Source organism: Serratia sp. A07 (assembly GCF_058725505.1).
In genome coordinates this window covers 219691-334796 of the sequence record NZ_JBZXDO010000002.1, presented here as the reverse complement: position 1 = coordinate 334796, position 115106 = coordinate 219691, and the positions used below count along the sequence as shown (strand labels likewise).

107 protein-coding genes and 1 pseudogene (2 of these 108 only partly in view) are annotated in these 115106 nt (G+C 58.1%); 48 read left to right on the top strand and 60 right to left on the bottom strand.

Annotated elements, in window-relative coordinates; all coding sequences use genetic code 11:
• The 10 genes from glf to galU all read right to left on the bottom strand — a co-directional run.
• On the bottom strand, positions 1-180 hold the 5' end (the start) of the coding sequence (gene glf / locus AC4PR2_RS03555; protein WP_492174896.1) for a UDP-galactopyranose mutase. It extends 969 nt beyond the left edge of the window; 180 of the gene's 1149 nt are visible here — the first part of the coding sequence; its start codon is at positions 178-180; its stop codon lies beyond the left edge, outside the window.
• Between the two features lie 51 nt (positions 181-231).
• Complete coding sequence (locus tag AC4PR2_RS03550) at positions 232-1371, bottom strand: glycosyltransferase family protein (RefSeq protein ID WP_197801866.1); 1140 nt, start codon at positions 1369-1371, stop codon at positions 232-234.
• Positions 1372-1394: 23 nt separating this feature from the next.
• Positions 1395-2483 carry a glycosyltransferase gene (locus AC4PR2_RS03545; RefSeq protein WP_197801868.1) on the bottom strand — a complete coding sequence of 363 codons (1089 nt, stop codon included), beginning with the start codon at positions 2481-2483 and terminating at the stop codon, positions 1395-1397.
• A gap of 195 nt (positions 2484-2678) precedes the next feature.
• The gene (locus AC4PR2_RS03540; RefSeq protein WP_197801870.1) at positions 2679-3428 is read right to left on the bottom strand and encodes a DUF4422 domain-containing protein; all 750 of its coding nucleotides are present in this window, start codon (positions 3426-3428) and stop codon (positions 2679-2681) included.
• Between the two features lie 18 nt (positions 3429-3446).
• Complete coding sequence (locus AC4PR2_RS03535) at positions 3447-4454, bottom strand: glycosyltransferase (protein ID WP_197801874.1); 1008 nt, start codon at positions 4452-4454, stop codon at positions 3447-3449.
• Between the two features lie 25 nt (positions 4455-4479).
• On the bottom strand, positions 4480-5718 hold the full coding sequence (locus AC4PR2_RS03530) for an EpsG family protein (RefSeq protein WP_197801876.1): 1239 nt from the start codon (positions 5716-5718) through the stop codon (positions 4480-4482).
• Positions 5719-5758: 40 nt separating this feature from the next.
• Positions 5759-7921: a polysaccharide biosynthesis tyrosine autokinase gene (locus AC4PR2_RS03525; RefSeq protein WP_197801878.1), complete on the bottom strand. Its 2163-nt coding sequence runs from the start codon at positions 7919-7921 to the stop codon at positions 5759-5761.
• A gap of 252 nt (positions 7922-8173) precedes the next feature.
• Positions 8174-9310 (bottom strand): polysaccharide export protein, encoded by a 1137-nt coding sequence (locus tag AC4PR2_RS03520; protein WP_060442779.1) that lies wholly within the window; start codon positions 9308-9310, stop codon positions 8174-8176.
• A gap of 264 nt (positions 9311-9574) precedes the next feature.
• Entirely contained in the window at positions 9575-10468 is an 894-nt protein-coding gene (locus AC4PR2_RS03515) for a sugar phosphate nucleotidyltransferase (RefSeq protein WP_197801880.1), read from the bottom strand.
• A 42-nt stretch (positions 10469-10510) separates the two neighbouring features.
• A complete protein-coding gene (galU, locus tag AC4PR2_RS03510; protein WP_197801882.1) occupies positions 10511-11410 on the bottom strand; it encodes a UTP--glucose-1-phosphate uridylyltransferase GalU in 900 nt (299 codons plus the stop codon).
• 631 nt (positions 11411-12041) lie between these two features.
• Here galU and AC4PR2_RS03505 point away from each other — a divergent pair.
• Entirely contained in the window at positions 12042-13625 is a 1584-nt protein-coding gene (locus AC4PR2_RS03505) for a TerC family protein (RefSeq protein WP_197801884.1), read from the top strand.
• Positions 13626-13656: 31 nt separating this feature from the next.
• Here AC4PR2_RS03505 and dcuC read toward each other — a convergent pair whose 3' ends face one another.
• From dcuC to udk, 4 genes are all read right to left on the bottom strand, one after another.
• Complete coding sequence (dcuC, locus tag AC4PR2_RS03500) at positions 13657-15009, bottom strand: anaerobic C4-dicarboxylate transporter DcuC (protein WP_060421426.1); 1353 nt, start codon at positions 15007-15009, stop codon at positions 13657-13659.
• 175 nt (positions 15010-15184) lie between these two features.
• The gene (gene asmA / locus AC4PR2_RS03495) at positions 15185-17017 is read right to left on the bottom strand and encodes an outer membrane assembly protein AsmA (protein WP_337046445.1); all 1833 of its coding nucleotides are present in this window, start codon (positions 17015-17017) and stop codon (positions 15185-15187) included.
• 44 nt (positions 17018-17061) lie between these two features.
• Positions 17062-17643 carry a dCTP deaminase gene (gene dcd / locus AC4PR2_RS03490; RefSeq protein ID WP_019454407.1) on the bottom strand — a complete coding sequence of 194 codons (582 nt, stop codon included), beginning with the start codon at positions 17641-17643 and terminating at the stop codon, positions 17062-17064.
• 125 nt (positions 17644-17768) lie between these two features.
• Positions 17769-18410 (bottom strand): uridine kinase, encoded by a 642-nt coding sequence (udk, locus tag AC4PR2_RS03485; protein ID WP_004938922.1) that lies wholly within the window; start codon positions 18408-18410, stop codon positions 17769-17771.
• Positions 18411-18714: 304 nt separating this feature from the next.
• On the opposite strand from udk, the gene AC4PR2_RS03480 reads away from it, so the two are divergent.
• Positions 18715-19371 (top strand): phosphatase PAP2 family protein, encoded by a 657-nt coding sequence (locus tag AC4PR2_RS03480; RefSeq protein ID WP_197801890.1) that lies wholly within the window; start codon positions 18715-18717, stop codon positions 19369-19371.
• A gap of 44 nt (positions 19372-19415) precedes the next feature.
• Here the strand turns inward: AC4PR2_RS03480 and apbC are convergent, their stop codons facing one another.
• Complete coding sequence (gene apbC / locus AC4PR2_RS03475) at positions 19416-20528, bottom strand: iron-sulfur cluster carrier protein ApbC (protein WP_038880999.1); 1113 nt, start codon at positions 20526-20528, stop codon at positions 19416-19418.
• Between the two features lie 159 nt (positions 20529-20687).
• Here apbC and metG point away from each other — a divergent pair, with 159 nt between their 5' ends.
• From metG to sanA, 8 genes are all read left to right on the top strand, one after another.
• Positions 20688-22715 carry a methionine--tRNA ligase gene (gene metG, locus AC4PR2_RS03470; protein WP_033637732.1) on the top strand — a complete coding sequence of 676 codons (2028 nt, stop codon included), beginning with the start codon at positions 20688-20690 and terminating at the stop codon, positions 22713-22715.
• A gap of 221 nt (positions 22716-22936) precedes the next feature.
• Positions 22937-24004 (top strand): sugar ABC transporter substrate-binding protein, encoded by a 1068-nt coding sequence (locus AC4PR2_RS03465; RefSeq protein ID WP_087762204.1) that lies wholly within the window; start codon positions 22937-22939, stop codon positions 24002-24004.
• Between the two features lie 131 nt (positions 24005-24135).
• Entirely contained in the window at positions 24136-25347 is a 1212-nt protein-coding gene (locus AC4PR2_RS03460) for an MFS transporter (protein ID WP_187322169.1), read from the top strand.
• Between the two features lie 138 nt (positions 25348-25485).
• Positions 25486-25893, top strand: a complete 408-nt coding sequence (locus AC4PR2_RS03455; RefSeq protein WP_038880991.1) for a CidA/LrgA family protein — start codon at positions 25486-25488, stop codon at positions 25891-25893.
• Complete coding sequence (locus AC4PR2_RS03450) at positions 25890-26585, top strand: CidB/LrgB family autolysis modulator (RefSeq protein WP_019454415.1); 696 nt, start codon at positions 25890-25892, stop codon at positions 26583-26585. Before AC4PR2_RS03455 ends, AC4PR2_RS03450 begins: the two co-directional genes overlap by 4 nt.
• A 137-nt stretch (positions 26586-26722) precedes the next feature.
• Complete coding sequence (cdd, locus tag AC4PR2_RS03445) at positions 26723-27607, top strand: cytidine deaminase (protein ID WP_060421403.1); 885 nt, start codon at positions 26723-26725, stop codon at positions 27605-27607.
• A gap of 221 nt (positions 27608-27828) precedes the next feature.
• Positions 27829-29526 carry an NAD-dependent malic enzyme gene (locus AC4PR2_RS03440; protein WP_492174895.1) on the top strand — a complete coding sequence of 566 codons (1698 nt, stop codon included), beginning with the start codon at positions 27829-27831 and terminating at the stop codon, positions 29524-29526.
• 169 nt (positions 29527-29695) lie between these two features.
• A complete protein-coding gene (gene sanA, locus AC4PR2_RS03435) occupies positions 29696-30439 on the top strand; it encodes an outer membrane permeability protein SanA (protein ID WP_004938948.1) in 744 nt (247 codons plus the stop codon).
• Between the two features lie 64 nt (positions 30440-30503).
• On the opposite strand, the gene mglC is transcribed toward sanA, so the two are convergent.
• The 7 genes from mglC to AC4PR2_RS03400 form a co-directional block, all read right to left on the bottom strand.
• The gene (mglC, locus tag AC4PR2_RS03430; protein WP_004938953.1) at positions 30504-31514 is read right to left on the bottom strand and encodes a galactose/methyl galactoside ABC transporter permease MglC; all 1011 of its coding nucleotides are present in this window, start codon (positions 31512-31514) and stop codon (positions 30504-30506) included.
• An 11-nt stretch (positions 31515-31525) separates the two neighbouring features.
• Positions 31526-33034: a galactose/methyl galactoside ABC transporter ATP-binding protein MglA gene (gene mglA / locus AC4PR2_RS03425; protein WP_033637724.1), complete on the bottom strand. Its 1509-nt coding sequence runs from the start codon at positions 33032-33034 to the stop codon at positions 31526-31528.
• A gap of 99 nt (positions 33035-33133) precedes the next feature.
• Positions 33134-34126 (bottom strand): galactose/glucose ABC transporter substrate-binding protein MglB, encoded by a 993-nt coding sequence (gene mglB, locus AC4PR2_RS03420; RefSeq protein WP_060440366.1) that lies wholly within the window; start codon positions 34124-34126, stop codon positions 33134-33136.
• Between the two features lie 264 nt (positions 34127-34390).
• Positions 34391-35428 carry an HTH-type transcriptional regulator GalS gene (galS, locus tag AC4PR2_RS03415; RefSeq protein WP_102984995.1) on the bottom strand — a complete coding sequence of 346 codons (1038 nt, stop codon included), beginning with the start codon at positions 35426-35428 and terminating at the stop codon, positions 34391-34393.
• Positions 35429-35554: 126 nt separating this feature from the next.
• A complete protein-coding gene (gene yeiB, locus AC4PR2_RS03410; protein ID WP_147839539.1) occupies positions 35555-36727 on the bottom strand; it encodes a DUF418 domain-containing protein YeiB in 1173 nt (390 codons plus the stop codon).
• Between the two features lie 79 nt (positions 36728-36806).
• Positions 36807-37472 (bottom strand): GTP cyclohydrolase I FolE, encoded by a 666-nt coding sequence (gene folE / locus AC4PR2_RS03405; protein WP_004938969.1) that lies wholly within the window; start codon positions 37470-37472, stop codon positions 36807-36809.
• A gap of 244 nt (positions 37473-37716) precedes the next feature.
• Complete coding sequence (locus AC4PR2_RS03400; RefSeq protein ID WP_060421392.1) at positions 37717-38874, bottom strand: YbfB/YjiJ family MFS transporter; 1158 nt, start codon at positions 38872-38874, stop codon at positions 37717-37719.
• A gap of 105 nt (positions 38875-38979) precedes the next feature.
• On the opposite strand from AC4PR2_RS03400, the gene ptrR reads away from it, so the two are divergent.
• Genes ptrR through fghA form a run of 3 tightly spaced genes read left to right on the top strand, consistent with a single transcriptional unit; the run spans position 38980 to position 41912 of the window.
• Complete coding sequence (gene ptrR, locus AC4PR2_RS03395; protein ID WP_033654969.1) at positions 38980-39900, top strand: putrescine utilization regulator PtrR; 921 nt, start codon at positions 38980-38982, stop codon at positions 39898-39900.
• 30 nt (positions 39901-39930) lie between these two features.
• Positions 39931-41055 (top strand): S-(hydroxymethyl)glutathione dehydrogenase/class III alcohol dehydrogenase, encoded by a 1125-nt coding sequence (locus tag AC4PR2_RS03390; RefSeq protein ID WP_038880962.1) that lies wholly within the window; start codon positions 39931-39933, stop codon positions 41053-41055.
• Positions 41056-41069: 14 nt separating this feature from the next.
• Positions 41070-41912 carry an S-formylglutathione hydrolase gene (gene fghA / locus AC4PR2_RS03385; RefSeq protein WP_015377214.1) on the top strand — a complete coding sequence of 281 codons (843 nt, stop codon included), beginning with the start codon at positions 41070-41072 and terminating at the stop codon, positions 41910-41912.
• A gap of 36 nt (positions 41913-41948) precedes the next feature.
• Here fghA and AC4PR2_RS03380 read toward each other — a convergent pair whose 3' ends face one another.
• From AC4PR2_RS03380 to AC4PR2_RS03350, 7 genes are all read right to left on the bottom strand, one after another.
• Positions 41949-42065 carry a CcdB family protein gene (locus AC4PR2_RS03380; protein WP_204275811.1) on the bottom strand — a complete coding sequence of 39 codons (117 nt, stop codon included), beginning with the start codon at positions 42063-42065 and terminating at the stop codon, positions 41949-41951.
• 85 nt (positions 42066-42150) lie between these two features.
• Entirely contained in the window at positions 42151-43059 is a 909-nt protein-coding gene (gene gsiD / locus AC4PR2_RS03375; protein ID WP_172448764.1) for a glutathione ABC transporter permease GsiD, read from the bottom strand.
• 9 nt (positions 43060-43068) lie between these two features.
• The gene (gene gsiC / locus AC4PR2_RS03370; RefSeq protein ID WP_038880960.1) at positions 43069-43989 is read right to left on the bottom strand and encodes a glutathione ABC transporter permease GsiC; all 921 of its coding nucleotides are present in this window, start codon (positions 43987-43989) and stop codon (positions 43069-43071) included.
• Positions 43990-44040: 51 nt separating this feature from the next.
• Positions 44041-45576 carry a glutathione ABC transporter substrate-binding protein GsiB gene (gene gsiB, locus AC4PR2_RS03365; RefSeq protein ID WP_060436885.1) on the bottom strand — a complete coding sequence of 512 codons (1536 nt, stop codon included), beginning with the start codon at positions 45574-45576 and terminating at the stop codon, positions 44041-44043.
• Between the two features lie 23 nt (positions 45577-45599).
• A complete protein-coding gene (locus AC4PR2_RS03360) occupies positions 45600-47477 on the bottom strand; it encodes a dipeptide ABC transporter ATP-binding protein (protein WP_087762200.1) in 1878 nt (625 codons plus the stop codon).
• A 19-nt stretch (positions 47478-47496) separates the two neighbouring features.
• Entirely contained in the window at positions 47497-48453 is a 957-nt protein-coding gene (locus AC4PR2_RS03355) for an isoaspartyl peptidase/L-asparaginase family protein (protein WP_169318187.1), read from the bottom strand.
• Positions 48454-48811: 358 nt separating this feature from the next.
• Complete coding sequence (locus tag AC4PR2_RS03350; protein WP_197802084.1) at positions 48812-49348, bottom strand: DUF924 family protein; 537 nt, start codon at positions 49346-49348, stop codon at positions 48812-48814.
• A 157-nt stretch (positions 49349-49505) separates the two neighbouring features.
• Between AC4PR2_RS03350 and moeA the strand changes: the two genes are divergently transcribed.
• Together moeA and moeB are read left to right on the top strand one after the other, a co-directional pair.
• A complete protein-coding gene (moeA, locus tag AC4PR2_RS03345) occupies positions 49506-50744 on the top strand; it encodes a molybdopterin molybdotransferase MoeA (protein ID WP_337046441.1) in 1239 nt (412 codons plus the stop codon).
• A 2-nt stretch (positions 50745-50746) separates the two neighbouring features.
• Positions 50747-51502, top strand: a complete 756-nt coding sequence (gene moeB / locus AC4PR2_RS03340) for a molybdopterin-synthase adenylyltransferase MoeB (protein ID WP_060421377.1) — start codon at positions 50747-50749, stop codon at positions 51500-51502.
• Between the two features lie 51 nt (positions 51503-51553).
• Here moeB and AC4PR2_RS03335 read toward each other — a convergent pair whose 3' ends face one another.
• On the bottom strand, positions 51554-53146 hold the full coding sequence (locus tag AC4PR2_RS03335; RefSeq protein ID WP_033637709.1) for an ABC-F family ATPase: 1593 nt from the start codon (positions 53144-53146) through the stop codon (positions 51554-51556).
• Between the two features lie 692 nt (positions 53147-53838).
• Here AC4PR2_RS03335 and AC4PR2_RS03330 point away from each other — a divergent pair.
• Complete coding sequence (locus tag AC4PR2_RS03330; protein ID WP_197801906.1) at positions 53839-55143, top strand: MFS transporter; 1305 nt, start codon at positions 53839-53841, stop codon at positions 55141-55143.
• A 17-nt stretch (positions 55144-55160) separates the two neighbouring features.
• On the opposite strand, the gene AC4PR2_RS03325 is transcribed toward AC4PR2_RS03330, so the two are convergent.
• Both AC4PR2_RS03325 and AC4PR2_RS03320 read right to left on the bottom strand, forming a co-directional pair.
• Positions 55161-55547 carry an alpha/beta hydrolase family protein gene (locus AC4PR2_RS03325; protein ID WP_492174894.1) on the bottom strand — a complete coding sequence of 129 codons (387 nt, stop codon included), beginning with the start codon at positions 55545-55547 and terminating at the stop codon, positions 55161-55163.
• A 57-nt stretch (positions 55548-55604) separates the two neighbouring features.
• Positions 55605-56072, bottom strand: a complete 468-nt coding sequence (locus AC4PR2_RS03320) for a hypothetical protein (protein ID WP_492174893.1) — start codon at positions 56070-56072, stop codon at positions 55605-55607.
• Positions 56073-56163: 91 nt separating this feature from the next.
• On the opposite strand from AC4PR2_RS03320, the gene AC4PR2_RS03315 reads away from it, so the two are divergent.
• From AC4PR2_RS03315 to AC4PR2_RS03300, 4 genes are all read left to right on the top strand, one after another.
• Complete coding sequence (locus tag AC4PR2_RS03315) at positions 56164-56595, top strand: hypothetical protein (RefSeq protein ID WP_033637706.1); 432 nt, start codon at positions 56164-56166, stop codon at positions 56593-56595.
• 241 nt (positions 56596-56836) lie between these two features.
• Complete coding sequence (gene cynS / locus AC4PR2_RS03310; protein ID WP_060421366.1) at positions 56837-57307, top strand: cyanase; 471 nt, start codon at positions 56837-56839, stop codon at positions 57305-57307.
• Positions 57308-57540: 233 nt separating this feature from the next.
• Positions 57541-57798, top strand: a complete 258-nt coding sequence (locus AC4PR2_RS03305; protein ID WP_070914000.1) for a YjhX family toxin — start codon at positions 57541-57543, stop codon at positions 57796-57798.
• A 62-nt stretch (positions 57799-57860) separates the two neighbouring features.
• A complete protein-coding gene (locus AC4PR2_RS03300) occupies positions 57861-58367 on the top strand; it encodes a GNAT family N-acetyltransferase (protein ID WP_070914001.1) in 507 nt (168 codons plus the stop codon).
• Between the two features lie 32 nt (positions 58368-58399).
• Here AC4PR2_RS03300 and AC4PR2_RS03295 read toward each other — a convergent pair whose 3' ends face one another.
• Both AC4PR2_RS03295 and AC4PR2_RS03290 read right to left on the bottom strand, forming a co-directional pair.
• On the bottom strand, positions 58400-58897 hold the full coding sequence (locus tag AC4PR2_RS03295) for a P-loop nucleotide/nucleoside kinase family protein (RefSeq protein ID WP_060421348.1): 498 nt from the start codon (positions 58895-58897) through the stop codon (positions 58400-58402).
• Positions 58898-59172: 275 nt separating this feature from the next.
• Positions 59173-59964, bottom strand: a complete 792-nt coding sequence (locus AC4PR2_RS03290; protein ID WP_492174892.1) for a LysR family transcriptional regulator — start codon at positions 59962-59964, stop codon at positions 59173-59175.
• Positions 59965-60096: 132 nt separating this feature from the next.
• On the opposite strand from AC4PR2_RS03290, the gene AC4PR2_RS03285 reads away from it, so the two are divergent.
• Complete coding sequence (locus tag AC4PR2_RS03285) at positions 60097-60828, top strand: isochorismatase family protein (protein ID WP_079656354.1); 732 nt, start codon at positions 60097-60099, stop codon at positions 60826-60828.
• Positions 60829-60862: 34 nt separating this feature from the next.
• Here the strand turns inward: AC4PR2_RS03285 and AC4PR2_RS03280 are convergent, their stop codons facing one another.
• Together AC4PR2_RS03280 and AC4PR2_RS03275 are read right to left on the bottom strand one after the other, a co-directional pair.
• A complete protein-coding gene (locus AC4PR2_RS03280) occupies positions 60863-61210 on the bottom strand; it encodes an antibiotic biosynthesis monooxygenase family protein (RefSeq protein ID WP_197652137.1) in 348 nt (115 codons plus the stop codon).
• Positions 61211-61222: 12 nt separating this feature from the next.
• The gene (locus AC4PR2_RS03275) at positions 61223-62242 is read right to left on the bottom strand and encodes a cytochrome P450 family protein (RefSeq protein WP_337046438.1); all 1020 of its coding nucleotides are present in this window, start codon (positions 62240-62242) and stop codon (positions 61223-61225) included.
• An 80-nt stretch (positions 62243-62322) separates the two neighbouring features.
• Between AC4PR2_RS03275 and AC4PR2_RS03270 the strand changes: the two genes are divergently transcribed.
• From AC4PR2_RS03270 to AC4PR2_RS03250, 5 genes are all read left to right on the top strand, one after another.
• On the top strand, positions 62323-63006 hold the full coding sequence (locus tag AC4PR2_RS03270; protein WP_197801910.1) for a metalloregulator ArsR/SmtB family transcription factor: 684 nt from the start codon (positions 62323-62325) through the stop codon (positions 63004-63006).
• A gap of 74 nt (positions 63007-63080) precedes the next feature.
• Entirely contained in the window at positions 63081-63788 is a 708-nt protein-coding gene (locus tag AC4PR2_RS03265) for a glutathione S-transferase N-terminal domain-containing protein (RefSeq protein WP_197801911.1), read from the top strand.
• A gap of 130 nt (positions 63789-63918) precedes the next feature.
• A complete protein-coding gene (gene phoA, locus AC4PR2_RS03260; protein WP_033646822.1) occupies positions 63919-65346 on the top strand; it encodes an alkaline phosphatase in 1428 nt (475 codons plus the stop codon).
• A 461-nt stretch (positions 65347-65807) separates the two neighbouring features.
• Complete coding sequence (gene mqo / locus AC4PR2_RS03255; RefSeq protein WP_492174891.1) at positions 65808-67388, top strand: malate dehydrogenase (quinone); 1581 nt, start codon at positions 65808-65810, stop codon at positions 67386-67388.
• 206 nt (positions 67389-67594) lie between these two features.
• Positions 67595-68053, top strand: a complete 459-nt coding sequence (locus tag AC4PR2_RS03250; RefSeq protein ID WP_019454454.1) for a helix-turn-helix domain-containing protein — start codon at positions 67595-67597, stop codon at positions 68051-68053.
• 74 nt (positions 68054-68127) lie between these two features.
• Here the strand turns inward: AC4PR2_RS03250 and AC4PR2_RS03245 are convergent, their stop codons facing one another.
• From AC4PR2_RS03245 to AC4PR2_RS03230, 4 genes are read right to left on the bottom strand one after another with little or no spacing between them, the layout of a single operon-like run.
• Complete coding sequence (locus AC4PR2_RS03245; protein ID WP_204275812.1) at positions 68128-69195, bottom strand: fimbrial protein; 1068 nt, start codon at positions 69193-69195, stop codon at positions 68128-68130.
• Between the two features lie 14 nt (positions 69196-69209).
• The gene (locus tag AC4PR2_RS03240; RefSeq protein WP_084826566.1) at positions 69210-71804 is read right to left on the bottom strand and encodes a fimbria/pilus outer membrane usher protein; all 2595 of its coding nucleotides are present in this window, start codon (positions 71802-71804) and stop codon (positions 69210-69212) included.
• A gap of 12 nt (positions 71805-71816) precedes the next feature.
• Positions 71817-72503, bottom strand: coding sequence for a fimbrial biogenesis chaperone (locus tag AC4PR2_RS03235; RefSeq protein WP_084826567.1), 687 nt, complete (start codon positions 72501-72503; stop codon positions 71817-71819).
• 48 nt (positions 72504-72551) lie between these two features.
• Positions 72552-73094: a fimbrial protein gene (locus AC4PR2_RS03230; protein WP_033647475.1), complete on the bottom strand. Its 543-nt coding sequence runs from the start codon at positions 73092-73094 to the stop codon at positions 72552-72554.
• Positions 73095-73608: 514 nt separating this feature from the next.
• On the opposite strand from AC4PR2_RS03230, the gene AC4PR2_RS03225 reads away from it, so the two are divergent.
• The 3 genes from AC4PR2_RS03225 to AC4PR2_RS03215 all read left to right on the top strand — a co-directional run bounded on the left by AC4PR2_RS03225 (position 73609) and on the right by AC4PR2_RS03215 (position 76748).
• On the top strand, positions 73609-74325 hold the full coding sequence (locus tag AC4PR2_RS03225; RefSeq protein ID WP_492174890.1) for an EAL domain-containing protein: 717 nt from the start codon (positions 73609-73611) through the stop codon (positions 74323-74325).
• A gap of 21 nt (positions 74326-74346) precedes the next feature.
• Positions 74347-74937: a LuxR family transcriptional regulator gene (locus tag AC4PR2_RS03220; protein WP_492174889.1), complete on the top strand. Its 591-nt coding sequence runs from the start codon at positions 74347-74349 to the stop codon at positions 74935-74937.
• Positions 74938-75122: 185 nt separating this feature from the next.
• The gene (locus tag AC4PR2_RS03215; RefSeq protein WP_492174888.1) at positions 75123-76748 is read left to right on the top strand and encodes an FMN-binding glutamate synthase family protein; all 1626 of its coding nucleotides are present in this window, start codon (positions 75123-75125) and stop codon (positions 76746-76748) included.
• 108 nt (positions 76749-76856) lie between these two features.
• Here AC4PR2_RS03215 and betA read toward each other — a convergent pair whose 3' ends face one another.
• From betA to betI, 3 genes are all read right to left on the bottom strand, one after another.
• Positions 76857-78524: a choline dehydrogenase gene (gene betA / locus AC4PR2_RS03210; RefSeq protein ID WP_060421324.1), complete on the bottom strand. Its 1668-nt coding sequence runs from the start codon at positions 78522-78524 to the stop codon at positions 76857-76859.
• A 224-nt stretch (positions 78525-78748) separates the two neighbouring features.
• Positions 78749-80221, bottom strand: coding sequence for a betaine-aldehyde dehydrogenase (gene betB / locus AC4PR2_RS03205; protein ID WP_033653381.1), 1473 nt, complete (start codon positions 80219-80221; stop codon positions 78749-78751).
• A 14-nt stretch (positions 80222-80235) separates the two neighbouring features.
• The gene (betI, locus tag AC4PR2_RS03200) at positions 80236-80838 is read right to left on the bottom strand and encodes a transcriptional regulator BetI (RefSeq protein ID WP_038880897.1); all 603 of its coding nucleotides are present in this window, start codon (positions 80836-80838) and stop codon (positions 80236-80238) included.
• A gap of 397 nt (positions 80839-81235) precedes the next feature.
• Here betI and AC4PR2_RS03195 point away from each other — a divergent pair, with 397 nt between their 5' ends.
• Positions 81236-83275 (top strand): choline transporter, encoded by a 2040-nt coding sequence (locus AC4PR2_RS03195; protein WP_492174887.1) that lies wholly within the window; start codon positions 81236-81238, stop codon positions 83273-83275.
• Between the two features lie 44 nt (positions 83276-83319).
• Here the strand turns inward: AC4PR2_RS03195 and AC4PR2_RS03190 are convergent, their stop codons facing one another.
• The 4 genes from AC4PR2_RS03190 to AC4PR2_RS03175 all read right to left on the bottom strand — a co-directional run bounded on the left by AC4PR2_RS03190 (position 83320) and on the right by AC4PR2_RS03175 (position 85589).
• Positions 83320-83790 carry a YkgB family protein gene (locus tag AC4PR2_RS03190; protein ID WP_033637683.1) on the bottom strand — a complete coding sequence of 157 codons (471 nt, stop codon included), beginning with the start codon at positions 83788-83790 and terminating at the stop codon, positions 83320-83322.
• 65 nt (positions 83791-83855) lie between these two features.
• The gene (locus tag AC4PR2_RS03185; RefSeq protein ID WP_159317819.1) at positions 83856-84131 is read right to left on the bottom strand and encodes a pentapeptide MXKDX repeat protein; all 276 of its coding nucleotides are present in this window, start codon (positions 84129-84131) and stop codon (positions 83856-83858) included.
• Positions 84132-84190: 59 nt separating this feature from the next.
• On the bottom strand, positions 84191-84967 hold the full coding sequence (locus AC4PR2_RS03180; RefSeq protein WP_060432139.1) for a molybdopterin-dependent oxidoreductase: 777 nt from the start codon (positions 84965-84967) through the stop codon (positions 84191-84193).
• Between the two features lie 10 nt (positions 84968-84977).
• A complete protein-coding gene (locus AC4PR2_RS03175; protein WP_197801919.1) occupies positions 84978-85589 on the bottom strand; it encodes a cytochrome b/b6 domain-containing protein in 612 nt (203 codons plus the stop codon).
• A 150-nt stretch (positions 85590-85739) separates the two neighbouring features.
• Between AC4PR2_RS03175 and AC4PR2_RS03170 the strand changes: the two genes are divergently transcribed.
• Together AC4PR2_RS03170 and AC4PR2_RS03165 are read left to right on the top strand one after the other, a co-directional pair.
• The gene (locus AC4PR2_RS03170) at positions 85740-86453 is read left to right on the top strand and encodes a winged helix-turn-helix domain-containing protein (protein WP_047728196.1); all 714 of its coding nucleotides are present in this window, start codon (positions 85740-85742) and stop codon (positions 86451-86453) included.
• Positions 86454-86456: 3 nt separating this feature from the next.
• Positions 86457-87923 carry a sensor histidine kinase gene (locus AC4PR2_RS03165; RefSeq protein WP_180548289.1) on the top strand — a complete coding sequence of 489 codons (1467 nt, stop codon included), beginning with the start codon at positions 86457-86459 and terminating at the stop codon, positions 87921-87923.
• Here the strand turns inward: AC4PR2_RS03165 and AC4PR2_RS03160 are convergent.
• From AC4PR2_RS03160 to AC4PR2_RS03120, 9 genes are all read right to left on the bottom strand, one after another.
• Complete coding sequence (locus AC4PR2_RS03160; protein ID WP_376788265.1) at positions 87920-88588, bottom strand: fimbrial biogenesis chaperone; 669 nt, start codon at positions 88586-88588, stop codon at positions 87920-87922. The genes AC4PR2_RS03165 and AC4PR2_RS03160 overlap by 4 nt on opposite strands.
• 9 nt (positions 88589-88597) lie before the next feature.
• Positions 88598-90232: a fimbrial adhesin EcpD gene (ecpD, locus tag AC4PR2_RS03155; protein ID WP_180548288.1), complete on the bottom strand. Its 1635-nt coding sequence runs from the start codon at positions 90230-90232 to the stop codon at positions 88598-88600.
• Positions 90222-92774, bottom strand: coding sequence for a CS1-pili formation C-terminal domain-containing protein (locus tag AC4PR2_RS03150; RefSeq protein ID WP_492174903.1), 2553 nt, complete (start codon positions 92772-92774; stop codon positions 90222-90224). The genes ecpD and AC4PR2_RS03150 overlap by 11 nt, the downstream gene beginning before the upstream one ends.
• 17 nt (positions 92775-92791) lie before the next feature.
• Positions 92792-93460: an EcpB family pilus assembly chaperone gene (locus tag AC4PR2_RS03145; RefSeq protein ID WP_038880871.1), complete on the bottom strand. Its 669-nt coding sequence runs from the start codon at positions 93458-93460 to the stop codon at positions 92792-92794.
• 77 nt (positions 93461-93537) lie between these two features.
• Positions 93538-94125: a common pilus major fimbrillin subunit EcpA gene (gene ecpA, locus AC4PR2_RS03140; RefSeq protein WP_004939148.1), complete on the bottom strand. Its 588-nt coding sequence runs from the start codon at positions 94123-94125 to the stop codon at positions 93538-93540.
• Positions 94126-94553: 428 nt separating this feature from the next.
• Positions 94554-95183, bottom strand: coding sequence for a helix-turn-helix transcriptional regulator (locus tag AC4PR2_RS03135; protein ID WP_492174886.1), 630 nt, complete (start codon positions 95181-95183; stop codon positions 94554-94556).
• Between the two features lie 165 nt (positions 95184-95348).
• Entirely contained in the window at positions 95349-96188 is an 840-nt protein-coding gene (locus tag AC4PR2_RS03130; RefSeq protein WP_197802085.1) for a winged helix-turn-helix domain-containing protein, read from the bottom strand.
• 528 nt (positions 96189-96716) lie between these two features.
• Entirely contained in the window at positions 96717-98138 is a 1422-nt protein-coding gene (locus AC4PR2_RS03125) for a heavy metal sensor histidine kinase (RefSeq protein WP_147839555.1), read from the bottom strand.
• A complete protein-coding gene (locus AC4PR2_RS03120) occupies positions 98135-98806 on the bottom strand; it encodes a heavy metal response regulator transcription factor (protein ID WP_033650568.1) in 672 nt (223 codons plus the stop codon). Before AC4PR2_RS03120 ends, AC4PR2_RS03125 begins: the two co-directional genes overlap by 4 nt.
• Before the next feature lie 140 nt (positions 98807-98946).
• Here AC4PR2_RS03120 and AC4PR2_RS03115 point away from each other — a divergent pair.
• From AC4PR2_RS03115 to AC4PR2_RS03100, 4 genes and pseudogenes are all read left to right on the top strand, one after another.
• A pseudogene (locus AC4PR2_RS03115) lies at positions 98947-99572 on the top strand (hypothetical protein).
• 12 nt (positions 99573-99584) lie between these two features.
• Entirely contained in the window at positions 99585-100190 is a 606-nt protein-coding gene (locus tag AC4PR2_RS03110) for a cytochrome b/b6 domain-containing protein (protein WP_084826574.1), read from the top strand.
• Positions 100183-100950 (top strand): molybdopterin-dependent oxidoreductase, encoded by a 768-nt coding sequence (locus AC4PR2_RS03105; RefSeq protein ID WP_004939173.1) that lies wholly within the window; start codon positions 100183-100185, stop codon positions 100948-100950. The genes AC4PR2_RS03110 and AC4PR2_RS03105 overlap by 8 nt, the downstream gene beginning before the upstream one ends.
• 122 nt (positions 100951-101072) lie before the next feature.
• Positions 101073-101648: a hypothetical protein gene (locus AC4PR2_RS03100; RefSeq protein ID WP_087762181.1), complete on the top strand. Its 576-nt coding sequence runs from the start codon at positions 101073-101075 to the stop codon at positions 101646-101648.
• A gap of 101 nt (positions 101649-101749) precedes the next feature.
• Here the strand turns inward: AC4PR2_RS03100 and ygbI are convergent, their stop codons facing one another.
• Positions 101750-102517, bottom strand: coding sequence for a DNA-binding transcriptional repressor YgbI (gene ygbI / locus AC4PR2_RS03095; protein WP_197801923.1), 768 nt, complete (start codon positions 102515-102517; stop codon positions 101750-101752).
• Positions 102518-102799: 282 nt separating this feature from the next.
• On the opposite strand from ygbI, the gene ltnD reads away from it, so the two are divergent.
• The 6 genes from ltnD to AC4PR2_RS03065 all read left to right on the top strand — a co-directional run bounded on the left by ltnD (position 102800) and on the right by AC4PR2_RS03065 (position 108452).
• Positions 102800-103714, top strand: coding sequence for an L-threonate dehydrogenase (gene ltnD, locus AC4PR2_RS03090; protein ID WP_492174885.1), 915 nt, complete (start codon positions 102800-102802; stop codon positions 103712-103714).
• A complete protein-coding gene (otnK, locus tag AC4PR2_RS03085) occupies positions 103714-104973 on the top strand; it encodes a 3-oxo-tetronate kinase (protein ID WP_492174884.1) in 1260 nt (419 codons plus the stop codon). Before ltnD ends, otnK begins: the two co-directional genes overlap by 1 nt.
• Complete coding sequence (gene otnC / locus AC4PR2_RS03080; protein ID WP_376788264.1) at positions 104970-105602, top strand: 3-oxo-tetronate 4-phosphate decarboxylase; 633 nt, start codon at positions 104970-104972, stop codon at positions 105600-105602. Before otnK ends, otnC begins: the two co-directional genes overlap by 4 nt.
• A 3-nt stretch (positions 105603-105605) precedes the next feature.
• A complete protein-coding gene (gene otnI, locus AC4PR2_RS03075; protein WP_492174883.1) occupies positions 105606-106382 on the top strand; it encodes a 2-oxo-tetronate isomerase in 777 nt (258 codons plus the stop codon).
• A gap of 105 nt (positions 106383-106487) precedes the next feature.
• Entirely contained in the window at positions 106488-107858 is a 1371-nt protein-coding gene (locus AC4PR2_RS03070; protein ID WP_337046432.1) for a GntP family transporter, read from the top strand.
• A 63-nt stretch (positions 107859-107921) separates the two neighbouring features.
• Entirely contained in the window at positions 107922-108452 is a 531-nt protein-coding gene (locus tag AC4PR2_RS03065) for a GNAT family N-acetyltransferase (protein WP_193158854.1), read from the top strand.
• 4 nt (positions 108453-108456) lie between these two features.
• On the opposite strand, the gene AC4PR2_RS03060 is transcribed toward AC4PR2_RS03065, so the two are convergent.
• The gene (locus AC4PR2_RS03060) at positions 108457-109329 is read right to left on the bottom strand and encodes a LysR family transcriptional regulator (protein ID WP_213873095.1); all 873 of its coding nucleotides are present in this window, start codon (positions 109327-109329) and stop codon (positions 108457-108459) included.
• 91 nt (positions 109330-109420) lie between these two features.
• Here AC4PR2_RS03060 and AC4PR2_RS03055 point away from each other — a divergent pair, with 91 nt between their 5' ends.
• A complete protein-coding gene (locus AC4PR2_RS03055) occupies positions 109421-110404 on the top strand; it encodes a nitrilase family protein (protein WP_047728214.1) in 984 nt (327 codons plus the stop codon).
• Positions 110405-110490: 86 nt separating this feature from the next.
• On the opposite strand, the gene ompX is transcribed toward AC4PR2_RS03055, so the two are convergent.
• Positions 110491-111009 (bottom strand): outer membrane protein OmpX, encoded by a 519-nt coding sequence (gene ompX / locus AC4PR2_RS03050; RefSeq protein WP_019454480.1) that lies wholly within the window; start codon positions 111007-111009, stop codon positions 110491-110493.
• 399 nt (positions 111010-111408) lie between these two features.
• Here ompX and rhtA point away from each other — a divergent pair, with 399 nt between their 5' ends.
• Both rhtA and nanQ read left to right on the top strand, forming a co-directional pair.
• A complete protein-coding gene (rhtA, locus tag AC4PR2_RS03045) occupies positions 111409-112296 on the top strand; it encodes a threonine/homoserine exporter RhtA (protein ID WP_038880488.1) in 888 nt (295 codons plus the stop codon).
• Positions 112297-112427: 131 nt separating this feature from the next.
• Positions 112428-112895, top strand: coding sequence for an N-acetylneuraminate anomerase (nanQ, locus tag AC4PR2_RS03040; RefSeq protein ID WP_047728217.1), 468 nt, complete (start codon positions 112428-112430; stop codon positions 112893-112895).
• Here nanQ and AC4PR2_RS03035 read toward each other — a convergent pair.
• On the bottom strand, positions 112877-113422 hold the full coding sequence (locus AC4PR2_RS03035; RefSeq protein WP_060440402.1) for an AAA family ATPase: 546 nt from the start codon (positions 113420-113422) through the stop codon (positions 112877-112879). The two genes, nanQ and AC4PR2_RS03035, sit on opposite strands and share 19 nt — an antisense overlap.
• Before the next feature lie 367 nt (positions 113423-113789).
• Between AC4PR2_RS03035 and dps the strand changes: the two genes are divergently transcribed.
• From dps to glnH, 3 genes are all read left to right on the top strand, one after another.
• A complete protein-coding gene (gene dps, locus AC4PR2_RS03030) occupies positions 113790-114293 on the top strand; it encodes a DNA starvation/stationary phase protection protein Dps (RefSeq protein ID WP_004939215.1) in 504 nt (167 codons plus the stop codon).
• Between the two features lie 140 nt (positions 114294-114433).
• Positions 114434-114700 carry a DksA/TraR family C4-type zinc finger protein gene (locus tag AC4PR2_RS03025; protein WP_038880495.1) on the top strand — a complete coding sequence of 89 codons (267 nt, stop codon included), beginning with the start codon at positions 114434-114436 and terminating at the stop codon, positions 114698-114700.
• A 338-nt stretch (positions 114701-115038) separates the two neighbouring features.
• Positions 115039-115106 carry the start of a glutamine ABC transporter substrate-binding protein GlnH gene (gene glnH / locus AC4PR2_RS03020; RefSeq protein WP_038880498.1) on the top strand. Its footprint extends 676 nt past the window's final position, so only the first 68 of its 744 coding nucleotides appear in the window; its start codon is at positions 115039-115041; its stop codon lies beyond the right edge, outside the window.

The window sequence follows — 115106 nt, the reverse complement described above, 5'->3', positions numbered from 1 at the left end:
ATGGGGGCCATAGGTGTGTACCATTACCTCTGTTTCAGCATCTCGATCGTCAAAACAGTTCCCCCCGATATGAGGGCGCTGATCTATAATAGTGACTCTTAATCCCTTCTCAGCCAATTGGCGCCCAATAACCACACCGGATAGGCCAGCACCAACAAGTAGCACATTTTTCACTGTCATAAATCACCTTCATTATAAATACAACGTATTGAAAAATAAAAACCTAATATGTTACGATAGCGCTGATATAACCTTTTCCATTTGTACTTCCCAGACTAGCTCATTCTCGACAAAACAACGCATTTCATTGGGGTCAAAATCCACTCGTTTATACCAATTTAATAATTCGCTGATATCGATAGCTGATTCATCCGGAGGAACCTGGTAAAAATAGTTGGTTCCTTCAAAGGCGTCATCTTTATGACTTTTAACAAACGGCAGGCCTCGCGCACAGTATTCTTTTGACTTCAAAGAGCAATTATATTCATTATTACTACGATGACGACCTAATGAGTCAACGGCGATGTTTGAGGATTCGAAAATTTTAGTTAATGCATCACCATGTTGTGGTCCATGAAAAATAACATACTTTCTTAAATTAAGTTTATCAACCAAAGCTTTGAGTTCTGATTCTGCCCCCCCGAAGTCGGAATTCCCAACAATATCAAAGTATACAGCCTTGCTATTGGAGCTATTTTTGTAATATTCCGCCAACCCTGTAATTATTCGATCATAACCATGCCAAAAGGCCAACTGTGCAACACCAATAAGTCTGATAGGCTCATCATTAACCGTCTTGGAAAAACAATTTTTGATCATCGGATTTTGAGAGATATCCACTGAATTGAAAATCCTCAAAGCCTTTACACCCCAGATTTCTTTAGTAAAAGCGCCCATATACACAATTAAATCAATGTTTTTTTTCGAAGTGGAGAATTGCCATCTAAATAAAAAGTTATACAATTTTTCTTTGAGGTTTTTTGATTCGTTAAGAAATGGGTACGTCGGCATTTCTAAGACAATTTTTTTAGCCTTTAGCTTTATTTTTTTTATGAAATTACTAAAACCAATACTTCTTATTGTAGGAAATGGCTGTCGAAGATATACCATATGGTAATCATCGTCACGCCCACTTAGATAGTGAATAACCTCGTTGTAAAAAAAAATATTCCTTCGCTTGCTCAACTTTTCCTCATGATACTCACCTGTGATTAGGTTGGTTTTCATCAGTCCATAACTAGTCATGGAGAAAATATCCACATCGTACCCTAAGTGAATAAATGCTTTGCATTGCGCAAAAATTTTTTTGTTTACACCATTGCTCTTGGCACTCGTGTCCAATAATGTTATGTATGCAATTTTCTTCATCATTAGCCTATACTAGATAACACTTCTTAATTGAACACCTTGAGCAAACGCTCTTCATATCTATCCTCATAGAAGAAATCGATGCTCTCCGCGATTATTTCCGGTGATGGATTTATATCGCCATCAACAACACGCTGCATAAGATTTGCCAAACTATCTACATCACCTACAGGGAACAGATAGCCGTTTCTTCCATCCACTATAAAATCTCTCGGGCCTGTTTTACAATCAGAGCTGATGCAGACAATGCCTCTAGACATCGCCTCACCAATTACTGTGGGCAATCCTTCGAAAGCAGATGCTAATAACAAGGCATTCGGATTACCAGCCAGTCTCCAAGGATCATTAACCCATCCACGTAACAGCTCTAATTTTTTATTAGCTGGGCTGTTCTTTATATACTTCTCGATTAGATCAGCATCTTCGCCATCACCAATAAATTTTACGCGAAAATCTCCATTTACTTTTCCCGCTGCATCGATTATATCTCTAATCCTCTTCTGACCATCAATTAGTAATCTGCCAATGAAGACAAAGGTTGTAATGTCATTTTTTCTTTTTATTATATCCATGCGAGAGAATGGATTCGGGAAATAAATAACCTTCTCAGGCTCAACGCAGGCTTTTATAAATTCATCATTTATCTCTTTACTTATTCCTAAACAGTAGTCGGCTTGTGTTGAATATTTTATATTCCCGAATCCTGATGCTATGGAGAAATGAGGCCAGGAAAGCAATTTATATTTAAGACCAAAGATATTACGAATCTTATTCGCATAGACAAGCTGACCAAATCCAGTGCAGACAACATAATTGGGTCTATATCGAATGAGAACCAAAAATACATACATGGCGTGAAGAATGAAGTCGAGGTGTTTTATTCCACTCCGAAAAGGGAAGCGAGAACCGTTTATATTATTAATCCATGATTCTTTCCCCGTATAGAAAAATTTTGTTTTCCCATTTATTAAATTACTCTGACCGCCACTGAGAGAAATAATACGTGTTGTGTATTTTTTATTTTTAGATAAAATCGTATTAGTTCGTTCAATGACCTTTTCCATTCCCCCCATACCTGAAACGAATGAAGTCAATATTAATATTTTCTTTTCCATTATCTTCGAGCCCCTTGACGCATCCATATGTCCCAACTCATCAAATTAGCATTTCTGGCTAGCACCAAAAACCTGTATATGCTTGGCTACCGATTTAATTGGAACAACGCAGTAAATACGTTCACTACTAAAAAAAGCAAACGACAATGTATACATTCTATTTCCTTGTCGGGAAATTCAATTTAACCACTCACATCATAGATATTGTCTCTTAATAAGCCCAAAGCCTTTTTTTAAGACGTTCTCACCTTCAATATTGGCAACGGCCATTTCTTTTACTTTTAATTTGTGAGCATTTGCTCTGATCCAAACATTAAAGAGCCTCTCTGACATGAAACCAAAAACACGTCTTTGGTAGGCATCATAAGTTTCGTACGGAATCTTATCTTTTAAGGAGAATAGAATCCCGAATAACCATTCGCAGTATTCATCGATAACCTCTTTCCTTGCAATGAACATATTGTAAAGGCTTATTTTTTTACTATTCATTACCGCATCAAAACTTTCAATATACGCAGGCTCATTATTTTCAATTTCAGCTCTTAATAGTTCAAAATCATTTTCCCCATGAGCTTTAATATAGTGATCCTTTATTTTAACAATGTAATAGTTTCTTGGCTTTGACACAATCAGATCGAATCCACTTAGTTCGGAGTCGATCTCTTCGCGGCTTAATATTCCGCGACCATTTATTTGAACAGAACAGCTCCCAGATGAAAAATATCTACGATAGTGGACCAAGCCAACAATATCTTCTCTCGCATTTTTCCATATCCAATAAAGGGCTGTAAGTTCGCAGAAATAGGGATTCAAAGAGCTGATGTTTTCACCGTTCGCATCCGTTAATATATCAGAATTTACATTTCCAGAACCAACTTTAATCGGCGTGTAAACATTGTCTGCCGGGAACTGATAATCCTTATGGGTGACTATATATATGACCATTTTACACCTTTTAAATTCTTAATCACTAAAACGAGAGTTGCGTTTAGCATCTATTCTATTAACTAGCTTACCGAGCCCCCATGACAATGGTATTGCTAACTTTTTTGCCTTTATAATAATAAAGATCAGTTTTTCTAAACGAGTAGCATAGCTGCGCAAGCCCTCAATCAAAGGAAGTTCATGATAGCTTTTCCACATCATTTTCCTTCCTTCAATAAATTTATCTCTATCTTTGATACGATACACGCTCATAAATGCAGAACGTGAAAGGTTGACAACAGCAGAATTATAATAAATTTCTGCTATATTGTTTTTTTTGCATTCAATCTTCAGATATTTTATTGTTTCAAACATTACCAGTTGCTTAAGTGCCGACTCTGACATCAAAGAATTTGGTCGTTTTCTATAGCCATAGAGCGAGTTCTCTATGTGATAAGGTTTTTGACACAGTGCATTCAGAATAGTTGTACTAACAATATCTTCATAGATCAGTCCAAGTGGATAAACAACGTTTTCATAGAGGTTTCTCTTCGCGGCTCTAGCCCAGGGGTAATTGGGCTTAGATGCTAGCTCTTGCTTAGACATTTCACTACATATGAATTTCAAATCATTTCTTAAAACGTTGCTTTCTTCTGTTGACTCTCCACGTAATACTTCGAAGTTATAGTATACTAAATCCGCATTATGCTCTTCGATAGCTTTATTCAAAAAACATAGTAAATTTGGCGATATGATATCATCTGCATCTATGAAAATAATGTATTCCCCAGAGGCCTTTTGCAAGCCAAAATTCCTAGTCTCTGACACACCACCATTCTTCTTCTCATAATAATGGAAGTTATTTACCTTCTCATTGATTATAAACGACTCTGCAATATCCCCGGTATTATCTGTCGAACCGTCATTAATGATAATGCATTCGAATGACACACAGCCCTGTTGTTTGACTATAGAGACAAGACAGTTTGATAAGTACTCAGAAACATTATATGCAGGTATAATTATGCTAAAAAGTATAGATCCCATGTATTATCCTAATATGTCAGCCAGTTTAAAATATGCCGATTTTATTTAGAATAGTTGGCAAATCATCACTAAGAATAGAGACAAGATCTCCATAGTAGAAAAACTGGTTACTAACGACATTGATGTATACATACATTAATAATAACAGTGCCACCAAAGAAAGATAAATCATGCATTTTAGCGTGTAATCTTTTATTCCGCCTACTAATAAAATGGCATAAGCAAATGCAAAGATCATTAAATTAAATGCATATCGTGTCGAAATCTCTTCGAACGACGTACATAGAAAAAATATCAATGTGCCATAAATAAAGAAGCCGCGTATATCTTCTAATGTTCTCTTTCTAGACTCGTCTAACTCTAGAAAATATTTTTGGAAAATATTCCCCCCCTCTATAATCATGATGAAGAAAACTATCGCTCCCAATTTTCGGCCAAAATCACTACCTTCAAACGTTGCATCATTATCATATACCGCCGCTTTTTCTGATAACAGACTCCCTGTTGGGAAAAAAGCCACCAATACTGAAAAAAAGTATTTCCCAACAATATAAGTGACCCCAAATGCAATGAGTGCTAGAGGTGTTGATATTTTGTGGAAGAAACGTCTTAAAAAGATATAAGGGGCATACATTATAAACGAGAAGTGGCTCAGTGCTGCCAAAATTATTAATGCCATACCGTTTCGTATAGTTTTACAAGAGAGCGCACAAATTAAAAAGGATAAGGCTAAAGACTGTCTAAGAATATTCCCGTACAACCCTTGGAAAGTATACTGACAACAGAACATAAACAAAATAATCGCGAAGCTGTTTCCGGTAATTCTATAGAGCCCCACAACAAGTAACGTAAAACTGACGAAATAAAAGAAGGCAAATGCCTCGTTGTTCACTCCGAATAAGTATGCGGAAATGTACATGAACAAATAAGAAATGAAATCCGAGTCCCTGAAACTGGCAACCCACTGAACAATATTTAGCCCATTACCTTCTAGCATAGATACACGGTAATTGACCTTGTCATTCATAATTGCATCAAGTGTCTTTGTGGATATAACAATGCAAGTTATCAATGTCATTGCAATAAAGAAAAAAAAGTATGCCAAATAGTCTTTTTCTCTTTCACTAGCAATGATATAAAAAGCCATTATCCCGCAAAAGCCAACCATAGTGAGGTAGGGGGCAACAAAGAAACTGCTCATAGCAACCAGCACCAATAAGCAAAGGACCATATTCCTTTTGTTCACCATTTCCGTTAACTCCATATTTTCACCTTTATTTTAAATGGCTCTTTTACTTCTTTACTTATCGGTATTTATATCCGTAATTGTAATATGAGCCTTCAGAATAGCTCTCTGTTGCTTTTTTAACATACCCATTCACAATTAACCCGCTGATACTAACTCCCGATTTTTCAAAACGAGATATTGACATTTCAACTTCTTTCACAGTATTTTTCGCGAATCCAACTACCAACATTGTCGTTCCAGCGTGCCGTCCAATAATAGAAGGATCGGTAACGGCCATAATAGGAGGTGTGTCAATAATAACAAAATCATACATATTGCTTAATGTTGAAACTAAAAACTCGAAGCGAGCAGTCATCAACAACTCGGAAGGATTTGGAGCTATCTTACCTCTAGGAATTATATCCAATCCTGTGCGCTCGTCATGCTGGATATATTTACTAACATCTACCTCAGATGACGTAAGGAAGGAGGATAATCCCAACTCGTTTTTCAAAGAAAATAGCTCATGAACATATCCCTTTCTCAAATCAGCATCAAGCAAAAGCACTCGTTTTCCAGACTTCGTGATTAAACTTGATAAATTGGCGCTAATAAATGTTTTACCACACCCTGGACTTACACCAGAGATCATTAGCACGTTATTATTAGACTCTATCATTGTAAAATGTAGTGAAGTGCGTAATCCACGAAGTGCTTCGATTGCTAAATCGCTAGGATCAAAGTCAGCCAGTATAGTGTGCTGGAGAAATTTTTTATTCTCGCCTTTTCTTTCTTTTTTTATGATTTCACCTTGTATCGAGGAAAATGGTATTGTAGCTAGTACGCTCACTCCCAATTGACCTAATTCTTCGATTTTTTCAACTCGTTTATAAAGGATTGTTTTCAACAATACCAATATAAACGCAAATATGAAACCAAGATAAATAGAGACAAAAATAATCACCTTGCTATTCAGACTTGCAACTCCATTCCTCAACTCTGCGTAGTCAACGATTCTTACATCACCGATAATACTCGCCTTAGTAACTCGTAACTCTTGTTCTTTTTGCAAAAGCAACACGTAGACAGCCTGCCCTACCAGAACGTCGCGACTCAGTCGAATTAGTTGCTGTTGGTTCTCTGGTAAGTTGGCAATACTGTAGTTAATTTTTGAACGCTCTTCTTCTATAGCTTTTTTCTTATCGAGAAGAGCTTTGTATGATGGATATTCCTTCGTGTAAGCTTGCGATACATCAACCTCTTGTATCGTAAGCGCATTTAGCTGAGTGTCTAACGCAACTCCTCGCTTTAATAATTGTTGGGCCTCTAAAGTCATATCAAGAGAGTTACTATTTCTTCTATGTTTATTTAGTGCATCCTCAGCAAGGACTAGATCATTTTTTTTAATAGGCAACTGCACAGACAAAAAATCAAGCCCTTTCTCAGCTTGCGCTGATTTATCCTTTATATTTTGATTAAGATAATTTTTCGCAATTTCATTCAGCGTTGATACTACTTTTTCAGGATCTGTTCCTTGATAGAACACTCTAAAAATACCACTATCCCGATCATTACTCACGAAACTGAGGTTAGCTATAACAGAGTTAATTGCTGTTATTTTAGATTTTTTTACTAACTCAAAAGTGTCTCCGACGGTAGAGTTTCCTTTATTTATTAAAACAGAAACACCACCTTCCAAAATAGGATTATTAAACTCTCCTGTTATGACATCACCCTGCTCAGTCATAATTTTATATTTTTTTTGAGAGATAACGTCTAATCGAAGAGTTTTATCCTGAAGGTTCTCCGGAACGTCCAAAACGTCTACAATAATATATTTCTTGTCCCCGGTAACTTTCGAGATCAGTGTGCCAATTACAGGTACAACCTTTTCTTTAGCATCAATATCAAGTTTTAGCGTCGATACAGCCTCACCAATGACACGTCGAGAAAATAGCAAAGCCATTTCAGCAGCATCCTTTACTTCCTGATCTTGCGCGAAAGCTTCAGAAACGTTCGATACTAAACTGTCAGCGGCGTTTTTTTCAACCTGTATTAACACATCCGCACGGTACAAGGGCGTTGCTAGCCATGTGTAACCAATACTCATACCCGCAAATAAGAATACCAGTCCGATAATAAACTTATGATGTTCAAGCAGCACACCAACTAAATGATGCAAATTGCTGTTAATTTGGCCACTATCGCACGGTTCAGTTACGTGTTTTTTTTCAGACATAGTGTTTCCGGTCATTGGCTTGGGTACTTCTAACATGTTAAGCGCGCTATGGTTTTAGAGTACTAAATATGACTCATCGCGGAGAGTGAATATCATGAATGGGTATAATTATTTTATCTTGACTTCATATGGCTAATTTTAGGATAGCTCAGTAATCAGATACTTTTGACCTATTAATGTACGTAGTGGCCATCTTTCTAATATGAAGATGGCCACCACTTACTTACACGCGAGAGACAGGACTCACATAAATTACGGCCAATTACGGATACGCAGTGAGCCTTCGGTCAGGTTGTTAAATCCAACAATAGTTGGTAACAGTTGGTTAATTACACGGTTCCAGCGAGCCAGAGGAGCCGTGGTTACATAAACAATATCGTAGGGTTGCAAATGGAACTCTGTTCCCATGACCATGGCTGTCGCATCCGATGCATTCAACTGATATATGCTTGCCAGTTTCTTGCCTTCCGTTCCGCGCAGAGGCCTGATAACAAATACACCTGTTGCATCGGATACAGCCTGGTCCATTCCTTCAGCGTTACCAAGTGCCTCCGTCAACGTCATTCCGCTGCGGTCCATTTTCAATGTGGTTTGCTTTTTCACTTCTCCCATAACGAAAACTTTTAAGTCATCGTTGCGTGGTACGTAGAGGATATCACCAGGATAAAGTAAACGGTTTTGCGTCAAATCACCACGCTGCATCAGTGCTTGCAAGGAAATGCGCTGTTCTTGCCCATTATGAGTCAACACTACATTGCGCCAATCAGCGTTCTCAGCTAAACCACCGGCGGCATTAATAGCATCCATAACTGTCAAAGGAACGTTCGTGATAGCCTGCTTTCCTGATGTTGCTACCTCACCTGTAACATAAACCTTTTGTGAACGGAAGGCGGCGATACTGACGTCCACTTGCGGGCTTTCGATATATTGCGCAAGCCTACCGGCAATATCATTGCGAACCTGACTCATGGTCCTACCGGCGACTTTTACCTTGCCAATGTAAGGATAGAAAATAGTACCGTCAGAATTGACCCAGTTCCCTGTATCGCTGGCGCTCCGATATTGGCCTGCCGGAGTGGTCAGTTCAGGATGATCCCACACGGTTACCATCAAGACATCACCAATACCGATACGGTATTCATAGTTCTGTAGTTCACGTTCTAAAGAGGAGTTGGGTTGTGCAACAACTGGCTTAGGTCGCATTTTCTCGACCAAGCTTGGTGTGAGCGGATAAACATTAACCAGTTTATCGATGTCAAAATCATTATCTTGTTGTTTGACGACCTCTTTGCCACTGGTTGAAAGATGAGAGCCCGGTACGATAGTACAGCCGCTAACCACACCGATAGATACCAAAAGTGGTATCAGTTTCCATTGTTTTTTTGCCATCGAGTTATCATCACTTTCAAAGTAAATATATCTGCAAGCTACGTTAGCTGGTCAACCTAGGCTACATCGTCGTATGTGCGTCATAAGCACTGTCATATCTCAGATATTTTGACGGAAAACCATGCTCGTATTGAGCCAGCGTTGAGAATCAGGGCCGTATGATTATGGAGTATTTCCAAAGCTGAGTCCAACGTAGTGAGGAACACTGAGCGTTCCCCTCCATATCAAAACGCAGAGTGTACAATGCGGTCAAATCGAGCGACATTACAACGACAGTTGCTTAGCCCAAGTCCTAAAGGCTTCCCCCTGACTTGGATGTCGCAAACCATAGGTCACAAAGGCACGAAGATAACCCATTTTCTCGCCGCAATTGAATGAATCTCCCACCAGCTCCATCGCTTCCACCGTGTTGTGTTGCAACAGCTCGGCAATTGCGTCAGTCAGCTGAATTCGGCCCCAGGCGCCAGGTTCGGTTCTTTCCAAAATGGGCCAAATTTCGGCAGAAAGGACATAGCGTCCGACAGCAGAATAATTGGAGTTTAACTGAAGTTCACGGCTAGGTTTCTCGACGATTGATGTCATTCTGGCGCTTTCGCCCGGATGCAAAGTATCCACCTCACACTCAACGACAGAATAGTCATAGAGAACATGTTCATCGGCCTTCTGAACCAGCACCTGGCTCGAACCATTCTGCTCAAAACGCGCAATCATATGCGCTAAATTATCTTTCTGGGGTGCAGCTTTGCCTTCGTCCAACAGAATGTCGGGCAATACAACCACAAAAGGCTCTTCACCAATCAATGGCCTAGCACACAACACCGCATGCCCTAACCCTTTAGGTTGCCCTTGACGAATGTGCATCAGGGTCACCCCTTTTGGGATGATGGATTTTACTTCATCCAGTAATTGGCGCTTTACACGCGCCTCCAACATAGCTTCCAGTTCAAACGACGTATCAAAGTGGTTTTCTATCGCATTTTTGGAGGAATGCGTAACCAAAATAATGTCTTTTATCCCAGCGGATACGCATTCATTAACGATATATTGAATCAGCGGCTTATCTACAATCGGCAACATCTCTTTGGGAATTGCCTTCGTCGCCGGCAGCATATGCATACCCAAACCGGCAACAGGAATGACAGCCTTTAACTTAGTCATGGTAATCCTCTTCAACATTGCGATTGCACAAGCTCACCGCAGTTATTTATCGTTCAACGCCTGCTTCAGCCATTGGGTAAATCCTGCGCCTTCTGTCTGATGGCGCAATCCATATTGGACGAATGCCTTCATATAGCCTAATTTGTCGCCGCAGTCATGCGACTTGCCGCTCATGTGGAACGCTTCAACGGTCTGTTGCTCCATCAGCATGGCGATGGCGTCCGTCAATTGAATTTCGTCACCGGCGCCCGGCGGCGTTTTTTCCAACAGCGCCCAGATATCGGCGGCCAGCACATAGCGACCGACCACGGCCAAGTTGGAAGGCGCTTCTTCGCGCGCGGGCTTTTCCACCACCGCCGTCATGGCGATGCTTTCGCCCGCCGCCAGCGACACGCCGCCACAGTCTACTACGCCATATTTCGACACGTCTTGCTCAGGGACAGGTTCCACCATGATTTGGCTATAGCCGGTTTCATCGAAGCGCTGCAGCATTTTAGCCAGGTTCTCTTTGCGTAGATCCGCAGTGGAGTCGTCTAACAAAACGTCCGGCAACAACACGACGAAAGGCGCGTCGCCAACCATCGGCTTGGCGCACAGCACGGCGTGCCCCAACCCCTTTGCCTGCCCCTGACGCACTTGCATAACGGTGACGTCCGGCGGACAAATCCCTTTGATCTCTTCCAGCAGCTGACGCTTGACGCGCGACTCCAGTACCGCCTCAAGTTCGAATGACGTGTCAAAGTGGTTCTCAATCGCATTCTTCGAGGAGTGTGTAACCAGTACGATATCCTTAATCCCGGCAGCTACGCATTCATTTACGATGTATTGAATTAAGGGTTTATCGACAACCGGCAACATTTCTTTAGGAATGGCTTTAGTTGCTGGCAACATCCGCGTCCCCAGTCCAGCAACCGGAATTACAGCCTTAAGTCTCTTTTGCATGTTTTTTATCCACAATCACATTATTCTGTAAAATACGCTTATCCATTGCCCGCTGCTTAGCGGCCAATAGCAGACACGCTACCGCCCTTGGCTTCCAGCTACCAATGCGCTGCTTGCAGTGGTTGAAAGAGAAAAAATCAATTAACACACTGATTTGTTTGTATTTTTTTACGCGCAATGGCTACCGGTGGCGTTTGGTTCGTCAAACTATGTAAAGAGGTATTTTTATAACCAAAAGCAGACGATTTAGGCCGTTTATATGGCTAAGATTCTTATACTATTAATCTTTGGACACAAGCCTTAGATACCCTAGTCGTCTCGTTTTCAGAATAAGACTACTAGGACCGTCCAATTCATAATATAAAAACTGACGAATCCAATCATAACATCATGATATTTAATAAAATACCGTGATCTGGTTGTTTTACAGACAAATGACTAGTACGCTATTTCTCCCAGCTCACTGCATAGCCATTTAATTTATTGATGCCCCCTATTTTTCCTTAGATCTTAACCCGATACTCACCTTCACTCACTATTACATCTTCGAATTAAAGTTGAATTTTGCCGCCTCAGCGCCCATCATTCCCGTGCGGCATAAGCCGTAGAACTTACAGGTGAAATTGGGCGTATGGAATGGATCGCTGATCCAACAATTTGGGCCGGCCTGGCCACATTGGTCGTGCTGGAAATCGTTCTGGGTATAGACAACCTTGTCTTCATCGCCATTCTGGCGGACAAACTACCAAAACAACAAAGAGATAAGGCTCGAGTCGTCGGCCTGCTGCTGGCGTTGGTGATGCGTCTGGCGCTGCTCGCCTCCATCTCGTGGCTGGCGACGCTGACCAAACCGATGTTCATCGTTGCGGAGCACCCCTTCAGCGGCCGCGATCTGATCATGCTGGTCGGCGGGGTATTCCTGCTGTTCAAGGCCACCATGGAGCTGAACGAGCGGCTGGAAGGCAAGGATGAAGAGCAGCACGGCACACGCAAAGGCGCGCGTTTCTGGCCGGTAGTGGCGCAGATCGTGGTGCTGGATGCCGTTTTCTCGCTCGACTCGGTGATCACCGCAGTCGGCATGGTCGACCACCTGGCGGTGATGATGATCGCGGTGTGTATCGCCATCGGCCTGATGCTGCTGGCCAGCAAGCCGCTGACGCGCTTCGTCAACGCTCACCCGACTATCGTTATCCTGTGCCTGAGCTTCCTGCTGATGATCGGCTTCAGCCTGGTGGCGGAAGGCTTCGGCTACCACATTCCGAAAGGTTACCTCTACGCGGCGATCGGCTTCTCGGTGATGATCGAAGCATTGAACCAACTGGCACAGTTCAACCGCCGGCGCTTCCTGTCGAAGGTGCGGCCACTGCGCGAGCGCACCGCCGAGGCGGTACTGCGCATGCTGAGTGGTAAACACGAAGAAGCGGAGGTCGACAGCCACTCCGCCAACCTGCTGGCGGACAGCGACAGCGAAAACGGCGAGATCTTCAATCAACAAGAGCGGCGCATGATCGAACGCGTGCTGGGCATGGCGCAGCGCACGGTCAGCAGCATCATGACTTCGCGTCACGACGTCGAATACCTCGAGCTGAACGATCCGCAGGAAAAACTGACGCAATTGCTGGAGCGTAATCAGCACACGCGCATCGTGGTGGTGGAAAGCAGCGCCAGCGACGAACCGCTGGGCGTTATCCATACTATCGACGTCCTCAAACAGCAGTTGGCGCAGGCACCGTTGGATCTGCGCGCGCTGATACGCCAACCGCTGATCTTCCCGGAACAGCTCACGCTGTTAAGCGCCCTGGAACAGTTCCGCCAGGCGCAGACGCACTTTGCCTTTGTGGTCGACGAGTTCGGTTCCGTCGAAGGTATCGTCACCCTGACGGACGTGATGGAAACCATCGCCGGCAATCTGCCGGAGTCCGGCGAAGAGGTGGACGCACGCCATGACATTCAGCAAAACGAAGACGGCAGCTGGATTGCCAACGGCTATATGCCGCTGGAAGATCTGGTGCTGTACCTGCCGATGCCGCTGGAAGAAAAACGCGAATACCACACGCTGGCGGGGCTGCTGATGGAACACAGCCAGCGTGTGCCGCAAGAGGGCGAGCAAATCAAGATCGGTGACTATCTGTTCGAACCGCTGGAGGTTAACAGCCACCGCATTCTGAAAGTGAAGATCACCCCGCCTCCCCCACCGGAGGACTACGAGGTTTAGCATTGAGGCCGGGCATCGCCCGGCCTTTCTTTTACTGGGGAACCAGCAGCTCGGTCGCCACGATCACCACCACCAACCCGACAATTACCGGCACCGAAGTGCGTTTCACCACCTCGAACGGCGAGATTTTCGCCATGCCGGAAACCGCCACCACCACGCCGGAGACCGGCGACAGCGTGCGGCCGAGGTTAGACGCCTGCAGCATCGGGATCACCAGATAGGCCGGATTCACGCCCATCTGCGCCGCCAGTTTCGGGATCAGTTCGACGAACGCATAGAACGGCGCATTGCCGGAACCGGTGGTCATGGCCGCCAGCATGGTGATCACCACCAGCACCAACATCATGATCAAACCGCCGGTGCCGAACGACTGCGCCAGCCCGATCAAGCCGCTGATAAAGCCGACGGTGCTCAGCCCCTGCGCGAACACACCCGCGGCCACCAGCAGCATCACCACGCTGGCGAAAGCGTCCGCCATGCCGCGATAGGCCACTTCCAGGCCGCTGAACACCTGTTTGGCGCTGAAGCTGCGCACAAACTCGATCACCGCCGCCAACAGTATGCACCCGACCAGTACAGTAATGATGTGCAGCTCCGGCCCCCATTTTCCGTCGAAAATAAGCACGCCGAGGATCGGCGTAAACGGCAAAATCGCATAGAACCCCGGCGCGTGGGTGTTGATTTCGCTGACATCCATGATGTGATGCTGTTCATTGTTCTTTTTGTCGAGATAGCGCTGCCAGAAAAAGTGCGCCACGGCCATGCAGACGATGGCGGCAATCGAGATCGGCAGCGTGGTTTTGAACGCGAAGTCCACCAGCGGCATCTCCGCCGCCTTGGCCGCCAGCACCACGTCGCCAGAGGTCGGCGCCAGGATAATCGCCGCCGGCGAAGCGCAAATGGCCGCCGCCGCCCCGCGGCTGATGCCAACGTTCACCATCAACGGGAACAGCGTCGCCATCAGCAATACGCCGAGGCCAGTGGCGGAAGAGACCGCCAATGACATCAGGCAAGCGACAAAATAGGCCGCCACCATCAGCAGATAAGGCGAGTTGATCATCTGCAACGGGCGCGAGGCCAGCTTGACGACCACGTCGTTGGCGCCGATATGCGTCATGTAAGCGGCGAAACCACACAGCATCATGATCATCATGCCCAGATCGCCGCCGCGGCTCATCAGCAAGATCTTGACGTATTCGATAATATCGGTCGCGCGCCAGCCGGTAGACGCGGCGCCGGACGGCAACAGCGTTTTCCCCATTAGGGCGCTGATACCGAGCAGCAGTAACCCGCCCACCATCAAGACGCCGGTGGCGGAATACCCCTTGATGATGTAACGGCCCACGCCCGCCGCCACTACGGCGCCAATAAGAAGCTCTATCATGTTTCCTCAACTCGTCATGTTTTCGCGCTCAGGCGCATAGTCATAGCAGAACAGTCCCTTACTCTGCACAAACTGCGCGCGAGTCTTCATGACCTTCATCAAGGTAACGGAGAGAAATTATCGCGGGAAACATCGAGATTGACGCGGGCCACAATGCGACCCGCGTCAGAGGAGATTACAGCTTGTCGAGCAGCTTCTTCAGATCCTGGCCTTCGCGCGAATCCTTGTTCTTTTCAGCCCATTTGTTCAACGCATCCTTGGCCCGATCCTGCAGCGTTTTGCGCAGCACTTGATCGACCTGCAGTTGATAATTCAGCTGTTGCCAAGGCCCATAGACCCGCAGCGGGATCGGCGTTTTTTGCAGTTGCTCAATCAGCTCGCCGCGCCCTTGCCAACCGCCGGTGACGCGCACGTTGAGCGCCATGTCGCACTGTTTGCCCGGCATATCGATGCTGCCGGCGCCGGTCAGCGCCAGCAAAGGCGAATCCGCCGTCAGGCCGCTGAGTTCGACCGTGCCCTGATTCAGACTGGCCTGCGCCGAGACGCTTTTGACCTCGGTATAGCGCTGATAGCTGTCTTGCCCACGTACGCTGTTATCATTACGCGCCACCGCCTGCTGAATCAGCTGCTGAATATTCAGACCGTGCAGCTGCGCATCCTGCATCGCCAGCTGCGCCGTACCGCGCCAGCGGCGCTCAAATGCCTGTGAAGAGAGGCGATCGCCGGTCAGATCCCCTTTCATGCTGAACTTGCCGGTGAGCATCTGCGGCATATCGAATGCCTTGAGCACCGTGCCGAGCTCAACCTGATTCAGCACCGGTTGCACGCTTATCACCGGTTTATTGCCGCGCGCGTCGAGCGTTCCCGGCAAGGAGAAATCTCCGCCGGCCAATTGCCCGGCAAGCTTGCGCAACGTCAGCAGGCCGCGTTGGTTGTCCGCCGTAACGGCCAACTGGGCAACGTTCATACCGCGATAGGTTACCTGTGCCGCCTGCAGGTTCAACTGTGCAGTGAAATCGCGCAGCGCCTCCAGGTTTTGCTGCCGATCGTCAACCTGGCTGGCGATCACCGGCGCGGAAGTCACGGCGGGCTGCTCGGCGGTCGTGGTGCTGGATTGCCAGCCGGAAAGCGCGTCGAGATCGAGGTTTGCCGAATTGAGGTTCACCACATAGCCGGGCACTGCCCCCAGCGTGGCGCTGATATCGCCGGTCAACTGACTGTTATTGGCGCTGACGTTCAGCTGGCTGACGGCAATCTGCGCCGGCGTCTGCTGATAGACCACCTGGGCATTACCCTCTCCCTGAATACCGCCGTTCAGAATATCCGCGCCCGCCAGTTGGTAATTGAACTGGGTCACTTTGGCGCCAATCTGGCGTGGGAACTGCTGCAGATCGACATCGGCCGCCATGCTGAAGGTCAGGTCACGCTGATCGCGGTTGACCCGGCTGGAAAGTTCCAGCTGCGCCTGGCGTTTCTCCGTTTGTTGCAGGGTGAGATTGATATCCCGGACATTGATTTGTTCGTTATCGGCACGCTGCCAAATCAGCAGGCTGTCCACCACCCGAAGGTTATCGATATCGAACTTCCAGGCCGCGTCTGCCGCGTCAGTACCGCTACCGGCGGGTGCGATCGGGGCGTCCACCTGCGAGTGCTCTTCGCTGTCGGGCGTGAGGCGGATAACCGCGTTTTTCAGCATCACCTGCTTCACAAACAGCTGATGCGACAGCAGCGGCAACAGTTTGACATCGAGGCGCATGTTTTCCGCACTCACCACCGGCGCTTTGGCACCCGGAGCGGTTAGCGTCATGCGGCCGGCCAAAATGCTCAGCTGCGGCCAGATGTGCCACCGCAGGTCGCCTTCGAGCGTCAGCTGGTAGCCGCTCTTCTGCTCGACTTTTTTGACCATGTAGCCGCGAAAATCATTCGGATTGACCAGCAGTACCAGCGCGGACATCCCCGCCACCACGACCACCAGTAAAATCGCCAATGTCGTCAGTAATCTTCTCATGCCACCCTCTTGTCAGCGCCACACCGACGGTGCATCCCGCGCCGTTAGTCCTTGTCGATTCGACTGGCTACTGCGCCCTGCTGATCGCGATATTTTGCGTCCTGGCGGCTGTTGTATGGCCGGGCCGCCGGGCCGGACAACGGCTCAAAGCTCAGGGCGCCAATCAGCATCCCCGGCCGCAGCGCCAGCGGCAGCTTGCCGGAGTTGTAGAACTCCAGCACGATGCGCCCATGCCAGCCCGGATCGATACGGTGCGCGGTCACGTGCACCATCAGCCCCAGGCGCGCCAAAGAAGAACGGCCGTCGAGCCAACCGACCAGATCGTCCGGCAGCGTCACGGATTCGAACGTCACCGCCAGGGCCAGCTCGCCGGGATGGAGGAAGAACGCCTCGCCTTCCGGCAGGACAATCTCGTCGCTCATCACGCGATCCAGCGCGGCGCTGACTTCATCTTTCGGCCCGCTAAGATCGATAAAAGGCGCGGTATGGCCACTGAACACGCGAAACTGATTGCCCAAACGGACATCTACTGTGGCCCCGTTGATGCGCTCGAGCGGCGGGCGCGGGGAAATCACCAGTTTCTCGCTATCCAGCCAGGCTTCTATATCGCGGTCGCACAGTCTCATGTCTTTCTTCTCCATCAAAACGCGTCACTAAACAAAAATTGCCACACAACGGGCGAAAGGTCTACGCCGGGGTGCAAATAGTTGGCCACCGGCCGGAAATGCACATTTCCGGCCATTAAGCGGCATTATTCAAAGAATTGGCTGATTTTGGCTTTCAGAATATCGATCGCGATGCGGTTCTTGCCGCCGCGCGGGACGATGATATCGGCGTATTGTTTGGAAGGTTCGATAAACTGCAGGAACATCGGGCGCACGGTCTTCTGGTATTGCGCCATCACCGAATCCATCGAGCGGCCGCGCTCGTTGACGTCGCGCTTCATGCGGCGCATCAGGCAGATATCCAGCGGCGTGTCGACGAAGATCGAGAAGTTCATCTCCTGGCGCAGGCGGATATCCGTCAGCAGCAAGATCCCTTCCAGAATAATCACTTTTTTAGGTTCGAGATGGACGGTTTCTTTCTTGCGCGTGTGTTCGGTGTAGCTGTACAGCGGCAGTTCGATCGCCTTGCCGGCCTTCAGCATCTGCAGATGCTGGAACAGCAGGTTGTGATCCATGGCGCTCGGGTGGTCATAGTTGGTTTTGACCCGTTCTTCCATGGTCAGGTGAGTCTGGTCTTTATAGTAACTGTCTTCTGGAATAACGCCGATGTGCTCATCGCCGACCTGCTCGCGGAGTTCGCGGTACAACGTGCTGGCAATAAGGCTTTTTCCGGAGGCAGATGCGCCAGCTATACCAATAATGACGCACTGATGCGGATTGTCAGTCATAAAATTAAAGACCTGATTTCGTAATGTGAAGGGGGGAACTAAAACGCGACAATTATAGGGAGTCGTCGGGGTTTGCGCCAGCCTTTAACAATGCCTAAACGCCATCTTTTCCCGTTCTTTTTTAGTCGATACCGAATATCAAACATCGTTTTTCAGAACTTTTACTCTACTTATTTTTTACCGCTCGGAGTACTATCCCGCGCTTCCTGCTTAGAAGATCGTTTATCTATAAGGTCTTGAAGGCAACCTTGAATACATCACCGCGTACATCACCGCGCATTGTTCTCATGAAGGTTTTTCCGTAATGGATTGGTATTCCCTGACCTTTTTCGGCGACAGCATGTTACTGCTGCCTTCCGGAATCATTGTTTTCGCTATCCTGATGTTTGTCTGTCGGGATTGGAAGCAGACGGCCCAATGGGCGCTGCTGTTCGGTGGCGTAGGCGCCATCGTGTGCGCCTCCAAACTGGCTTTTATGGGTTGGGGAATCGGCATTCGTGAACTGGATTTCACCGGTTTTAGCGGGCACTCTGCACTTTCCGCCAGTATTTGGCCAGTGATGATGTGGCTACTGACCGGTCGCTTCTCCACTGCCGTGCGCAAAACGGCCGTGCTGAGCGGTTATGGCCTGGCGTTGTTGATAGGCTACTCTCGCCTGGCCATCCACGTACACTCCGTTTCGGAAGTCATCAGCGGCCTCGCATTGGGGGGGGCCGCCAGCAGCGCATTTTTATGGCTGCAGCGCAATATTGCACCGCCAGCCCTGTCATACCGAAAAATCGCTGCCGCCCTACTGCTTCCTCTGTTGTTGATCAACAACGGCACGATAGCCCCGACCCAGGGACTGCTGGAGTTTATCGCCGTCAGCATCGCGCCGATAGATAAACCTTTCACTCGTGAAGATATGCACGCCAACGTACCCGTTGCTTATAACACCCTCAACTCACGCTCTGCCCAATAAAAAAATCCCGGGAGCCCGGGATTTTTCCATGTGCCTCTTGCCGGTTACAGCGCGCGGAAAGCAATCTCCGTCGGGATCGCCTCGCCCTGCCAATACATCTGCGCGGCCACGCGGCCGGCGAGCTGGCGATACATCTCGGCGAATTCGCTGTCCGGGCGGCTGATCACCGTCGGCGTACCGCGATCCAGGTCTTCGCGCAGCGAGATATGCAGCGGCATCTGCCCCAGCAGACGGCTGTGGTATTTCTGCACCAGCTTTTCAGCGCCGCCGGTGCCGAAGATCGGCTCATGGTGACCGCAGTTGCTGCAGATGTGCACGCTCATATTCTCCACGATGCCCAGCACCGGCACATGCACTTTCTCGAACATCACGATGCCCTTGGCGGCATCCAGCAAAGCGATATCCTGCGGGGTGGTAACCACCAGCGCGCCGGTCACCGGAATGTTCTGCGACAGCGTCAGCTGGATGTCGCCGGTGCCCGGCGGCATGTCCAGCACCAGGTAATCCAGATCCGGCCACAGCGTATCCTGCAGCAGCTGCATCAGCGCCTTGCTGGCCATCGGGCCGCGCCACACCATGGCGTTATCGTCGGTCACCAGGTAACCGATGGAGTTGGTCGCCAGGCCGTGCGCCACGATCGGCGCCATGTGCTGACCGTCCGGCGAGGTCGGCCGCTCATGTTCGGTACCCAGCATGTTGGGGATCGACGGGCCGTAAATGTCGGCGTCCAGAATACCGACCTTGGCCCCTTCGGCGGCCAGCGCCAGCGCCAGGTTGACGGCGGTGCTGGATTTCCCCACCCCGCCTTTGCCGGAGCTGACGGCGACGATGTTGCGCACGCCTTTGATCCCGGCCTGGCCGTTGGCGCGTTTCAGCGTCGTGATGTCGTGTTTCAGCTTCCAGTCGATAGCGGAAGCGCCGGTCACGCGCAACAGCTCGGGGCCGACGCTCGCCTGCAGCGCTTCAAAACCGCTCTGCCAGGCAAACGGCATCGTCAGTTCGATATGCAGTACATCGTCCAGCAACGCGCAGTGATGAATGGCCTTCAATGCGGTCAGGTTGTTTTTCAACGTCGGGTGTTCAAAGGCGGCCAGTACACCGGTCACCAGGGCGCGCAGAACTTCGGGGTTGGTCTGCTCAGGGGATTTTGCGTTCATCCCGGCTCCTTGATTTTGAATGAGTAGCTTCCGGCTAAGCATATCAGAACTGCGCTGCCGCTGGCGCATATAACCTGCAAGAAACCGCCCTAGCAGCGAAGGGCGCGATCGGTTAACATCGAAGGCCCTTTTATTCATTACAGAAAGCAAGTTCTCACTATGGCTCAAGTCGCGAAAAAATTATTGGTGACGTGCGCGCTACCGTACGCAAATGGTTCCATCCATCTCGGCCACATGCTCGAGCACATCCAGGCGGATATCTGGGTGCGTTACCAACGAATGCGCGGCCACGAAGTGCATTTCATCTGCGCGGACGACGCGCACGGCACGCCGATCATGCTGAAAGCGCAGCAACTGGGCGTGAAACCGGAAGAAATGATCGCGGAGATGAGCCAGGAGCACCAACAGGATTTCGCCGGCTTTGGCATCAGCTATGACAACTACCATTCGACCCATAGCGATGAAAACCGTGAGCTGTCCACCCTGATTTACAGCCGCCTGAAAGAAAACGGTTTTATCAAGAACCGCACCATTTCTCAGCTGTACGATCCGGAGAAAGGCATGTTCCTGCCGGACCGTTTCGTGAAGGGCACCTGCCCGAAATGCAAATCGCCGGATCAATACGGCGATAACTGCGAAGTGTGCGGCGCCACCTACAGCCCGACGGAACTGATCGATCCGAAGTCCGTGGTTTCCGGCGCGACGCCGGTGATGCGCGACTCCGAGCACTTCTTCTTCGACCTGCCGGCCTTCAGCGAAATGCTGCAGGCGTGGACGCGCTCCGGCGCGCTGCAAGAGCAAGTAGCGAACAAGATGCAGGAGTGGTTCGAATCCGGCCTGCAGCAGTGGGACATCTCCCGCGATGCGCCTTACTTCGGCTTCGAGATCCCGGATGCGCCGGGCAAATACTTCTACGTCTGGCTGGACGCGCCGATCGGCTACATGGGCTCCTTCAAGAACCTGTGCGACAAGCGCGGCGATCTGGACTTCGACGAGTTCTGGCGCAAAGACTCCACCACCGAGCTGTATCACTTTATCGGCAAGGACATCGTCTACTTCCACAGCCTGTTCTGGCCGGCGATGCTGGAAGGCAGCAACTTCCGCAAACCGACCAACCTGTTCGTGCACGGCTACGTGACGGTGAACGGCGCCAAAATGTCCAAGTCGCGCGGCACCTTCATCAAGGCCGGCACCTACCTGCAGCATCTGGACGCCGACTGCCTGCGCTATTATTACGCCGCCAAGCTCTCTTCACGCATTGATGATATCGATCTCAATCTGGAAGACTTCGTGCAGCGCGTAAACGCCGACATCGTCAACAAGGTGGTGAACCTGGCGTCACGTAACGCCGGCTTTATCAACAAACGCTTCGGCGGCAAGCTGGCCGACAGCCTGGCCGATCCGGCGCTGTACCAGACCTTCGTCGACGCGGCGCAGAGCATCGCCGAAGCTTACGCCGGCCGCGAGTTCAGCCGCGCGATCCGCGAAATCATGGCGCTGGCCGATCTGGCCAACCGCTACGTGGATGAGCAGGCACCTTGGGTGGTGGCGAAGGAAGAAGGCCGCGACGCCGATCTGCAGGCAATCTGCTCGATGGGCATCAACCTGTTCCGCGTGCTGATGACTTACCTGAAGCCGGTGCTGCCTTCGCTGACCGAACGCGCCGAAGCGTTCCTCAACGCCGAGCTGAGCTGGGACGCAATCCCGCAGCCGCTGCTGGGCCACCAGGTGAACGCATTCAAAGCGCTGTTCAACCGCATCGATCTGGACAAGGTCAGCGAAATGGTCAACGCCTCGAAAGAAGACATGGCCGCCGCCAAGCCGGTGACCGGTCCATTGGCCGATGATCCTATTCAGGAAACCATCACCTTCGACGACTTCGCCAAGGTGGACATGCGCATCGCCCTGATCAAAAGCGCCGACTTTGTCGAAGGCTCCGACAAACTGCTGAAGCTGCAGCTGGATCTGGGCGGCGAATCGCGCCAGATCTTCTCCGGCATTCGCTCCGCTTACCCGGATCCGAAAGCGCTGGAAGGCCGCCTGACCATCATGGTCGCCAACCTGGCGCCGCGCAAAATGCGCTTCGGCGTTTCGGAAGGCATGGTGATGGCGGCGGGCCCCGGCGGGAAAGAGATCTTCCTGCTGAGCCCGGACAGCGGCGCGCAGCCTGGCATGCAGGTCAAGTAACCGCGCCGGCGCGTTACATCAAGGGTCGAGCTTGCTCGGCCCTTTTTAATGCCTCAAACCCAACGTTATAAACAGTAAGAAAAAGTCATAACCGCTCTGATTCCCTCGCCCGCCGCATCTCGCTATGATGCTCCGCAACAACAAATAGACGTCCAGACAGAAAGACTGCTATAACAGACCTTCACCGGGACCGTTTACCCGCTTTTTTGGAGCCTATAATAATGAAAAATCTCAAGACTTCGCTGCTCGCCCTCAGCCTGCTGGCCGCCCTGCCGCTGCAGGCGGCGGAAAACGCCGCCGTGCCGGCCGCCATCGCTCAGCATCAGGGGCCGGTGCGCATCGCGGTGATCCGCAACCTCGGATCCGACGACAACACCACGCAATTTTTGGCGGGCACCATTCAGGAAGGACGCAAGCTGGGCTTCAAGGTGGACACCTTCCTCAGCAACGGCGACGACGCGCGTTTCCAGGACTTCGTCAACCAGGCTATCAGCCAGAAATATGACGGCATCATCCTCTCGCAGGGGCGAGCCCCCTATTCCACCGATCTGGTCAAACGCATCGCGGCGGCCGGCATCGCCGTCGCGGCTTTCGATACCGACGTCAGCGGCAGCGTTCCCGGCGTCACCGTCTCGCAGCAGGACGACGCTTCGCTGGCCAACGCCTCCTTCGGCCAGCTGGTGAAGGATTTCAACGGCCAGGCCAACATCATCAAACTCTGGGTGGCCGGCTTCCCACCGATGGAACGCCGCCAGGCCGCCTATCAGCAGCTGCTGAAACAGCATCCGGGCATTCATGAGCTGGAATCGATCGGTGCGGTCTCCTCCGACGTACAGGGCGATACCGCCAACAAGGTGGGCGCGGTGTTGGCGAAATACCCGAAAGGCAAGATCGACGCCATCTGGGGCACCTGGGATGCCTTTACCCAGGGCGCTTACAAGGCATTGAAAGAGAACGGCCGCACCGAGATCAAGCTGTACAGCATCGATATCTCCAACCAGGACTTGCAACTGATGCGCGAAGCCGGCAGCCCGTGGCAGGTCAGCGTGGCGGTGGATCCGAAACTTATCGGCGCAGTCAACCTGCGCCTGGTGGCCAACAAGATCGCCGGGGAAAGCACGCCGGACAGCTATCAGTTCAAAGCGACGGTCATTCCGCAAGCGCTGTTGCTGGCGCAGCCGGGGCCGGTCAACGTCGCCGGGCTGGCGAAGATCATCCCCGGCTGGGGCAGCAGCAGCGACTTCGTGCAGCCGTGGTTCGCCACGCTGCAGGCCGAACACGGTAAATAATGCTGTTTTTCACGAGGCTGCCGACGCAGCCTCTGTTTTTAAACTAATTTTCGGCTTTCCCCTTCCGTCCTCGCCAAAATACGCTATGTTATCTGCATTGCCCAATAACTGTATGCATACACAGGCTTCGAATGAAGGGATTCCCCTCGCTGATTAACATGCTGCTGGCCAGTTCGCTGGTGTTGACCATCGGCCGCGGCGTGACGCTGCCGTTCATTACCATCTATCTCACCGAGCATTTCCATCTGCTGCCGAAGAGCGTGGGCGTGATCCTGGGCGTCAGCCTGACCCTCGGCATCCTTGCCAGCCTGTACGGCGGCTATCTGGTGGACAAATTCAGCAAGAACCGCCTGATCCTGCTGTCGATTTTATTGTTTGCGCTGAGCTTCTTCGCCCTTCCCTGGATCCCGCGCCCCGGCGGCGTGATCGTGGTGCTGGCGATCCTGCATACCTGTTATTCGGTGCTGAGCATCACCATTAAGGCCTGCTTCGCCGACTGGCTGCCGGTCGAGCAGCGCATCAAGGCTTTTTCAATCAACTACACGCTGGTCAACGTCGGCTGGGCGATCGGTTCTGCGCTCGGCGTTCTGGTGGCCGGGCTTAGCCCGCTGCTGCCGTTTTACCTGTCGGGCGGGTTGGCGCTGGCGACGGTGGCGACGCTAAGCCTGCGCTTGCGCGGTCGGGAACAGCGCGCAACGCCGGCCGCCGCCCCCGCGGCGCTCCCCAACTTCCGCCAGACGGTGACTATCCTGCGCAGCGATCGGCGGCTGATCTACTTCACTCTCGGCAGTACCCTGGGTGCCGTCGTGTTCGGCCAGTTCACCGGCTATCTGTCGCAATACCTGATCACCGTCTCCAGCGCCGAGTTCGCCTACAAAATCATCGGGCTGGTGATGATCGTCAACGCCAGCATCGTCATCGCACTGCAATACCTGCTCAGCCGCGGCATGCGTCAGGAAAACATGCTGCGCTGGCTGGCGCTGGGCACGCTGTTTTTCATCGTCGGGCTGCTCGGTTTTATGGTGGCCGGCCAGGCGGTCTGGCTGTGGCTGGCGGCGATGGCGGTGTTTACCCTCGGCGAAATCATCGTTATCCCGGTGGAATACATGTTCATCGACTTTATCGCGCCGCCGCACCTGAAAGGCAGCTACTATGGGGTACAGAACCTCAGCGCGCTGGGCGGCGCCATCAACCCGGTGCTGTGCGGGGTGCTGCTCAGCTATGCTGCGCCGCCGTTGATGTTCGTGATGCTGATCGTCGCCGCGCTGCTCAGCCTGCTGTTTTTCTTCCTCGGCCACCGGCTGGCGGAACACGCGGCGACAACCGCCGAAGACACGCGCTGAGCCCGCGCGTAGCAGCCATTGCGGGCTGTCAACCCGCCGATCGGGCATGGCATCCATAACGAGAATTCATGGTGCGATCTGTGGCATGGCTCACAGTTTAATTGTATGATGAATGCATCAGTTAAACGGGAAAAGACAATGGCCAACGTGCTCACACTGTGCTGGAAATACCTGAGAGCCCTGCTCCTCATCTACCTTTGTCTGTTCGTCGGCAATGCGCTGGCGGCGCTGCTGCCGTTCGCCATTCCCGGCAGCATCCTCGGCATGCTGCTGCTGTTCGCCCTGCTCTCTACCCAGATCCTGCCGGCCAAATGGGTCAAACCCGGCTGCCATTTGCTGATCCGCTACATGGTGCTGCTGTTCGTGCCGATCGGCGTCGGGGTGATGAAATACTACGACCAGATCGTCGCGCATCTGGGCCCGCTGGTTATCTCTTGCCTCATCAGCACGCTGATGGTGCTGGTGGTGGTCGGCTATACCTCACACTATTTTCACCGCGAGCGCCGCATCGCCGGTAAGCCCGATGACACGGAGGGCAACCCATGATCCATGAAATCTGGTGGTCGCTGCCGCTGACGCTGGCGGTCTATTTCGCCGCGCGCTGGCTGGCGCGCAAGCTGAACATGCCGCTGCTCAACCCGCTGCTGGTTTCCATGGCGGTGATCATCCCGTTGCTGCTGCTCACCGGCATCCCCTATGAGCGCTACTTTCAGGGCAGCAAAATCCTCAACGATCTGCTGCAGCCGGCGGTCGTCGCGCTGGCCTTCCCGCTGTATGAACAGCTGCACCAGATCCGCGCGCGCTGGAAGTCGATTATCGCGGTGTGCTTCATCGGCAGCCTGACCGCCATGATCAGCGGTGGCGCCATCGCCCTGTGGCTGGGTGCCACGCCGGAAATCGCCGCCTCTATCCTGCCGAAATCGGTCACTACGCCGATCGCGATGGCCGTCGCGGACTCGCTCGGCGGCATTCCGGCGATCAGCGCGGTCTGCGTCATTTTCGTCGGTATCCTTGGCGCCGTGTTCGGCCATACGCTGTTCAACCTGTTGAAAATCACCACCCACTCGGCGCGCGGTCTGGCGATGGGTACCGCATCCCACGCGCTGGGCACCGCACGCTGCGCGGAGATGGACTACCAGGAAGGCGCTTTCGGCTCGCTGGCGCTGGTGATCTGCGGCATCATCACCTCCCTGCTGGCACCGTTCCTGTTCCCGGTGCTGCTGCACCTGTTCGGTTGAACAGGGTGAAACTTGCGATACATCTCGCATTTATGTATCTCATTGCATTAATTTCATCAATTAAGAGACATTAATCACACTTTAATGTCTCTGGCCTGCCTAGAATGTTATCCCGTTAACCTGTAGAGAGACTTTCTATGCATCCGCGTTTTCACACCGCGTTCAGCGCACTGCCTGCGACACTGCAATCCGCCCTACGGCCCTATCTGGACGCGCCTGACTTTCCGGCGATGTTCACGGCCGAGCAAGCGGCGGCGATCCGCACAGGCTGCGGGTTGGACGATGACGCGCTGGCATTCGCGCTGCTGCCGCTGGCGGCGGCCTGCTCGTTAACCCCGATATCGCACTTCCACGTCGGCGCCATCGCGCGCGGGCAAAGTGGCAACCTCTATTTCGGCGCCAATATGGAATTCAGCGGCGCACCGCTGCAGCAAACCGTGCATGCAGAACAATGTGCGGTTACCCATGCCTGGCTGCGCGGCGAGCCTGCGCTGGCCTCGGTCACCGTCAACTACACGCCGTGCGGCCACTGCCGTCAGTTTATGAATGAACTGAACAGCGGCGGCGAGCTGCAGATCCGTCTGCCGGGCCGCGCGCCGGCCACGCTGGCGGACTATCTGCCGGACGCCTTCGGCCCGAAAGATCTGGATATCGCTTCGCTGCTGATGGACAAGGTCGATCACGGCCATCGGTTGGCGCTGGACGATGCGCTGACGCAGGCGGCGCTGGCTGCGGCCAATCAGAGCCACGCACCGTACAGCAACGCCCACAGCGGCGTGGCGCTGGAAACGCAGGACGGTAACCTCTACGCCGGCCGCTATGCAGAAAACGCCGCCTTCAACCCGAGCCTGCCGCCGCTGCAGGCCGCGCTGATCCTGCTGAACCTCTCCGGCGGCGATTGCCTGAACATCCGCCGCGCCGTGCTGGTCGAACCGCAAGAGGCGATCCTCAGCCAGTGGGACGCCACCCGTGCCACGCTGGCGGCACTGGGCTGCCAAAACGTCAGCCGCGCCGCGTTCTAAGCGCACCACGGCGGAGCCATCCGGTTCCGCCGCTAACAGCCCCGCCCGCCAAATACAATGCCCCAACGCCGCCAGAGAGACTTTCTTTAGTTAAAAAATCATTTGATTGTCGATAATTACGCCAACCTGGTTCATCATCTGGCAACAAATGCTGTACATCTTCTCTTTATCTCTTAGGATCGTCGGCAATAAAGTTATCTGATACGTGAAGAGTAAAACTGATGGAACTAGAATACGAAAGCAAACGCCCGCTCTACATCCCTTACGCCGGCCCGATTCTGCTGGAATTTCCGCTGCTGAACAAAGGCAGCGCTTTCACCGAGGAAGAACGTAGCCACTTCAACCTGCACGGCCTGCTGCCGGAAGCGGTGGAAACCATCGAAGAACAGGTGGAACGCGCCTACCGTCAGTACCAGGATTTCAAGAACGACAACGACAAGCACATCTACCTGCGCAACATCCAGGACACCAACGAAACCCTGTTCTACCGCCTGCTGGACTCGCACCTGAGCGAGATGATGCCGATCATCTACACCCCGACCGTCGGCGAGGCCTGCGAACACTTCTCCGATATCTATCGCCGCGCGCGCGGGCTGTTCATCTCCTACCCGAACCGCGATCGCATCGATGACATGCTGCAAAACGCCACCAAGCAGAACGTCAAGGTGATCGTGGTCACCGACGGCGAGCGTATCCTCGGCCTGGGCGACCAGGGCATCGGCGGCATGGGCATCCCCATCGGCAAGCTGTCGCTGTACACCGCCTGCGGCGGCATCAGCCCGGCCTACACGCTGCCGGTGGTGCTGGACGTCGGCACCAACAACCCGCAGCGCCTCAACGAACCGCTGTACATGGGCTGGCGCCATCCGCGCATCTCCGGCGAGGAGTACCACGCCTTCGTCGAAGAGTTTATTCAGGCGGTCAAACGCCGCTGGCCGAACGTGCTGCTGCAGTTCGAAGACTTCGCGCAGAACAACGCCACCCCGCTGTTGAACCGCTATCGCGACGAGATCTGCTGCTTCAACGATGACATCCAGGGCACCGCCGCGGTCACCCTCGGCAGCCTGATCGCCGCCAGCCGCGCCGCCGGCAGCCAGCTGCGCGATCAGACTGTCACCTTCCTCGGCGCCGGTTCCGCCGGCTGCGGCATCGCCGAGCAAATCATCGCGCAGATGAAGTCCGAAGGCTTGAGCGAAGACGAAGCGCGCGCCCGCGTATTCATGGTCGACCGCTTCGGCCTGCTGACCGACAAACTGCCGAACCTGCTCGATTTCCAGAGCAAGCTGGTACAGAAGAGCGACAACCTGGCCGGTTGGGAAACCGCCAGCGACGCCATCTCGCTGCTGGACGTGGTGCGCAACGCCAAGCCGACCATTCTGATCGGGGTGTCCGGCCAGCCGGGGCTGTTTACCGAAGAGCTGATCCGCGAGATGCACAAGCACTGCGAACGCCCTATCGTGATGCCGCTGTCCAACCCGACCTCGCGCGTGGAAGCCCGTCCGGAAGACATCATCAACTGGACCGACGGCGCCGCCCTGGTGGCGACCGGCAGCCCGTTCGCGCCGGTGAACTATAAAGAGCAGCTGTACCCGATCGCCCAGTGCAACAACTCCTACATCTTCCCGGGGATTGGCCTCGGCGTGCTGGCCTCCGGCGCCACCCGCGTCACCGACGCCATGCTGATGGCCGCCAGCCGCGCGCTGGCGGACTGTTCGCCGCTGGCCACCGACGGCCACGGCGCACTGCTGCCGAATATCGACGATATTCAGGGCGTATCGAAGTGCATCGCCATGGAAGTGGGTAAAGCGGCGCAGCTGCAGGGCGTGGCGATCGTCACCTCCGAAGACGCGCTGTCGAAAGCCATCGAGCACAACTTCTGGCGGCCGCAGTACCGCAGCTACAAGCGCACCTCGTTCTAACTGGCGCGCTAAATTGACCCAGCCCGGCTCCGCCGGGCTTTTTTGTGCGGCAAAACCGCCGAAAAATGCGGCGACGCGCGTGCTTCAGGCGGTTCGCGTCTTGCGTCGATCGGTCAGGTAAAGTAGCCTTGATCCATCTTTTTCAGCCCGGCGCGCGTAAGGCAACAACATGTGGAAACGCCTGATCATCAGCCTGTTCATCATCATTGCGGTGTTGATGGGTTCGGCTATTGCGCTGGATCGCTGGATCAGCTGGAAAACCGCGCCTTACGTCTACGACGAACTGCAGGAATTGCCACACCGCCAGGTCGGCGTGGTGCTCGGCACCGCCAAGTATTACCGCACCGGGGTGATCAACCAGTACTACCGTTACCGCATTCAGGGGGCGATCAACGCCTATAACAGTGGCAAGGTGAAATACCTGCTGCTGAGCGGCGACAACGCCCAGCAAAGCTATAACGAGCCGATGACCATGCGTCGCGATCTGATCGCCGCCGGCGTGGCGCCGAGCGATATCGTGCTGGACTACGCCGGTTTCCGTACCCTGGACTCCATCGTGCGCACCCGCAAGGTGTTCGACACCAACGATTTCATCATCATCACCCAGCGTTTCCACTGCGAGCGCGCGCTGTTCATCGCCCTGCACATGGGCATTCAGGCGCAGTGCTACGCGGTGCCGTCGCCGAAAGACATGATGACGGTCCGCGCCCGCGAGATCTTCGCTCGCCTGGGCGCGCTGACCGATCTGTACATCCTCAAGCGCGAACCGCGCTTCCTTGGCCCGCTGATCCCGATCTCCGCCATGCACACCGTGCCGGAAGACGCCCAGGGCTATCCCGCAGTTTCACCGGAACAGTTGGTGGAGCTGGAGCACAAGCTGAAAGAAGAGAAGCAGAAAGCCAAACAGCCCTGACGCGGCAAACGCCCAAAACAAAGGCCGGCAATAGGCCGGCCTTGTTGTCTGTACTGCGGTAAACCTACTTCTTCTTGGCGTATTTCAACGAGTCCAGCGCCACGGCGAAGATGATGATACTGCCCTTGATAATGTACTGCCAGTACGGGTTGATGCCGATATAGGTCAGGCCGTAGTTAATGACGGTGAAGATGATCACCCCGGTCACCACGCCCCACACCGTACCCACCCCGCCGGCGAAGGAGACGCCCCCCACCACGCAGGCGGCGATGGCATCCAGCTCGTACATAAAGCCGAGGTTATTGGTGGCGCTGCCGATGCGCCCCGCTTCCAGCAGGCCACCGAAGGCGTAGAACACGCCAGACAACGCATAGATCATGATCAGGTTCAACGGCACATTGACCCCGGACACCTTGGCCGCTTCCGGGTTGCCGCCGATGGCGAAGATGTTCTTGCCGAAGCGGGTCTTGGTCCACAGGATCCAGACGAATATGATGGCGATCAGCGCATAGAAGGTAATGTACGACAGTTTAAAGTCACCGAAGCGCAAGAACCCCTGGGCAAAGGTGGAAAACTTCGGATCGAAGCCCGCGACCGGCGAAGCGCCGACCGAATCGTAATACAGCGAGTTGATGCCGTAGACGATGATCATGGTGCCCAGCGTAGTGATGAACGGCGTCACGTTGAGATAGGCGATAATCAGGCCGTTAACCAGGCCGATCACCGCGCCGACCGCACACACCAGCAGGATGACCAGGGGAATCGACCAGGTTTCCATGTGCGGGAACACCTTGTTGACGTTATCCATCGACTGCAGCAGCGTGGCCGCCACCACCGCCGCCAGCCCCACCTGTCGCCCGGCGGACAGGTCGGTGCCCTGGGTCACGATCAGCCCCGCCACGCCCAGCGCGATGATGATGCGCACCGAAGACTGCGTCAGGATGTTGCTCAGGTTCATCAGGCTGAGGAAAGTCGGATCCTGAATGATGATGATGGCCAACAGCACCAGCAACACCACGTAAATGCCGCCTTCCTTGAAATAGGTAAATAAGGTTTTTTTATTTAGCGCGTTCATAATTCCGATCCTTAAAGGTGCAGGGAGGCGAGACGTAAGATTTCATTTTGCGAGGTCTGTTTGGTGTTAACGATGCCCGCAACCTGACCATTGCTCATCACCAAAATACGGTCGGTGATCCCCAAAAGCTCCGGCATTTCGGACGAGACGATAATGATCCCCTTGCCCTTCTTCGCCAGTTCGGTCATCAGCTGATAAATCTCGAACTTGGCGCCCACGTCGATGCCGCGCGTCGGTTCATCCAGCATCAGGATCTCCGGCTGCGTCAGTAACCAACGGCCGATGATCACCTTCTGCTGATTGCCGCCGGACAGTGAGCCGATATGGGTGTGATGCCCCGGCGTTTTCACCCGCATGGCGTCGATCACCCACTGGGTGTCGCTCTTCATCCGCGCGTTATCCAGCAGGCCGAGCTTGTTTTTATAATTGCGGATATTGGAGATCAGCGAGTTGAAGCCCACGTCGAGGTAGGCATAAATCCCGGTGGAACGGCGTTCTTCGGTCACCAGCGCAAAACCGTGGTTGATGGCTTCGTTGGCGCTGTGGTTGTCGATCGCCTTGCCGTGCAGCTTGATGGTGCCCGCCACCTTTTCGCGAATGCCGAACAGCGTCTCGACGATATCGGTGCGCTTGGCGCCCACCAGCCCGGCGATGCCGAGGATCTCGCCTTGGTGCAGATCGAAGGACACATCGCGAATCGAGGGCTGGCGCAGCGACGTCAGGTTCTTCACCTCGAGGATCACCTCACCCGGCGTGTTCTGCCTGTCAGGGAAGCGCTGGCTGAGCGAACGGCCGACCATCATGGCGATGATCTTGTCCATATCCAGCCCTTCCAGCGGCTGGGTGGCGATCCACTGGCCGTCGCGCAACACCGTTATCTCGTCGCACAGCTGGAAGATCTCTTCCATCTTGTGCGAGATATAGACGATGCCGCAGCCGCGCTCTTTCAGCTTGCGGATGATGGTGAACAGGTGATTGACCTCTTTTTCCGTCAGCGAGGAGGTCGGTTCATCCATGATGACGATTTTGGCGTCGTAGGAGAACGCCTTGGCGATCTCGATCATCTGCATCTGCGACACCGACAGGTTGCCCACCTTTTCGCGCGGGTTGATGTCGATATCCAGCTCGTCGAAGATCGCCTGGGTGTCTTTGAGCATTTTTTCCTGATCGACGAACAGGCCTTTGGTCGGGTAGCGCCCCAGCCACATGTTGTCCATCACGGTGCGTTGCAGCACCAGGTTCAGCTCCTGGTGCACCATGGAAACGCCGTGCTCCAGCGCTTCCTTCGAACTCTTGAAATCGATTTCCCGGCCCTGAAACACAATGCTGCCGCTGTCTTTTTTGTAAATGCCGAACAGGCATTTCAGCAACGTCGATTTCCCCGCGCCGTTCTCCCCCATCAGGGCGTGAATCGAGTGCGGGCGGACGCGTAAATTGACATTGTCCAAGGCTTTGACGCCGGGAAATGACTTACAGATATCCGTCATTTCCAGCAGAAATTCGCGTGAGCTATCGGCCATAAATACACCTGGCTTAACGATCTTGCAGTCGTAAACATCCCCGCCGGCGGTATTCCTGGTGTTGGCGCCGCAGGCGGGGTCTTAGCGGGATCTCAATTCTTATTTAACAAACTGAGACAGGTTGTCTTTATCTACGCCGACGTAAGGAATACGCACGACTTTATTTTCGATTTTATATTGGGTGCCTTCGGTGGCCGGTTTGCCCGCCGCCAGGTTCTTCGCCAGCTCGAAGGTGGCTTTCGCCTGGTTGTCGGCGTCGTTCAGCACCGTGCCCGCCATCGCGCCGGATTTCACCAGCGCCAGCGCTTCAGGCAACGCATCGACGCCAAACACCGGGATACTGGTCTTGTTGTGCGCTTTCAGCGCTTCCACCGCGCCCATTGCCATGGCGTCGTTGTTGGCGATCACCACTTCGATCTTGTTGGCGTTCGGGCCGGAGAGCCAGGCGTCCATCTTGTCCTTCGCCTGCGCGGTATCCCACATCGCGGTATCCATCTGCAGCTGCTGGGTCTTGATGCCTTTTTCGTTCAGCGTTTTCACCACGTAGGTGGTGCGCGCTTCGGCATCCGGGTGGCCCGGTTCGCCCTTCAGCAGCACATACTGGATCTGGCCGTCTTTGTTCAGATCCCAGGCCGGGTTGGCTTTCCAGTGTTTGGCGATCAGCTCGCCCTGGATCACGCCGGATTCTTTGGAATCGGTGCCGACGTAATACGCCTTGTCGTAGCTGTCCAGCGCCTTGCGGGAAGGTTCTTTGTTGTAGAACACCACCGGGATATCGTTTGCGCGCGCCTTATCGATAACCACCGGTGCCGCGGCCGGGTCGACCAGGTTGATCGCCAGCGCTTTCACGCCCTTGGCCAGCAGCACGTCGATCTGATCGTTCTGCTTGGACTGGTCGTTCTGCGAGTCATTCATCAGCAGGGTGACGTCCGGTGAAGCCTTGGCGTCTTTCTCAATAGCCTTGCGCACCACCGACATGAAGTTGTCGTCGTACTTGTAAATCGTGACGCCAATACGGGTGTCAGCATGGGCTGCGGCGCCAAACATCATGGCTGCGGCCAGGGCGGCCAGGGTGAAAACCTTCTTATTCATTGTCAGTCTCCGGTTCTGTGTAGGGTATTACTCGTCTTTGAGCCAATGGTCACCGGCAGTGCGCACACCCCAGGCCAGGCGATTTCCACTCAACACCTGTCGTCCGTGGATCTTGTTATTTCCGAGAAATGCTGTGTCAGCGCGAGGTAAAGGTTGCAGCGGCAAGGGCCTTTGCGCCGGAAAACGCCTAGAGCATAGACGGCGCGATGTTAATATTCTGTGAATTTTCTCACAGATTGAAAACGGTTACACAAGATTAAATCGTCAGAGAGTGACCGTCGCCTCACTTTGCCAGGGGGCGACAGAATGGCGCCGCACCAGCGTCGGCATGAACAGATGAGCGGCCTGCGGCTCCGCCAGGCCTGCTGCGCCCTGCAACGCCAGCTCGGTCGCCAGCGTGGCCATCGAGACGATCGGATAGCGCACCGTGGTGAGCTTGGGGCTGGTGTAACGCGCGATGGGGATGTCGTCGAAGCCGATCAGCGAGAAATGCTGCGGCACTGTGATACCGTTTTCTTTCAGCACCGCCATGGCGCCGGCGGCCATGGCGTCGTTGTAGGCGAACACCGCGCTCAGCTGCAAGTTACGCCCCAGCAGTTCCACCATCGCCGCCTCGCCGCCCTGCAGATCCGGCGAACCGTAGGCGCGCCAGTTGTCGGGCGTGGCCAGCCCGGCGGCGGCCATCGCCTGCGCATAGCCCTGCTGGCGCAGCGGCCCGTCTTCGATCGGGTGATTGGAGCCCAGATAACCGATGCGCCGATGGCCCTGCGACAGCAAAAGACGCATCGCCATTTCCGCGCCGCAGACGTTATCCAGCCCGACACAGCGCGGCTCATAGCCGGGGATAATCCGGTTGATCAGCACCATGCCCGGCACCTGCTCCAGAAAGCCGATCAGCTCGGCGTCGCTCAGGGCTTTGGCATGGACAATCAGGGCATTACAGCGCTGGCGGATCAGCACTTCGATCGCGTGGCGCTCTTTGTCCGCCTGATGATAGCTGTTGCCGATCAGCAGGTATTTGTGGTGTTTCTGCGCCACCGTGTCTACCGCTTTCACCAGCGCGCCGAAGAACGGGTCGGAGACGTCCATCACCACCACGCCCAGGGTATCGCTGCTTTGGGTCGCCAGCGCCTGCGCGTTGGCGTTGGGGCGATAGCCCAGCTCCGTCACCGCCTGCAGCACCTGCTCGCGCGTCTCCTTGCTGGTCAGCGCGCTGTGGTTCAGCACGCGGGAGACGGTCGCCACGGAGACCCCGGCGCGTTTCGCCACGTCGCGAATGGTGATCGGATGAACTGGAGGCATGCGGGATCCTGAAATCGGGGTAGTGGCCGGTGGCGCTATCCTACCCCGATTGGCCCGCTGCTCGCGTGAATTACGTCACAGGAAAGAAAACGTTTACATACATTTTTTTAACCTGCCGGCTGGCGCTCACTTCTGCGTTTTGGGTTCCGCTGCGCCGGCGGCCAGCTGCGTCAGCTTGCGCCACAGCCATTCCATCGGCCCCTGAGCGAAGTAACGCAGCCACAGTGCGGAAAACGCCAGGTTGGCCAGCCAGACCAGCGGCACGAACGCCAACAGCTGCAGCCGGTCGAACTGCGCATAGAGACCGAAGCGATAAAACAGCGTGGTGCAGATCAGCGTTTGCAGCAGGTAGTTGCTCAGCGCCATGCGCCCCACCAGACTCAGCCAGTGGGCGATGCGCATGCGCGACAGCGCGGGCCAGAAACCGTAGCACAGCGCCAGATAGCCCATGGCCTGCAGCGGGGCGCCCAGCTCACGCGGCACCTGCAGCAGGAAACCGCTCCAGCGATAGTCCCAGTGGACCTGCCATTGCAGCGCCACCGCCGGCAGCTGGATCAGCACCGAAAGCGGCAGCAGCCACGCCGCCTGCCGCAGGTAATAACCGGAGGAATAACTGCCGCGCAGCCAGCCGCTGCGCATCAGTCCGGCGCCGAACAGCATCAGCCCCGCCAGCTCCCAGCCATACTGCGCGCCGATGGCCAACAGGCTGGACGAGAGCAGATCGGCGCGGCTGCGCCAGGCTTCGAAACCGCCCTGCAGCTTCCAGAACTTCTCGTACTGCAGCTCCGCCACGCCCGGCTGCCAGAAGCTGCCCGGCTCACCGTGCGAGACGAAGCCGAGCAGCAGCAGCACCGCTACGCCGATCAGATAGAGCACCACGCCGGTTTTCAGCAGCTGGAAGGTTTCTTTGGCTTCGCGGATCATGCGCCAGCACACCAGGCCGATCAGCCCATAGGCCAGCAGAATATCGCCGTCCCACAGGAAGATGGCGTGCGCGAGACCGAACAGCACCAGCCACGACAGCCGCGCGCGGATCCAGCTTTTGCCGCGCCGCAGCAGCATTTGCAGCCCGGCACCGAACAGCAGCGCGAACATCGCCAGGAACTTCGCCTGGGCGAAGAGATCGAGCAGTGCCCAGGTCCAGGCGTCGCGCGACGACGGCATGCCCAGATAGGCCGGGTTGAGATAGGCGGCCTTCGGCAAGCCGAAGGCGCTGATGTTCAGCAATAAAATGCCGAGAATGGCGATGCCGCGCACGCAGTCCAGCGTGGCGATGCGCGGCAGAGGGTGACTGTTCATTTTTTATCGCTGTCTTCCGCTCATGAAAAAGGCGCCCGCAGGCGCCTGTTGTCGTCGTGCGGGTCGCCCCGCAACGCCATCACCCCTGGTGATGACGCACCGCGCGCAGGAACTCCTGGCGGGTATTCTGGCTGGACTTGAACAGCCCCCCCAGCGAGGTGGTGGTGGTGGCGCTGGTCGCGTCGCGGATGCCGCGCGCCTTGACACAATAATGGACCGCATCGATCGATACCGCCACGTTATTGGTGCCGAGCAGCGTCTGCAGCGCCACGAGGATCTGCTGGGTCAGGCGCTCTTGCACCTGCGGACGCTGGGAGAAGAACTGCACGATGCGGTTAATCTTCGACAGGCCGATCACCGAGTCTTTCGGGATATAGGCCACGGTGGCCTTGCCGTCGATGGTCACGAAGTGGTGCTCGCAGGTGCTGGTCAGCGTAATATCGCGCACCGTCACCATCTCATCCACCTTCATCTTGTTCTCGATGACGGTGATTTTCGGGAAGTTGGCGTAGTCCAGCCCGGAGAAGATCTCGTCGACATACATTTTGGCGATGCGATGCGGCGTCTCCGCCAGGCTATCGTCGGACAGATCGAGATTCAGCAGCTGCATGATTTCGGTCATGTGCTCTTTGATGCGGCGCTTGCGCGTTTCGCGATCCAGCACTTCCCCGCGCAGCGGCGTTTCCAGACCACGCTCTTCCAGCGCCGCATGCACCAGCGCGGCTTCTTTACTTAATGATGTCATGTACTTGTTCTCCTGCGGACGGAACCCGCCGGCGGCCTGGTAGGGCGTGCGGCCGGCGAATTGCTTGCTCTCGTGACGGCAGAGTTTTCGTGATGGATAACGTGAACCCGGTCAAGATTTTGCCCCCACTGTAGATGAGAGCGCGGCGATTATCCAGTGATAGTGCTTCATCCGCAGGTGAAATATTCGCATTTAGCACAATCAGGCCGGCTGCGGGATCCCACGCTTTTTGTATGGATTTTAATCAGCGCATCGCCGTTTTTTGCGCCAGCCGCCGCGCCGGGGTATTCACCACCAGCGCACCGGCCACCAACAGCGCCGCCACCGCCACGTACAACGCCGGCTCCAGCCGATGGGTCATGGCGGTCGACAGCGCCGACAGCATCGGCCCAACCAGCTGGCCGATCGCATAACCGGTGGTCAGCAACCCGGCCATGTAACGCGCATGGCGCGGCGCCAGTTCACGGCCGTGCTGAAGGGCGAGCTGCACCACGCAGAGAAAACCGCCGCCGGTCAGCAACGCCCCGAGTGCCAGGCCGGCCACACCCGGCACCACTTCGGCGCTCAGTACGCCCAGCGCCTGTATCCACAGCGTGATCGCCAGCCGGCTCTGGGTGGTCAGCCTGTGGCGAGTCAAAATGCCGATAACGATCCCCAGCACCGCCGCGCCGCCGAACACCGGCCAGACGAACTGCGCGAACAGGCTACCGGGAAAACGTGCCGCCGCCATCTGCGACAAGAACGTCGCCGGCAGGATATAGCCGAACCCGGCCAGGCTGTAGCTCCACACCAGGCGTTTGAGCGCCGGCGTCAGCAGCAGCGGCTCCGGGGCCACGTCCGGGCGATGCAGCTCGCCGCTGCGCGGCAGAAAGGCGCTAATTCCTCCGACCAACACCAGCGCCAGCCCGCCATACACCAGCCAGGCCTGCGCTGCCGTCAGCCCCAGCGTGTTGATGCCCACCGCCAGCATGCCGCTGAGGAAGATGCCGGCGCCCGGCCCGGCGAACACCGCCGCGCTCAGCGCCGGCCGGCCGTAGTGCGCCAACCGCTCGTTGGTCCAGGCCGCCACCAGCACCATCGCCCAGCCGCTGGCCCAGCCGATGACGAAGCGCAGCGCACCGTGCGTCCATTCATCCTGCGCCAGCGCCGACAGCAGCGTCAGCACCACCGCGCCCCACACGCCCAACCACAGGCGCCGCTCGACGTGACGCGTGGCGCGCATCGCGTCGTAGGCGCCGCACAGGTAGCCCAAATAGTTGATCGCCGCCACCAGCCCGGCGCCGGTGAGGCTGAACTGGTGCTCCGCGAGCATCAGCGGCACCTGGGGAGTGAAAGCGAAGCGGCCAATGCCCATCGCGACGATCAGCGCGGCAAAACCGCTCAAGGCAATACGTAAAGCCATACCGGTATCCAAAAGGTTAAAAGAAAGTTGCCAGTATCATGCCGCAGTATTAAACTCACAAAAACTGAATAATAGTTATCAAGTTCATCACGAAACGAGAATATTATGGATCTGACCCAGCTTCGCATGTTCTGCTGCGTGGCGGAAACCGGCTCGGTCGCCCGCGCCGCCGAGCAGCTGCACCGCGTGCCGTCGAATTTGACCACCCGGCTGCGCCAGCTTGAGCAGGAGCTGGGCGCCGATCTGTTTATCCGCGAAAAACAGCGCCTGCGCCTGTCGCCGATGGGCCATAACTTTCTGTGCTACGCCAACCGCATCCTGGCACTGAGCGATGAGGCGATGAGCATCACCCACGCCGGCGAACCGGCGGGCAACTTCGCCCTCGGCTCGATGGAGAGCACCGCCGCTACCCGCCTGCCCTCGCTGCTGGCGGCTTACCACCAGCGCTTCTCGCAGGTTTCGCTGTCGCTGACCACCGGCACCTCCGGCGAAATCGCCGATCGGGTGCGCGCCGGCACGCTGGCCGCGGCGCTGGTCGACGGCCCGGTACCCTATGACGAGCTGAACGGCTGCATCGCCTATCCTGAACATATGGTGGTGATTTCCTGTCTCGATCACGCGCCGATCCACAGCGCCAAAGACGCCAATGGCGAAACGCTGTTCGCCTTTCGCGCCAGCTGCTCCTACCGCCTGCGGCTGGAGGCCTGGTTCAAGCGCGAAGGCGCGCGGCCGGGGCAAATTATGGAGATCCAGTCCTATCACGCCATGCTGGCCTGCGTCGCCAGCGGCGCCGGGCTGGCGATGATCCCGCATTCGGTGCTGAGCCTGCTGCCGGGCCATGAGCGGGTCCGGGTTCACCCCCTGCCGCCGGACGTGGCCGACACCGCCACCTGGCTGCTGTGGCGCCGCGACGCGTTCGGGCCGAACGTGCGCGCGCTGAAAGAGTTGATTATTGAACAGACGGAAACCGCCGCTGTTGATGAAAGCACCCCCAACGATTTATCAGACGTTGTCGATATCGCCTGATTTAAAAAGAAAACCACTGAGGAGACTATGATGGAGATGATCAAAACCCGCGCCGCCGTTGCCTGGGGCCCGAACCAGCCGCTGAAGATCGAAGAAGTCGAGCTGATGCCACCGCAAAAAGGCGAAGTGCTGGTGCGGATCGTCGCCACCGGCGTTTGTCACACCGATGCCTACACCCTGTCCGGCAAAGATCCGGAAGGCGTGTTCCCGGCGATCCTCGGCCACGAGGGCGGCGGCGTGGTGGAAGCGGTCGGTGAAGGCGTCACCAGCGTGGCGGTCGGCGATCACGTGATCCCGCTCTACACCCCGGAGTGCGGCGAGTGCAAATTCTGTAAATCCGGCAAGACCAACCTGTGCCAAGCGATCCGCGCCACCCAGGGCAAAGGGCTGATGCCGGACGGCACCACGCGCTTCTTCAAGGACGGCAAGCCGATCTTCCACTACATGGGCACGTCCACCTTCTCCGAGTACACCGTGGTGCCGGAAATCTCACTGGCGAAAATCAACAAGGAAGCGCCGCTGGAAGAAGTGTGCCTGCTGGGCTGCGGCGTGACCACCGGCATGGGCGCGGTGATGAACACCGCCAAAGTGCAACCGGGCGACACCGTGGCGATCTTTGGCCTGGGCGGCATCGGCCTGTCGGCGATCATCGGCGCGCAGATGGCCGGCGCGGGCCGCATCATCGGCATCGACATCAACACCAGCAAGTTCGATCTGGCCCGCAAGCTGGGCGCCACCGATCTGATCAACCCGAAAGACTATGACAAGCCGATTCAGGAAGTGATCGTCGAGCTGACCGACGGCGGCGTCGATTTCTCCTTCGAGTGCATCGGCAACGTCAACGTGATGCGTTCCGCGCTGGAGTGCTGCCACAAGGGCTGGGGCGAATCGGTGATCATCGGCGTCGCAGGCGCCGGCGAAGAGATCTCGACCCGTCCGTTCCAACTGGTCACCGGCCGCGTCTGGCGCGGTTCGGCGTTCGGCGGCGTCAAGGGCCGTTCGCAGCTGCCGGGCATCGTCGAGCGCTATCTGGACGGCGAATTCGCGCTGAACGACTTTATCACCCACACCATGGGGCTGGAGCAGATCAACGAAGCGTTCGATTTGATGCACGAAGGCAAATCGATCCGTTCCGTCATCCACTTCGACCAATAAGCCAGGAGGCAGAGATGACGTTGTCATTGGAACTTCTCGAAGAGCACCGCATGTTCGGCGGCTGGCAGCAGCGCTATCGCCACGCGGCGCAGAGCCTGAATTGCAACATGACATTCAGCATCTACCTGCCGCCGCCGCGCGATGACAACCCGCCGCCGGTGCTGTACTGGCTGTCGGGGCTGACCTGCAACGACGAGAACTTCACGTTGAAAGCCGGCGCGCAGCGCATCGCCGCCGAGCTGGGTCTGGTGCTGGTGATGCCGGACACCAGCCCACGCGGCGACGAAGTGCCGAACGACGAAGGCTACGATCTGGGCCAGGGCGCCGGGTTCTACCTGAATGCCACCCAGGCGCCGTGGGATCGCCACTTCCGCATGTACGACTACATCAGCGCCGAACTGCCGGCGCTGATCGAACAGCACTTCAGCGTCAGCGATCGTCAGTCGATCTTCGGCCACTCGATGGGCGGCCACGGCGCGCTGATGATGGCGTTTCGCAATCCGCAGCGCTTCCGCTCGGTATCGGCGTTCGCGCCGATCGTGAACCCGTGCCAGGTGCCGTGGGGCCGCAAGGCGTTCACCGCCTATCTGGGCAGCGACGAAAGCCAGTGGCTGCAGTACGACAGTTGCCATCTGCTGGCCAGCGGCGCGGAAAAAATGCCGGTCCTTATCGACCAGGGCGACGACGACCAGTTCCTGGCCGACCAGCTGCAGCCGGCGCGGTTGGCGGAGCTGGCGCGCCAGCGCGACTGGCCGCTGACGCTGCGCATTCAGCCGGGGTACGATCACAGCTACTTCACCATCGCCACCTTCGTGGAGGATCACCTGCGCTTCCACGCCGAGCACCTGTTCCGCTGATAAAAAAATCCGGGCGGTTAAACCGCCCGGATTTCTTCAAAAGCCATCAATCAGAAAATCGATGGCAGCTTTAATTTGATTCCTATGCTCATTGGCATTACCAACGGCCTTCCCGATCTGTGAAATACGTACGGCAGCCATCTCATGTGTCATACCCATTCCTCATCCCTGTAATATACACCGGTAAAATCTTCATCAAAAAACTCTAAAACAGGGGTATGCCAATTCAGCGATACCCTCACCCCTTCAGTTTCGGATCCAACGCGTCGCGCAATCCGTCGCCCAACAGGTTGAAGGCCAGCACGGTGATGAATATCGCCAGGCTGGGGAAGATCGCCACGTGCGGCGCGATCACCATATCGGCGCGCGCCTCGTTGAGCATCGCCCCCCACTCCGGCGTCGGCGGCTGGGCACCCAGGCCCAGAAACGACAGGCTGGCGGCGGTGATGATCGAGGTGCCGATGCGCAGGGTGAAATAGACCACGATCGAAGACAAGGTGCCCGGCAGGATGTGCCGCAGGATGATGGTCCAGTCCGAGGCGCCGATGCTGCGCGCCGATTCGATATAGGTCAGGCGCTTCAGCACCAGCGTATTGCCGCGCACCAGGCGGGCGAAGGCCGGAATGCTGAAGATCGCCACCGCAACGATCACGTTGGCCATGCCGCTGCCCATGATCGCCACCACGCCGATCGCCAGCAGAATACCGGGAAACGCAAACAGCACGTCGCAGACGCGCATCGTGAGGCGATCCCACCAGCCCTCATAGTAACCGGCCAGCAGCCCCAGCAGGGTGCCGATCGCCCCGCCCGCCAGCACCGAGAACACCCCGGCCGCCAGCGAAATGCGCGTGCCCATCAGGATGCGGCTGAAGATATCGCGCCCGAGGGAGTCGACGCCCAGCCAGTGCATCAGCGAAGGCCCTTCGTTCAGCCGGTCGTAATCGAAATAGTTTTCCGCATCGAACGGTGCCAGATAAGGCGCCAGCAGCGCCGCCGCAATCAGCAGCAGCACCAGCAGGCCGGCGACCAGCGCCGCCCGCTGGCGACGAAAACGCCGCCAAAACTCGCTCCACGGCGTGCGTACCGCGTTGGGGTCGATAAGCGGCATCGCCTTCAGTGCGGCGTTGCGCCGCCAATGCTTAATCATGCCGCGTCCTCATTGATAACGAATCGCCGGGTTAATCGCCGCGTACAGCATATCCACCAGCAGGTTGATCAGGATGAACTCCAGCGAGAACAGCAGCACCTCAGCCTGGATCACCGGGTAATCGCGCATCTCCACCGAGTCCACCAGCAACCGCCCCAACCCCGGCCAGTTGAACACCTTCTCCACCACGATCGAACCGCCGAGCAGGAAGCCGAACTGCAGCCCCATCATGGTCACCACCGGGATCATCGCGTTGCGCAGGCCGTGTTTCATCACCACCACGCTTTCCCGCACGCCCTTGGCGCGCGCGGTGCGCATGTAGTCCTCCTGCAGCACCTCGACGAACGAAGCGCGGGTGAAGCGCGCCATCACCGCCGCCACCGCCGCCCCCAGGGTGATCGAAGGCAGAATGTAGTGCCGCCAGCTGTCGGCGCCCACCGTCGGCAGCCACCCCAGCTCGACCGAGAACACCTGCATCAGCAGCATGCCGAGCGCAAAGGCCGGGAACGAGATCCCCGACACCGCCAGCGTCATGCCGAGGCGATCCGGCCAGCGGTTGCGCCACACCGCCGACACCACGCCGATCGCCAGGCCGAACGCCACCGCCCACAGCATGCTGGTGACGGTCAGCCAGAAGGTCGGCATAAAGCGCGAGGCGATCTCTTCGCTCACCGGGCGTTTGGACACCATTGAGATGCCGAAGTCGCCCCGCAGCGCATTGACGAAGAAGTGCGCGAACTGCTGCGGCAGCGGCTTATCCAGCCCCAAATCCTTGCGCACCAGCTGCACCACCGCCTCGTCGGCCTCCGGCCCCGCCGCCAGCCGCGCCGGATCGCCCGGCAGCAGGTGAACGAACAGGAACACCAGCACCGCCACGATCAGCAGCGTCGGGATCAGGCCCAGCAGTCGTTTCAGAAAATAATTGAGCATCTCATTCCTTCCCCCGCCCGCCGCCGTTGGCCACGGGCGGGGATGGGCGCCTTATTTCAGATCGGCGTTATCAAAGTTGAACGAGGTATCCGGCATCACGTAGAAGCCGCTCAGCTGCTTGCTGTTGGCCGACAACAGACGTTCGGTCGCCAGGAAGATCCAGGGCGCGTCGGCCCAGATGCGATCCTGCGCGTCCTGATACAGTTTCTGCTTCTCGGCGCGATCGGTGGTCGCCAGCGCGTCGGTCAGATCCTTGTCCACCTGCGGATTGCTGTAGAACGCGGTGTTAAACTGCTTCGGCGGCGCCGCCTGGGTAGAGAACAGCGGCGACAGCGCCCAGTCCGCTTCCCCGGTCGAGGCCGACCAGCCGGTGTAGAACAGCCGCACCCCGGTGTCCTTCACCCCGACGCTCTCCACCTGCGCCGCACGCTGCCCGGCATCCATCGCCGTCACCGTCACTTTCACCCCCACCTGCGCCAGCTGCTGCTGGGTGAACTGCAGCACCTTCTGCGCGGTGCTGTGGTTGTGGGAAGACCATAGCGTGGTGGTGAAGCCGTTCGGGTAGCCGGCCTCTTTCAGCAGCTCGCGCGCCTTGGCCGGATCGTACGGCCACGGCTTATAGCGGGCGGCGAAGTCAATGGCCGGCGGCACCGGCCCTTCCGCCGGCACCGCGTAACCGGCGAACGCCACCTTGATCAGCGCGTCCTTGTTGATGGCGTAGTTCAGCGCCTGGCGCACCTTCGGGTTGTCGAACGGCTTTTGGGTGACGTTCATGCTGATGTAACGCTGCAGGATCGACGGGGCGGCCACCACGTCCAGCTTGGCGTTGCCCTCCAGCACCTTGGCCTGCTCGTAGGGAATCGGGAAGGCGAAGGTCGCCTCGCCGGTCTGCAGCATCGCCGCGCGGGTGTTGTTATCCACCACCGGGCGCCAGGTGATGCTGTCGAGCTTCGGCAGCCCCGGCTGCCAGTAGCCGTCGAACTTCTTCACCTTGACGAAATCGGTCTGATTCCAGGTCACGAACTGATACGGCCCGGTACCGACCGGGTGGAAACCGATCTCTTTGCCGTATTGCTTCAGCGCCGCCGGCGAGATGATCGCCGCCGCCGGGTGCGCCAGGTTGTTGACGAACGCCGAGAACGGCGCTTTCAGCACGATCTTCACCGTATCGGCGTCCACCGCCTCGGTTTTGTCGATCATCTTGAACAGGTTGTAGCGCTTGAGGTGGCTGTCCGGGTTGCTGGCGCGATCGAGGTTTACCTTCACCGCCTCAGCGTTGAACGCGGTGCCGTCGTGGAATTTAATCCCCTGGCGCAGTTTGACCGTGTAGGTCAGGCCGTCTTTGCTGACCTCGTAGCTGTCCGCCAGCACGTTCACCAGCTTCATGTCCTTGTCGAAGCCGAACAGCCCCTGATAGAACGACTTGGCCACCGCCTGCGACAGCGTGTCGTTGGCGTCGTAAGGATCGAGGGTGGTGAAATTGGAGGCCACGGCGATCACCGCGTCCTTCGCCGCCCAGACCGGGCCGGTTCCCGCCGCCAGCAGTACGGCGGCCAACAGCGCATTGCGTTTGAATGTGTGCTTCATGTCGCTTGTCTCTCCTGAGGTCTTTAAAAAGCACCGGCGATCGGGTGGCGGGCGACAAAGTGCCCGGCGCCAACCTGCACCAGCGGTGCGGTAACGGGTTCATCGCCCAGCGCGCGCACTGGGCTCGGGATCTCATCGGCCGGCAGCGGCTGCCGTTTGTGGGCATGAGCGGGATCGGCCACCGGCACCGCCGCCATCAGCTTGCGGGTGTAGGGGTGTTGCGGATTGTCGAACACCGCCTGCCGTGGGCCGATCTCGACGATCTGCCCGAGGTACATCACCGCCACCCGGTGGCTGATGCGCTCCACCACCGCCATGTCGTGTGAAATAAACAGAAAAGCGATGCCGAACTCGCGCTGCAGATCGAGCAACAGATTGACGATCTGCGCCTGAATCGACACGTCCAGCGCCGAGACCGCCTCGTCGGCGATCACCACTTTCGGGTTCAGCGCCAGCGCACGCGCGATGCAGATACGCTGGCGCTGGCCGCCGGAAAATTCGTGCGGGTAGCGGCGCGCATGCTCCGGCAGCAGGCCGACGCGCTCCAGCAGCCAGGCCACCCGTTGCTCCGCCTCCCGGCCGCGCATCACGTTGTGCACCAGCAGCGGCTCCATGATGGAAAAACCGACCGTCAGGCGCGGATCGAGCGAGGCGTAAGGATCTTGAAAGATGAACTGAATATCGCGCCGCAGGTGCTGCAGCGCCGGCCCCTTCAATTGGTCTATCCGCCGCCCGGCGAAGGTGATAGTGCCGCTCTGGCTGTCCACCAGCTTCAGCAGAGAGCGCCCGGTGGTGGACTTGCCGCAGCCGGACTCGCCCACCAGCCCCAGCGTCTCGCCGGGGTAAAGATCGAAACTGACGTTTTCCACCGCGTGCACCCGGCGAGTGACCCGATTGAACAGTCCACCGCGCAGATCAAAGCGCGTAACCAGATGCTCCACTCGCAGGATCGGCGTAGCGTCTGGCGGTACGGTATCCTGCGGCGCCGTATCCTCCTCGCTGCCCGGCAGCGGAAACTTCGCCGGCAGCGGCCGATCGGCCATCGCCCCCAGCTTCGGCACCGCCGCCAACAGCGCCCGGGTATAGGCCTGTTGCGGCGCGGCAAACAGCTCGCGCACCCGATTCTGTTCCACCTGTTCGCCGCGGCGCATCACCAGCACCCGATCGGCGATCTCCGCCACCACGCCCATGTCGTGAGTGATGAAGATCACCCCCATCTGCATCTCCTGTTGCAGCACGCGGATCAGCTGCAGGATCTGCGCCTGAATGGTGACGTCGAGGGCGGTGGTGGGTTCATCGGCAATCAGCAGCGCCGGTTTGCAGGAGAGCGCCATGGCGATCATCACCCGCTGGCGCATGCCGCCGGAAAGCTGGTGCGGGTAGCGCCCCAGCACCTCTTTGGCCTCCGGAATACGCACCAGATCGAGCATACGCAGCGCCTCCTGGCGCGCGCTGCGGTGGTCCATGCCCTGATGCAGGCGCAGCGATTCGGCGATCTGCTCACCGACCGGAAATACCGGGTTGAGCGAGGTCATCGGCTCCTGGAAGATCATCGCCATGTCGGCGCCGCGCACCGTGCGCAGCGTGCTCTGCGAGGCGCGCGCCAGATCGAGCAGCGCGCCGTCGCGCCGGCGCAGCGTCATGCCACCGCCGACGATGCGCCCGCCGCCCTGCTCCACCAACCGCATCAGCCCCAGCGAAGTCACCGATTTGCCGGAGCCGGACTCACCGACGATCGCCAGCGTCTCGCCGCGATCGAGATCGAACGACAGGTTACGCACCGCTGCCACGGCGCCGTCCGGTTGAGGAAAGCTGATGCTCAGATCGCGCACCGTCAGCACCCGCTGCGGCGGCAATGACGGCCCGCCGCCAGCGGCGGGTCGAAGTGAAACGTCGGTCATGCACCCTCCCGGTGAACGCTTAGCGGTAAATCCCGACGGACGGTGCATCGCCGACATAGCCAAAACCGCGATACATCCCCTCGCAGTTGAACGGCAGCGCGATATTGCCGTGGCGATCGACGGCGATCATGCCGCCGCTGCCACCGAGCGCCGGCAGCTTCTCCATCACCACCCGATCGCTGGCGGCCTGCAGGCTCAGATCGCCATACTCGATCAGGGCGGAGACGTCATAGGCCGCCACGCCGCGCATGAAGATTTCACCGGTGCCGGTGCTGGAGACCGCCACCGTGGCGTTGTTGGCATAGCAGCCGGCGCCGATGATCGGCGTGTCGCCTACCCGCCCGGCCTGCTTGTTGGTCATGCCGCCGGTGGAGGTGGCGGCGGCGAGGTTGCCCAACGCATCCAGCGCCACCGCGCCGACGGTGCCGAATTTCCGATCGGGATCGAGCGGCTCGCCGGCCTGCGCCGCACCGTCGTGATCGAGCAATACCCGGCCCTGCTCCGCCTGGGCCCGGTGCAGCTGATCGAAACGTTCCTGGGTAAAGAAGAAATCGGGGGTGACCAGTTCCAGGCCGTGGGCCGCGGCAAACTTCTCGGCGCCTTCGGCGGCAAACAGCACGTGTTCGCTGTTTTCCAGCACCGCGCGCGCCGCCAGCACCGGGTTGCGGATGCGGCTGACGCCGGCGACGGCGCCGGCATCGCAGGTGCGGCCGTCCATCACGCAGGCGTCCAGCTCGTGGGTGCCCTGATGAGTGAACACCGATCCTTTACCGGCGTTGAACAGCGGGCACTCTTCGAGCAGCCGCACCGCTTCGGTCACCGCGTCCAGCGCGCTGCCGCCCTGCGCCAATATCGCCTGCCCGGCGGCCACGATCTCGGACAGCGCCTGAATATACTGCCGTTCTTTTTCCGCACTCAGCGCCGCCCGGGTAATTGCGCCCGCGCCGCCATGAATGGCAATCACTGGTTTGCTCATTTGCCTGACACCCTGTGTTAATCCCGCCGTTGCGCAGCGAATAAGCTGAGCGCGGTATCATTATTATTCAGTCTTTTTCGACTCTATTTAACCCGACAGTGGAAGTACAGCATAACGTCCACGCCCCGCTTTTAGCGTAGCGCGCTTAGACCGTTTCGCACCTTGAAATAGCTTATTGGAATAAAAACAGCAGGTTATAAAAAACGGCAAACCGCCGATCCTGCGGCTGAGATTATTGGTAATTTCACGTGCGGAAATAGCGGCATGGCGTAAGGAAATAAACGTTCACGCTGAATAACGCTTATTGCGGCGCCCGGCCTGCTGTTTTTTCCCCGGCCGGGCGCAGATGATCCAACGATTAAAAGCCTGATCCAGGCTGTTGTAAAAAGGCCTCTTCTTCCGGCGTGCTGGTGCGCCCCAATATCGGATTGCGATGCGGGTAGCGGCCGAAACGATCGATGATCGCCTTATGCCGCAGCTCGAACTCCAGCTGGTCGCCGTTGTTGAGCTCGGTATACAGCACCAGCGCCTGCTGGTGGATCAGCGGCGATTCCGAATGCATGAACGGCAGATAGAGGAAGCCACGCTGCTCGCGGCTCAGCCGTTCGCACTCGCCGCTGCGGATCGCCTCCTGCGCCAGGATCAGCGCCATGCCGTCGCAGGCGAACGACTGTGGCGTGCCGCGGAACAGGTTGCGGCTGAACTGATCGAGCACGATCACCTCCGCCAGGCGCCCTTCGATGGTGTCGCGCCAGTGCGCCAGCTCCCCCGCCGCCGCTGCCCGCCAGATTTCGCCGAAACGGCTGTGCAGCAGACGATCGAAATCGTCGTCCTTTTTAAACCACATGATCGGTTCGATCTCGTCGAACCAGAACTCGATAACCTGTTTATGCATCATGATTCTCCTCTGTTTTGCGCAGTTTATACCCGTTCGCCCCGGCGCCGCAGTACGAAAGATGGCAAGCATAACCCGTTCTCCCCCCCGGCGTTCTCTGCCATAATACCCGCACTTTGTCGCTATTTTAGCGCACCCTGATTACGGAGTTCCCTTTATGGATCATTGCCATACTTCCGATCTCATCTCCCTGGAGCAAGCGCTGGAAAAAATGCTCGGGCAGATCGCCCCGCTGCAGCAGACCGAATCCATTGCCCTGACCGCCGCCGCCGGCCGCATCACCGCCGCGCCGGTGGTCTCGCCGCTCGACGTGCCGCCGTTCGCCAACTCGGCGATGGACGGCTATGCACTGCGCCTCGCCGACCTGGCGGCCAATGCGCCGCTGCCGGTCGCCGGTAAGGCCTTCGCCGGTGCGCCGTTCGACGGCCAATGGCCGGCCAACAGCTGCGTGCGCATCATGACCGGCGCGCCGATCCCGGCCGGGGCGGACGCGGTGGTCATGCAGGAACAGGCCGAGGTGAGCGACCAGGGCGTGCGTTTTACCGTGCCGGTTGAAGCCGGCCAGAATATCCGTCTGGCGGGTGAAGACATTCGCCGGGGCGCGAGCGTGTTGCCGGCGGGCGTGAAGCTGGGCGCCGCGCAGCTGCCGCTGCTGGCTTCGCTTGGCGTCGCCGAGGTGCAGGTAATGCGTAAGCTGAAAGTGGCGGTGTTCTCTACCGGCGACGAACTGCAGCCGGTCGGCCAGCCGCTGCAGGCGGGCCAAATCTACGACACCAACCGTTTCGCGGTGCGCCTGATGCTGGAACAGCTGGGCTGCGAGGTGCTCGATCTCGGCATTATCCGCGACGATCGCGATGCGCTGCGCGCCGCTTTCGAACGGGCGGACAGCCAGGCCGACGTGGTCATCAGCAGCGGCGGCGTCTCGGTCGGCGAGGCCGACTACACCAAACAGATGCTCGACGAGCTGGGCCAGGTTAGCTTCTGGAAGCTGGCGATCAAACCCGGCAAACCCTTCGCCTTCGGCAAGCTGGGCCACGCCTGGTTCTGCGGCCTGCCGGGCAACCCGGTTTCCGCCGCCCTGACCTTCTACCAGCTGGTGCAACCGCTGCTGGCGAAGCTGGCCGGCCACAGCGACTGGCGCCTGCCGCCGCGCCTGCGGGCGCGCGCATTGACGCCGCTGAAGAAATCGCCGGGCCGCCTCGATTTCCAGCGCGGCGTGTTCAGCAGCAACGCTGCGGGCGAACTGGAGGTCAGCACCACCGGCCACCAGGGCTCGCACGTCTTCAGCTCCTACAGCCAGGGCAACTGTTTCATCGTGCTGGAGCGCGAACGCGGTTCGGTGGCGGTAGGCGAAACGGTGGAGATCGAGCCGTTCAACGCCCTGCTGAGGAGCTGAGCATGCTGCCGGAATTGACCGACGCCGAAGCGCTGCGCTACAACCGCCAGATCGTGCTGCGCGGCTTTGACTTCGACGGCCAGGAGAAGCTGAAGGCCGCCCGCGTGCTGATCGCCGGGCTGGGCGGGCTGGGCTGCGCCGCCGCGCCTTACCTGGCGGCGGCCGGCGTCGGCCATCTGGTACTGGTGGATTTCGACACCGTCTCGCTCTCCAACCTGCAGCGCCAAATCCTGCACCGCGACGATCGCATCGGCCAGAGCAAAGTCGCCTCCGCCAGGCAGGAACTGAGCGCCATTAATCCGCATATCCGCATCGACGCGATCAACGGCCGTTTGGAAGATGAGGCGATTGCGGCAGAAATCGCTGCCTGCGATCTGGTGCTGGACTGCACCGACAACGTGGCGGCGCGCGACGCCCTGAATCGCCTGTGCCACGCGCAACAGAGGCCGCTGGTTTCCGGCGCGGCGATCCGTATGGAAGGCCAGCTCAGCGTGTTCACCTATCAGCCGGGCGAGCCCTGCTACCGCTGCCTGAGCCGGCTATTCGGCGACAGCGCCCTCACCTGCGTCGAAGCGGGCGTGATGGCCCCGCTGGTCGGCACCATCGGCACCCTGCAGGCGATGGAAGCCATCAAGCTGCTGGCCGACTATGGTCAGCCGCTGCGCGGCAAGCTGTTGATGTTCGATGCGATGAGCATGCAATTCCGCGAGATGAAACTGCCGAAGGATCCGCACTGCGAGGTGTGCGGCGGGGAATGACGGATAAAAAAAGGGCGGGATAATTCCCGCCCTGATGCGTTGCCGCGAGGGTTACACGATGCCCTGGCTGCGCAGATAGTCTTCGTAGTTGCCGGTAAAGTCGATCACCTTGTTCGGGGTGATTTCCAGAATGCGCGTCGCCAGCGAGCTGACGAACTCACGGTCGTGGGAGACGAAGATCAGCGTGCCTTCGTACATCTCCAGCGCCATGTTCAGCGATTCGATGGATTCCATATCCAGGTGGTTGGTCGGTTCGTCCATCACCAGAATATTCGGGCGCTGCATCATCAGCTTGCCGAACAGCATGCGGCCCTTCTCGCCGCCGGACAGCACCTTCACTTTCTTCTTGATGTCGTCCTGGCTGAACAGCAAACGGCCCAGCACGCTGCGCACCGCCTGCTCGTCGTCTTTTTCCTGCTTCCACTGGCTCATCCAGTCGAACACGGTCAGGGTATCGTCGAACTCGTATTCGTGATCCTGCGCGTAGTAACCGATGCGGGCGTTTTCCGACCACTTCACGGTGCCGCTGTCCGGCTGCGCGTCGCCCACCAGCGTTTTCAGCAAGGTGGTTTTACCGATGCCGTTGGCGCCCAGCACCGCAACCTTCTCACCCACTTCCACCATCAGGTTCAGCTTGCTGAACAGCGGGCCGTTGTCGAAGCCCTTGGTAAGCGCTTCCACTTCCAGCGCGTTACGGAACAGCTTCTTGTCCTGATCGAAACGGATGAACGGGTTCTGGCGGCTGGAGGCCTTCACTTCTTCCAGCTGGATCTTGTCGATCTGGCGGGCGCGCGAGGTGGCCTGCTTGGATTTGGAGGCGTTGGCGCTGAAGCGGCTGACGAACGATTGCAGCTCGTTGATCTGCGCCTTCTTCTTGGCGTTGTCGGCCAGCAGACGTTCACGCGCCTGGGTGGCGGCGGTCATGTATTCATCGTAGTTGCCCGGATAAACGCGCAGTTCGCCGTAGTCCAGATCCGCCATGTGGGTGCAGACCATGTTCAGGAAGTGACGGTCGTGCGAGATGATGATCATGGTGCTGTTGCGTTCGTTCAGCACCTGCTCCAGCCAGCGAATGGTATCGATGTCCAGGTTGTTCGTCGGTTCGTCGAGCAGCAGGATTTCCGGATCGGAGAACAGCGCCTGCGCCAGCAACACGCGCAGCTTCCAGCCCGGCGCGATTTCGCTCATCGGGCCGTAGTGCTGTTCCACCGGAATGCCGACGCCAAGCAGCAGTTCGCCGGCGCGCGCTTCGGCGGTGTAACCGTCCATCTCGCCGTAGGCGACTTCCAGATCGGCCACTTTATAGCCGTCTTCTTCGCTCATCTCCGCCATGGCGTAGATGCGGTCGCGCTCTTCCTTCACCGCCCACAGCTCGGTGTGGCCCATGATCACGGTGTCCAGCACGCTGTATTGTTCGAAGGCGAACTGATCCTGACGCAGTTTACCCAGGCGCTCGTTCGGATCGAGGAACACGTTGCCGCCGGTCGGCGCCAAATCGCCGCCGAGGATTTTCATAAAGGTGGACTTGCCGCAGCCGTTGGCGCCGATCAGGCCGTAACGGTTGCCGCCGCCGAATTTGACAGAGATGTTTTCAAACAACGGCTTGCTGCCGAACTGCATGGTGATGTTGTTGGTGCTTAACACAGCGCTCGCTCTTTATACATAGGGAATGTGATTTGGCGCGCATTATGCCACAACGGGGTTCAGAGATCGCGGGAAGTTTTGGTGACATTTTGAGCGGCGCCGACGGATGAATCATACCTGCGTTGGATAATACCGATGAAAGTCACGGGGAGGCTTCGCTCAGCAAACCGTACAATAGCTCGAACAAATTCACAAAACATATTAATTATCGGTATTAATTAAAATAAAAAATGAAATACATTCTCGCCAGATACCGCACCAGGTAAGAATAAATCGCACCTGAATACCTCTTGATAATCATTGATACAGTCAACACACTTCTATTTAATTCTATTTCTTGCCGACTATCGCCACATATTCTGCTATACGCGACATTTTGTGACCCCCTTCTTAAATGCCAGGATTTTTTCGATGATTAATGCGCTACAGCTCACTAAATCGGCACTAAATCACCTCACTGCCACACGTTATAAATTCAAAAAAAACATATAAATACAAAACCTTAAAAAAATCAAACCCGCGTTATCCCGTTAACCGCCCTCATATTGCACAGGGTTGTACATACAAGTATATGTAAAGGAGACGTTGCCATTCTGTTGCCGCTTCGGGCGGCGGTTATCGCCGTCCCGGATAATGCCACCACGGCCAGAAAATAATAACAACACACCGTCCACCTATCGCGAGAGATAACGATGAACACTGCTGAAAAAACCTTGCCCAAAAGCCAAACGGCAGAGAAAGGCGCGGTAAATTACAAAGTCATTGTCGGCGCCAGCCTGGGCAACGGCCTGGAGATTTTCGACTTCACCGTATACAGCTTCTTTGCCGCCATCATCGGCAAACTCTATTTTCCCAGCGACAGCGCCTACGGCTCTTTGTTGATGTCGGTGGCGGTGTTCGGCGTCGGCTTTATCATGCGCCCGCTGGGCAGCATGGTGCTGGGCACCTATGCCGACCGGGTCGGCCGCAAGGCCGCCATGCTGATGACCATCGTGCTGATGGGCGTCGGCACCGCCCTGATTGCCTTCGCGCCAACCCATGCGCAAATCGGCGTTCTGGCGCCGGTGCTGATCGTAGTCGGTCGCCTGATTCAGGGCTTCGCCGCCGGCGGTGAAGTGGGCTCAGCGACCACGCTACTGCTGGAGTCCGCCGGGGCCAATCAGCGCGGCTTTTTCGTCAGTTGGCAGGCGATCAGCCAGGGCGTCAGCGCCCTGCTCGGCGCCTCTTGCGGGCTGGCGCTCACCTATTTTCTGTCGGAAGAGGCGCTGTATGCCTGGGGCTGGCGCGTGCCGTTCATCATCGGCCTGCTGATCATTCCGGTCGGCGTCTATATCCGTAAGCACCTGGAAGAGACCTACAGCGGCGAACAGCCGGATCGTGCGCGGGTACCGCTGAATCCGGTATGGGATCTGGTGAGCAACCATGCTAAAGACCTATTGCTGGGTGTGCTGGTCATCATGTCCGGCACCGTGATGGTTTATGTGGTGCTGCTTTACATGCCGACCTACATGATGCAGACCTACCGCATCGCCGGCCCGACCGCCTATCTGTTCAGCTGCATCGCCTCCGTGGTGCAAATCGTGGCGGTCTATTACGCCGGGCGCTATGTCGATCGGATCCAGAATTACAAAAGGCCGCTGCTGTTCTCGATCTTTGCGGCACTGATCCTGATTTACCCAACCTTCTGGTTCCTCAGCGCCACGCAAACCCTGTGGCTGGCGATCGTCTTCCGCATCCTGCTGATCGGCGCGCTGGGCATCAACATGCTGTCCAGCACCATGCTGATCGTCTCGGCGCTGCCGCGCCACGTGCGCGCCACCGGCACCTCGATGATCTACGCCTTCGGCGTGACGCTGTTCGGCGGCTCGGCGCAGCTGATCGTTACCTGGTTGCTGGATGTCAGCGACAACCCGCTGGCGCCGGCGTGGTACGTGACCGGCATGCTGACCGTCAGCCTGATAGCCACTCTGCTGTTCCGGGAGCGCCACACCGAGTAAGGCCCATGGGTGGCCGGTCAGCGCAGCTGCTTCTCCAGCCACGCGCGCATGTCCGCCACCACCCGCGCCATCTCGCTGGCGCCATTTTCACGCCGCATCACATGGTCCAATCCAGCGTAATTGACATAGGTAATGTTCGTTTTGCCGGCGGCCCGCAATTCGTCGATCATATTGTCGACCGCCCCCGGCGAAACGGCGCGATCCTGGTCGCCCTGCACGATCAGCACCGGCGTCTTGATGCTGCGCAGCGTGGCGAGCTGATCGATGTTCAGCATGCCATGCCACCAGGCATAGCCATGATCGCTGGCGTTCAGGGGGAACGGCGGCGCCGTCATCACCTGCTGCAAAAATGCGTTCAGCCCGGCCATCTCTTCCTTCGGCGCGCCGGCAGCGCTGTGGCGCACGTCGTCGATAAACCAGCGCCCGCCACCGCTGAACGCGAGGGTGGCATCAATCCGGCCCTAGGAGGCCGTCACCAGATTGGCGATCACCGCCCCTTCGCTGCCTCCCAGCACCGCGACCTTTTGATAGCCGTTGCGCGCAATCACCGCCTGCAGCACCTGGGTGACATCGCTCACCCGCCGCTGCGGCGTGTCATGCTGCACAAAAGCGTCCGGGCAATCCTGCCGCGGGACTTCTTCGCGGTACGGCAACCGGTCGTCGATGCCGTATTTCTCCACCGTCAGCAGGTCTGCGGCGGGTAACACCTGCCGCAACGGCGCCAGCAGGCGGATATGCCGCACGCTGTTGCAATCCGATCCTTGCAGGATCACCAACAGCGCCGCCGACGATTGCCCGGGCACCGCGGCGTCCAGATAGTAATGAATTCTCGAACCGTCTTCCCTGGGCAGCGTCAGCGCCGCAGGTTGCGCCATCGCCAGCCCGCTCCACAGCGCCAATGCGCTCAGCATACCCGTCGCCAGTCTCATTACTTGCTCCTCTTCCCTGTTACGTTCGGTTAATTCGCCTTTTCTGGTCTACGCTTCATGCCAACCACTTTTCTGACAGGGAAGCGCTACCATGCCGCACCTCTATAACACCGCGCTGCTGATCGGCGCCGCGCTGAGCGCCATCGCCGCGCTGCTGCATATCTGGGTGATCGCCGCCGGGCCGCGCGGCTACCGGCTATGCGGCGCCGGCGATCGCTTCATTAAGGCGGCGGAAGCGGGTAAAAAGTTCCCGGCCGTCGTCACCGCCGGTATCGCGCTGGTGCTGTTTATTTGGTCGCTGTATGCGCTTTCCGGCGCGGGCCTGATCGCGCCGCTGCCGCTGCTGCGGCCCGCGCTGTTTATCATTACCTTCATCTACCTGCTGCGCGGCGTCGCCGGCCCCTTCGCCCTGCGCGATACCGGCCGCAGCCAGCGCTTTATCGTCGTCAGCTCGCTGATTTGCCTCGGCTTCGGGCTGGTGCATCTGCTGGGGATGACGCAGCGCTGGGGGGCGTTGGCGTAACGCCCTGTTCCTGCAAGACGGCAATAAACGCCTGCGCGGCGGCGCTGCGGTAAGCGCCTTTGCGCTGCAGCCACACCGCCTGCCGCACCGGCATGGCGTTGGCCAATGCCACTTTTTTCAACTGCCGGTTCTCGCGCGCAATGGCGGCCGGCAGCAGCGTGGCGAGCTGCCCGCGCCACCCATCCCGACGTGACCGCCACCCCGGCGATCGCCCGTTTTTAAGCCAACAAAAGGAGCTAACATGACACACTCTCTGCATAACGCCGCCCCGCGCGAAGCGCTCACCGACACCATTATGGTCGCCAAGATCCGCCATAACCTGACTTTCGACGCGCTGGCCGAGGGCACCGGTCTCAGCCTGGCGTTCGTCACCGCCGCGCTGCTGGGGCAGCATGCGCTGCCGGAACCGGCGGCGCGCACGGTAGCGGCCAAGCTGGGGCTGGACGAAGAGGCGGTGCTGCTGCTGCAAACCATCCCGCTGCGCGGCAGCATTCCCGGCGGCGTGCCGACCGATCCGACCATTTATCGCTTCTATGAAATGCTGCAGGTTTACGGCTCCACGCTGAAAGCGCTGGTGCACGAGCAGTTCGGCGACGGCATCATCAGCGCCATCAACTTCAAGCTGGATATCAAAAAGGTCGCCGATCCGGACGGTGGCGAACGCGCGGTGATCACCCTGGACGGCAAATACCTGCCGACCAAGCCTTTCTGATTGGCCTTGCGCCGGCGGCCCGCGCCGCCGGCAAATTGACAGCCAACCGGCCATTGGCTACATTAACTGCGCTGAAACGCCGTCCTGGCGTTTTTCACTGCCCGAGGCCTGTATGTTGGAGATTGTAACCACCCGATAGTCGCTTCCTTGCCGTATGGCTAGGGACTCTGACGTATCCGACGCGCGTTTGCGCGGGGATGCGCGTATCTGGGGTTATTACAGGATCTCCCAACATGAACATTTCCAAAGCGGAACAACGCGTGCTGCACGTGTTGGCCAAAGGCGGCTATATCGCCTTCACCCGCAACGACGCCGGTCGCGTCATCCACGTCGAATGCTACACCCGCGAAGGGCTCGGCCTGGCCGACTGCTCGCTGGCCGTCTTCACCAAACTCAAAACCAAACGCCTGATCCTCTCTCGCCAGGGGCGCCCTTATCGCGTCACCTTCGCCGGGCTCAAGGCCGTGCGTGCGCAGCTGGATAACCGTTAATCATCGATACCGGCCGGGCAGGTAGCCCGGTCGGCTCAGCCTTATTTAATCAGGATACAACCATGAACATCACTTTACGCCACGAAACGCCGGCCGACATCGCCGCCATCACCACCCTGACCGCCGCCGCGTTCCTGCATGCCGAACACAGCAGCCACACCGAGCAGTTTATCGTCAACGCGCTGCGTGCGGCAGGCGCTCTCACCCTGTCGCTGGTCGCTGAGCACAATGGCACACCGATCGGGCACGCGTCCGTCTCGCCGGTCATACTCAGCAACGGCACCGCCGGTTGGTACGGGCTGGCGCCGGTGTCGGTGCTGCCGGCCAGTCAGAACCGGGGGATCGGCAGCCGGCTGATCCGCCAGCTATTGGCCGAGCTGCAGGAACGGCACGCCGCAGGCTGCGTGGTGCTGGGCGATCCGAACTATTACGGCCGTTTCGGCTTCCAGGCGCAGACCGCGCTGACCCTGCCGGGCGTGCCGCAAGACTACTTCCGCGCCATCGCCTTCCAGGGCGCGCTGCCGTGTGCGGAAGTCGCCTTCCACAACGCGTTTAACGCCGAATCCTAACCCTGTTGCCGGCGCCGTCATGGCGCCGGTTTTCAGTTCTGTTCGCCATAACGCAAAACGGTCATCCCTTCCTCTTCCGCCGGGGGAACAAAGTACTGTGCCAGGCGCTCAAACTCCGCTTCGTTCAGTGTAAACGGGTGCTCGCCGCGCGCGTTTCTCAGCGTTATCCGGCTCAGGCACTGCGCATGGCTGACGTCGAGAAAATGCAGGCAGTGCGCGACGCCGGCCTCCTCCGCCAACGCTTTGGCCCAGCGCCGCCTGTCCGGCGTATTCATCGGGAAATCGAGCGCCACGGACCAGCCGCCGCGCAGCAGCTGAACGAGGTGCCCGCCCAGCGCCCGCCGTAACCGTTCGGAACAGCGCGCATAGTCTTGCAGGCTGGCCATCTCCTGTTCATACAGCGTCGCCAGCCACGCATCTTCGACCAGCAACAGCGTTTGCGGTTGCTGCGCCAAACGCTGCGCCAACGTCGATTTGCCTGCGCCGGCCTTGCCGCACATCAGGTGTAAAACTGCAGGGTAGGTTTTCATGCCGTTCTCCGGTCGTTGCCGGAAGGGGATAAAAAAACCCGCCTTGCCGGCGGGTTTTTTATTGGCGACACACGCGCTATCCCACCACACGAAGCATGGTGATAATAATTTGCGCGAATGGGCGATAGGATCTTTTCATAACTAAGGAATATGACAACCGTGCGCCGTTGTCAATTCGCCGTCATCAATCCCTGTTCTCGCACAAACTCGGTGAATAAACTCACTTTCTGCTGCACATGCCGGCGCGTCGGGTAAACCGCGAAGACCTGATGCGCTTAGGCAATCTGTTCAGGGAACAGCCGCACCAGCCTACCGGCGGCGATTTCGGGATCCGCTACGAACGACGGCAGCGAACCGATGCCCAGTCCCGCCACCAGCATGTCCCGCAGCATCAGGCTGTTGTTGGCGATCAATCGGGGAGTGAACGTCACGCTCAGGCTCTCCTCGCCGGCGGTGAACTGCCACTGCCCCGGCCTTTCCGCCAGGGAATAGGCCAGACAGCTGTGACGCGGCAAGTCATTCGGCGTTTGCGGCACGCCGTGCTGCGCCAAATAGCCGGGTGCGGCGCAAATTCGCTGGTGCACTTCACCCAGTGCCCGGGCGCTGAGGGAAGAATCCGGCAGCCGTCGGCGAATGCGCAAGGAAATATCGAAACCGGCCGCCACCACGTCCAATACCCTGTCGTCCAGCGTCAGTTCCACCTGCAGCTGCGGGTAGCGTTGCATAAACGGCGGCAGCAGCGGCGACAGCACCGTGAGGCCGAACGAGAGCGGTGCATTGACCCGCAGCGTGCCGGAGACCTGCTGCGCGCTGGCGGCAACCGTCTGCTCCAGCGCGTCGAACTCGCCGAGCAACCGGCAGGCTTCCTGGTAATAGAGCTGCCCGGCTTCGGTCAGGCTCATGCTGCGGGTGGTGCGCACCAGCAACAATGTCCCCAACCGGTTCTCCAACTGCTTAATCTGCTTGCTCAACGCCGCCGGCGTGATCGCCAAATCCTCCGCCGCCTTATAAAAACTGTTGCGCTCAACCACGCGGCGAAAGGCGCGCATCGTCAGTAGCACGTCCACATTATGTCCTATTGGTTAATTATAAATTCAATAAAACACAGATTATTAACCGCAACAACCTCAGTAGACTTTATTCAACCGCTTCCCTGAATGGGAAGTGAATTTAATTCACTGATAATCATGGAGTTAATAATGAAAAAGACCCTGTTCGCCCTGATGCTCGGCCTGAGCGCCGCCGCAGCCCCCGTCGCCGCGTTGGCGCAATCCCCCGCCGCCGACAGCCGCCAGGCGGGTTATGTGCAGCCGCTGACCGCCGAGAACAGTCTGCTGCTGCTGGTCGATCTGCAGGACATGTTCGGCATGACCATTTCCTCTATCGACCAAACCAATCTGGTGAATAACGCCGCCGGTATCGCCAAGGCCGCCAAGGTGTTTAACGTGCCGACCATTCTGGCCTCGGCCAACGCCAAAAGCTTCGCCGGGCCGGTATTCCAGCAGGTGACGCAGGCACGCCCGGACCTGCAGGTGTACGATCGCACCGCCATCAACGTCTGGCAGGATCGGCGCGTGGTGGATCTGATCAAACAATCCGGCCGCAAGAAAATCATCATCGGCGGGCTGTGGACCGCCAGCTGCGTGATGCTGCCGGCGCTGTCCGCCCTGGGCGAGGGATATGAGGTTTATATTCTGTCGGACGTCACCGGCGACATTACGCCAGACAGCCAAAACAACGCCATGCAGCGCCTGATACAGGCGGGCGCCACGCCCATCAACTGGGTGGCGTTGATGCTGGAATGGCAGCAGGACTGGAGCCGCAAAGCCACGGCGGGAGGCGTATTGCAGATCGCCCGCGACCACGGCGCTGCCTGGGGGATGGGCGCCAGCTACGCCGGGGCGATGAAGGTGGGCAGCGAAGCGAAATAACGGGCGAAGAAAGCCCGCCGGCGGCGGGCTTTCTTCAGGTGCGGTGATAGCCACGGCTATCCTGCGGCGCCTGGTCGCGTCTCTCCAGCCCGTAGTCCCGCACCACCTCCGCCACCCGCAGCCGATACTGCGCCAGCACCTCGCCACGGCCGCGCGCCTGCGCCGCCCGGTGCTGCTCGAGATTGCGCCACTGCTGCACCGCCGCCTCGTCGCGCCAGAAGGAGAGCGACAGCAGGCGCGCAGGATCGGCCAGGCTTTGAAAACGCTCGATGGAAATGAATCCGTCGATCTGCGCCAGCAGCGGCTTCAGCTCCACCGCCAGCGCCAGATAGGTATCACGCTGCCCGTCGGCGGCCTGCAGTTCAAAAATCACGGCGATCATTATCGTTTCCTCTCAACGGTAAAACTCAGGTACGCGCGCATTGTAGGAATGGCGCCACCGCACCGATTCCAACGCCCGCTCATCAATATTCAGCGAACACAGATGCGCCACGCCGCAGCGCGCGATAATCCTCGCCCAGCGTTCGCCCGGGCAGCGGTGTGCCCCTGCGCCGAAGGCCAGTTCGCCGTCGGCGCCGAGCAACAGCAAGACGGTCTGCCCCACGCGCAGCGTACAACCGGCAAGCTGCGTCTCGCGTAAGACGAAACGGCGCGTGTTTTGGATAGGTGGCGTCAGCGCCCGCACCCGATCCAGCGCGGTGTCCACTTCGCCGTTCTGCCGTGCCAGCAAATACGCCTGCCCGAGCCAGCCCGCCGTCGCCTCACAGGCCTGAAACAGCAGGCCGAGTGCATTGGCCGACACAAGCCGGGCGTCGCCGATCTCCCGCACCAGGGCCTGGCGCAGCACGCCATTCCCCGTCCCCAGCCGGGCACAGAGCCGCTGCGCCGCCGCAATGCCGCGTGCCAGCTGCTGCTGCGTGCCGCCGGGCGCGATACAGCGGACAAAATCCAGGCTGTCGTCGATAAGATGTTGCCACTGCGCTTCGGGCACGCCCAACAGTGCGCCGAGGGTGCAGACCGGCAACCCGTAGTTAAAGCGGGTGATCGCCGCCGCCTCGGGGGCCTTTGGCGCTAACCGCGCCGCACAGTGTGCCGCGGTTTGCTGAATCAGAGTATCGTCGCAGGAAGCTAACGCCCGCTGCAGCGCCGCCTTAAGCGTGCGATGCTCCTCGCCGTCGCGCATTCGCGCCAGCCCGGCGAACAGCGGCGCCATCGGCGTCTCCAGCAAGGCCGTCGGCACCGGCTCATCGGCCGGCCGCACGCCGAGATCGGCATTGAGCAGCGCTTCCCTCACCCACTGCGGCGTAGCGGCCACCCAACATTGCCCTGCGCTATGCCAGCTCAGGGGCGGCAAGGCGCGATAGTGCGTCTGCGGCTCGGCGGCGAGCGCGGCGGCATAAGGACATACGGACATGGTTTTCTCCCTCGGTACCAGATGGCGATAACCACAGGCTAGCGCTGGACGCGCAGTCATACTTCGCCTAACCTCGAAGTATGCATAACATCGACATAGAAGATCGTTTAGCGGCGCTGAGCGCCGCCATCGCCGACCGCACCCGGGCACGCATGCTGTGCCTGTTGATGGATGGGCGCGCCTACACCGCCACCGAGCTCAGCGTGGCGGTCGAGGTCGCCCCGTCCACCGCCAGCGCACATCTGGCGAAACTGCTGGAGCAGCGGCTTATCGCCTGCGTCAAACAGGGGCGCTACCGCTATTTTCGGCTGGCCGGTCAGCCGGTAGCCGAAGCGCTGGAAGGCCTGATGGCGCTGGCGGGCGTACCGCGCCCGTCGGTGAAAAGCAGCACGCCCACCACGCTGCAATATGCCCGTACCTGCTACGACCACATGGCGGGCGAGGTGGCGGTGAAGCTGCACGATCGGCTGCATGCGCTGAACTGGCTGAGCGGTGAGGAAGACTACCGGTTAAGCGACGTCGGTCAGGCCGCGCTGGCGCGGCTGGGCGTCGATTGCTCCCCCGCCCCCACCCGCCGCCGCTTCGCCTGCGGCTGCCTGGACTGGAGCGAACGCCGCTCTCACCTCGGCGGCGCACTGGGCGCCGCGCTGTTGGCCGCCTTTATTCAACGCGGCTGGATCGTCCGCCGGCTCGACAGCCGCGAGCTGCAGCTGACCCCCGCCGGTAAAAAAGCGCTGGCCGCACATTTTGAGCTCACGGTGTAACCCGGCGGCGGGGTAGTTTTACTGCAATACTCAAGGGGTACGCTTAAGCGACCCCGCCAACCCGAGGAGTTTCCATGCTCGATTCCACCCAATTCCCGATCGTCAAACGCTGGCCGGCTCAGCACCCGGAACGGCTGCAGCTCTATTCCCTGCCGACGCCGAACGGCGTCAAAGTATCCATCATGTTGGAAGAGATCGGCCTGCCTTATGAAGCGCACCTGATCGACATCGGCAACAACGAAACCTGGACGCCGGAATTTCTGGCGCTGAACCCGAACGGCAAGATCCCGGCGATCATCGATCCCGATGGCCCCGGCGGCCGGCCGCTGCCGCTGTTCGAATCCGGCGCCATTCTGCTCTACCTGGCGGAAAAGAGCGGCCGTTTCCTGCCGCAGGATCCGGCGCAGCGTTATGAAACCATTCAGTGGGTGTTCTTCCAGATGGCCGCCGTCGGCCCGATGTTCGGCCAGCTCGGTTTCTTCCACAAATTCGCCGGGCGCGAGTATGAAGACAAACGGCCGCTGGAGCGCTACAAGAACGAATCGAAACGCCTGCTTGGCGTACTGGAAACGCGCCTTGAAGGCCGCGACTGGATCATGGGCACGGACTACACCATCGCCGATATCTCGCTGCTGGGCTGGGTGCGTAACCTGATCGGCTTTTATGAGGCGCGCGAGCTGGTGGAGTTCGACAGTTTCCCGCGCGTCGCGCAGTGGCTGGAGCGCGGTCTGGCGCGGCCGGCGGTGCAGCGTGGGCTGGCTATTCCGGCGCGCGCGGCCTGACGCCAAACGGGGTGGCCGCCGGGCCATCCCGTCTTTCGCTGTCATAAAATTGTCATCCCTCTGTTCTACTCTCCTTACGTAACAATTTGATGTTATTTACATTGTTGTATTACGACAAGGAGCTTACCCCATGCAACCTGCTGTATCCCTGATCGCCGGCGCCGTGCTGTCCGCCCTGCTCTGTTCCTCCGCCATCGCGGCGGAAACCTCGGCCAATGCCGATGGCCTGACCGAGCGCGCCGCGCGCGGCACCCTCACCGAGCCGGGCGGCGCCCGTCGTCTGGCCGGCGATCAGACCGCCGCGCTGAAGGCGTCGCTGTCGGACAAAACGGTGAAAAACGTGATCCTGCTGATCGGCGACGGCATGGGGGATTCCGAGATCACCGCCGCGCGTAACTACGCCGAAGGCGCAGGCGGTTACTTCAAGGGCATCGACGCTCTGCCGCTGACCGGGCAATACACCCACTACTCGCTGGACAAGAAAACCCACAAACCGGATTACGTAACCGACTCCGCCGCCTCCGCCACCGCCTGGGCCACCGGGGTGAAAACCTATAACGGCGCGCTCGGCGTGGACGTGAACGGCAAAGACCAGCCAACGCTGCTGGAGATCGCCAAAGCGGCCGGCAAGGCCACCGGCAACGTCTCCACCGCCGAACTGCAGGACGCCACGCCGGCGGCGCTGGTGTCACACGTCACCTCGCGCAAATGCTACGGCCCGGAGGAAACCAGCGAGAAATGCGCTGCTAACGCGCTGGAAAACGGCGGCCGCGGCTCCATCACCGAGCAGTTGCTGAAAACCCGCGCCGACGTCACGCTGGGCGGCGGCGCGAAGTCCTTCAACCAACTGGCGAAAAGCGGCGAATGGCAAGGAAAATCGCTGAAGGACCAGGCGGCAGCGCAGGGTTACCAGTGGGTGAGCAATGCGGATGAACTGCAGGCCGTTACCTTGGCCAATCAGCAAAAACCACTGCTGGGCCTGTTCGCCGACGGCAACATGCCGGTGCGCTGGCTGGGGCCGAAAGCCAGCTATCACGGCAACCTCGACAAGCCGGCGGTAACCTGCGAAAACAACCCGGCGCGCACCGCGGCCACGCCAACGCTGGCGGCGATGACCGAAAAAGCGATCGCGCTGCTGAAAGACAACCCGAACGGTTTCTTCCTGCAGGTAGAGGGCGCGTCGATCGATAAGCAGGATCACGCCGCCAACCCGTGCGGGCAGATTGGTGAAACCGTCGATCTGGACGAAGCGGTACAAAAAGCGCTGGCCTTCGCCCGCGCCGACGGCAACACGCTGGTGATCGTCACCGCCGACCACGCACACTCCAGCCAGATCGTCGCCGCCGACGCCAAAGCGCCGGGCCTGACCCAGACACTGACCACCAAAGACGGCGCGCCGATGACCCTCAGCTACGGCAACTCGGAAGAAGAATCGCAGGGGCACACCGGCACCCAGCTGCGCGTCGCGGCCTATGGCCCGCACGCCGCCAATGTGGTGGGGTTGACCGATCAGACCGATCTGTTCTTCACCATGCGCGATGCGATGGGCATCAAGTAACCGCCTTGTGAATCCTGGCCGCCCGCAACGGCGGCCATTTATTATTGGTTACCGATGCGTATTTGCAATTTAACCGCAATTATTGTGTGATAACGAAATAACGTTTAATTGCGCGACAATTAACCCCTGAAAATAACGCGGTTATACGGTCTTTCTCCCCTCTCTGTTTATTCCTGCGACAGCAACCGGCCGTTTTTTGCTTATATTCATTTTTTTTAGTTACAAAAGTAGTTTTTAACATTCTCGCAAACAATAATACCCCGCCAGTAACGTGAACCGATCAAATTGCATCCGGACGGCCTGCAATAGTTCACTTTTCGTTAAAAACCCTATTAACAAAAAGGCATTATCGCTGCCTATCGGCTCACGCCGGGCGGTCGGCTTCATTATTTTCCAGGGTAACTCCCGCTAAATTCTTTCACCTGCAATGAGTAGAATTTACACACAAGAGATTTAATTCAATGAGAAAATTACTCGTCCTGATTTTCAGTCTCAGCCTGTTTAGCGTTACGCAGCAGGCAGCGGCTGAAGAGAAGAATAAAACCGTCGACGTGGTGTTGATCGGCGGCGGCATCATGAGCGCGACCTTGGGTACCTATCTGCATGAGCTGGAGCCGACCTGGACCATCGACATGTACGAGCGCATGAACGGCGTGGCGGAAGAGAGCTCCAACGGCTGGAACAACGCCGGTACCGGCCACTCCGCCTTTAGCGAAATGAACTACACGCCGGAAAAAGCCGATGGCACCATCGACATCAGCAAGGCGGTGAAGGTCAACGAGTCTTTCGAAATCTCCCGCCAGTTCTGGTCTTATCAGGTGAAGAACGCTGTCCTGAAAGATCCGAAATCCTTCATTAACAGCGTGCCACACATGAGCTTCGTGTGGGGTGACGACAACGTCAACTTCCTGCGTAAACGCTACGCGGCGCTGCAGCACAGCACCCTGTTCCGCGGCATGGAATACTCCGAAGATCCTGCGCAAATCAAACAGTGGGCGCCGCTGGTGATGAACGGCCGCGATCCGGCGCAGAAAATCGCCGCGACCCGCATGCCGCTGGGTACCGACGTTAACTTCGGCGTGATCACCCACCAGCTGGTTGACGCGCTGAGCACCAGCGACAAGTTCAAGCTGAACCTGAGCCACGAAGTGCGCGACATCAAGCGCAACGCCGACCAGACCTGGAGCGTGACCGTTGCCGATCTGAACCGCGACGGTAAAGAAACCACCGTTAACGCCAAGTTCGTGTTCATCGGCGCCGGCGGCGCGTCCCTGACCCTGTTGCAGAAATCCGGCATCCCAGAAGCCGACGGCTACGGCGGCTTCCCGGTCGGCGGCCAGTTCCTGGTCACCACCAACCCGGCGATCGCCAACCAGCACCTGGCCAAAGTGTATGGCCTGGCCAGCGTAGGTTCGCCGCCGATGTCCGTGCCGCACCTGGATACCCGCATGCTGGACGGCAAGCGCGTGCTGCTGTTCGGGCCGTTCGCCACCTTCTCCAGCAAGTTCCTGAAGAACGGTTCGCTGTTCGATCTGATGCACTCGCTGAGCACCTCGAACCTGATGCCGATGACCCACGTTGGTCTGGATAACTTCGATCTGGTGAAATACCTGGTCGGCCAGCTGATGATGAACGACGACGATCGCTTCGCCGCACTGAAAGAGTACTTCCCGGACGCCAAGCAGGAAGACTGGAAGCTGTGGACCGCAGGCCAGCGCGTACAGATCATCAAGAAAGACGCAGATAAAGGCGGCGTGCTGCAGTTCGGCACCGAAGTCGTCAGCTCTGAAGACGGCAGCATCGCCGCTCTGCTGGGCGCTTCGCCGGGCGCTTCCACCGCTGCGCCAATCATGCTGCACCTGATGGAAACCGTGTTCAAAGACAAAGTGGCGACGCCGGAATGGCAGAGCAATCTGAAAGAGATCATCCCGTCCTACGGCCACAAGCTGAACGGCGATATCGAGATGACCAACAAGATCCGCGGCTACACCAGCAGCGTACTGGGTCTGAACTACATTGAAGTGAAGCCGGAAACTAACTGATTTTCCACTCGTTTCCTGCTGAAAAGGCCGCTTTATGCGGCCTTTCTTTTATCCCCCTGCCGTTCAAAGAGCATTTTTGGCTACCTTTTTACCCCCGGTTTACCCTTGCGTAACGGCGCACTCACGCCTATTATCAAAGCATATTCTTGGATAATTAAGCTAAGTCACTGTGACCTGAATGTCGTTTTTGCGGGAGAACTAAAACCATGGATCGCGTCAATATCATTCACGATTTACTAGACTGGATTGAAACTCATCTGGACCAGCCGCTGCTGCTGGATAACGTCGCCGCCAAATCGGGCTACTCCAAATGGCACCTGCAGCGCATGTTCCGCAGCACCACCGGCCACGCGCTCGGCAGCTATATCCGCGAGCGGCGTCTTTCGCAGGCGGCGCAGGCGCTGCGTTCCAGCCCACGCCCGATCCTGGATATCGCCCTGCAATACCATTTCGACTCTCAGCCTTCGTTCTCACGCGCCTTCAAGAAACAGTTTGGCAAAACCCCGGCAGTCTATCGCCGCACCACCCGCTGGGACGTCGCGGAATGGCCGGCGCAGCCGGTAGAGGCGGAGGCCGAACCGCGCCACGATGCCCCTACGCTGCCTCGTTGGTATGCGGGCAAGCCGCCGGAAGGCGTCTGCACCAGCTGGATGGGGCTGCGTTAATCGGCACGGCATAAGGCACAAAAAAAGGGTCAGTTCGCGAGAACTGACCCTTTTTTTATTGAAGCGACACCGGATTATTTGAAGGTGACGTCGACGTTGGCAGTGGCATTGAACACCCCGGTCTTCGGCGTATTGGTCAACCACTTCAGGTTCGCGATAAAGGTCTCTTTCACTTCGTTCTGCTTATCCTGCAGCACGCCGCCGAAATCCACGTTGGTTTGCAGTGGGATCGGTTTTTTACTGGTGTCGCGCTGCTGCGTCAGGAAGATCGCCACGCCCGGTTGGGTGGTTGGCAGGATCTGCGTGTTGTCTGACGGATCGGCGTTGGTGCTGCTGAAACTGGCCTGCAGAGATTGGCCGGCACATTCGCCGCCGCTCAAGGTAGCCTTGATATCGAACGGCACCTGCTTGGCGATAGTGCCGGTTTTGGCGCTGGAGCTGGTTAGCACGCCGAAATCGACGCTGGCACCGTTGTTAGCCAATACGGTGATCTGCGGGTTGCACTGGATCACGCGGATCTTGTCCAACCCTTTGATATAGGCGTTAAAGTTGCTGTCTTTGGTGGCGTTCAGCCCCAACTCACCATCGATCTGGAACAGCGACGCGCGCGCCAATGGCGGGAAGTTACCCGCCGGCGGTTTCACCCCGGTGGCTTTGATATACACCGAATAGGTGGCAGTCACCGCCTGAGGATCGGCTTTTCTTCTGTTACTACCCGGTTTGGTACCCGGCCCCAAATCAGGGCCCGTCGGCCGGTTGGAGCTTTGCTTCAGGTTAATCGCGTCATAATCACGCCCGTTGATCGATACCCCAATCTCCAGCGACTTATCCAGTGCACCGAACGAGTTCTGCGGGTTCCAATAGATGTAAGCGTTCTCTCCGCGCGGGTAGTTATCCGTATCCCAGCAGGTAAAGGTGGAGGTAAAGTTCTGCGAACGCCAAATCAGGTTGCCTTTGACGAAGTCGCTGGCGGCCAGCACGATCGGGCGGCCGACGTCGATATCCTGCGTTACGCTGCCAACCGGGTTTTTTGAACCCGTCGAGTTGCCGAAGCGGCACTGCATCGCCGCCGCCTGTTGCGCCATCGCCAACCCCGCCAGCCCCACCACCGACAGAAGTGTGTTACGTGCTAATTTGCTCAAGTTCATGGTGTACCTTACAGTTTTTGGCATTGCAGGGTCAGTTCCTGATATCCCATGGCCGCTTGTTTGTCGCCCACATCCGCCGGAATCGGCAGTACGCATTGCTGGTCGGCTTTCGGCCCCCATTTGATCGTCAGTTTCTCACCCGCTTTCACGCCGGAAACATAGGTTGCGCCTTCCAGGCCCACGGTACCGCTGTTGCGGCCGGACTCGTTGAACACGCCGGCGCCGATGGCCGGATAACCGTTGTCACCCAGACGAGCATGAATCAGCAGGCTGACGCCCTTGAAGGTATCGAAGCTCACCTTCACCACCGATTTCTCGGTCGGCACCACTTGTTTACTGGCCACCGGCACATCCAGGCCTGGGCCGAAGTCTTCGGTGCGCAGCGCCACATAGTTGTAGCGGTACGGGTTGGCCGACGGCACCACCGCATAACCGAAGCGATCGATGGTCACGCCCGGCTGGTTTTCCAGACGCACGCCTTTGGCATCTTTCGCTTCCACCAGCAAGATGGTGTTCTGCAACGGCTGAGTCAGGGTCGCGCCGCCGGAGTGCACCAGCAGACCACCGGAGAGGCCCAGTCCTTCCTGGCGGTATTTCGAACTGTAGGCATAGCTACCGTCGATGTTACCGATGCTGCTGCTGTAGCCCAGGTTCAGGTTGCTGCTCTGACCGGAGGACTGCGTATGCCCGGTGGAAACCGAGTAGTTCATGCGACGGTCGTCCAGCATGGTGCCGCTGATGCCGGTCGAGTAGCTGTCGCCGCTCTGTTTGCTGTGCGCCGCGCTGAAGTTGGCGGTGGTCGAGTTGTTGCTCTGGCCCCAATCCAACGGGATCGACATCGTGAAGTTCACGCTGCGATCGGAATAACCGTACTGGCCGCGCGTATCCTGCAGATAAACACCGTAGGAAATGCGCTTGAAGCCGTCGTTGTAACCCAGTTGAATCGTGCGGTCGTTGCCGGACACGCCCCAGTAATTCTGGTGGCTCACGTTGGCGTACAGGCTGGCACCCGCCCACAGCTGCTGGCTGAGCGACAGCTCGACGCGTTCACGCTTGTTGCCGTAACGCGCAGTGTATCGGGTACGTTTCTGGTTGTTGCTCCAGGAAGGCTGGCCCGGCTGCAGATCGTTCGGATCCCAGTAATCATTGGCATAAATGCCGTTGCGCCAGCTGTTGCGCTCCTGGACCGCATCGCTGAGATCATAGTAACCGGAAGTCGCATAGCGATAGCCCGCCAACTGGAAGTTGGTGCCCATCTGGTTAAGCGACTTGGAGTACAGGAAACGGAAGCTCTGCCCCTGCTTGCGATCGCCGTTCGCCAGCTCGGTATCGGAGATAGAACCGTCCACGGAGATGGCCCCCCATGACCCCAGGCTCTTACCGATACCCACGGCAGCGGAACGGTAGTGCTCCGCGATGATGGCGCCGCCGAACGGCGTCAGGCCATAGTTCATGCCGTATGCCGCGGTGCCCTGAATCAGTTTCGGCTGATAGCCGCCGTTACCGTTGTGGTATTTACCGGCGGTCAGCTGGAAGTTCCAAATGCCTTCGCGCAGCATGTTGGCCACGGAAGAGTAGGCGACGCTGAACGTTTTGTGCGAACCGTCGGCCTCGTTCACGGTGACCTGCAGGTCACCGTTATTGGTATGCGGATAGACGTCGTGGATCTCAAAAGGACCCGGCGCGACGTTGGTGCTGTAGATGACGTAACCGTTCTGGCGAATTTCGACGCGGGCGTTGGTCGCCGCCACGCCGCGCACCACCGGCGCATAACCGCGCAGGCTGTCCGGTAGCATGTCGTCAACGCTGGAGAGTTGCACCCCACGGAACTGGAAGCTGTTGAACACGCTGTTGTTGGTGCTCGCCTGGCCCATCACCAAACGGCTGCGCCATGGCACGATATCGGTTTCGGCCCAGGAAGAGACGTTGGTCCAGTTGCTGCTGCTGCCACTCTGCTTATCCCAGGTGGAGTTGTTGCGCAGGCGCCATCTGCCCAGGTTGAGGCCGCTGTTCAGCGCGAGGAACATGTACTCGCTGTCGTCGGCGTCATCTCGGCGATAGCTGTTCTTGTTGTAGTTGAAGTTATAGTTGGCGAACAGCGCGTTGATGCCTTCATCGTACATGCTTGGCGGGATCGCCCCGATCGCGCTCAGATCCATCATGGTCTGCGGCACGGAAATGTTGATCTGCTGCACCGCCGCGTCATAGCTGACGGTGGCGTCTTTAATCAACTCAGACACATCAACACAGCTGCCGGCCTGCAGCGTTTCCGGCAGTTTGATGCCGTAGTTGCGCAGGTCTTCAACTTTCAGGCAGGGTTGAGACGCGGTCTGGCCTTTAACCTGACGAAAAGTAACATCCTTATGATCGACCTGAGTCAGGTTGACATAGATGTCGAATGGGTAAACGCCCGGTTGCAAAGCATCGCCCTGAGCGACCGCTTCCGCGTTGCTCAGGTTTTCATCGCCGTGAATAAACGACATGTTAAACTCTGCCAGCGCCGCTTCACTCCATAACATCGGCGCACTGGCGGCAATGATTGCAATTCGGATCAGCTGTGTCAGCCGCGTCGTTCCGCCTGCTACTTTTCGTTGATTTGCCATTCCCTGTCTCTCTTATTGTACTGGAACGTCCTTGACTTCCGTTCTACCGCCAAAATCGTTGATATAACTGAAAGCAATCTTGTTGCCGACGCTGACGCCCGCCGGGATGTTGATCGATAAGCGATCTTTCGGGCTCACCATGTTGGCGTCCACATCCACGGTCTTGCCCGCGCTGTTTTTCAAATGCAGCGCCCCAAAGGTGATATGCAGCGGGCCATCGTTAATCACTTGCAGACGTGAACCTTCACGCTGCCAACGCAAGTTTTGTACTTGCTCGTCCAGCGTCGTTTTCAACGCCACCGGCCGGTAAAAAAGTTTGATTCGGGTACGCACCGCAACCTGCAGCACGTTTTCCTGCTTCGGCGCCGGTGGAATTTCCTGCACGTTAATCCACAACAGGGTTTCTTTATCCTGAGGTAAGCCATTACCGGAATAGATAAAGCGCAGAACGGCAGTTTTAGCAGCGTCCAATTTCAGAATCGGTGGAACGACAACGACAGGCAGATTTTTCGGCACTTGGTTTCTGTCACCGGTGTCCAGCCAGGTCTGCACCATATAAGCTTCTGAAGCATCGTTATGAATCGGCAGAGAGGCGGATTTGTCATCGCCTTTATAGATCACGCGAGTGGCATCTACCTGGATACCGGCGTAGCTGTTAAAGGCGCCCAGCATCAGCAGAGCAGCAAAGAACTTTTTCATCGGTTTCCTCTACGGGCCATCCTTGGCCGTGTGTGTCCTGAAAGACGATTATTTGTATTCGATAGTGAACGGGCTGGTAGCGTTAGCCAGACCTGCAGTTACGTTGCTATCGAATGAACGGTAACGAGCCTGCAGGTTGAAGGTCGCTTTACCGTCAGCAGCGATGGTGACTTTCGCTACGTCGTCGTTGATGTTGGAACCGTCGCCGATAGCGAATGGCTTGCCGTTGTTATCGGTGATTTCGATACCCACGCCGGTAGCTGCAGCGCCGGTGCCGCCCACGTTGCTTACGGACAGCAGGTCTGGGTTGCCAGCAACGGTGTTACCGTCGAAGCGCAGGCTGTAATCGCCGGCATCACATTTTTCCAGAGAGATCTGGAAAGCTTTAGAAGCGGATTTAGAACCCACGGTTGGGAAAGCAGAAGTTGGGTAAGTACCCAGGTAAACTTCTTTATTCTGAGTATCGCTAGTTACCTGGCAGGTAGACTGTTTGATTTCACCGGTGAATTTAACAGTGCCGTTTGCTGCCATTGCGTTGGAAGCAGTTGCAGACAATACCAGGGCAGCCAAAGGCAATAATACTTTTTTCATTTCCAGCTCCATAGAACAATAAAATAATCGATTCAGTGGCGGGCTTATATATATATTGCCGCCACTGAGCATACACTCAGCGATAGCACTCCCTTGCTGAAAAGGAGCGTTGCCTCGATGAACTCATTGCCGGACGAAATATAGACTAAGCATATTCTTAATGTTAAATCGTTTAAAACATTCATAAGGCCCCTCTTGATAGGAATAAACTATCGGCGGATACCTATCGATCGATGTTGACGATTCATATGAATAGGAATAATCTGTGTTTGGGAAAGCTGCAGAGTTCAAGATTTTGCATTAAGGCCTGAAAATCAGAATATTATCCCAAATATTTACATTTAGTAACAGATTGCGACGTTTGGACTTTGGCACGAATTACGCGTTAAATGGTCTGTCGACACGCTTCGGCCATCCTGACGTTTTAAATAAGAAATTTACCAATAAACTCGGAGTAACTTTCTTTTTAATCATTTAAAATCAACAAGTTAAATATCAATCCAAGGATTGGGAAATGAGCGGTTCTTTCAGAGAGAAAAATAACGGCATTAATTATGTTTTTCAGCCAATGTTCGCGAAATCGGGACAATTGCTGGCCGTTGAATGTCTGTCTCGCTTTACGTTTAATAGCGAATATGCCCATTTGTCTCCTGAACAGTTCTTTCGCCACGCCGACAGTGCCACCCGGATTGAGATTTTGATGGATCAGATCAATCTGATCGATAAATACAAACACTGGTTTCATGAAAACCAAGTGATAGCCACTTTGAATGTTGACGATTATTCCCTGCAATCGCTGGCGAATACTCACTTTGCCGAAAGAATTAACGCTATGCGCTGTATTCATTTCGAGATCAGCGAGAATTCAACCCGGCTGGTGAAAGATCGCGTGCACGGCGATCCGTCATTGAATAGTTATTCATTTTGGCTCGATGATTTTGGTTCTGGCTACGCGGGTTTTTCCGCGTTGTACAACAGCCAGTTCCGCTTCGTTAAGCTCGATCGTTTTCTGCTTTGGGACTTCATGAAAAAGTCCGGCGGCGAGGGCTTGATGCGCGCGTTACTGCGCTTCTTTTACCTTAATCATTACAAGGTAATTATCGAAGGAGTTGAAACTCCCGAACACAAGAAATGGCTGGATGAAATGCCATATTACGCACTGCAGGGAAAGCTGTGGAAGGAATCCAGTATCAAGGATTTGAACTCGCTTCTTACAGCTGAATACTTTTAACTCGGTATTGGTGTTTGCCCTATGTCTAAAAACAACGTTCTTGTGATTAGTGAGTGTAAGTACAGCTATGTTGGCCTGTCGGTGCTGCTAAAGAAACACTACGGCGCGTACGATATCCGCCTGTTTTCCGATTTCATGCACGGCGGCGCCAAAGCAGAGAAGATCACCAAGCACGATATCGCGCTGATTTTCACCTCGCAAAACCTCGAACAGAGCGTCAACGTGATCGAAAGCCTGGTGTCCCTGCACCAGCAATACAACAGCAAAACGCGCCTGTTGGTGTTCTATGACGACGAGCGCGTGGTGAAACTGCTGTCGATCCTGGGGATTTCCGTCGAGTTGGTCTCCACCCGCATTCCGCTTTATTCGCTGCAGGAAAAAATCCAGCTGCTGCTGGAAAGCAAAGAACCGGGCGGCATCAGAGTGCAGAAAACCCGCGAGCTCAGCCCGGCGGAAAGCGACGTGATCTTCAATCTGCTGCGCGGCGACAGCCTGCTGCACATTGCGGAAAAGCGCGGTACGCACCCAAAAACCATCTTCTCGCAGAAATACAGCGCGATGAAAAAACTGCGGCTGCGCAGCATGAGCACCATCTTCGTCGCCGGCAAATAACCGGCCCTGGCTTGTTGCGCGGTACGCCGCGCGGCAACCGGCCCTCCCCCGCCAAGTTAAATTAATGTAACAACCAGCGACAAAGCAGCAACAGACACACAACATCCTCTCCTGTTGGCTACGATTTGCACACGGATTATCCGTGAGTCATGTCGTGTGGATTAAAATAAACATCAGGAGATGTTATGAAGTCGTCCTTATTCAGCCGCTACACCTGCTTTGTGCTGAGCATCTTGCTCACCCTGGTTTTCTTAATCATGATGCGCAACCATCCGTGGTTCTGGCTGCCGGCCCTGGCCTGCGGTGGCTTGATGGTGCTGGGTATCTACGATCTCACGCAGCAGCGCCACGCCATCTGCCGCAACTACCCGATCATCGGCCGCCTGCGTTTCTTCTTCGAATTCATCCGTCCGGAACTGCGCCAGTATTTCCTCGAGCAGGATAATGAAGAGATCCCGTTTTCGCGCACCCAGCGCACGCTGGTGTATCGCCGGGCGAAAAACGAGATGGGCGACAAGCCGTTTGGCACCCTGCTGGACGTCTATCAAACCGGCTATGAGTGCATCGGCCACTCCATGCGGCCGGTGGATGCCGCCGACCCGACCAGTTTCCGCATCACCATCGGCGGCACCGACTGCCGCCAGCCCTACTCCGCGTCGATCTTCAACATTTCGGCCATGAGCTTCGGCGCGCTCTCCGCCAATGCCATCCGCGCGCTCAACCTCGGTGCGGCCAAAGGCAATTTCTACCACGACACCGGCGAGGGCAGCATCAGCCGCTATCATCGGGAAAACAATGGCGATCTGGTGTGGGAGCTGGGCAGCGGCTATTTCGGCTGCCGCACCGCCGACGGCCATTTAGATCCGCGGCGCTTTGCCGAACAGGCACAAAGCCCGCAGGTGAAAATGATTGAAATCAAGCTCAGCCAGGGCGCCAAACCCGGCCACGGCGGCATTCTGCCGGCGAAGAAGGTGGATGCGGAAATCGCCGCCACCCGCGGCGTGCCGGAAGGGGTCGATTGCATTTCGCCGGCCTCGCACAGCGCCTTCACCACTCCGCTGGAAATGATGCATTTCATCCAGCAGCTGCGCGAGCTGTCAGGTGGCAAGCCGGTCGGTTTCAAGTTGTGCATCGGCCATCCGTGGGAGTTTGTCGCCATCGTCAAGGCGATGCTGCACACCCGCATCCTGCCGGATTTCATCGTGGTAGACGGCAAGGAAGGCGGCACCGGCGCCGCGCCGCTCGAGCTTTCCAATTACATGGGCATGCCGCTGCGCGAAGGGCTGCTGTTCGTGCATAACACGCTGGTGGGCTGCGGCCTGCGTGACCAGATCAAGGTAGGTGCCAGCGGCAAGATCATCAGCGCCTTCGACATCGCCAGCGTGCTGGTGCTCGGCGCCGACTGGGTGAACTCGGCGCGCGGCTTTATGTTCGCCGTCGGCTGCATCCAGTCGCAAAGCTGCCACACCAACCACTGCCCGACCGGCGTGGCGACGCAAGATCCGCTGCGGCAAAAGGCGCTGGTGGTGCCGAACAAGGCGGAACGCGTCTACCACTTCCATCAAAATACGGTGAAAGCGCTGGCGGACATGCTGGCGGCGGCCGGCGTCAGCCGCCCGGAGCAGCTGACCTCGCATCATATGCTGCGCCGCATCACGCCGACCGAGATCAAGGTGTACGCCGATATCTATTACTACCTGGAGCCGGGCGCGCTGCTGCAGCCGGAGATCAAAAGCGAGTTCTATGCCCGCATGTGGCGTATGGCGACGCCCACCAGTTTCGATCAGGCGATCTCGCTGCCGGCGGCATGATGGGATAAGGTATAAAAGGGAGTTGCCCCCTCGCCTTGGGGAAGAGCATATGGAGAGGGGTTGCTTGCTACGGCGGCCCTCCCCCTCAACGGCGAGAGGGCGTGTCGGTTACTGCTTGCGCACCGGCGCATCGCCGGCGACGTAATAGTCGGCGGTGCTGCGCGGCAGCGGCGCGCGCTGGCGAATGCGATCGGCTAACTTCTCGGCGATCATGATGGTGGTGGCGTTCAGGTTGCCGGTGATGATCAGCGGCATGATCGACGCATCCACCACCCGCAATCCTTCCATGCCGTGCACCCGGCCCTGACCATCGACCACCGCCATCTCATCCTCACCCATCTTGCACGAGCAGGACGGGTGGAAGGCGGTTTCGGCGTGCTCGCGCACGAAAGCGTCCAGCTGCTCGTCCGTCTGCACCTCCGGCCCCGGGCTTATCTCGCGGCCGCGGTATTCGTCCAGCGCCGGCTGCGCCATGATCTCGCGCGTGATGCGAATAGCGTCGCGGAACTCCTGCCAGTCCTGCTCGGTCGCCATGTAGTTGAACAGAATGCTCGGGTGCTGGCGCGGATCTTTCGATTTCACCTGCACCCGGCCGCGGCTCGGCGAACGCATCGAGCCGACGTGCGCCTGGAAGCCGTGCTCTTTCACCGCGTTGCTGCCGTTGTAGTTAATCGCCACCGGCAGGAAGTGATACTGAATATTCGGCCAGGCGAACTCTGCGCGGCTGCGGATAAAACCGCCGGCCTCGAACTGGTTGCTGGCGCCGATGCCGGTGCCGTTGAACAGCCATTCCGCGCCGATCTTCGGCTGGTTGAACCATTGCAGCGCCGGGTACAGCGACACCGGTTTCTTACAGGCGTACTGCAGGTACATCTCCAGGTGATCCTGCAGGTTTTCCCCGACGCCCGGCAGATCGTGCACCACGTTGATATCCAGACTTTTCAGCAGCGCCGCCGGGCCGACGCCCGAACGCTGCAGGATCTGCGGCGAGGCGATGGCGCCGGCGCACAGCAACACTTCGCGCCGCGCTTTGGCGTGGGTCAACTGATTGCTGTCGCCCTGCAAATAGTTGACGCCCACCGCACGCTTGCCGTCGAACACGATGTGGTCGGTCAGCGCATGGGTGACGATTTTCAGGTTCGGCCGCGAACGCGCCTGATCCAGATAACCGCGGGCGGTGCTGGCGCGGCGCCCTTTCGGCGTCACGGTGCGATCCATCGGGCCGAAGCCTTCTTGTTGGTAACCGTTCAGATCGTCGGTGCGCGGATAGCCCGCCTGCACGCCGGCTTCCACCATGGCGTGAAACAGTTCGTTGTTGCCGGCTTTCGGCGTGGTGACGCTCACCGGGCCCTCGCCGCCGTGGTAATCGTTCGGGCCGATATCGCGGGTTTCCGCCTTGCGGAAATACGGCAGGCAGTCCAGATAGGTCCAGTCTTCCAGACCCGGCGCCTTGGCCCAGTTATCGAAGTCCATCGCGTTGCCGCGAATGTAACACATGCCGTTGATCAGGGACGAACCGCCCAGCCCTTTGCCGCGGCCGCATTCCATCCGGCGATTGTTCATGTGCGGCTCAGGATCGGTTTCATACGCCCAGTTATAGCGGCGGCCCTGCAGCGGAAACGCCAGCGCGGCCGGCATCTGAGTACGGAAATCCATCCGGTAATCCGGGCCGCCGGCTTCCAGCAGCAGGACGCTGACGTCGGCATCCTCGGTCAATCGGGTGGCTAACACGTTGCCGGCGGAACCGGCACCGATAATGATGTAGTCAAATTCCATTCATTATCTCCTAAATATTCGTATGCCTGAATGATGCGAATGGCTTGAATTCCGCATGCTGAATATAACAAGGCAGTTTTGGATGCGAAAAAGATATATCCCCTATGGATTTCGAGTTACAGCTAGGCGGCAAGGGCGCAGAGCCCCAGGAGCTTACTCAAGTAAGTGACTGGGGTCTGCGCTCGCAGCCAACAACGCTGTAGCTTGAAAGACGACGGGGATAGTTAAAATACCGAGGCGTATTCGCCCAGCTCAACCTGCACCGATTTGATCTGGGTGTAGTGTTCCAGCGTCGTCAGGCCGTTCTCGCGGCCAACGCCGGACTGCTTGTAGCCGCCGACCGGCATTTCCGCCGCCGACTCGCCCCAGGTGTTGATCCAGCAAATACCGGCTTCCAGCTGGTGGATCACGCGGTGTGCGCGAGCCAGATCGTTGGTCACCACGCCCGCAGCCAGGCCGAAGGTGGTGTCATTGGCGCGGCGCACCACTTCCTCTTCGCTCTGGTAGCTGAGAATGCTCATCACCGGCCCGAAGATCTCCTCGCGCACGATTTCCATGTCGTCGCGGCAGTCGCTGAATACCGTCGGCGCCACGTAAGCGCCCTTGCCGAATTCGCCGTGGGTGACGCGTTCGCCGCCGCACAGCAGGCGCGCGCCGCTGTTCTTGCCGCTCTCGATAAAGCGCAGCACCGACTCCATATGCGCGAAGCTGACCAGCGGCCCGAAGTTGGTCTGCGGGTCGGTCGGATCGCCGAGGCGAATGCGCTTCACGCGCTCGAGGATTTTCGCCTCAAACTGCGCCTGCAGCGCCGCCGGCACGAAGACGCGGGTGCCGTTGGTGCACACCTGGCCGGAGCTGTAGAAGTTGGCCATCATGGCGATATCGGCGGCGCGATCCAGATCGGCGTCGTCGAAAATAATCAGCGGCGACTTGCCGCCCAGCTCCATGGTGACTTCCTTCAGCGTCGACCCCGACGCGTTGGCCATCACCTTCTTGCCGGTTTTCACCCCGCCGGTGAAAGAGACTTTGGCGATGCCCGGATGGTCGGTCAGGTACTGCCCCACCTCCGCGCCGCTGCCGGTCACCACGTTGAACACGCCGTCCGGCAAGCCGGCTTCGGTGTAAATTTCCGCCAGCTTCAGCGCCGTCAGCGACGTGACTTCGCTCGGTTTGAAGATCATCGCGTTGCCCGCCGCCAGCGCCGGCGCGGACTTCCACAGCGCGATTTGAATCGGGTAGTTCCAGGCGCCGATGCCGGCCACCACGCCCAGCGGTTCGCGGCGGGTGTAAACGAATGAGGTTTCGCGCAGCGGGATCTGTTCGCCTTCAATGGCCGGGATCAGGCCGGCGTAATACTCCAGCACGTCGGCGCCGGTGACGATGTCCACCGCGGTGGTTTCCGACATCGCTTTGCCGGTATCCAGCGTTTCCAGTGCCGCCAGCTCATCGTTGCGCTCGCGCAGAATATCCACCGCGCGACGCAGGATGCGCGAACGCGCCATCGCCGTCATCGCCGCCCACACCTTCTGCCCGCTGGCCGCGCTGGCCACCGCACGATCGACGTCTTCAGCGCCGGCGGCCTGGACTTCAGCCAGAACTTCGCCGTTCGCCGGGTTAATGGCGTTGAAGGTTTTTCCAGCGGTGCTGTCTACATAGGCGCCATGAATATAGAGCTTCTGCAAGCCAAAACGGGACATAGGATCTCCTTGGGTTATCCTCCGGGCGGCGTCTGCCCCCGGAGTTGGAACGTGATGTATTCGGTCGTGAGCGCCAGCGCCTGCGACTGATTGAACGCCGAGCCGCGCAGCGCGCTGCGCAGCCACAGTCCGTCGATCAGCGCCGCCAGCCCCTTGGCCGCCAACCGCGCCTGCGGCTGCGGCATGACGCGGCGAAACTCGGCGCACAGGTTGGAATAGAGCCGGCGGCCGTTCACCTGCTGCAGCCGGTTGAGCTGCGGTTGGTGCAGACTGCTGGCCCAAAAGGCCAGCCAGGTCTTCATCGCCGCGCTGTTGATCTGGCTGTCGTCGAAGTTGCCGGCGACGATCGCCTGCAGCCGCGCCGCCGGGCTGTTATCGGTCAGCGCCTGCAAGCGCAGCTTCACCGCCTCGCCCAGATGGCTGATCAGATAGCGCATCGTGGCTTCCAGCAGGCCGTTCTTGTCCTTGAAATAATGGCTGATGATGCCGTTGGAAACGCCGGCCCGCCGCGCGATCTGCGCGATGGTGGCGTCATGCATTCCCACTTCGTTTACCGCGGCGAGCGTGGCATCAATCAACTGCTGCCTTCTGATTGGCTGCATTCCTACCTTTGGCATATTTCGACTCTCACAAAACCGACTTCGGCCTTATCTCAGCGGGCAAATTTCACTGCCGTTTCGCCCGTGATTCAGGTCATCATGAGGACTATTAAACTTTTTTTTGATTGAACGTTCAATAAAAATTGCATATATTTTATTGCCGCCTGGTTAAAAATTTGTACTATCTGGTTGTGGAACTGGCTGATTTTTGTGAGGTAATTAACGAATCTGACCAAAATCAGTGGCTGTAAGCGGTTCCCGCCGCGAAGCGCGCCGACGCTTCATTCACAGGCGAAAGCGGTATCATTCAGGCCCTCCTCACGGGGATGGCCGCCGCCTTCATTCGCCCGTTTTCCAGAGGCCAACGCGCCCCGGAATGCGGAGCGGCACGATTTTCTCAGTTCAGAGGATGACGATGACAACCCACGAAACCGCCTCCAAACCGCAGCAGGACCGCCTCAACCCTGTGGTTTTCTTCACCTCGGCGGGGCTGATCCTGGCCTTCTCGCTGATGACCATCTTTTTCACCGACTTCTCCGGGCAGTGGATCACCCGCACGCTGAATTGGGTGTCGACCACCTTTGGTTGGTACTACCTGCTGGCGGCGACGCTGTACATCGTGTTCGTGGTGTTTATCGCCGCTTCGCGCTTCGGTTCGATCAAGCTCGGGCCGGAGCAGTCCAAGCCGGAATTCAGCCTGATGAGCTGGGCGGCGATGCTGTTCGCCGCCGGCATCGGCATCGACCTGATGTTCTTCTCGGTCGCCGAGCCGGTGACCCAGTACATGATGCCGCCGGAAGGTGACGCGCAAACGCTGGAAGCCGCGCGCCAGGCGATGGTCTGGACGCTGTTCCACTACGGCCTGACCGGCTGGTCGATGTATGCGCTGATGGGCATCGCCCTCGGCTACTTCAGCTATCGCTACAATCTGCCGCTGACCATCCGCTCAGCGCTGTACCCGATCTTCGGTAAGCGCATCAACGGGCCGATCGGCCACAGCGTGGACATCGCCGCGGTGCTCGGCACCATCTTCGGCATCGCCACCACGCTGGGCATCGGCGTGGTGCAGCTCAACTACGGCCTCAAGGTGCTGTTCGAGATCCCGGAAAACCTGACGGTGCAGGGCTCGCTGATCCTGCTGTCGGTGATCATGGCCACCATCTCGGTCACCTCGGGCGTCAACAAGGGCATCCGCATCCTGTCCGAGCTGAACGTGCTGCTGGCGCTGGGCCTGATCCTGTTCGTGCTGTTCTTCGGCGACACCGAGTTCCTGCTCAACGCGCTGGTGCTCAACGTCGGCGATTACGTCAATCGCTTTATGGGCATGACGCTCAACAGCTTCGCCTTCGATCGGCCGGTGGAGTGGATGAACAACTGGACGCTGTTCTTCTGGGCCTGGTGGGTGGCGTGGTCGCCGTTCGTCGGCCTGTTCCTGGCGCGCATCTCGCGCGGGCGCACCATTCGCCAGTTCGTGGTCGGCACGCTGATCATACCGTTCGTGTTCACCCTGCTGTGGCTGTCTATCTTCGGCAACAGCGCGCTGTACCAGATCATTCACGGTAACGCCGAGTTTGCGCAGGAAGTGATGCAGTTCCCGGAGCGCGGCTTCTACAGCCTGCTGGCGCAATACCCCGGCTTCACCTTCAGCGCCTCGGTGGCCACCATCACCGGCCTGCTGTTCTACGTCACCTCGGCGGACTCCGGCTCGCTGGTGCTGGGCAACTTCACCTCGCGCCTGGCCGACATCAATAATGATGCGCCGAACTGGCTGCGGATTTTCTGGTCGGTGGCCATCGGCCTGCTGACCATCGGCATGCTGATGACCGACGGCGTGCCGGCGCTGCAGAAAACCACGGTGATCATGGGCCTGCCATTCAGCTTCGTGATCTTCTTCGTGATGGCCGGGCTGTATAAATCGCTGCGGGTGGAAGACTACCGCAAGGCCAGTGCGCTCAGTACCCTGGCACCGGTGCCGGTCTCCAGCCACGACGTGCTCAACTGGAAACAGCGTCTGTCGCGGGTGATGAACTACCCGGGCACCCAGTACACGCAGAAAATGTTGGATACAGTCTGTCGTCCGGCGATGCAGGACGTGGCGCGCGAGCTGGAGTTGCGCGGCGCGAAAGTGGAGTTCAGCGAAGTGCCGCCGACCGAAGACGAGCGTCTGAACCACCTGGAGCTGCTGGTGCGCCTGGGCGAGGAACAGAACTTTATCTATCAGATCTGGCCGATGCGCTACTCGGTGCCGGGCTTCACCTACCGCGCCCGCTCCGGCAAGTCGCACTACTACCGGCTGGAAACCTTCCTGATGGAAGGCACCCAGGGCAACGACCTGATGGACTACAGCAAGGAACAGGTGATTGGCGATATCCTCGACCAGTACGAGAAGCACCTGAACTTCCTGCACATTCATCGCGAAGCGCCGGGGGGCACCCTGACCTTCCCGGATATGTGACGATCGATAAATCACGAGAGGGCGTAGCCAGGCTACGCCCTTTTTTATGCCTGCTCGGCCGGCAAGTCGGCTTTCAGCAGCACCAGGGAACCGGCCAGCAACACCAGATCCTTGATTAAAAAGCTGGTGGCGCCGGCCATGGCCGGAAAACCGCCGGCGGAAGGCTCCCAGGCCCCCGGCGTGGAAAAGATCAGCGTCAGCGTAGTTAGGTAGGTTACCGTCGAACCGATCGCCCCCAGCAACCCCAGCCGCCGCGACCAGAATCCCGCCAGCAGCAGCAAGCCGAAGCTCCACTCGGCGACGCCCAGCGCATAGCTGGCGCCGCGGATGCCGAACGCCTGATGCATCCAGCTCAGCAGCGGGCTGTTGCCGATCAGCGGTACCAGCCCCTGCGCCTCGTAATCAAACCACTTGGCGTAACCGAAGGCGGCGAAGATCACCACCAGCGCCGCGCGCATAAAGATAACGTCCCCGTTCGAGCGCTGAAAGCGCCGCAGCCATGTCGCCAGCATCATCCTCTCTCCTTATGTTGCCCACGGCCGCCGCGGATCGCCCGCTTGCGGCCGCGGGGTGCGGCGGCTTAGTGCCCCATCGCGTCTTTCTTCATGCCGTCTTTGGCCATACCGTCTTTCGCCATGCCATCCTTTTTCATGGCGTCTTTGCCCATCTTGTCTTTCTTCATGCACTCCTTGCCCATGCACGCTTTCTTCATGCCGTCTTTGGCCATGCCGTCGTGCGACATCTGGCTCATGCCGTCCTTTTTCATCGCGTCTTTGCTCATGCCATCGGCGGCGTTGGCACCGGCCACGCCCAGCATCAGCGCGCTGCACATCATCATTGCGAATAACTTTTTCATGGTATTTCCTTCCGTCATGTCAAAGGCACCGGGGTGCCGGAGAATGGCCGGCGGCCGCTTCAGCTGCCGCCAAACCAGTTGTAACCCTGGTCTTCCCAGTAACCGCCCGGGAAGCGGTTGGTGACCTCGATCACCTGAATGTGTTTCGGGTTCTTGTAACCCAGCTTGGTCGGCATGCGCAGTTTCATCGGGTAGCCGTACTTGCGCGGCAAGATCTGGCCGTCATAGGTCAGCGCAATAATCGTCTGCGGGTGCAGCGCGGTGGCCATGTCGATGCTGGTGTAGTAATCGTCGGCGCATTTGAAGCTGACGTAGCGGGCGCTCAGATCCGCGCCGATCGCCTTGAGAAAAGTCGCGAACGGCACGCCGCCCCACTTGCCGATGGCGCTCCAGCCCTCGACGCAAATATGGCGCGTCACCTGGCTAACCTGCGCCATCCGGTGCAGCTGCGGCAGGCTCCAGGCGCGTTTGTCCTGCACCAGTCCCGCCACCTCCAGCCGGTAATCGTCGCCGTTGATGTCCGGCGCGTCCTCCTCGGCGTAGAAAGCGTTGAACGGGAACGGCCGGGTGATCATCGATTCCGGGTAGACCGGCGCCAGGCGATCGCCATTGAACAGCCAGCCCTGTACCCGATCGTTGAAGCGCGAGATGCGGTTCAGCGCCTGTTCGACGTTGGCGTTATCGCTGAGATCGCAGCCGGTGAGCATGGCGATGCCGCCCAGCGTCAGGCCGTTGCGCAGAAAGCGGCGGCGCGAAGGCGCGCTCAACAGCCGCTGCGCTTCTTTGACGATCGCCTGCCCTTCAATGATCGTCATGATCTGTTTATCCTTTTCCATCATTCACTCCTTAGCGTCCGCGCAGCATGGCCAGCAGCGTCCGGGGCACCAGCGCCACCATCACCAGGTGAATCGCGACGAAGACCACCAGCGCCGACATGGCAAAAAAGTGGATATAGCGCGCCGCCTCATAACCGCCGAGCAGCGTGCGCAGCAGCGGAAACTGCACCGATTTCCACAGCACCAGCCCGGACAGCGCGCTCATCACGCCGAGGATCATCACCGACAGATAGGCCGCGCGTTGCACCATGTTGTAGTGGCGCAGGTCGGCGTGTTGCAGCCTGCCGCGCAGCGCGGCACCTATATCGGCGAGAAACTGCCGTGGGCTGAGCGGCCAATACTTGCGTTTGAAACGCCCGCTGGCCAGGTTGATCAGCAGGTAGCACAGCCCGTTGACGCCGAACAGCCACATGCCGGCGAAGTGCCACTGCAGCGCGCCGCCCAGCCAGCCGCCGAGCGTCAGCTCATTGAGAAAGCTGAAGTTGAACAGCGGCGAGGCGTTGTAGATGCGCCAGCCGCTGGTCACCATGATCAGCATCGCCAGCGCATTCAGCCAGTGCGTCAACCGCAGCCACAGCGGATGCACCGTCTGGCGTTGTTCCGGGGTGAGAGTGAGGCTCATGCGAACTCCTGGCGACCAATGAGGCGATGAGCCGAGTATTCCCCGGATTTGTTCCCCAAGACCTCACGCAAAGTTAAATACAATGTGATAACTCCGCCGGTGGGGGTTGTGTAGACTTCAGAGAGAAACGGGCAATCAGCGGTAATGAGAATGGACAAGCCAAAACGAATTTTGATCGTCGAGGACGACGGCGACATCGCCGAACTGCTGCAGCTGCATCTGCGCGACGAGGGTTACGCCATCAGCCACGCCGCCGACGGCAACCGGGGCATGGCGATGCTGGAACAGGGCGGCTGGGACGCCCTCATCCTCGATCTGATGCTGCCGGGCGTGGACGGATTGGAGATTTGCCGCCGGGCGCGCACCATGACGCGCTACACGCCGATCATCATCACCAGCGCGCGCTCCAGCGAGGTGCACCGCGTGCTGGGGCTGGAGCTGGGCGCCGACGACTATCTGGCCAAGCCCTTCTCCATGCTGGAGCTGGTGGCGCGGGTCAAGGCGCTGTTTCGCCGCCAGGAAGCGATGAGCCGCAACCTGCGCATGGACGCCGGCGTGCTCAGCTTCAACGATCTGACCATCGACCCCATCGCCCGCGAAGTGCACCTGCACCAGCAGCCGGTCGAGCTGACGCCGCGCGAATTCGACCTGCTGTACTTTTTCGCCCGCCACCCGGGCCAGGTATTCTCGCGCCTGAGCCTGTTGAATCAGGTTTGGGGCTATCAGCACGAGGGGTATGAGCACACCGTCAACACCCATATCAACCGGCTGCGCATCAAGATCGAGCGCAACCCGGCGGAACCCGAGCGCATCCTCACGGTGTGGGGCATGGGCTATAAATTCGCGGCCGCGCCGCAAGAGTGAGCCATGAAAAACCTTACGTTAGCGCAGCGCCTCACGCTGATCTTCGCGCTGCTGATCGTCATCGGCTGCGCCTTTTCCGGCTGGATGCAGGTGCGCAGCAGCACCCAGTACAGCCAGGCGGTGATCCAGCGCCTGTCCGGCAACCTGGCGCAGCATATCGCCGACAGCAACCCGCTGCTGGGGGTGAACGGGCCGGATCCGCAGGCGGTGCATACCCTGTTCGATCAGCTGATGGCGGTGAACCCCAGCGTTGAGGTTTACCTGCTCGACAAGCAGGGCGCGATTATCGGCAACGCCGCGCCGGCCGGGCATCTGAAGCGGCAGCGGGTCGCGTTGCCGCCGCTGCAGGCGCTGCTCGGTGGCGCGCCGATGCCGGTGTATGGCGACGATCCGCGCAGCGTGGACGGGCGCAAGGTGTTCAGCGTCGCGCCGCTTAAGGTCGATGGCCGGATCGAAGGCTATCTGTACGTGGTGCTGCTCGGCGAAGAGTACACGGCGCTGGCCAGCAACGCCCAGTTCAACTCGGCGGTCAGGATGGCGCTGTGGACCTCCGGACTGATGGTGCTGTTCAGCCTGCTGGCCGGCGGCTTCGCGTTTTATTGGGTAACGCGCCCTATCCGTCGCCTGACCCGGCAGGTCAGCGCGCTGGATAGCGGCGGCATCGAGGCGGTGCAGGCCTACGCGGCGCTGCCGGCGGTACGGGCCGGGCGCGACGAAGTCAGCCAGCTGCAGCAGGCCTTCCACCGCATGGCGCAGCGCCTTGCCGAACAGTGGCAAACGCTGGCGCAGCAGGATCGGCTGCGGCGTGAGTTCATCGCCAACGTCTCGCACGATCTGCGCACCCCGCTCACCTCGCTGCACGGCTATCTGGAGACGCTGTCGGTCAAGGCCGCCACCCTGAGCGAAGCCGATCGGCGGCGCTATCTGGAGATCGCGCTGGCGCAGAGCCGCAAAGTGGGCAAACTGGCGCAGGAGCTGTTCGAGCTGGCGCGGCTGGAGTACGGCGTAGTGAAACCGCAGAAAGAGCCTTTTTCCCTCAGCGAGCTGTTGCAGGACGTGTTCCAAAAGTTCGAGCTGGCGGCGGAGGCGCGCAACCAGCGGCTGCATGCCGACATTCCCCCCGGCATTCCGCCGGTGTTCGCCGATCTCAGCATGATTGAGCGGGTGCTGACCAACCTGTTGGACAACGCCATTCGCCATACGCCGCCCGGCGGCAACATCGGCGTGCGGCTGTGGCGGCAGGACGATCGGGTGATGGTGCAGGTCAGCGACAGCGGCCCCGGCATTCCGCAGACGCTGCGCGCCGATCTGTTCGTGCGCCCGTCTGTCCTGAGCGGCGCCCGGCGCCCTTCCGGCGGACTGGGCCTGATGATCGTGCGACGCATTCTGCAGCTGCACGACAGCGATATTCAGCTGATCGAACAAGCGCAAAGCGGCGCCTGCTTCCGCTTTGCCATTCCGCCGCGTTAATCGAGGCAGCTGCGATCGACGCTGATAAATTTGTCGTTATAGATAATGAATTTCTGCCCCTTCAGCCGAATACCGGCATGGGTCAGCGTATCGCCGGGGCGCAGGTATTCGGTGACGCCCTCTTCATCCGTGCTGTTGCAGCCCGGCTTGAGCAGGAACTTGAAGTAGGTGTTGCCGGTGTTGGTGAGCGTACCGCGCTGGGTATCGAGCCGATAGGCAAAGTTTACCTGACGCGGACGCACCACCAGAATGGTGTCCATCACCACGATCGGCTCCAGGTTGACGCCGGCGCCCCGACGCGGCCCCGGCTCGAACAGTCGGGTCGGCACTTCGCGAAATGACACCCGGTAATAACGCTCGCGATTATCCTGCGGCCCGCGGTAGAAAAACTTATAGTACTCCGCCTGTCCGGCCTGCAGCGTCAGCTGGCGCGGCGCGAACAGCAGCTCGCCGTCCGCCGGCCGGCTGCGCACCTCGCGCTCTCCCGGCCGATCGATGGCGCGAATGCTCACCTGATACAGGCGCGCACTGAGGTTGTTATTCAACACCCGCTTGGCGGTGAATGAGCGATCCTGATCCATGGCAAACGTCAGGGTACCGACATTGATCGCGGCGGTGGTAAAGGGGAAGGACAAACACAGCAACCCTATCAGCACAAGTTTCACGCCCTGCCCTCAATTGATGTTGCGCCAGGTGGCTTCGACATGAATTTCACCGGCGGCGCTGACGTCGCCATACCAACCGTTGCCGTCGACGGTTCTCAGCGAGATCGGATTGTTCATCGGAATGCTAAAGGTCACTCGGGTCTTGTTCAGCACCCCCACTTCACCGGATATATCATTCCACGGCGTGCTGCTCCAGAGCGCATTGGTCATGTCGTGCCACTGGCCATCGCAGCCGGCGGCGAAGCTCTGCTGACCGTTGGTGCTGGTGGTGATGCCGAGGGTGGCGGGGAACGGCACCTGGGTACTGTTATCCGCAGAAGAAAAGAGGCAATAGTTCACCCCGTTGATCGCCTGAGTCGGCCCGGTCGCCATCACCCTCACCTGATCGGCGGCGGTTTTGCCGCTGGTGGTCACGAAGTAGCCGAACTCCAGCGCCGGCTCCGCCGGACCGACATAGCCTTCACGGTGTGGGTTGTTGTCGTAATCATCGGAAATAATGCTGATGCTGAAATCGCGCGGCTTGATAATCAGCTGGTTTGAAGTGGAAAACTCATACCATCCCGACTCCGGCGAGGTGGTGTTCTGAAAACGGAAATTGATCAGATCGCGGGTGCCGCTGTCGGAAATCCCCAGCGCGACCATCTGTTTGAAGAAGTTACTGGAGAAGAACACATAGACGGCGTTGCTGCTCTTCAGCTCGTTAAACGTATAGTAGCTGCCGGTGCCCGACGTGTTTTTCCAGGTGTTGCCGTTCAGACTGAACTGCAGATCGGCGGCGTTCACCGCTGAGGACAGCGCCGCATGGTTAATCGCCGGGAAAATATGAATCGAGGTATTGCTCACGCTGCCGTCGGTCTGCAAATCGTAGCTGACCATCTTGCACATGATGCCTGAGCGAGCGCCGATGGTCTGGTTCTTGCAATCGGCATTGCCCTCGCCGATGATCGGCACCCCATCGCTGTTGACGAACACCTCCGATACGGCGTTGGTATTGATAAAGCGCAGGTGGGCCGCCTTGCTGTGCGTGACGGTCCGCTTGTACCAGCTGCCGCTGGCCTGATCCCGACAACGGCCGCCGGCCGCGGCGTCATAAGCCACCGACGTTTGGCAGCCGTTGATCTGCATGCTGAAAGCTTCGCCCGCCGCCATCTGCTTCAGATACTGATAGAAGCTCGGCGACATCATGCCGTGCATCCATTTTGCGCCGCCGGGCGTAACCACGGCGCCGTAAAATCCCTTTTCGTCGGTGGTCTGCGGCAGAATCAAGCTGGTATCCATATTGCAACCGGCATACCAGTTGATGCAGCGCAGGCCGAGGAACGGATTCTTTATCGGCGCATTTTCCAGCCACATGTCATAGCGCCAGTTGGCATTCAGCCCCGTGTTGTAACCATTATCCACGTACCCCAGGCTCTGCTGATAGACAGTGCCGGAACCGCCGTATTTCAGCCCGGTCCACTTATTGGCGCCGGTCATGCGCGGATCCAGCCCGCCGGCCGGCGTGACGAAAAAGTTGTCGTCGGCGTTGTTCTCCACGAAGACAAATTTCATGACCGCCGCATCCGGCCAGTTGGTCTGGCTGACCGCCGCCTGCAGCGCGGGGGCGACCAGCGCCAACAACAACAGCGCAACGTTAGCTCTCATGGTCAGACTCCCCGGATGACATATTGCCTGCATAGGTTTTCAGCCCGGTGCAGATCACGTCGCCGACCCACACGGCGCCTTGCGCCTTGCTGAGATCCAAATCCACTTCGCATGTCTGATTGCCGCCGTGGGTAAAATCGATAACCGGGAATTTCTTGTCGACGTCCATGATAAATTCGCCTTTCTCATCGGTGCGGGTGCGGCCGATATGGTTCTTGATATAGGCGTTGGCCAGCAGCGTGCCGTCCTCCGCTTTGATGCGGCCGAACACCGTCACCATCTGTTTTATCTCCGGCGAGATCACCGCCACGTTGCCCGGATACAGGGTGAGCTTGCTCTTGCGCCTGGTGACGATGTCGAAGCTCTCCGCCGAGTTTTTGTTGTTCATCAGCTCAACGTCGTACTGACCGTAAGGCGACAAAGGCAGGTAATTCTTATTGCCGCTCAGCTTCACCATCCGACCGTCAACCCGTGCGGTCAGCAGGCCGTCGTTTTCAATGCCGGTATTGAAGATAATCCCGGCGTTGCCTTCGTTGCGGCCGCTGATGGCAATATCACGCCCTTGCCAACCCATGCTGCCGCTCGCGGTCAGGCTGCTGTTAACGTAGCCGTCGGCGGAGCTGCTGACGTTGAGCGTGCCGGCCGAATACTTGGTGTCGAAGCGCGCATAGCCACCACCGTTGAAGCGGTTGTCACCGCGGGTATCACCGGAAATCGCCCGCGACAGGTTGGCGCCCAGGGTGCGGATCGGCCCGTCCTTGATGTCCTTGCGCGCCGCCAGGTTGGCGGTGGTGTAACCGTTTTGATTGGAAACGCCGGCGCTGAGCCAGTTGCCCATCGGCAGTGAAAAATCGAGCGCGATGTACTTGCCGGTATTGGCGTTGCTGCTGCCGTTGTTGTAGCGTTGCACGCCCGCCCGGACGCCCAGCGTGCCGAAGCGGCCGGTAAAGATGTTCTGGTAATAGTCGGCGTTGTAATAGTGACTGTCGTTCTTCTTATCGTCGTTGTAGCTGGCGCTCAGGGTGCCCAGCGGAGACCACAGCGCCCCCAGATTAAGGCTGCCGCCAACGGCGCGGTTATAGGCGTCATTTTGCAACAGACGATCGCCAATCTGCGTTTTCTCCTGATTGATCCATACGCTGCTGAAGCCGCCGGGCAACGCGGCGCTGACGCTGTTGACCAGGCTCCAGGAGCGATCGGAGGCCGCCATGTTTTGCAGGTTGATCTGAATCGACTCGGTCACCGGCAGGCTGACGCGGCTCTCGCCGACGGCGTTGCCGTCAAACGAATATCCCGACAGCGCCCAATTAAGCGTTTGCAGATTGCCGGTAGCCGAAGCGCCAAGCAAATAAGAGTCCTTTGCCGGGCGGTGGCGTTTCCGTTCGCCGCGCCAGTCGTCCATGCGCAGCATCCCGCCCCAGAATTGCCAGGCCAGCGGCGCATTCGCACCGCGATTGGGGCTGAACAATTTATTCACTCGCTGCATGCGTTTATCGACCACTTTGCCGTTGACCACGACCTCCACCTCTACGTCATAGATACCGTAGGGCAAACTGCCGGTGTCCACTTCATGATTGCCCATCGTGAAGTTTTGTACGCTGAGCAGCCGCCCGTCGCGCGACAGATGCACCTCGCCGGCCGAGGGGAAAAAAACCACGATCGGCGTCAGCGATTGGGAATTATCGAATACCGTCGAGTTGGCGCGGTTGCCGTAGGACAGGCCATAAATCTTGCTCGAGTTGATGGTCGTGACCGGCCCCAGCGACTGCAGATTCCAGCTGTCCAGCATGCCGGCGGCGAAACGGCGGCCGGCGAAATCACGCTCGTACATCGCTTTGTACAGCGTGGCGTTTTCATCGCCGCTGCCGATACCGTAGATGGAACCGTTCAACTCCACGTGGTGTTCACGCAACGCCGTGACGCTGTTGAGCGATAAATAACTGGAGGTGTTGCCTTCGCTGGCGCGGGCCCGGTTATCGTAGACCCCGAGGTTATAATCCAGCGTGCTGCTTACGGCATCCACGCTGGACGCGCCGATGTCGCTGGAGCGGGCGCGCAGCACCGTCCCCAACGCGGATTCTTTCACCACCAGCTGCAGGTTGAGCTGCCGGAAATCCAGCGCCAGCCAGGCGTCGTCCGCGATCCGGATATGCTGCTGCCGATCGAATGGCGCATCCTGCAAAGCCAGCAGCTGGCCGGCAATCGCCGCCGTCAGCCGGGCGCCGTCGTCGTTATCCTCCAGCGTCACCCGACGAATCTTTAGCCTGTCCTGATCCAGGTAGAGAAAGGCATGGCCGATGCGGCTGTCGTCTTTGACGCCATCGCTCTTTTCATAATGCAACAACAGCGGAATACTCATCCCCTCGCGCAACGCCAGGCTGAAAGTGTGCGGGATCAGCACGCCGTTAATCTGCGTCAAACCGGCCGCCATCGCCATACGGCCAGGCAACAGCGTCGGGAGCGCCAGCGCACCGGCAGCCAAAAGCGTTCTCAACAGCACAGCGTTCACATGCCACTCCTTGCGTGATTGTTTTGCATCCATCGTGGATAACGCGCGCATTACTTCACCGGGATAAACTGTTCGCCGTGCCACAGCGCGACGCGTCCTTTTTTATCGTTGACGTCAACCTTGCTGAAGGCGCGATCCTTCCCCGGCATCACGAAATAGTTTTCCTTGCAGTCGCTGCCGTCTTGCTTGTTCCTGCAATTGCCGTAGGCCACCACTTTGAACGTGGCGTTGCCGGTGTTTTTGATCCGTCCGTTGGCGAACTGATAGGCGAAGCGATCCTGCCGAGGCGCCACCACCAAAATGGTGCCGATGCGCGCCGACGTGGTGGCCACGGCATTACGCCGAGCCGAGTTTTGCCCCGCCTCGCTCAGCGCCTGATCGAACCAAACGATGCGGTAGTAACGCTCCTGGGCATCATTCGGCCCCTTGTAGTAAAAGCGGATCACATCGCTGGCGTTGGCCGGCAAGATCAGGCTGGCGGGCGACAGCAGCATTTCATCCCGACTGCTCATCGGGATCACCGTGCCGGAGGCCAGGGGACTGGAAATGCGTTCGATCTTGATGGTCACCAGCCGGCCGCTGTCGGTGGTGTTTTTGATTTCCTTGCTCAGGCGCGCGCTGTCGCCAGGCATGAAGGCGCTGATCTCACCCACATCGAGCGCCAAAGCCGGCCGCAGCAGCATTAACATCAGGGTGACGGCGAGAGAAAAGCGTGTCATTGCGGTATTCCACTGGCGTTGATGAGCGATAAATAGCAGGAGGTCTCCCCCCTGCCAGATGCAGATCGTTCGGGGGATTAGGAAGTCCAGGTCGCGTTGAACTCGACGCTGACGTCGCCGCTCCAGATACCTTCCGGCAGCGTGCTGAAATCCGTGACGGCGGTGGTGCCGTTTGACGTCGCGCCGATGATGCTGAAGGTGAACTGATCCTGCGCGCTGGTGCGGCCGGCCTGGTTGTAGGCGTTGGACAGGGCGCTCAGATTGCCGCCCAAAATGCCGGCGGTGGTGTCGATCATGGTGGTTTCAGCCGTTTTCCCGACCACAGCACCGTTATAGTTCACCCCGACTTCCAGCGTAGAACCGGAAGTATCCAGCTGAGTCAGCGTATTGGAGACCAGTTTTGAGGTCAGTTTGAAAGCGGTGGCCGTGGTATCGCCTTCCACGGTGACGTCAAACAGGCCTTTCTGGCTGTTGAAACCCTTAATGCCTTCTGCATAGTTGAAGGCCAGGCTGCCAATCGGCGTCACAACCAGTTTGCTGGTGGTGTCTTTCTTGGCGGTCGCAGACCAGGTTGCCAGCGCCTGAGCGGTAACGTCGGCGGCTTGAGCAGTGCTGACCGCTGCAAAGGCGGAAACGATCGCCAGAGCCAGTGTCATTTTTTTCATGGTATAACTCCCTTCAATGTTGAATATGTTTTCTTTCTTTCGTCCATTCTCAGCCAGCCGTTTGCATCACTGCGTTTAGCCAGTCTGCTTGACGCCACAAGAATATCCCCGGCCAATCAAAAAAGAATCATTAACTATTAAAGTTCAAATATTTAGATTTAAATCCCGCCGTTAATGTTTTAACCCCCATCAATCACATTAAAAAGCGGGTTAAGCCTTTGATGAAAGCACAATCACATTGTGGTTTAACCCCGGCAAGACGGTGATTGTTTAACCACAAGTACGCTCTGTTCGCCCTTCCCATGGCCGTGCAAAATTTCAGCGCCGGCGTCGTTCGCTGAGGGAAAAGATTGATTGGATTTACGCAGGGGGCAGCAGCCAATCCAGATCGGCCGCTGTAGAGAAAAAGGGGGGCTTCTCGCCCTGTGTCAGGAAGGGTATCGGGTTCTCAGGGAAAGAATAAGCCGCATAAAGCCGGCCTGATTGAGGCCCAGTTTTCGCATAATATTCAGTTTATGGGAGCTTATGGTTTTGTAACTTCGCCGGGTCACGTTGGCGATGCTGCCTGGAGATGCACCGGCAACCATCATGGCCAAAACTCGCCATTCACTGTCAGATAATGCGGCTGCCGGATGCACCGAGCGGGCGCGAATATGCGGGGAACGATAGCCGGAGAACTCACCCGCAGCCCCAATGGCGTCACTCAGGCAATGCAATGGCTCCTCCTTTGCCACTATCGCTATGCGCGCATCCGCCGCCAACAACGCTAATATACCGGGGTGTTCTACCGCGGTGAAAATCACCAAGGGAATTTCCGGCCAAACATTTTTTGCCGTCAGAACGAACCGTAATACATCATACAAATATTCTCTCTGATGATATAACTCCATAATAAGCGCGCGAGGCTTTCCCTCTTTCAATACCCCCTCCAGCTCCCTCAAGGTGTCGATAAAATAGCTGTCACTTGATTGGGTAACGAGAAATGCTTCCATTCCTCTTCTCATTAAATAGCTGGGTTCAAAAAATAGCAGCGCATCACCGAAATCGGCTTTAACCATACATAATCACCATAATGAGGTAGAAAGCGGTAGAGAAAGGGAAATACCTCTCGTAAGCGCCACACGGCAACCCGCCAAATGAAAGTCGAACGTTCTATTTCAACACTGTAATATTTTTGTCATATCCACCGCCCTTCAATCGCGTTGGGCAGCGGCGATCAATGGTCAATTAATAAACTCGGCATTGTCGCTTTCCAATCCTGAACAGATCTCCATTTTATGTTCGCGCAAGATCTTGCAACGCAGCAGGAATAAGCGGGAAATGCCGGAAATGTAAGCCCTGACCTGATTGCTGCGCACCACCAGCAAAAACTCATCGCCGCTGCATTCTCCCGTTTGGTGCGCGGCGTAAGCCAGAATGTCCCGATTCAGGCTGGCGTTGACCGCCGCCGAGGCATCAGGCAACGACATGAAAACCTTACAGTTGCCCGACTTTCCCAGGTAGCTCTCCTGCCGGGCCCCCGAGCCGCTGAAATAGGCCGTGACAGCAATAGCCATGAGGATCCCCCCCAGAACCATCGCGCTGAACATCAGCCACCCACGGCGGGAATAACCAAGATGAGAAGAGGCCCCGTCGATGACGGTGTCGGACGCCGGATTGACCGCCGCTGCGGGCGCAGATCCCGGCACTGCCGCGGCAGGTTCCGCGTCGTGAATATCTTCCGCGTCCTCATAAGACTCGATGGTAATCTCATCACGCAACATAAAACCCACTTTAGGAACCGTAACAATGACCTCATCCTCGACGCCGAGGTTTTTAATCACCCGACGCAATTTGCTGACGCACTGATTAAGATTATTATTGCTGGACACCATGCCGTAATCGTCCCAGACCTTCTTGAATATCAGTTCACGCCCTACGGCCTCGCCATGGTGGGCAATCAACAGCAACAACAACCGTTTGGAAGGACTGGATATGGATATGGGATCGTCAGAAAAATCTGTTGGGCTAAGGGTTCTGGTGTCTGCGTCAAAGAGAATATGGTCATTAAATCTATATTTCATTTTATTCACATGTTTTCACTATAGCGATCATTTATAGTTTGGCGTCAAATGTTAATGAAATATTAAATAAATATTTAATCAGGTACTTCGCGAAAATACCCAAGCACAGGCAAGAAAAACCACTCAATTAACGCCACGAAATACGCTTTGTCACCTCACCATCGTTTATATAGGATTTTTCTTGCAAACCATAACCAAAGGTTAACCAATCACCTCATTCATTGATATATTGACGCGACAAAAACCACAAAGTTAGTTTTTTGTGTCGCAAATTATCAATTTTAAGGAAAATCATCTCAAAAAAAGACCGCAGAACTAAATTTTAATAAAAAAATAATAACACGTGAATGTTGAGCGTAATCACAGACCGCAGTCCATCCGCATTAGCCCGATGAATTAACGCGTTTGCCGCGTCGCAAATGTTAAATTTTGGGTTCAGCCAAGGCGGTGGGAAACAATAATGAAAGGAAAAACTTACGAATGGCGCCTGTCGCGTTTTCCGCAACAGGCGAAAACATTCGCGGTAGCTCATTGAACTGATGAGGGGAATATCAGGCTAAAGGTCAAGCAAGCAGAACCCCGGCCATCGGAACACTGCGCGCGAACTTCACCGCCGTGCAGCGTCATGATGGCGCGCACGATAGACAGCCCCAGCCCACTGGCATGATTGCCGGCGCTGCGCGCGGGATCGGCGCGATAGAAGCGATCGAACAGCTTTTCCAGCTGTGCCGGCGCGATCGGCGGCCCCTGATTGATAACCTGTACCCACCAGGCATCGGCGCGCCGTTCAGCCCGCAGGACGATCCGGCTGTTCTCGTCGGCATAACGTACCGCGTTAGCCACCAGGTTGCTCAACGCGCGCTGGAACAGCATCGCGTCCGCCTTCAGCGTTCCCTCACCTGCGCAGCTCAGCGCGATGCCGCGTTCTTCCGCCAGCACCTCGAAATAATCCGCCACCCGCCGCAGCTCCAGCGCCACATCCAGCCGACTGTAGTTCAGCGCAGACTGCGCCTCGCCGGCGCGCGCCAGGAACAGGATATTTTCCACCATGCGGGAAATGCGCTCCAGCTCATCCATATTGTTCGACAGCAGGGTTTCGTACTCCTCCACGCTGCGGGGCTGGTAAAGCGCCACCTGGCACTGGCCCATCAACGCCCCTACCGGGGTGCGGATCTCATGGGCCAGATCGGCGGAAAACTGCGTCAGCCGCTGATAGCCTTCATTCAACCGATCGAGCATCGCATTGAACGAACGGGTCAGCTGCTGCAACTCCTTCGGCGCCCCCTGCTCGCTGAGGCGTGTCGACAGCGTATTGGGTGCAATCTGCGCCGCCTGCGCCGCCATGCGCCATAACGGCTTCAATCCTCGGCGCATGACCCCATACCCCAGGAGCGCAATCAGCAGGAAAGCCACCGCCACCGCCGCGACGATGCGCCACAGGTAGCGCGCCAGCATCTTCTGTTCGTTGACCATCACGTGCGCGGCGGAGATCTGCAACAGGCTGCCGTCTTCCAGGCGCACCATCGCGGAAGCCGCGCGCAGCGGCACCCCCTGCGCCGTTTCCCCGCCGCGCACGGCGGCCAACGTCTGCGCCTGACCGGCCGGCGTCGGCACGATCGGCGGCAATGCCACCCCGGCCGGGTTCACGTTGATGAGCGGTTTTTGTCCCGGGATTTGGAAAATCAGCACGTCCTGTTCATTGCCCAGCATGTTTTCAAACAGGCCGTTATTGGCGGTCAGGCGAGCCAAAGGAAAGCGCTGCCCCAGCAGATGGCGGAAATACTCTACGCGCCCGGTCACCTGCAGATCGCTGCGCAGCGTCATTTCCTGGCGCATGGCGCTATACAGATACCCGCCCGTCCCGCTCACCACCAACGCGGCCACCAGCGCGAACAGCGTGGCGGTGCGCAGCGTCAGCGATACCGGCCGACGTGACGTGCGCCCGCTCACGAGCGTGGCTCGCAAACATAGCCGATACCGCGCACGCTGTGGATCAGCTTGACGTCGAACGGCCGGTCTATTTTGGCGCGCAGGCGTTTGATGGCCACGTCAACCACATTGGTGTCGCTGTCAAAATTCATGTCCCACACCTGAGAGGCTATTTGCGTGCGCGACAGCACTTCGCCCTCGCGCCGCACCAGCAGATGCAGCAGCATGAACTCCTTGTTGGTCAACGGGATCACCTGATCCTGGCGCACCGCCCGGCGGCGCAACACGTCCAGCTGCAGATCGGCGATGGCGTAATGATCGGCTTCGCGCGCCGGCCCGCGGCGCAGCAAGGTGCGTAAACGCAGCACCAGTTCGGTAAACGAAAACGGTTTAATCAGATAATCGTCCGCGCCCAGCTCCAGGCCGTGGATGCGATCCTGCACGCCGTCGCGGGCGGTGAGAAACAGAATTGGCACGTCGCTTTTCTTGCGCAGCACCTCGATAATCTGCCAGCCATCCAGCCCCGGCAGCATCACATCGAGCACGATCGCATCGTAATCCTGCTCCAACGCGCGAAACAGCCCGTCGGTGCCGTTGCGCGCCAAATCGACGCCGTACCCCGCTTCCCCCAGCCCTTTCTTCAGGTAATCCCCTGTGCCGATATCGTCTTCAACTACCAGTATTCGCATGCTCGCCACCTCGTTACGTCTGCAAAAATACTAGCAGCTTCGGCGGACAAACTTGATGACATTAATGTCATCAAACGGCCATGGCGCTGACCCAATGGCTCAACCATGCTTAACCGGCAAACTTATTTCAGGAGAACGTTATGATTACTCGTCATCGTATAGCCGGTTTACTGTTATCCACCTTGCTGCTGTCCAGCGGCCTGGCCGCCGCCGCCCAAACGCCGGGCAAAGTCATCGCGCCGCTGCGCGGCACCATCAGCCAGGTGGCCGACGGCAATCTGCAGCTGACCGATCGCAAAGGCGAGACACTCAGCGTCAAGCTGAACGATCAGACCAAAGTGCTCAGCGTGTCCAAAGCCACGCTGGACGACATCAAACCGGACAGCTTTATCGGCACCGCCGCCGTGCCGCAGCCGGACGGCACGCTCAAAGCGCTGAGGTGCACGTATTCGCCGCCAGCCTGCGCGGCACCGGCGAAGGGCACTCGGCCTGGGAATCCGCCGACGGCAAAGTGGACACCATGACCAACGGCACCGTCGGCAAACTGGTGAAATCCAACGGCCGTACCCTGACCGTCACCTACGGCAACCAGCAGAAAACCGTCGTCGTGCCGGAAGACGTGCCGATCGTGACGCTGGATCCGGGCGATTTGAGCCTGCTGAAACCGGGCGTGCACATCGTGCTGTTCTCCGCCGTCAACGATAAGGGCGAGCGCATCGCCACCCGCATTTCCGCCGGCAAAGACGGCACCGTGCCGCCGATGTAACCGGAGAAAACCATGAAAACCAACGCGTCGCGGCCGGTGCATCGCTGGCCGGTTCGAATCACTCATTGGATCAACCTGTTCGCCATGGTGTGCATGTTCATGAGCGGTTGGGAGATCTATAACGCCTCGCCGCTGTTCGATTTCCGCTTTCCGCCACAGATGACGCTGGGCGGTTGGCTGGGCGGCGCGATTGGTTGGCATTTGGCGGTGATGTGGCTGTTGGCGCTCAACGCCGTCTGCTATTTGCTGTGGAGCCTGTTCAGCGGCCATTTTCGCCGCGATCTGTTGCCGCTGCGCGTCGGCGCGCTGCGGCAGGATATCTGGCTGGCGTTGACGCTGCGCCTGCGCCACCGGCATGGCCACTACAACGCCATTCAGAAGCTGATGTACCTCGGCGTACTGGCGCTGGGCCTGTTGCTGGTGCTGTCCGGCCTGGCGATCTGGAAGCCGGTTCAACTGCAGGGATTGGTCGCCCTGTTTGGCGGCTTCGATTTCGCGCGCTACGTGCATTTCTTCGCCATGGCCGGCATCGGCCTGTTCGTGGCGATCCACGTCTTTATGGTGATCATCGTGCCCAAAACGCTGTGGGCGATGATAACGGGTGGCAAACATGAATGAGAAAAAGCCGCGGGCAACCGCGCCAAAACTGGAACCGGACCAAAAAAAGCAGTTGGTCAATCTGCAGCGCCGCCTGATGCTGCGTTCCGGCCTGACGCTGGGTGGTATCGCCATGCTCACCGGTTGCAACCTGCAAGACGGCGATCGGGTGGATAAGGTGCTGTGGGCCATGTCGCGCTGGAACGACCGGGTGCAGGCCTGGCTGTTCAGCGGCCAGCGGCTGGCGCAAACTTACCGGCCCGATCAGATTACCCACCCTTTCCCCTTCAACGCGTTTTACCCGGAATACAACGTCCCCGAGATCGATCTCGCCGGCTACCGGCTTGAGGTCGCCGGGAAAGTGGAGAAAAAAGCCCCCTGGACGCTGGAACAGCTGCAGCGGCTGCCGCAGCAAAGCCAGATCACGCGTCTGATCTGCATTGAGGGCTGGAGCGCGATCGGCCAATGGGGCGGCGTGCCGCTACGCACCTTTCTGCAGCACGTCGGCGCGGATCTCAATGCCGGTTACGTCGGCTTCAAATGCGCCGATCGCTACTACTCCAGCCTCGACATGGCCACCGCGCTGCACCCGCAGACCATCCTGGCGCTGGATTTCGGCGGCAAGGCGCTGCCGGCGGACTATGGCTACCCGCTGCGGCTGCGGGTGCCAACCAAACTGGGGTTCAAAAACGCCAAACATATCGCCGCGATCTTCGTCAGCGACGTCAATCCGGGCGGGTATTGGGAAGATCAGGGCTACAACTGGTTCAGCGGCATTTAGTTTTGCGCGGCGCTGCGCATAAGCCTCATCGGCGGCTGGCGGATCTTCTCCGCCGCGGTTAATAATCTGTTCGTCACAACGGGGATAACTATAGGAAAAATAATAGTAAAAAGGATTTTATCATGGAGATTGATGTGAGGGAGATCAATGCACGACCTGTCACGGAATATAGGTACCGAATAACGGTTTTTAAAAAAGCCAGCAGCGTTGCTGCGTATTACCTTGATTTTAAAAAAGCGACGTTAAGGATGCGTCAATGGCTTATTGGGGCTTATCCTGCCTCGGAAGTATTGGACAATGCTTACGTCATGGAACTGTACGATGTAAGGGCGTTGGAAACCCGCGCCGAAGTAACCAAATCCTTATTTGATACCTATACCAGGATGGCATACACCCGAGATGAACGAGAACAGCTATTCATTAATGGCATCGGCCAGGCGATCGTCACTTTTGTGGCGCAATACCAAGCGAGATTGCTTTTCAGCGTACCGCTCAGGCCAGCGTTAGCCAGAATTTATGACTCGCTCTTGAAAAAACATGCGCATCGCGTACATTATTTGTACAACCAAGGGCTTATTGAGGACGGATTATATGTCATCGAAATACCGCCTGTTAACGGCAGAATCCCACCCAACTCCTATGAGCATAAAGGAACGGCACCAAAGAGAAATGCAAACCTTCCACGAAGAATGGGCTGAACAAAGGCGCCGCGAATGGCGTGAACGCGGCGGTGCTGAAGCCAGTGAAGCGCCCGCCAGTGGCATCGATAGCGAACTTTCATCCTGATTCCGGTTCGTTCTTACCCTTCCCCTGCCGTCAACAACGCAAGCCCCGCCTGCTCGATGGCCTCCCGCGCAGCGGCGGGCAACCCCTCGTCGGTAATGACGGCGTCAAAGGCGGCGATCGGCAATGCCAGGTAGGTCGCGATCTTGCCGTATTTCGAGGTGTCACTGAGCAGAATGCAGCGGCGGCTGGCCTCGACGATGGCCTTCTTTACCATCACCTTGTCTTCGTTCGGCGTCGACAGGCCGCGCATGCTCCACGAAGAGGCGGAGATAAACGCCAGATCGATAAACAGACCGCGCAGCGCCTGCGCCGCCGCTTCGCCGACGCAGGAACGATTTTCCCGACATACGGTACCACCGGTGTGGATGATTCTGCACTGGCTATGTTCAATCAGGAAGCCGGCGATGACAAAGTCGTTGGTCACCACCGTCAAATCGTCACGTTCTCCGATCTGTTTCGCCAGCGCCAGCGTGGTGGTGCCGGCATCCAGATAAATACAGCTGTTGGCGGGAATTTGCTGCGCCGCCAGCCGGCCGATGGCGATTTTCTGCCGGCTGAACATCCCCTCTTTAGCCTGGTGCGAAGGTTCGCTCGCCACCCGCTCGGGCGCCTGCACGCCGCCCGAGACCGACTGCACCGCGCCCTGTTCCTCCAGCTTTTGCACATCGCGGCGGATCGTCATGTGCGATACCCCCAGCCGTTCGGTCAGCTCGGCGATGCTGACGACGCCGCGTTCGGATACCAGCGCAAGAATTTGTTGATGGCGTTCTACAGGTATCACGGTTCCCTCTCGTTGCTGCGGTGATAATAATTGTGATTTTACGTCAATTTTCGTTCGCCGATAGCCCTAATTTTTCACGGCGTGAAGGCGCACGCAGTGACGCCAGACAAGCATATACTTATTTAAAAACATAATAGTAATGTTGATACAGGCAGAAGCCGCACACAAAACTCGTCGCACGCATTGTTAATTATTGTGATAACGATCGCGGATAAACGGCCGCCAAGCGCTTACATTTAACACAACAAAACAAATTATCACTAAAATTAACAGGAGTGCAGTATGATACACCCAGGGAAATATGCCGTCTGCATCATTGGGCTGGGCGCGATGGGCATGGGCGCGGCGCGCTCGTGCCTCCGCGCCGGATTGACCACCTACGGGGCGGACCTGAATCCGCAGGCACTGGCGGTGCTGCAACAAGCCGGCGCGAAACAAACGGCGCCCAGCGCGCTCGACTTCGCGGCCGAGCTGGACGCCGTGCTACTGCTGGTGGTGAACGCCGCCCAGGTGAAGCAGATCCTGTTCGGCGAACAAGGTCTGGCGCCAAAGCTCAAGCCGGGCACCGCGGTGATGGTCTCTTCGACCATTTCCGCTGATGACGCCAAACAGATCGAGCAACGGCTGCTGGACTACGGGCTACCGATGCTGGACGCACCGGTTTCCGGCGGGGCGGCCAAGGCGGAGGAAGGCCAGATGACGGTGATGGCCGCCGGCGCCGACGCCACCTTCGAGCGCCTGCAACCCGTGCTGGACGCCATCGCCGGCAAGGTGTACCGCATCGGCGAGACGATCGGCCTGGGCGCGACGGTAAAAATCATCCACCAGCTGTTGGCTGGCGTACACATCGCCGCCGGAGCAGAGGCCATGGCGCTGGCCGCCCGCGCCGGCATCCCGCTGGACGTGATGTACGACGTGGTCACCCACGCCGCCGGCAACTCCTGGATGTTCGAAAACCGCATGCGTCACGTGGTCGACGGTGACTATGCGCCCAAGTCAGCTGTGGATATCTTCGTCAAGGATCTGGGGCTGGTGGCGGATACCGCCAAGGCGCTGCACTTCCCGCTGCCGCTGGCCTCCACCGCTTTCACCATGTTTACCGCCGCCAGCAACGCCGGTTACGGTAAAGAAGACGACAGTGCGGTGATCAAAATCTTTGCCGGCATCGATCTGCCGCAGAAAAAGGAGGCAATCTGATGCTGCTCGGCGTAATCGCAGATGACTTTACCGGCGCGACCGACATCGCCAGTTTTCTGGTGCAAAACGGCCTGCCGACGGTGCAGCTGAACGGCGTGCCGCAAGACGAAACGCAGGTAAACGCACAGGCGGTGGTCATTAGCCTGAAATCGCGCTCCTGCCCGGCAGAACAGGCGGTCGAACAGTCGTTGCAGGCGCTGGCCTGGTTGCAAAAACAGGGCTGCCGCCAGTTCTATTTCAAATACTGCTCCACTTTCGACAGCACCGCACAGGGCAATATCGGCCCGGTGACCGACGCCCTGCTCGCCGCACTGGGAGAGAATTTCACGGTTGTCTCACCGGCGTTGCCGGTAAACGGCCGCACGGTCTATCAGGGCTACCTGTTCGTCGGGGAGCAGCTGCTGTCTGAATCCGGCATGCGTCATCACCCGGTCACGCCGATGACCGAGAGCAACCTGCTGCGCCTGATGGAGTCCCAGGCCGCCGGGCGCTGCGGGCTGGTAACGGCGACGGAAATGGATCGCGGCGCCGAGGCGGTCAGCGAGAAACTGCGGCAATTGGCGCAGGACGGCGTGCGCTACGCAGTGCTGGATACGCTCAACGAACGGCATCTGCTCATCCAGGGTGAAGCGTTGAAAACGATGAAGCTGGTGACCGGCGGTTCGGGCCTGGCGATCGGCCTGGCGCGGCAATGGGCGCAGAACGGCGAACGTTCGGCCGAGGCGGCCGGTGCGCCGCAGGGGGAAAAAGCGGCGGTGCTGTCGGGCTCGTGTTCTGTGATGACCAACCGGCAGGTGGCGCACTATTGCGAACGCGCTTCGGCGCAGGCCATCGATATCGGCCGCTGCCTCGAGCCACAGGCGCGCACCGCCTACGCCGCCGAGTTGGCGTATTGGGCGCAGCGCCACGCCGGGGAGGCGCTTGCCCCGCTGATCTACGCCACCGCAGCGCCGGAAGCGCTGCAGCAAACGCAACGGCAGTACGGTAGCGCCGCCAGCGAGGCGGTGGAGGCGTTGTTCGCCGAGCTGGTGGTGCAGCTGTGCCAGTTGGGATTCAGCCGCTTTATTGTCGCCGGCGGCGAAACCTCCGGCGTGGTCACGCAGGCGCTGGGCATTCGCGGCTTCCATATAGGCCCCAGCATTTCCCCCGGCGTTCCCTGGGTGCGCGCCAACGACCGGGCCATTTCACTGGCATTGAAGTCAGGCAATTTTGGCGATGAAGCCTTCTTCACGCGCGCGCAAACGGAGTTTCCAGTATGACCATGACCATCGAGCAGCAGGCGCGAGAAGAGATGGTGCGCCTGGGCGCTTCGTTTTTCCAACGCGGTTACGCCACCGGCTCTGCCGGCAACCTCTCGCTGTTGCTGCCGGACGGCGCGCTGTTGGCGACGCCGACCGGCTCCTGTCTCGGCGAGCTGCAGGCCGATCGCCTGTCTAAAGTGAGCCTGAACGGCGACTGGCTCTCCGGCGACAAACCGTCGAAAGAGATCAGCTTTCACCGAGCGCTGTATCTGAACAATCCTGAATGCAAAGCGGTGGTGCACTTGCATTGCACCTACCTCACGGCGCTCTCTTGCCTGCAGGGGCTGGACGTCGACAACGCTATCAAACCGTTCACCCCCTATGTGGTGATGCGCGTCGGCAAGGTGCCGGTGGTGCCCTACTACCGCCCCGGCGACGAAAGGCTGGCGCAGGATCTGGCCCGCCTGGCGCCCACCCACCGCGCTTTTTTGCTGGCCAACCACGGGCCGGTGGTGACCGGTAAAGACCTGCGAGCGGCGGCGGACAATGCCGAAGAGATGGAAGATGCGGCGCGGCTGATCTTCACCCTCGGCGATCGTCCTATCCGCTATTTGACCGATGATGAAATTGCCGAATTACGGAGCTGAACCATGCCTAAATTTGCCGCCAATTTATCGATGATGTTTAACGAAGTGCCGTTCCTCGAGCGCTTCGCCGCCGCTGCCGCACAGGGCTTCAGCGCGGTGGAATTCCTGTTCCCTTACGACTATCCCGCCGAGCTGTTGGCCGAAAAGCTGCGCGAACACGGCCTGCAACAGGTGCTGTTCAACACCGCGCCCGGCGATGCCGCCGCCGGCGAATGGGGACTGGCGGCGCTGCCGGGCCGCGTGCAGGACGCGCGCGCCGATATCGACCGCGCGCTGGCCTACGCCATCGCCCTTTCCTGCCCCTGCGTGCACCTGATGGCCGGCGTAGTGCCCGCAGGCGCGGATCGGCAGCGTTATCTCGACACCTTTATCGCCAATGCGCGCTATGCCGCCGACGCCTTCGCCCCGTACGGCGTCAAGGTGCTGCTCGAAGCGCTCAGCCCGCCGGTCAAGCCCGACTACCTGTTTGCCAGTCAACACCAGGTGGCGGAAACCGTGGCGGCGATCGAGAGACCGAACGTGTTTATTCAGTTCGACTTTTTCCACGCGCAGTTAGTGGACGGCAATATCAGCGGGTTGCTGGAGACGCTGGCCGGACGCTACGCGCATATCCAGATAGCCTCCGTGCCGGATCGCCATGAGCCGGACGAGGGCGAACTGAATTATCCATGGCTGTTCGACAGGCTGGATGCGCTCGGCTATCCGGGTTGGATAGGTTGCGAATACCGGCCGCGCGGCGACACCGCCGCCGGGCTCGGCTGGCTGAAGCCTTACCGCTAACGCTGCCGCTAACACCAGGAAATCGATTTTATAACAATGAAACGCACCCGTATCGCCACGCGGCGATCGCGGTGCCCAACGCTTACCCAACGAAAGGCTTTTTTCATGTCTACCTCTCTGCTGTTGCTGATTGCCGTACTCGGCGTGGTGCTGCTGTTATTGATGGTCATCAAGGCGAAGGTGCAGCCCTTCGTCGCGCTGTTGGTGGTCAGTCTGCTGGTGGCGTTGGCCAGCGGCATTCCGACCGGCGAAGTGATGAAAGTGATGACCGCCGGGATGGGCGGCGTACTTGGTTCGGTGACCATTATCATCGGTCTGGGCGCGATGCTTGGCCGCATGATCGAACACTCGGGCGGCGCCGAGTCGCTGGCGCAACGCTTCAGCCAGGGCCTGGGGCCGAAACATACCGTCGCCGCACTGACCCTCGCCGCATTCATTCTCGGCGTTCCTGTGTTCTTCGACGTCGGGTTTATCATTCTGGCGCCGATTATCTATGGCTTCGCCAAGGTCGCCAAAGTGTCGCCGCTGAAGTTCGGCCTGCCGATGGCCGGCGTGATGTTGACGGTGCACGTCGCGCTGCCGCCGCACCCCGGCCCGGTCGCCGCCGCCGGTTTGCTCAACGCCGACATCGGTTGGCTGACCATCATCGGCCTCGCAATCTGTATTCCGGTCGGCGCGATCGGCTATTTCGCCGCCAACTACCTCAACCGCAAAACCTATCCGTTATCGATAGAGGTGCTGGAACAACTGCAGCTGGCGGCGCCGGAGCCGCGGCCGGAAGATCACGCGCCGCTCAGCGATCGCATCAACCCGCCCGGCGCCGGCCTGGTGGCGGCGCTGATCGTCATCCCGATCGCCATCATCATGCTCGGCACCGTCTCCGCCACGCTGTTGCCGGCAGGCTCGGCGCTGCGCGATACGCTGTCGCTGCTGGGGTCGCCGGCGGTGGCGCTGATGATAGCCCTGCTGCTGGCCTTCTACTTCCTGGCACTGCGCCGCGGCTGGAGTCTGCAACACGCCAGCGACGTGATGGGCGCCGCGCTGCCGACCGCCGCGGTGGTGATCCTGGTGACCGGCGCGGGCGGCGTGTTCGGCAAGGTGTTGGTGGAATCCGGCGTCGGCAAGGCGCTGGCGGAAGTGCTGACGGCCATCGGCCTGCCGCTGGTGCCCGCCGCGTTTATCATTTCTCTGGCGCTGCGCGCTTCGCAGGGGTCCGCCACCGTGGCGATCCTGACCACCGGCGGCCTGTTGTCGGAAGCGGTCAGCGGGTTGAATCAGCTGCAGCTGGTGCTGGTGACGCTGGCGACCTGTTTCGGCGGACTGGGGCTTTCCCACGTCAACGACTCCGGTTTTTGGATCGTCACGCGCTATCTGGGGCTGTCGGTGGCCGATGGCCTGAAGACCTGGACGGTGCTGACCACCCTGCTCGGCCTGAGCGGCTTTCTGTTCACCTGGCTGTTGTGGCTGGCGGTGTGATTTCTCTGGCATACTGAACGCCGTTGTTTTTCATCGCCTTTCACCCTGTGCAGGAGCAGCAACATGACCGTAATCAACACCGCGCCAACGCTTATCACCGAACGCCTGCGGCTGGACGCGCACACGCTGGACGACTTCGAGTCGCTGGCCGCACTGTGGGCCGATCCGCAGGTGGTGCGCTACATCGGCGGCACGCCGCGCGACCGGGAAGACTCCTGGGGGCGCCTGATGCGCTACGTCGGCCACTGGGCGCTGTTGGGATACGGGTATTGGGCGGTGCGTGACAAACTGAGCGGCGAGTACCTCGGCAGCATCGGCTTTTCCAACTTCCTGCGCGACATCACCCCGGCGCTCGACGCACCGGAAATGGGCTGGACGCTGGTGAGCTCGGCGCAGGGCAAAGGCTACGCCACCGAGGCACTGCGGGCGGCGCTGGCCTGGGGTAAAACGCACCTGCCGGGCGAGAAAACCGTCTGCATCATCTCGCCGGAAAACCAGGCTTCGCTGGGGCTGGCGAAAAAGGTCGGTTTCTGCGAAAGCCACCGCAGCGAGTATCACCAGAGCCCGATCGTCGTGATGCATTGCCCGCTCTGAAAGTCTAAGCGCGTTGCACCGCCAACGCCGTCTGAATGAAGTTGTCCCGCAGCGCGTCCGCGCGCTGCGGATCCCAGGCGATACCGACCTGCCACTCCGTCTCTTCGCCGCTCAGCGGCAGAATGTCGATGCCAACCGGCGCGATGTGCGTGATGCTGTGCGGCAGCAGCGCGACGCCAACGCCGGCGGCGACCAGCGCCAGCAGCGTCTGGATATCGCCGGCCTGCTGCACCACGTTCGGCGTCAACCGGTGAGCAGCGATAAACCGCAGCGACTGATCGCTCAGCCCGCGCCCGCGTTTCGGCGTCAGCTGCAACAGCGGCAGCTGATTGAAACGCGCCATCAGGTCGTCGGCCCGCAGCGCCAGCGCGCCCGGCGCGGCCAGCACCAGCCGGTCGCTCAGCAATGCCACGCCGCACAGCGGCGTAGTGACCGGTAAGCGCACGAACCCCGCCTGCAACTCGCCCTGCAGCAACAGCTGATACTGCCGCTCCGACGGCATGTCCTCCAGCCCAATGACCACCTCGGGAAAACGCTGGCGAAAGGCGGCCACCAGCTGCGGCGCCAGATGAAAACTGGAGAGGCCAAATCCCAGCGCCAGCCGCCCCGCTTCCCCGAGCGCTACCCACCGGGCGCGCCGCTGAAACTGCTGGTACTGTTCCACCAGCGCCTGCGCCTCCGGGTAGAGCCGCTGTCCACCGGCGGTGAGCACCGCCCCCTGTCGGCCACGCTCGAACAGCCGAACGCCGAGCTGGGTTTCCAGCGCTTGAATCTGCTTGCTCAGCGCCGGTTGGCTGATGCACAGCAGGCTCGCCGCCTGCCGATAGTTGCCCTGTTCGGCCAGCGCCACCAGGGCGCGCAGTTGTTTTATATCCATTCCATCAGGTTATCGAATAGGGAATTTAATTGATTATACAGTAATCAATCCACCTGCTGTAATCAACGCAGACCCCAACCGGAGAGACACCATGACCCCTTCACTTCGCGCCGCCACGGTGCAATTCCAGCATCGCGCCAACGATAAGAATTACAACCTGTCGACCATGGAACGCTTTATCACGGAGGCGGCCGAGCAGCAGATACAGCTGCTGGCCTTCCCGGAAATGTGCATCACCGGCTATTGGCACGTGCGCCATCTGTCCGACGCCGAGGTGCGCGCGCTGGCGGAGCCGATCGCGAGCAGCCCTTCTCTGGCGCGCATTCGCCCGCTGGCGGAGCGTTACAACATGGCGATCGGCGTCGGGCTGATCGAGCTGGGCGACGACGGCCGTTGCTACAACGCCTATGCCGTTTGTCTGCCGGACGGCGAGCTGCATGTGCACCGTAAACTGCACGCCTTCGAACACCCGGCTATCGCCAGCGGCGACCGCTACACGGTGTTCGATACCCCCTGGGGCGTGCGCGTGGGCGTCTTGATCTGCTGGGACAACAATCTGGTGGAGAATGTGCGCGCCACGGCGCTGCTGGGTGCGGAGGTGTTGATCGCCCCGCACCAGACCGGCGGCACCCATTCGCGCAGCCCGCACGGCATGAAGCCGATCCCGCAGGCGCTGTGGCAACGGCGTGCGGAAGATCCGCAGGCGATAGAAGCCGCCTTTCGCGGCGAACACGGCCGCGGCTGGCTGATGCGCTGGCTACCGTCGCGCGCTCACGACAACGGGCTGTTCTTGCTGTTCAGCAACGGCGTGGGCCGCGATGACGATGAGATACGCACCGGCAACGCGATGATCCTCGATCCTTACGGCCGCATCGTGGCAGAGACCTGGGCGGCGGAAGACCGGATGGTCAGCGCCGAACTCGATCTGACGCTGATCCCGCTCAGCACCGGCCGACGCTGGATTTACGGACGCCGCCCCGAGCTGTACGGGCTATTGACCGAACCACAAGGCTATGAGCGCGATGCCCGCAGCGCACGCTTTTCAACGCAGCCGACGGGGCGCGGCGGCCGATAACAGATAAAAAAAATCCGCCCGAAGGCGGATTTTTTATCGGTGCGGCAAAATCTGCCGCAGGTTCATGCCCGCAGGCACGAACACACTTAGAAGCGGTAGCCTACGCCAACGTTCCAGGTGCCAACGTCAACGCTACGAATGCGGTTCTGCTCGTAACCGACATCCAGGGCAACGTTCTCGATTGGGTTGAACTGCAGACCGGCACCGTAGGTGAAGCCGTAGTCAGCGGTGTCGTGACGAGAAGTACCGTTCTGAGCGTTGGTAGTGAATTTACCGTAACCCAGGCCAACCAGACCGTAGATGCTCGCCCAGTCATTGATGCGGTATGCTGGACCGGCAGAGATAGAGTTGTACTGAGCTTTGTTGTAGAAACCGTCCTGAGAACCGTCCTTTTCCAGGTGGGTAAAGGAACCGATTACGCCCAGTGGGTTGTTGTCGAACTCGTAACGGTATTTCAGGTTGAAACCGTCGGCCTTGTTAGCAACGCCTTGGAAATCACCCTGCGCATAGCCAGCGGATACGGTGCTCTGACCAGCGAATGCGGTACCTGCGCTAACTGCTAATACGCAAGCTGCTACTGCGGAAAGACATGCAATTTTTTTCATAACCACCTCAAACGCGTTTTATTATTAAGTACATCCATTTGTTCATGCTTTGAAAATATAACAAAAATTAGCGTGAAACTCTGCCTTGAAATGAGTGTCTAATGCTTTATATCGTGTAACAGAAGATTTCAAGAACAGTGTATCTTCTTCTTTTCGCTCTATTTTCGGCCGTATTCTACGGCTTTCTGTGACAAAAATCACCTATTTAATATCCAGATAATTCTTAAGAAAAAGCGCACTTTTTGACCAAATCCGCCACATCTCATCCGAGGATCGGCGGATTTCACCGCGATGCGCGCTTTTCTCAGACAGATTTTCGCATTTCATTTACACTGCTCGCATCCCCGTTTCGACCGTTTTCTCAAGGCTGAGGAACGGCGCATAAAAGGCCCGTTAAGGATGTCGTTACCTACTTCCGGCAGAGCGCCCTCCGCGCTGCTGCCTATCTGTCTGTTAATCATCGCCATGGTGTCTATCCAGAGCGGTGCCTCGTTGGCCAAAAGCCTGTTCCCGATCGTGGGCGCGGAAGGCATCACCACGCTGCGCCTTTTCATCGGCACCCTGATTTTGTTCATCATCTTCCGCCCGTGGCGCATGCGCCTCGCCGCCGGCAGCCGCTTGCCGCTGCTGATTTACGGCCTGTCGCTCGGCGCGATGAACTACCTGTTCTACCTGTCGCTACGCACCGTGCCGCTCGGCATCGCCGTGGCGCTGGAGTTTACCGGCCCGCTGGCGGTGGCCATGTTCTCCTCGCGGCGGCCGATCGACTTCCTCTGGGTGGCATTGGCGATCGCCGGGCTGTGGTTCCTGCTGCCGCTCGGCCACGGCGTGGGGGGGATCGATCCGTTCGGTGCCGCCTGCGCGCTCGGCGCCGGCGCCTGCTGGGCGGTCTATATCATCTTCGGCCAGAAGGCCGGCGGCGATCACGGCCCCGGCACGGTGGCACTCGGTTCGCTGATCGCCGCGCTGGTGTTCTGCCCGATCGGCGCCTGGCAAACCGGCAGCGTGCTGTTCAACCTCGATATTCTGCCGGTGGCGCTGGCGGTAGCGATCCTCTCCACCGCGCTGCCTTATTCACTGGAGATCATCGCGCTGCCCAAAATCCCGGCGCGCACCTTCGGCACCTTAATGAGCCTGGAACCGGCCATGGCGGCGCTGTCCGGCATGCTGTTCCTCGGCGAACACCTGAGCGGCGTGCAATGGCTGGCGCTGGCGGCCATCATCGCCGCCTCCATGGGCTCAGCCCTGACCATCCGCCCTAAACCGCGCCTCGAAAGCCTTTCCTGATCGCTAACCCGCCTGCCGACCGCAACGCCGGAATGCAGGCGGGTTAACTGTTTTCCTCGTGACAAGTCGGCATACTTCCCCTTAGCCTGTACCGCAGGCACTTTGGACTTTCGCTCACATGGAGAATAACAGTGATTCACAACAGCCTGTTCAACCCACGCTTCGGCCGCGGACTCGCGCCGGCGCTGGTTTCAACCCTGACCGAGTTGCGTCGATGCGACCTGCCCGAACTGGCCCCGGGCCATCATCCGATCGACGGCGATAACATCTTTATGGATGTCATGACGCTGACCACTACGCCGGCGGCGCAGAAGCGCGCCGAGATGCATCAGGAGTACATCGCGCTCCATCTGCTGATCAGCGGTGAAGAGCGCATCGAATACGGTCTGGCGGGCGACGGGCATCGCGAACAGCCCCACGCAGAAAATAGCGACCTTCTGCTGCTGGACATCAAACGCCATCCGCAAACGCTGCACATGACGCACGGCATGTTCGCGATCTTTTTCCAAATGGAGCCGCACAAAACCGGCTGCCTGTGGCAGCGGCCGCAGCACATCAAGAAAGCAGTGGTGAGGATCCATCACCGCCTGCTGCTGTGACCCTGCGGCAACGCCCGTAAAAAATCGGCGGCCTGGCGGGGAGAGCGCAAGCGTATGAAGCAGCGCCCGGCGCCGGCCATTTCCGCCAGGTATTTTCGCCGATTTTTGGCGTAGGTGCGGATCGTCCAAAGTACGATCGACTCGCGGCTGAAGAAAGAACGGCGAAAACTTTCCCGGTTGCCGGTGCCCGGCCACAGCTCACGTTTGCTGGCCGCGCGTCGGCACGCGCGGCGCACGGCTTGCCACAGCGTGCGCCCAAAACCGTAGTCCAGCCACAGGATATAGTCGACCTCGCGCCACTTGATCGGCTGCGTGCGGCTGTAGTTGCCGTCCAGCACCCAGCCTTCGCCCGCTTCGGCCAGCGTCTGCTCAAGCCGCGCCAGGAATGCATCATCGGGCGTTCCCTGCCACTCGGGCCGCCAATAGAGCCTGTCCATCTCGATATAGGGCACGTCAAGCCGTTCTGCCAGTTGACGCGCCAGGGTGCTTTTACCGCTGCCGCTGGTGCCGACGACGTTAATTTTCATCACTCGCCACTCATAGAGAGGGGATAATCTCCCTACTGTAACTGCATCAATTACGGCTATCAATCTGAATAGGCTTAAAATTAACACCGCGATAACAAAGTGGATATTCTTCTGAGGCCGGCATGCTCAATGAAAATAAAATAACAGGGATAAACCGTCACTGCGGTAAATAATAAATCTGCAACAAAAAATAAAACAACCAATAAAAATCAATTTCATTAATCAAAAACAAAAGCCACATTAAAATATTGCCATTAGGCTAATCCTATTTGTGCAATAGCCATTTTCGTACGGCAAAAATAAATACCCCTGCTATAATTGATCCCGTAACGAAATAGGACAACGACTAATCAAGAGGATATCTGATATGAGTACCGCTAAACTGGTGAAAACGAAATCTTCTGATCTGCTGTATACCCGTAACGATCTGGACGAAAAAGTCAAACTAGCCGCCATCAAGGCGCTGAACCATCAGGTCGTGCAATTTATCGATCTTTCGCTGATCACCAAACAGGCGCACTGGAACATGCGCGGCGCGAACTTCATCGCGGTCCATGAAATGCTGGACGGCTTCCGCACCGCCATCATCGAGCATCAGGACACCTTCGCCGAGCGCGTGGTGCAGTTGGGCGGCGTCGCACTGGGCACCGTACAGGTGGTCAACGATCGCACACCGCTGAAAAGCTATCCGACCAATATCCACAGCGTGCAGGAGCACCTGAAGGCGCTGGCCGATCGCTACGGCGCGGTAGCGAATGACATCCGCAAGGCGATTACCGAAGTGGAAGACGAAGACACCGCCGACATGTTCACCGCCGCCTCGCGCGATCTGGACAAGTTCCTGTGGTTTATCGAATCCAATATCGAATAACGCGAAAGCGTTGCAGAGCGCCCGTCGTTCCGGGCAGAACAGGCTGGGCTTTGCCCGGCCTGTTTTCTTTTGCGCGACCGTTGCATTGTACAAAAAACGGCCCATATTAAACGGTAAGGTTCCCTTGTCAGGAGGTAATGATGGCCAGCGGCTGGGCGGCGGACGGCGCCGTACAAGATCAGATTGATTCCACCGTCGACGATGCGGTGCAGCGCGCGCGTGAAGCGCTCGGGCACGGCGAGAGCGAACGCTATTGCCAGGAATGCGGAGAGGCGATCCCCGAGGCGCGCCGCAAGGCGTTAACGGGCGTGCGTTTTTGCCTCGCCTGCCAGACCGAACAAGACAAAAAACACGCGGCCGCCAGCCTGTACAATCGGCGCGGCAGCAAAGACAGCCAGTTGCGCTAGCATTATCTGCTCCCCCTTTTGCACCCTCGCGGCCCCGCTTGCACCGTCAGTGCATCATGAAAGTTAGAGTTAGTTATCAATATTGAAGCAAAAACGTTAAAGAACGGTTGTTTCACAGCCAAAATTTGGTTAATGATAGCCCCGTGCACCAAGATAATTCTTACGCACCATTTTGGTGCCTCACCTTGGTGCACAACCATAACAATTCGCCTTTCCGGCACAACATCACGCACTAACTCTTTGTTTTTATAGTAGTTGAAAACATGGCACGATTTTTTCATGGCACCAACTGCAATATAAAAAATGGGTAATCCGCAACCTGTACAGGAATTCCTCTCATGAAGTCGATTTTTAAAGTCTCCCTGGCCGCACTCTCTCTGGCCTTTGCCGTAAGTTCCCACGCAGC

What these genes read in the sequence shown, in the direction of transcription:
- AC4PR2_RS03535 (WP_197801874.1), bottom strand. Translation starts at nt 4,454, where the DNA reads ATGGGATCTATACTTTTTAGCATAATTATACCTGCATATAATGTTTCT.
- AC4PR2_RS03465 (WP_087762204.1), top strand. Translation starts at nt 22,937, where the DNA reads ATGAAAAATCTCAAGACTTCGCTGCTCGCCCTCAGCCTGCTGGCCGCC.
- AC4PR2_RS03105 (WP_004939173.1), top strand. Translation starts at nt 100,183, where the DNA reads ATGAATGAGAAAAAGCCGCGGGCAACCGCGCCAAAACTGGAACCGGAC.
- AC4PR2_RS03135 (WP_492174886.1), bottom strand. Translation starts at nt 95,183, where the DNA reads ATGGTTAAAGCCGATTTCGGTGATGCGCTGCTATTTTTTGAACCCAGC.
- AC4PR2_RS03530 (WP_197801876.1), bottom strand. Translation starts at nt 5,718, where the DNA reads ATGGAGTTAACGGAAATGGTGAACAAAAGGAATATGGTCCTTTGCTTA.
- mqo (WP_492174891.1), top strand. Translation starts at nt 65,808, where the DNA reads ATGAGAAAATTACTCGTCCTGATTTTCAGTCTCAGCCTGTTTAGCGTT.
- AC4PR2_RS03185 (WP_159317819.1), bottom strand. Translation starts at nt 84,131, where the DNA reads ATGAAAAAGTTATTCGCAATGATGATGTGCAGCGCGCTGATGCTGGGC.
- asmA (WP_337046445.1), bottom strand. Translation starts at nt 17,017, where the DNA reads ATGAGAAGATTACTGACGACATTGGCGATTTTACTGGTGGTCGTGGTG.
- AC4PR2_RS03065 (WP_193158854.1), top strand. Translation starts at nt 107,922, where the DNA reads ATGACCGTAATCAACACCGCGCCAACGCTTATCACCGAACGCCTGCGG.
- sanA (WP_004938948.1), top strand. Translation starts at nt 29,696, where the DNA reads ATGTGGAAACGCCTGATCATCAGCCTGTTCATCATCATTGCGGTGTTG.
- AC4PR2_RS03180 (WP_060432139.1), bottom strand. Translation starts at nt 84,967, where the DNA reads ATGGAAAAGGATAAACAGATCATGACGATCATTGAAGGGCAGGCGATC.
- AC4PR2_RS03460 (WP_187322169.1), top strand. Translation starts at nt 24,136, where the DNA reads ATGAAGGGATTCCCCTCGCTGATTAACATGCTGCTGGCCAGTTCGCTG.
- ecpD (WP_180548288.1), bottom strand. Translation starts at nt 90,232, where the DNA reads ATGAGAGCTAACGTTGCGCTGTTGTTGTTGGCGCTGGTCGCCCCCGCG.
- AC4PR2_RS03540 (WP_197801870.1), bottom strand. Translation starts at nt 3,428, where the DNA reads ATGGTCATATATATAGTCACCCATAAGGATTATCAGTTCCCGGCAGAC.
- AC4PR2_RS03440 (WP_492174895.1), top strand. Translation starts at nt 27,829, where the DNA reads ATGGAACTAGAATACGAAAGCAAACGCCCGCTCTACATCCCTTACGCC.
- AC4PR2_RS03150 (WP_492174903.1), bottom strand. Translation starts at nt 92,774, where the DNA reads ATGGATGCAAAACAATCACGCAAGGAGTGGCATGTGAACGCTGTGCTG.
- galS (WP_102984995.1), bottom strand. Translation starts at nt 35,428, where the DNA reads ATGCCTCCAGTTCATCCGATCACCATTCGCGACGTGGCGAAACGCGCC.
- dcd (WP_019454407.1), bottom strand. Translation starts at nt 17,643, where the DNA reads ATGAGACTGTGCGACCGCGATATAGAAGCCTGGCTGGATAGCGAGAAA.
- mglA (WP_033637724.1), bottom strand. Translation starts at nt 33,034, where the DNA reads ATGGCCGATAGCTCACGCGAATTTCTGCTGGAAATGACGGATATCTGT.
- AC4PR2_RS03330 (WP_197801906.1), top strand. Translation starts at nt 53,839, where the DNA reads ATGAACACTGCTGAAAAAACCTTGCCCAAAAGCCAAACGGCAGAGAAA.
- otnI (WP_492174883.1), top strand. Translation starts at nt 105,606, where the DNA reads ATGCCTAAATTTGCCGCCAATTTATCGATGATGTTTAACGAAGTGCCG.
- AC4PR2_RS03230 (WP_033647475.1), bottom strand. Translation starts at nt 73,094, where the DNA reads ATGAAAAAAGTATTATTGCCTTTGGCTGCCCTGGTATTGTCTGCAACT.
- AC4PR2_RS03480 (WP_197801890.1), top strand. Translation starts at nt 18,715, where the DNA reads ATGGATTGGTATTCCCTGACCTTTTTCGGCGACAGCATGTTACTGCTG.
- metG (WP_033637732.1), top strand. Translation starts at nt 20,688, where the DNA reads ATGGCTCAAGTCGCGAAAAAATTATTGGTGACGTGCGCGCTACCGTAC.
- AC4PR2_RS03280 (WP_197652137.1), bottom strand. Translation starts at nt 61,210, where the DNA reads ATGATCGCCGTGATTTTTGAACTGCAGGCCGCCGACGGGCAGCGTGAT.
- mglC (WP_004938953.1), bottom strand. Translation starts at nt 31,514, where the DNA reads ATGAACGCGCTAAATAAAAAAACCTTATTTACCTATTTCAAGGAAGGC.
- AC4PR2_RS03300 (WP_070914001.1), top strand. Translation starts at nt 57,861, where the DNA reads ATGAACATCACTTTACGCCACGAAACGCCGGCCGACATCGCCGCCATC.
- mglB (WP_060440366.1), bottom strand. Translation starts at nt 34,126, where the DNA reads ATGAATAAGAAGGTTTTCACCCTGGCCGCCCTGGCCGCAGCCATGATG.
- moeA (WP_337046441.1), top strand. Translation starts at nt 49,506, where the DNA reads ATGGATCATTGCCATACTTCCGATCTCATCTCCCTGGAGCAAGCGCTG.
- AC4PR2_RS03545 (WP_197801868.1), bottom strand. Translation starts at nt 2,483, where the DNA reads ATGGAAAAGAAAATATTAATATTGACTTCATTCGTTTCAGGTATGGGG.
- AC4PR2_RS03320 (WP_492174893.1), bottom strand. Translation starts at nt 56,072, where the DNA reads ATGAGACTGGCGACGGGTATGCTGAGCGCATTGGCGCTGTGGAGCGGG.
- yeiB (WP_147839539.1), bottom strand. Translation starts at nt 36,727, where the DNA reads ATGAACAGTCACCCTCTGCCGCGCATCGCCACGCTGGACTGCGTGCGC.
- AC4PR2_RS03295 (WP_060421348.1), bottom strand. Translation starts at nt 58,897, where the DNA reads ATGAAAACCTACCCTGCAGTTTTACACCTGATGTGCGGCAAGGCCGGC.
- apbC (WP_038880999.1), bottom strand. Translation starts at nt 20,528, where the DNA reads ATGAACGCAAAATCCCCTGAGCAGACCAACCCCGAAGTTCTGCGCGCC.
- AC4PR2_RS03450 (WP_019454415.1), top strand. Translation starts at nt 25,890, where the DNA reads ATGATCCATGAAATCTGGTGGTCGCTGCCGCTGACGCTGGCGGTCTAT.
- AC4PR2_RS03120 (WP_033650568.1), bottom strand. Translation starts at nt 98,806, where the DNA reads ATGCGAATACTGGTAGTTGAAGACGATATCGGCACAGGGGATTACCTG.
- cdd (WP_060421403.1), top strand. Translation starts at nt 26,723, where the DNA reads ATGCATCCGCGTTTTCACACCGCGTTCAGCGCACTGCCTGCGACACTG.
- gsiC (WP_038880960.1), bottom strand. Translation starts at nt 43,989, where the DNA reads ATGCTCAATTATTTTCTGAAACGACTGCTGGGCCTGATCCCGACGCTG.
- betI (WP_038880897.1), bottom strand. Translation starts at nt 80,838, where the DNA reads ATGCCAAAGGTAGGAATGCAGCCAATCAGAAGGCAGCAGTTGATTGAT.
- AC4PR2_RS03520 (WP_060442779.1), bottom strand. Translation starts at nt 9,310, where the DNA reads ATGGCAAAAAAACAATGGAAACTGATACCACTTTTGGTATCTATCGGT.
- AC4PR2_RS03360 (WP_087762200.1), bottom strand. Translation starts at nt 47,477, where the DNA reads ATGACCGACGTTTCACTTCGACCCGCCGCTGGCGGCGGGCCGTCATTG.
- ltnD (WP_492174885.1), top strand. Translation starts at nt 102,800, where the DNA reads ATGATACACCCAGGGAAATATGCCGTCTGCATCATTGGGCTGGGCGCG.
- AC4PR2_RS03195 (WP_492174887.1), top strand. Translation starts at nt 81,236, where the DNA reads ATGACAACCCACGAAACCGCCTCCAAACCGCAGCAGGACCGCCTCAAC.
- AC4PR2_RS03240 (WP_084826566.1), bottom strand. Translation starts at nt 71,804, where the DNA reads ATGGCAAATCAACGAAAAGTAGCAGGCGGAACGACGCGGCTGACACAG.
- AC4PR2_RS03220 (WP_492174889.1), top strand. Translation starts at nt 74,347, where the DNA reads ATGTCTAAAAACAACGTTCTTGTGATTAGTGAGTGTAAGTACAGCTAT.
- moeB (WP_060421377.1), top strand. Translation starts at nt 50,747, where the DNA reads ATGCTGCCGGAATTGACCGACGCCGAAGCGCTGCGCTACAACCGCCAG.
- folE (WP_004938969.1), bottom strand. Translation starts at nt 37,472, where the DNA reads ATGACATCATTAAGTAAAGAAGCCGCGCTGGTGCATGCGGCGCTGGAA.
- AC4PR2_RS03225 (WP_492174890.1), top strand. Translation starts at nt 73,609, where the DNA reads ATGAGCGGTTCTTTCAGAGAGAAAAATAACGGCATTAATTATGTTTTT.
- cynS (WP_060421366.1), top strand. Translation starts at nt 56,837, where the DNA reads ATGACACACTCTCTGCATAACGCCGCCCCGCGCGAAGCGCTCACCGAC.
- AC4PR2_RS03215 (WP_492174888.1), top strand. Translation starts at nt 75,123, where the DNA reads ATGAAGTCGTCCTTATTCAGCCGCTACACCTGCTTTGTGCTGAGCATC.
- phoA (WP_033646822.1), top strand. Translation starts at nt 63,919, where the DNA reads ATGCAACCTGCTGTATCCCTGATCGCCGGCGCCGTGCTGTCCGCCCTG.
- AC4PR2_RS03550 (WP_197801866.1), bottom strand. Translation starts at nt 1,371, where the DNA reads ATGATGAAGAAAATTGCATACATAACATTATTGGACACGAGTGCCAAG.
- AC4PR2_RS03400 (WP_060421392.1), bottom strand. Translation starts at nt 38,874, where the DNA reads ATGGCTTTACGTATTGCCTTGAGCGGTTTTGCCGCGCTGATCGTCGCG.
- fghA (WP_015377214.1), top strand. Translation starts at nt 41,070, where the DNA reads ATGACGTTGTCATTGGAACTTCTCGAAGAGCACCGCATGTTCGGCGGC.
- betB (WP_033653381.1), bottom strand. Translation starts at nt 80,221, where the DNA reads ATGTCCCGTTTTGGCTTGCAGAAGCTCTATATTCATGGCGCCTATGTA.
- ompX (WP_019454480.1), bottom strand. Translation starts at nt 111,009, where the DNA reads ATGAAAAAAATTGCATGTCTTTCCGCAGTAGCAGCTTGCGTATTAGCA.
- rhtA (WP_038880488.1), top strand. Translation starts at nt 111,409, where the DNA reads ATGTCGTTACCTACTTCCGGCAGAGCGCCCTCCGCGCTGCTGCCTATC.
- gsiB (WP_060436885.1), bottom strand. Translation starts at nt 45,576, where the DNA reads ATGAAGCACACATTCAAACGCAATGCGCTGTTGGCCGCCGTACTGCTG.
- AC4PR2_RS03270 (WP_197801910.1), top strand. Translation starts at nt 62,323, where the DNA reads ATGCATAACATCGACATAGAAGATCGTTTAGCGGCGCTGAGCGCCGCC.
- dcuC (WP_060421426.1), bottom strand. Translation starts at nt 15,009, where the DNA reads ATGATAGAGCTTCTTATTGGCGCCGTAGTGGCGGCGGGCGTGGGCCGT.
- AC4PR2_RS03315 (WP_033637706.1), top strand. Translation starts at nt 56,164, where the DNA reads ATGCCGCACCTCTATAACACCGCGCTGCTGATCGGCGCCGCGCTGAGC.
- AC4PR2_RS03525 (WP_197801878.1), bottom strand. Translation starts at nt 7,921, where the DNA reads ATGTCTGAAAAAAAACACGTAACTGAACCGTGCGATAGTGGCCAAATT.
- AC4PR2_RS03505 (WP_197801884.1), top strand. Translation starts at nt 12,042, where the DNA reads ATGGAATGGATCGCTGATCCAACAATTTGGGCCGGCCTGGCCACATTG.
- AC4PR2_RS03060 (WP_213873095.1), bottom strand. Translation starts at nt 109,329, where the DNA reads ATGGATATAAAACAACTGCGCGCCCTGGTGGCGCTGGCCGAACAGGGC.
- AC4PR2_RS03110 (WP_084826574.1), top strand. Translation starts at nt 99,585, where the DNA reads ATGAAAACCAACGCGTCGCGGCCGGTGCATCGCTGGCCGGTTCGAATC.
- AC4PR2_RS03355 (WP_169318187.1), bottom strand. Translation starts at nt 48,453, where the DNA reads ATGAGCAAACCAGTGATTGCCATTCATGGCGGCGCGGGCGCAATTACC.
- AC4PR2_RS03055 (WP_047728214.1), top strand. Translation starts at nt 109,421, where the DNA reads ATGACCCCTTCACTTCGCGCCGCCACGGTGCAATTCCAGCATCGCGCC.
- AC4PR2_RS03035 (WP_060440402.1), bottom strand. Translation starts at nt 113,422, where the DNA reads ATGAAAATTAACGTCGTCGGCACCAGCGGCAGCGGTAAAAGCACCCTG.
- AC4PR2_RS03515 (WP_197801880.1), bottom strand. Translation starts at nt 10,468, where the DNA reads ATGACTAAGTTAAAGGCTGTCATTCCTGTTGCCGGTTTGGGTATGCAT.
- AC4PR2_RS03235 (WP_084826567.1), bottom strand. Translation starts at nt 72,503, where the DNA reads ATGAAAAAGTTCTTTGCTGCTCTGCTGATGCTGGGCGCCTTTAACAGC.
- AC4PR2_RS03070 (WP_337046432.1), top strand. Translation starts at nt 106,488, where the DNA reads ATGTCTACCTCTCTGCTGTTGCTGATTGCCGTACTCGGCGTGGTGCTG.
- ptrR (WP_033654969.1), top strand. Translation starts at nt 38,980, where the DNA reads ATGGATCTGACCCAGCTTCGCATGTTCTGCTGCGTGGCGGAAACCGGC.
- AC4PR2_RS03100 (WP_087762181.1), top strand. Translation starts at nt 101,073, where the DNA reads ATGGAGATTGATGTGAGGGAGATCAATGCACGACCTGTCACGGAATAT.
- AC4PR2_RS03170 (WP_047728196.1), top strand. Translation starts at nt 85,740, where the DNA reads ATGGACAAGCCAAAACGAATTTTGATCGTCGAGGACGACGGCGACATC.
- otnC (WP_376788264.1), top strand. Translation starts at nt 104,970, where the DNA reads ATGACCATGACCATCGAGCAGCAGGCGCGAGAAGAGATGGTGCGCCTG.
- betA (WP_060421324.1), bottom strand. Translation starts at nt 78,524, where the DNA reads ATGGAATTTGACTACATCATTATCGGTGCCGGTTCCGCCGGCAACGTG.
- AC4PR2_RS03250 (WP_019454454.1), top strand. Translation starts at nt 67,595, where the DNA reads ATGGATCGCGTCAATATCATTCACGATTTACTAGACTGGATTGAAACT.
- AC4PR2_RS03130 (WP_197802085.1), bottom strand. Translation starts at nt 96,188, where the DNA reads ATGAAATATAGATTTAATGACCATATTCTCTTTGACGCAGACACCAGA.
- udk (WP_004938922.1), bottom strand. Translation starts at nt 18,410, where the DNA reads ATGACTGACAATCCGCATCAGTGCGTCATTATTGGTATAGCTGGCGCA.
- AC4PR2_RS03285 (WP_079656354.1), top strand. Translation starts at nt 60,097, where the DNA reads ATGAAAAAGACCCTGTTCGCCCTGATGCTCGGCCTGAGCGCCGCCGCA.
- AC4PR2_RS03190 (WP_033637683.1), bottom strand. Translation starts at nt 83,790, where the DNA reads ATGATGCTGGCGACATGGCTGCGGCGCTTTCAGCGCTCGAACGGGGAC.
- otnK (WP_492174884.1), top strand. Translation starts at nt 103,714, where the DNA reads ATGCTGCTCGGCGTAATCGCAGATGACTTTACCGGCGCGACCGACATC.
- AC4PR2_RS03025 (WP_038880495.1), top strand. Translation starts at nt 114,434, where the DNA reads ATGGCCAGCGGCTGGGCGGCGGACGGCGCCGTACAAGATCAGATTGAT.
- AC4PR2_RS03145 (WP_038880871.1), bottom strand. Translation starts at nt 93,460, where the DNA reads ATGACACGCTTTTCTCTCGCCGTCACCCTGATGTTAATGCTGCTGCGG.
- ecpA (WP_004939148.1), bottom strand. Translation starts at nt 94,125, where the DNA reads ATGAAAAAAATGACACTGGCTCTGGCGATCGTTTCCGCCTTTGCAGCG.
- AC4PR2_RS03305 (WP_070914000.1), top strand. Translation starts at nt 57,541, where the DNA reads ATGAACATTTCCAAAGCGGAACAACGCGTGCTGCACGTGTTGGCCAAA.
- AC4PR2_RS03165 (WP_180548289.1), top strand. Translation starts at nt 86,457, where the DNA reads ATGAAAAACCTTACGTTAGCGCAGCGCCTCACGCTGATCTTCGCGCTG.
- AC4PR2_RS03455 (WP_038880991.1), top strand. Translation starts at nt 25,486, where the DNA reads ATGGCCAACGTGCTCACACTGTGCTGGAAATACCTGAGAGCCCTGCTC.
- AC4PR2_RS03390 (WP_038880962.1), top strand. Translation starts at nt 39,931, where the DNA reads ATGGAGATGATCAAAACCCGCGCCGCCGTTGCCTGGGGCCCGAACCAG.
- AC4PR2_RS03175 (WP_197801919.1), bottom strand. Translation starts at nt 85,589, where the DNA reads ATGAGCCTCACTCTCACCCCGGAACAACGCCAGACGGTGCATCCGCTG.
- AC4PR2_RS03380 (WP_204275811.1), bottom strand. Translation starts at nt 42,065, where the DNA reads ATGACACATGAGATGGCTGCCGTACGTATTTCACAGATCGGGAAGGCC.
- gsiD (WP_172448764.1), bottom strand. Translation starts at nt 43,059, where the DNA reads ATGATTAAGCATTGGCGGCGCAACGCCGCACTGAAGGCGATGCCGCTT.
- AC4PR2_RS03265 (WP_197801911.1), top strand. Translation starts at nt 63,081, where the DNA reads ATGCTCGATTCCACCCAATTCCCGATCGTCAAACGCTGGCCGGCTCAG.
- AC4PR2_RS03275 (WP_337046438.1), bottom strand. Translation starts at nt 62,242, where the DNA reads ATGTCCGTATGTCCTTATGCCGCCGCGCTCGCCGCCGAGCCGCAGACG.
- AC4PR2_RS03350 (WP_197802084.1), bottom strand. Translation starts at nt 49,348, where the DNA reads ATGCATAAACAGGTTATCGAGTTCTGGTTCGACGAGATCGAACCGATC.
- galU (WP_197801882.1), bottom strand. Translation starts at nt 11,410, where the DNA reads ATGCAAAAGAGACTTAAGGCTGTAATTCCGGTTGCTGGACTGGGGACG.
- dps (WP_004939215.1), top strand. Translation starts at nt 113,790, where the DNA reads ATGAGTACCGCTAAACTGGTGAAAACGAAATCTTCTGATCTGCTGTAT.